The sequence below is a fragment of the Agromyces intestinalis genome (genome assembly GCF_008365295.1).
In the GTDB taxonomy this organism is placed as follows: domain Bacteria; phylum Actinomycetota; class Actinomycetes; order Actinomycetales; family Microbacteriaceae; genus Agromyces; species Agromyces intestinalis.
In genome coordinates this window covers 3,356,568-3,469,883 of the sequence record NZ_CP043505.1, presented here as the reverse complement: position 1 = coordinate 3,469,883, position 113,316 = coordinate 3,356,568, and the positions used below count along the sequence as shown (strand labels likewise).

Genomic DNA, 113,316 nt, shown 5'->3' with positions numbered 1-113,316 from the left:
TTCACCGACCCGGCCGCGCCCGTCGAGCTGACCTGGTTCGACAAGCCGACCTACGGCTACTCGATGGACTACACGGCCGGCATCTGGGCGGCGTACTTCTACGACGGCTACCTGTACGCGAGCGACATGTACGACGGACTCGAGGTGCTGCGGCTCACCGACCCGGTGTTCGCCGACGCCGCCCGCTACGACCCGCAGGGCCTCAACCCGCAGACCCAGCCCGAGTACGCCTGGGTCTGGCGCGAGGCCCCGGTACTGCCGACGGATGCCGCGGAGCGCGCTGCGCTCACGCCCCTCTCCATCGACCCGGCGACGGTGGCGGTGGGCGCGACCCCCGCGCTTCGGGTGTCGCTGCCGCCCGGCAGCCTCGAACCCGGCGAGACCGTCGACGTCTGGTGGATGCCCGAGGCCCGCTCGCTCGCGACCGTGACCGCCGCCGCCGACGGATCGCTGCCCGAGACCGTGGTCGATGCGCCCGGCCCGCTCGCCGCGGGCGCCTACGACCTCGTCGTGCGCGGCGACCGCTCGGCGCCGAGGCTGGCGCTCGGCACGCTTGCGGTGGAGGCGCCGACGCCGACCGCGTCGCCGTCGACCTCGCCCGTCGCGGCGACCGGCGAGAGCGGCGTGCCCTGGTGGGTGTGGATGGTCGTGGGAGCGATCGTGGTGCTCGTCGGTGCGGTGGTCGTGCTGCGCCGCCGTGCGGTCGTGCGGCGCCGACGAGCGGCGCGAGCAACGCCGGCGGCAACCGAGGCGGGCGACGGATGACGCGGGGCCGCCGCGTGCGGACGGCGGCGCGCGCCGCGAGCGTCATCGTGCTCGCAGCGGTGCTCGCGGGCCTTGCGGGATGCGACGCGTCCGAGCCATCGGTCTCTCCCGAGACATCCGGTTCATCCGAGGCGACCGGTTCATCCGAGGCGACCGGTTCATCCGAGGCGACCGGTTCATCCGAGGCGACCGGTTCATCCGAGGCATCCGGTTCATCCGAAGCGACCGCCTCGCCCGACGACGCCGCGTTCGTCGCGATGATGGCCGAGCATCACGACCAGGCGGTGGCCCTCGCCGAACTCGCCGACGGGCGTGCGGGCGACCCGGCGCTGGCCGAGCTCGCCGCGACGATCGCGGTGACCCAGCGGGCCGAGGCGACCGCGCTGCGGGCCTGGCTCGAGCGCCGCGGCATCGACGCCCAGGCGGCCGCGGGCGGCCATGACGCCGAGCCGATGCCGGGCGCGCTCAGCGCGGCCACGCTGAGCCGGGCCGAGACGCTCGACGGCGACGCGTTCGACCGGCTGTTCGTCGACGCGATGACCCGGCACCACGAGGGTGCGATCGAGATGGCCGAGGAACGTCTCGCCACCTCGGGCGACCCGGCGGTCGCCCGCCTCGCCCGCACGATCGCGACGACGCAGGGCCTCGAGATCGACCGGCTGCGCGAGTGGGCGCGATGACCGGCCGCGTGCGCTGACCGGCTGTCGGGCCGGGCCTACCGCCCGAGGAACTTCTGCAGCGCGGCGAGCTCTTCCTCGCTCGGTGCGCCCTTCGGGGCGGCACCGCCACCGCCGAGGCCGAACCCGGCACCCGAGGGCGTCGCCTGGCCGTGCGTCGGCGCGCCCGAGGCGATCGCCGCGTTCTCGGCCGCGCGCTTGGCCGGGTTGCCCGACCGCGAACCGCCCGACTTCTTCTTGGCCTTGGCGGCCTGGCGCTTGCCGCCGCCGTACCCGCCGGCACCCGGGATCGGGCCCATGCCCGGGATCTGCGGCGTGCCGCCGCGTGCGACAGTCTTCATCATCTTCGCGGCCTGCTCGAAGCGCTGCACGAGCTGGTTCACGTCGGTCACGGTCATGCCCGAGCCCTTTGCGATGCGCAGGCGCCGCGACCCGTTCAGGAGCTTCGTGTTCTGACGCTCGGCGGGGGTCATCGACTGGATGATCGCCTCGGTGCGCACGATCTCGCGCTCGTCGAACTGGTCGAGCTGCTGGCGCAGGCCGCCGGCGCCCGGAAGCATCCCGAGCATCTTCTTGATGTTGCCCGCGCCGCGCAGCTGCTGCATCTGCTTCAGGAAGTCGTCGAGCGTGAACTGCTCGCTCGCGAGCTTCTCGGCGACCTTCATCGCCTCTTCCTCATCGAAGGCCTGCTGGGCCTGCTCGATGAGGGTGAGGATGTCGCCGAGGTCGAGGATGCGGCTCGCCATGCGGTCGGGGTGGAACGGCTCGAAGTCGTCGAGGCCCTCGCCTGTGGAGGCGAAGATGATCGGGCGGCCGGTGACCGAGGCCACCGAGAGCGCGGCACCGCCGCGCGCGTCGCCGTCGAGCTTCGAGAGCACGACACCCGTGAAGTCGACCCCGTCTTGGAAGGCCTTCGCGGTCGCGACCGCGTCCTGGCCGATCATCGCGTCGATGACGAACAGCACCTCGTCGGGGTTCGTCGCCTTGCGGATGTTCGACGCCTGTTTCATGAGCTCGGCGTCGACGCCGAGACGGCCGGCGGTGTCGATGATCACCACATCGTGCTGGGAGCGCTCGGCCTGCGCGACGCCGTCCTTCGCGACCCTCACCGGGTCGCCGACGCCGTTGCCGGGCTCGGGCGCATAGACGGGCACGCCCGCCTGCGAGCCCACGACCTGCAGCTGGTTCACGGCGTTCGGGCGCTGCAGGTCGCTCGCGACGAGCAGCGGCGTGTGCCCCTCTTTGACGAGGTGCTTGGCGAGCTTGCCGGCGAGCGTCGTCTTGCCGGCGCCCTGCAGGCCCGCGAGCATGATGACGGTCGGCGGGTTCTTCGCGAACTGCAGTCGGCGCTGCTGGCCGCCGAGGATCGCCACGAGCTCTTCGTTTACGATCTGCACGACCTGCTGGGCCGGGTTCAGCGCCTGGTTGACTTCGTCGCCCAGGGCGCGCTCGCGCACCTTCGCCGTGAAGTCCTTGACGACGGGCAGCGCGACGTCGGCGTCGAGCAGCGCGCGGCGGATCTCGCGCACGGTGCCGTCGACGTCGGAGGCCGAGAGCTTGCCCTTGGTGCGAAGGTGCTTGAAGGTCTCTGCGAGGCGGTCTGAGAGCGTGCCGAACGTAGCCATGATCCCTCGATTCTAGGCGAGGGCGGATGCTCCCCCGCTGCGCGGGCGGGTGCGTGCCGGTCAGGCGTGACGACCGGGCTCAGCCCTCGAAGCGCACGTCGACGATCTCGCGGCCGACGTCGATCGAGGCGATCAGCCGCTCGTCGGTCTCGTCGGGGGCGAGCCCGTACTCGAATTCGGCGAACGGTTCGCCCTGCCCGTCGGCCTCGGGGCGCAGGTCGACGCGCACGAGGCTCATCGAGCGCAGCGCGTCGACCTGGTGATCGCCCGAGTCGCGCCCGATGGCCGCCTCGACGTCCTCGGCCTGTTCGAGGCGCGGGTCGAGCAGCGTGTCGAGGAACCGCATCACGGGCGAGCTCGACGAGTCGAGCTGGGTGACGAAGGCGTTGCGCAGCTCGTCGTCGACGAGTTCGAGCTCGCCGACCAGCGTCGCCGCCGCGTCGAGTGCGGCCGTCGAGACCATGTCGTCGTCGGCGTCGAGCACGACCTCGACGCGCTGGTCGGCGTACTCGATGTCCTCCGACCAGTAGTCGCCGACGATGCCGAAGTAGTCGTGTTCCGTAGCCACGTCGCCCCCTTACCCGACCAGCTTCTGGGCGAACACGTGCGGCGTGAAGCCCGTGAGGTCGTTGATGCCCTCGCCCTGGCCGATGAGCTTGATCGGCAGGCCCGTCTTCTCTTGCACGGCGAGCACGAACCCGCCCTTCGCCGAGCCGTCGAGCTTGGTGAGCACGAGGCCCGTCACGCCCCCGTGCTCGATGAAGGCCTCGGCCTGCGCGAGCCCGTTCTGGCCGGTGGTCGCGTCGAGCACCAGCAGCACCTCGCTGATCGGCGCCTGCTTCTCGACGACGCGCTTGATCTTGCCGAGCTCGTCCATGAGCCCGCCCTTGGTGTGCAGGCGCCCCGCGGTGTCGATGATGACGATCTCGGTGCCGTCGTGCTTGGCCTTCTCGACCGTCTGGAACGCGACCGAGGCCGGGTCTTGACCCTCGCGCTCGGGCCGCACGATCGACGCGCCCGCCCGCTCGGCCCACGTCGCGAGCTGGTCGACCGCGGCGGCGCGGAAGGTGTCGGCGGCGCCTACCACGACCGAGCGGTCGTAGGTGCGCAGGAATCGGGCGAATTTGCCGATCGTGGTCGTCTTGCCGACGCCGTTCACGCCCACCACGAGCACGACCGCGGGCCGCTCGGTGAGCTTCAGCGTCGGGTCGTACTTCGCCAGCCGCTCCTCGACGATCTCGCGCAGCATCCGCTGCACGTCACGCGGATCGGTCGTCTTGTACCGATCGACGTCGGCCCTGATGCGCTCGACGATCTCCTCGGTGACCGCCGGACCGAAATCGGCGGTGATCAGCGCTGCCTCGAGGTCGTCCCACGTGTCGTCGTCGATGGTCTTCGCAGCGAAGATGCCGCGGAGGGCGTTGCCGAGCGACCACGAAGCGCGTTCTGCCATGCCTCCAGCCTACGGAGTCCGTCGGGGGGTGTCGCGTGTCGGCGGCCTTCGGCACAATGGCGAGGGTGTGCCGGCGACCGAACCGCCGGCCCCGACGAGAGGATGCGTTCGACGATGACGCAACGGTTCCCCCGAGCCACTCCCGAATCCGCCGGCCTCGACCCCGCCGCGCTCGACCGCCTGTACCGCGCGTTCGACGCGATCCCCGAGGTGCACAGCGCGATGGTGCTGCGCGACGGCGCGGTCGTGGCCGAAGGCTGGTGGCATCCCTATGCCGCCGACCTGCCGCACTCGATGTTCTCGGTGAGCAAGAGCTTCACCGCCATCGCAGTCGGCATCGCGATCGACGAGGGCCTCATCGCGCTCGACGACCGGGTCGTCGACCTGCTCCCCGACGACGCGCCCGCCGACCCCGACGAGCACCTCGCGGCCATGCGGGTCGGTCACCTGCTCAGCATGACGAGCGGCCACGACGGCGATTCGATGCCCGACGGCGAGGCCGACCCCGACGGACGCGTCGCCCGGGGCATTCTGTCGCGGCCCGTCGAGTACGAGCCCGGCACCCGCTTCGTCTACGACACGGGGTCGACGTACCTGCTGTCCGCGATCGTGCAGCGCGTCACGGGCGAACCGCTCGTCGACTACCTCGAACCGCGCCTGTTCGCACCGCTCGGCATCGTGAACGCCGAGTGGGAACGTTCGCCCGAGGGCATCGACATGGGCGGCTTCGGGCTCTCGATCACGACCGAGGACATGGCCGCGTTCGGTCAGCTGCTGCTGCAGCGCGGGCGGTGGGGCGACCGGCAGCTCGTGCCCGCCGAGTGGGTGGTCGCCGCGACGGCGCCCGAGGTGACCAACGGCCCGAACGGCAACATCGACTGGGCGCAGGGCTACGGCTTCCAGTTCTGGCGCTGCCGGTACGGTGCGTACCGCGCCGACGGCGCGTTCGGGCAGTTCATCGTGGTCTGGCCCGAGCCGCGACTCGTCTTCGCGATCACGGGGGGCATGCCCGCCATGCAGCCCGTGCTCGACGCGATCTGGGCGGCGTTCCCCGAGTTCACGGGGGCGGTAGCGTCGTCGGATGCACCGGATGCACCGGATGCACCGGATGCTTCGCATGCCGCTGGCCCGCTCGACCGCACGGCGCTCGCGATCGCGCCCGTGGCCGGCGAGGCATCCTCGGCGCTCGAATCCGCCGTGCTCGACGTGCCCTTCGCGCTCGAGCCGAACCCGCTCGGCATCGCGCGCCTGACGCTCGGCCGCGACACCGCCAGCCGGCTCGCCCTCACCCCGGCGTCCGAGGTCGGTGCATTCACGGTCGCCGCGGGCCACCACGAGTGGGTGCCGGGCCTCGCCCCGCTCGAGCACACGTTCGGGCCGGTCGTCTCGAGCGCCGCGTGGGTCGACGAGACCACGCTCGTGGTGCGCATCATCGCCGTCGAGACGCCGTTCTCGCGCACCTTCACGCTCAGGTTCGACGCCGACGGCGCCGGGCTCGCCCTCACGGTCGACCAGAACGTGTCGTTCGGCCCGACCCGGCTCGTCGAGGCGCGCGGCGCAGCGCACCGCCACGAAACCGAGGCGTCCGGCGTCGACCCCGAAGCCGAAGCCGGCTGAGCCGCAGCGGGCGCGGCGCGGCATCCGCCCGTCGTGCCCGCACCGCTCGCCGCGATTCAGCGCCCCGACTCAGCCCGCGGTGCCTGCCGCGAGGGCCCGCGACATCCGCTCAGCTCGCCCTGCGCTCCGCGTCATCGCGCACCCGCTGGCCCACGACGGCCGACACGCCGTCCTGGCGCATCGAGACGCCGTAGAGGGCGTCGGCGATCTCCATGGTGCGCTTCTGGTGCGTGATGACGATGAGCTGGCTCGCCTCGCGCAGGTCTTCGAACGTCGTCAGCAGGCGCCCGAGGTTGGCGTCGTCGAGCGCCGCCTCGACCTCGTCCATGATGTAGAACGGGCTCGGCCGGGCCTTGAAGATCGCCAGCAGCAGCGCGACCGCCGCGAGCGACCGTTCACCGCCCGACAGCAGCGAGAGCCGTTCGATCTTCTTGCCGGCGGGCTTCACGTTCACCTCGATGCCGGTCGTGAGCAGGTCGTCGGGGTCGGTGAGCGAGATGCTGCCGACGCCGCCCGGGAACAATACGGGGAACACCTCGGCGAACGCGTCGCGGGTGTCCTCGAACGCCGAGCGGAAGATCGACTCCATGCGCCCGTCGATCTCCTCGATGATCGTGAGCAGGTCGCGGCGCGTGTGCTGCAGGTCGGTGAGCTGCTCGGTGAGGAACCGGTGCCGTTGCTCGAGCGCGGCGAACTCCTCGAGGGCGAGCGGATTCACGCGGCCGAGCTGGGCGAGCTTGCGCTCGGCCTGTGCGAGACGGCGCTGCTGTCGGTCGCGATCGAAGGGCTCGGATGGCTCGGGCACGGCGTCGCCCGCAGCAGCGGCATCCTCGTCGTCGCGGCGGCCGTCGTTGCGGCGGCCGTCGTCGCGGTCGTCGTCATCGCGGTCGCCATCGGCCCCCCGATCCGGCGCCGATGCAGATGCGCCCGTCGGCGCGTTCACCGGCACGGGCACGTCGGGCCCGTACTCGGCGATGAGCACGGCCTCATCGAGTCCGAGTTCGCTCTCGGCGCGCTCGAGGAGCGAGCCGACGTGCAGCTTCTTCTCGTAGATGCGCAGCTCGAGGCCGTGCACGTCCTCGGTGACGGTGTGCAGGCGTTCGCGTACGGCAGCTTCCTCGCGGCGGTGCCGCACGAGCTCCTCGTTGCGGCTGGCGCGCTCGGCCTCGGCACGCCCGAGCGCGGTGCGCGCCTCGGCGACCGACCGGTCGACCGACGCGAGCACGGGCGGCAGCAGCGCGGCCACCCGCTGCGCGGCGCCGAGCTGGGCCCGGCGCACGACCGCGCGCCGGGCCGCTTCGGCGGCGGCCTGCTGCTCGGCGGCGTAGCGGCGTTCCATCGCGGCGACCCGCTCGGCCTCGGTGCTGACGCGCTGGCGTGCAGCCTCGACGCGCAGCCGGGCCTCGACCTCGTCTTCGCGGGCACGTTCGAGGGCCGCAGCGGCGCCGTCGCGCGGAGCGGTATCGAGCACCGGGCGCGGTTCGTCTCGGGCTGCGGCGAGCGCGGCCTTCGCCTCGGCGTCGACGCGTTCGGCCTCGGCGACGCGCGCCTCGGCGTTCGTCGCGGCCTCGGCGAGACGTGCCGCGTCGGCCACGGCCGCTTCGACTCGCACCCTCGCCCGGTTCAGCCGTTCGGTGCGCTGGGCGAGCTGCGCGTCGAACTCGCGCAGCGCGGTCAGCGCCTGTTTCGAGGCATCCTTCGCCGTGGCGACGCGCTCGCGCTGGGCCGCGAGCGACACGCGCTGCCGCTCGATCGACGCGCTCACCTCGTCGAGGCGGCCGCGCGAGCGGTCGCGTTCGGCGATGAGCTCGATGCGGCTCTGGGTGCGGCCGGTGCCGCCGCGCACGACGTACCGGCCGATGACCGTGCCGTCGCGGGTGATCACGGTCGCGGGCCGGTCGAGTGCGGCAAGCGCAGGCGCGGCGGAGCCCACGGCGTCGAGGTCGTCGGCCACGAGCACCTCGGCCAGCAGGGCGAGCACACCCGCCGGCGCGGTGACGACCGCGGCGGCCGGGGTGAGCCCGTCGACGTGCACCGCCGCGGGCGGCGCACCGCTCGGATCGGCGACCGCGAGCGACACCCGGCCGAGGTCGTCGCGCTCGGCCCGTTCGAGGGCGGCGAGCGCGCCCCCGGCGTCGGCGACCAGCACGGCGTCGGCCAGCGAGCCGAGTGCGGCGGCGATCGCCGCCTCGAAGCCCGGCTCGACCTGCAGATGCTCGGCGAGCAGCCCGCGCACGCCGTCGACCCCGGCGGCCACGAGCGCCGCCGATCCGTCGCGCTGGTCGAGTGCGAGTGACAACGCGGCGACGCGTGCGGCGAGCGCCTCGCGCTCGCGCTCGTCGGCGTGCAGCGTCTCGCGGATCCGCTCGATCTCGGCCTCGGCCTCGAACACGGCGGCCTGGGCGAGCTCGTACGCCTCGTCGAGGTCGGTGTCGGCCGCGTCATCGGACTGCTCTGCCTCGGCGGCGGTGAACTCGGCTTCGGCGGCGGCGCGTCGTTCGGCCGATGCCTCGAGCGCGTTCGCGTGTCGCAGCACCTCGCCGCGCACGGCGGCGAGCTTGGACGCGGCCGAATCGGCCCGCCCCGCCAGCTCGGTGAGGCGCAGGTCGTGGGCGCGCACCCGCTCGGACTGCGCGGCGATCTCGACGTCCACGCGGTCGAGCTCCTCGCGGGCGGTCGCGGTGCGAAGGTTGGCCGCGGCGAGCGCATCGGATGCCTCGTCGACCGCGGCACGGATGCCGTCGAGCTCGGCGATGGCGGCGTCGATGGCCGCCCGGGTCACGGTGGGCGCGGTATCCGGCTGTTCTGCGGCGGACTCGAGCAGGGCGATGCGCTGGCCGGCCAGCGCGGCGAGCGACCGCAGTCGGTCCTGTACCGACTCGAGGGCGTGCGCCGACTGGCGCGCCTCGTCGACGCCGTCGCCGAGCGTGGCCTGCTCGAGCCGCTGCACGACGAGCTGATGCTGTTCGAGCTGCTCCTGCAGCACGAGCCGCTCGGAGTGCCGCTCCTGCTCGCTGCGACCGTGCTCGTCGAGCGCGCGCTTCAGCGCAACCACCTCGTCGGCGAGCAGCCGCGCCTTCGCGTCGCGCACCTCGGCCTGGATGGTCGCCGCCTCGCGCGCGACCTCGGCCTGTCGACCGAGCGGCTTCAGCTGCCGACGCAGTTCGCCGGCCAGGTCGGAGAGCCGTGTCAGGTTGGCCTGCATCGCCTCGAGCTTGCGGAGCGTCTTCTCCTTACGGCGACGGTGCTTCAGGATGCCGGCCGCCTCCTCGATGAAGCCGCGCCGCTCGAAGGGGCTGGCGTGCAGCACCTGGTCGAGCTGGCCCTGCCCGACGATGACGTGCATCTCGCGCCCGAGGCCCGAGTCGCTGAGCAGCTCCTGCACATCGAGCAGGCGGCACTGCTCGCCGTTGATGGCGTACTCGCTCTGGCCGCTGCGGAACAGCGTGCGCGAGATGGTGACCTCGCTGTACTCGATCGGCAGCGCGCCGTCGGTGTTGTCGATCGTGAGCGCGACCTCGGCGCGGCCGAGCGGGCCGCGGGTCGAGGTGCCGGCGAAGATGACGTCTTCCATCTTTCCGCCGCGAAGGCTCTTGGCGCCCTGCTCGCCCATGACCCACGCGAGCGCGTCGACCACGTTCGACTTGCCCGACCCGTTCGGACCGACGATGCAGGTCACCCCCGGCTCGAACGCGAAGGTGGTCGGCTGCGCGAAGGACTTGAAGCCCTTCAGCGTCAGGCTCTTCAGGTACATGTCCCCCCGGGTCGGCTGGATGGTGCGGATGCCTCGCACGAGCGTACCCGAGCGGATGCCCCGGAGCTGCGCTCCCCCGCCGTTGCCGCCTCGATCGGACGCCGATAAGCTGCGTGGCTGCGAGCTGGGGAGGGACGCATGACGGTCGAGATCCGCCCGATCGCGCTGCCGGCTCGCGACGCGGCCCCGGATGCCTCGTGGGCCGAGCTCGAGGCGTACGCGGCGCTCGTTCGGCGCCTCGACGTCGAGACGCTCGGCACGGGCGACCTCGCACGCCGCCCCGCCGAGCTGCTCGTCTCGCTCACCGACCGGGAGGACCGTGCGCACGTCGCGCTCGGCGCGTTCGACGCCGGCGCGCTCGTCGGTCTGGCCGAGGTCGTGTGGGAGCTCGATGTCGACGCGACCACCGCGTTCGTATCGATGCTCGGCGTCGAACCCGAGCGGCGCCGAGAGGGCATCGGCTCCCGACTACTCGCCGAGGCCGAGCGGGTGGCGGTGGCCGCGGAGCATCCGACCACCGTGCTTTCAGCCGATCATCTGCTGGCGCACGACGACGGCGGCGGCGAGCGACTGCACGCCCCGCAGGGAGGGGCGAGCCTGCCGGCCGGTCTCGGAGTCGTCCGGTTCGCGCTCGCGCACGGGTACGCGCTCGGGCAGCTCGACCGGGTGAGCGCGCTCGACCTCGACGGGCGCGCCGACGGATTCCGTCGCCGGCTCGCCGAGCTCGAGGCATCCGTCCCGCCGAGCGCAGCCCGCTACCGCATCGAGACGTGGATCGACCGCGCACCCGACGACCTCGTCGATTCGCTCGCCGTCGCGCACGAGCGGATGTCGGTCGACGCGCCGAGCGGAGCCATCTCATACGAGTTCGAGCCGTGGGACGCCGCCCGAGTCCGCCACGACGAGGGCCGCTCGCTCGCGTCGGGACGCACGTCGCTCGTCGCGGCGGCCGTCGCATCCGACGGCGAGGTCGCCGGGTTCACGCAGCTCTCGCTGCTCGCCGAATCGCCCGCCGTCGAGCAGTGGGACACGATCGTGCTCGCCCCCCACCGCGGGCACCGGCTCGGCCTGCGGCTGAAGCTCGCGAATCTCGTGCTGCTGGCCGACACGGACCCCGCGCGCAACCGCGTCTACACCTGGAACGCCGACGAGAACGCCCACATGCTCGCCATCAACGACGCGCTGGGCTTCACCCCGTTCGCCCTCGAGTCCCAGTGGCAGCGCACCTGACCCTCAGCCCTTCCCCTGCCCTGCCCCCTGCCCCTGCCCCTGCCCCTGCCCCTGCCCCTGCTCTGCCCCTGCCCCTCCCCCTGCCCCCTCATCGGGAACACATTCGAGGATTGGGAGGACGTTCTCGGGAGGGAGTGTTCCCCATCCTCGAATGTGTTCCCGATCCGAGCCGCGGAGTTGGCTCGACCACTCCTCCCCACCCGCGTGAGCGGCTCAACCTGTCCACCATGCCTCGGGTCGGCGCTGCGGCATGCGCCGGATTCGAGACGCTCGGAGGCATGTCGATCCAGCAGCTCTTCCGGATGCACCACGGCCTCGTCACGCGCACGATGCTGCGGGCCGCCGGCCTGAGCAACCATCACCTGCGACGCGCCGTCGCCGATGGCAGCCTGGTCGCGATCGGCCGCGACCGCATCGCGCTGCCGTCGTGCCCGCCCGAACTCGCGCGCGCGGCGCAGATGGGTGCGAAGGTCGCGTGCATCAGCGCGGCAGCGCTCATCGGGCTCTGGGTGCTCGACGACGGACGCCTGCATGTCGTCACGCGCGCCGGCAACGGCCACTTCGCGCCCGACTCGCCCGACGTGCGCGTGCACTGGGCACGTCGCCCGCTGCCCGGTGATTCCCCGGCGATCGAGGGCCTGCACAACGTGCTGCGGCACGTCGCATCCTGTCGCCCGCTCGACGAAGCCGTCGCGGTGTTCGACTCCGCCGTGCGCCAGCACCTCATCTCCCTCGATGAGCTGGCGCGCCTCGCCCGTCTGCGGGGCGGCCGGTTCCGAACCGTCGTCGAGTATGCCAGCGCGCTGAGCGACTCAGGGCTGGAGTCCCTCACCCGCGTTCGGCTCGCACGCGCCGGAATCCCGTGTCGCGAACAGGTGATCATCGACGGTCACCCGGTCGACCTGCTCATCGGGCGGCTCGTCATCCAGCTCGACGGCGGGCATCACACCGGATCCGGTCAGCTCGCCCGGGATCGCGCGCAAGATCGCCGGCTGCAGCGCATGGGATACCGGGTGCTCCGATTCGGCTACGCCGACATCATCCACGATTGGCCGAACACGTTCGCCGAGATCACTGCCGCACTCGCCCACGATCTGCACCGAACGTCATGAGCGTCTCGGCCCCGATCGATCCGGAACACATTCGAGGATCGGGAGGACGTTTCCATGGAGAAGTGTTCCCAATCCTTGAATGTGTTCCCACGGCGCAGGCTGGGAGGGCGAGAGGCGGCGCAGGCTGGGAGGGCGAGAGGCGGCGCAGGCTGGGAGGGCGAGAGGCGGCGTGCAGACCGGACGAGTGGGGGCGCTCAGCGTCGCACGCCGGCGCGCAGGCGCTGGCAGCGCGGGCAGCGGTGGCTCGAGCGGTTCATGAACGCCTCGCGCACGATCGGCGTGCCGCAACGCGGGCACGGGTGGCCCTGCTGGCCGTACACGTTCAGCGAATGCGCGAAGTATCCCGACGCGCCGTTGACGTTGACGTACTGCTCGTCGAAACTCGTGCCCCCCTCGGCGAGCGCCTGCTCGAGCACCGCGCGCACCGCGACGAGCAGGTCACCGACCCGCCGCCCCGAGAGTGACGCGGCGGGCTGCTGCGGATGCATCCGCACCCGCCAGAGCGACTCGTCGGCGTAGATGTTGCCGATGCCGCTGACGACGGTCTGGTCGAGCAGCACCCGCTTGATCTCGCTGCGCTTGCGTGCGAGCACCCCCGCGAATGCCCGGTCATCGAAAGCGGGATCGAGCGGGTCGCGCGCGATGTGCGCGACCTGCGTCGGGATGCTGCGCGCCCACGGTCCGTCGACAGCGCCCGAGTATCCCGCCGGGGCGCCATCGGAGGTGGGCACCATGCGGTCGATCGCCATACCCCCGAACATGCGCTGGTCGTCGAAGTCGACGAGCAGCTCGCCGTGCGTCGGGTGCTCGATGTGCAGACGCACGCGCAGGTGTGTGCCCGGCGCTTCGGGGCCAGGGTGGCCGGGCGTGCGAAGCAGCACCTGCCCGCTCATGCCGAGATGGGTGACGAGGGCGCGCGCCGAGGATGCGCGCGCATCGAGACGTGATGCATCGAGGCCGGATGCCTCGGCGGCACGCGACCCCGAAGCATCCGCGAGTGGCAGCCAGAGGAACTTGCCCCGCCGCACCGCGGCGAGCACGCGCGCGCCGGTCAGGGCCGCCTCGAAGTCGACCGCAACGTGGTCGTGCCGACGCAGCGCGCGCCGATCGAACACCTCGACCGCGGCGACGCGGGCACCGGTCACCGCGGGCGCGAGCCCGGCACGAACGACCTCGACCTCGGGGAGTTCGGGCACGTCAGTCGGCGGCGGCCAGCAGCGTCCACGCCTCGAGCGCGGCGGCCATCTCGGCCTGCTTCTTGCTCGTACCGTCGCCCGACGCGGTGACGAGATCACCGACGGCGACCGTCGCGACGAAGTGCTTGTTGTGGTCGGGACCGCTCTCGGAGACGACGTACACGGGTGCCGGGGCGCCTTTGCGCGCCGCGATCTCTTGCAGGCTCGTCTTCGGATCCATCGCGGCGCCGAACCGCGACGCGTCGCGCATGAGCGGGCCGATCAGCCGCATGACGAGCGCGGTCGCCTCGTCGCCACCGCGATCGAGGTACGTCGCCCCGATGATCGCCTCGACCGTGTCGGCGAGGATCGACGGCTTGTCGGCGCCGCCCGTGAGCGTCTCGCCGCGGCCGAGGCGAATGTACCGGCCGAGCCCGATCGCACGACCCACCTCGGCGAGCGCGACACTCGACACGAGGCTCGCCCGGCGCTTGGCCAGTTCGCCCTCGTCGAGGTCGGGGTGGTCGCGGTAGAGCCGCACGGTGACGGCCTGACCCAGGATCGAGTCGCCGAGGAACTCGAGGCGCTCGTTCGTGGGGATGCCGCCGTGCTCATACGCGAACGACCGGTGCGTGAGCGCGAGGAGCAGGAGGTCGGGATCGAGCCGGACCTGCAACGTCTGCTGCAGGTCGCTCAGCGTCGAACCCTCGGCCTCGGAGCGCTCCGTCGTGGTCACGACCGGTCGTGCGGTATCGCGTCGATCAGACGTCGGCGACCTTGCGGCCCTTGTACTCGAGGAAGAGCGGGGTGCCCGCCGAGTCCTCGACGACCTTCGCGCGGTGCGGAAGGCTGTACGTGACCTTGCCGTTCTCGACGGTCTTCACCAGCGTGGGGACCTCGGCCTTCCACTGCGAGCGGCGGGCGCGCGTGTTGGACCGTGACATCTTCCGCTTGGGAACAGCCATGACTCTCTCTCAATCTCTCTGCGGGTCGGTGTCGGATGCGACATCCGAGCCGTCGTCTCCGGAAGCCTGGAACCCGGCGAGCGCGGCCCATCTCGGGTCGCGCTGCTCAGGGGTGACGAGTTCCGGATGATCGGCCAGACGAAGCCCGGTCTCTGGGTCGAGACCGGGGCAATCCGGCCGGCACACCGGCTGGAACGGCAGTGCCAGCACTACCGCATCCCGAATGAGCGATTCAAGATCCACGTGGTCGTCTTGAACCTCATACTCGAAAGCTTCCCCAGAATTGTACGCGAAAAGCTCCTGGAACTCGACTTCGACGGGCAGGGCGATGTCGATCAGGCATCGTCCACACTCGCCCTCGGCGACGGCGTCGACCTCAGCGGACACGAGAACGCCCTCGTGCACCGACTCGATCCGGACGTCGAGATCGATCTCGGAGCCCTCGCGCACCGCGACGAGTCCCTCGCCGAGCTGTTCGCTCGCCGGCACCGTCAGCCGGGTCTCGCGCATCTCGCCTGGGCGCCCGATCAGGTCGCGCACGTTCAGGGCGAAAGGTCCTTGCTGGCTGCTCACGAGCGTCGATTCTACGCGCGAGCGGCGCCCTGTGGCCCGAATGCGGCGATCACGCCCCCGACGCCGGGCGGCCGATCGTCACGCGTGCCGACCAGGCGCCGAGCAGCGACGCGGGCAGAAGCGTCGCACGCACCCGGTCGACCGGCCTCGCGTCGGCGGCGAGCGCGTGCCGCACCTCGGCGAGCGCCTCGATGAGCTGGTCGGCCGGGTGCGGTGCGGCTGCTCGGGCGAGCTCGGGTCCGTAGCGCTCGCGTTCGACGGCGTCGCGCAGCACCGAGAGCGCCCCGCCCGCATCCTCGGCGAACGCAGGCCGGGCCGCGAGCTCGGCGGCGAACGCCCGAGGAGTGAGGGCCGGCGCGAATCCGGCACCGAGGTCGCGACTGGTCGCGAGCACCTCGTCCCAGGCGGCGATCGCGGGTGATCTGCCCCCGCGGATGCGACGCCGGCGGTTCGCCCGCTGCAGGATGCGCGCACTCGCGGGCACGAGGAGCAGCGCGACGACGAGCACCCCCGCGCCGATGACCCGGAGGGTGAGGTCGGCCGGGTCGGCCGCCGCGGTCGCTCCGGGCGCGGCGAGTCCGCGATCGGGGTCGAGGTCGGGTCGGCCGGTCGCGGCGCCCGGCATCGCCGGAGCGGCGGTCGGCACGGGGCCGACGTTCGCCGTGTCGGGACGCGTATAGCTCGGCACCACCCCACGGCCGGGGGTCGGCTCGAAGGCCACCCAGCCGACGCCGGGGAAGTACAGCTCGGGCCACGCGTGCAGGTCGTGGCTGTCGACCCGCACGACGGTGCGTCCGTCGATGCGCTCGTCGGTCGAGGACCCGGCGGTGTACCCGACCGAAATCCGCGACGGGATGCCGATCTCTCGCGCCAACACCGCCATCGTCGCGGCGAAGTGCACGCAGTAGCCCGACTTCTCCTCGAGGAAGCTCGCGACCACGTCGTACCCGCCGCCGTCGTAGCCCTGCTCGACGGGCGCGTCCGTCGAGTACTCGAACTCGTCGCCGCGCAACCAGTCCTGGATCGCCACCGCCGCGTCGTACTTCGTCGCCGCGCCGGCGGTCACGGCTGCTGCGGTATCGCGGATGACCTGGGGTCGCCCGTCGGAGAGGCCGAGGTTGCGCGTCTCGATGAGCTCGGGGACGACGCCCGAGGCGTCCCGCAGTTGCTCGGCGGTGGGGTCGACGTCGAGGCGGGTGATCCGGTAGCTCTGCCCCTCGGTGCCGGTGTCGACGCTGCGGATCGCCAGCGACGATCGCTCCCAGTACCAGGAGCCGCGCAGGTTCTCGACGCGAGACGTCGGGTACGGCGCCGGCAGCCAGTTCGTGCTCAGCGTATCGACCCTGACGTCGATCGTGCGCTCGGCGGTCTCGACCTCGTCGCTCAGGCCGATGGGGTGGGGCAGCATGTCGACGCTGTTCTCGCTGTCGACGCCCTCGAGCGAGGCGCCCCAGACCTCGCCGCGGAACCGGTCGATCGTGAGCAGGCGGAAGTACGGCCGGTCGGCATCGGGCGAGGTGTAGTGGAAGGCCGGGACGGGTGCGGGCCGGCGCAGGTCGCGACCCAGGTCGATGAACGGGCTGACTCCGCGCGAGAACAGCGATCCCGCGCCCGATTTGCCGAAGAGCTCGCTCTGCGAGATGCTCGGCGTCGCCGTGGCGAGCACGACCGCGGCGACCAGCCCCACGGCGGCGACCCCGACGGTCGCGGCCAGCGTGGACACGATCGGCACCCGGCGCGGCCCCTCGACGACCGGCGCATCCTGCTCGGGACCCGCCTCGAGACGCGACCGGCGTCGCACGCGCACATCGATCCGCAGCAGCACGAGGAATGCCGCCGCCGTGGCGAGCAGGTTCTGCGGCTGCGCGCCGTCATCCACGATGAATCCCGGGATCGTCACGGGAACCAGCGCGGGCACCGCCGCGAGTGCCGGCATGCGCCCGACCTGCACCGCCAGGTCGGCGACGATGGTGAGCACGCCGGTGCCGACCGCGAGCGCGAACAGCAGCGCGGGCACCGCGATCGCCGGCGGCGCCTGCTGCTGGATGGTGCGGCCCGCGCCCTCGAGGAGCGCGCCGAACTGGCCGAAGGTCTCGAACGTCGGCACCACGAGCAGGAATCCCGACGAGCCGCCGAAGACGAGCGTGAGCTGGGCGAGGAACACGCCGACCTCCGCGACCGGCACGAGCGCCGTCGGCGCCCCGAGCGCACGCGCACCGAGCCCGGCCGCGAGCACACCCGCCGCGATGAACGCGCACAGCCACCACCACCCGCTGCCCGAGATCAGGGGGCCGAGCGAGGTGATCGCCGCCGACATGAGCAGCATGGTGCCCCCGGCGAGGGCGGCGCGACGCCCGATCGGCAGGCGGGCGGGGTCAGGATGCATCGGAGCCGCCCCCGTTCGTCCGCGTCCGGCCCCGGGTTCCTCCGATGCCCGCCCACGCGTCGGCGATGTCGGCCGCGCGGCGAACCCGCGTGACCTGCCAATCGGCGTCCTCGAGCAGCCGCACCATCGAAGGGCGCACCGACTCCAGTACGAACGCGACCGCCGGCGACAACGCCGGTCGCAGCGCGACGAGCTGGGCGACATCGGACGCATCGGGGTCGACGAGCACCGCGTAGCCGGGCATCCGCCCCTCGACCGGGGTGCCGGCCGCCGCGACCGGGCCGCCCCCGCCGCCCACCGCTCGGGCGTGCCCGCGGTCCTCCGCCTCGAGCCGGGCGAGGTCCTCGAGCAGCACTCGGTCGCCGCCGGGCATGCGGTACCCGGCGGTCGCGCCCGTGTCGACGGCGCCGCGCGTCGGGTCGGCGACGCGGTCGACGCGCAGGCGGAACCCCTGACCGAGCAGGTGCACGCCGATCGACGCGACCAGCTCGATCGCGAGTTCGAATCCCGCGTGCCGTGCGCCGTCGCCGGTGCGGGCGACCCCGCCCGGTCCGGCGTCGACGAGGATCCTCGCCTCGGGGTCGCCGCGCTGCTCCTCGTCGCGCACCATGAGCTCGCCGCGACGTGCCGTCGCCGGCCAGTTCACGCGGCGCAGCGGGTCGCCGTAGCGGTACTCGCGGGCGATGAACTCGTCGGAGTTCGGATGCGTGCGCCGCTGCAGGCCGTGCAGCACGCCGTCGAGCGAGGCGCCGGTGCCGGTCATCGGGTCGAGGCGCGTCACCCGCGGGGTCACGACGAGTTCGTGCGCCCCGTCGACCGGGCGCATCGCGCGCGCGAGTCCGAACGGGTCGGTGGTCGTGACCCGCAGCGGCCCGATCGCGAAGACGCCGCGCCACGGGGTCGGCATCCGGTACGAAAGCCGCGCGAGGTCATCGCCGCGCGGCGCGATCCGCTCGTGCGCGCCGAGTGCGGGAAGCACCGCTTCGGGGGGCGTGTGCATCGCCGAGGGCGCGGTGTCGCTCCACATCGCCCCGTCGAGGGTGCGCGAGCTGCGATTGCGCACCTCGACGCGCACCTCGACCGTCGATCCCGCCGAACCCACGTGCGGAGTGAACGCGCGACGCACGGCGAGTTGCGGCATGCGCACCCCCACGAACGCCAGCGCGGCCAGCGGCACCGCGATCGCGGCGAACGCGAGCAGCAGCACGTCGCGCAGGTCGAACCACAGCGCGACAGCGACCAGCACCACCCCCACCACGACCAGCGTGCCGCCGCGCCCCGTCAGCCGGGGCAGCGATGCGGCGCGGCCGGGGCTCGGGCGGGACATCCGTTCAGTCCTTCCGGGTACTGCCCACCGGCACCGGCGTGTCGGCCACGATGCGTCGGACGATCGCGTCGGTCAGCGGACCGGCGTCGTGATCGTGCCCGCCGACCGCCCGGCTGGTGGGGATCAGCCGGTGCCCGAGCACCGGCACGGCGAGCGCGTCGATGTCGTCGGGCAGCACGAAATCGCGGCCGTGCATCGCCGCGTGCGCCTTCGCGGCGCGGATGAGCTGGAGCGTGGCTCGCGGGCTCGCCCCGAGGCGCAGCTGGCGGTCGTCGCGCGTGGCACGTGCCAGCCCGACCGCGTACTCCTTCACCGCGGGCGAGGTGTACACATGGTGCACGGCGACGATCATGTCGCCGAACTCCTCGAGGTCGACCACGGCGCCGATGTGGTCGAGCGGGCTCGACGTCTCGCGCGTGGCGAGCATCGACAGCTCGTCGCCCGCCGACGGGTAGCCCATCGAGATGCGCGCCATGAACCGGTCGCGCTGCGCCTCGGGCAGCGGGTAGGTGCCCTCCATCTCGACCGGGTTCTGAGTCGCCATCACGGTGAACGGGTTCGCGAGCCGGTACGTGGTGCCGTCGGCCGTGACCTGCCGCTCCTCCATGCACTCGAGCAGCGCCGACTGGGTCTTGGGGCTCGCACGGTTGATCTCGTCACCGATCACGAGGTTCGCGAACACGGGCCCGGGCTTGAACTCGAATCGCCGGGTGGCCTGGTCGAACACCGAGACGCCCGTGACGTCGCTCGGCAGCAGGTCGGGCGTGAACTGGATGCGGCTCACCGTGCAGTCGACCGATCGGGCGAGCGCCTTGGCGAGCATCGTCTTGCCCACGCCGGGCACGTCCTCGATGAGCAGGTGCCCCTCAGCGAGCATGACGGTGAGCGCCGCGGTGATCGCCTCGCGCTTGCCGCTGATCACAGCCTCGACGTTGAGCACGACGCGGGCGGCGCGCGCGCCGACGTCGTCGATCGGCATCACAGGCCGTTCGTCGACCTCGGCGACTCCCCCGGCGGACGGGCCCACGTCGCTCACGGCAGCCTCGCTCCGGCCAGGTACTCGACGACCGCGTCGGGCACGTAGGGCGAGACGTCGCCGCCGAGCGAGGCGACCTGCCGCACGAGCGAGCTCGAGACCAGCGCGTGCGCCGGATCGGGCAACAGGAAGACCGTCTCGACGCCGGCGAGATGCCGGTTCACGATCGCCATCGGCGTCTCGTAGGCGACGTCGACCTGCGACCGGATGCCCTTCACCAGCACCGAGGCGCCGACATCGCTGCAGTAGTCGACGAGCAGGCCCATGCTCCAGGATGCGACGACGATGCGCCCCGGGATGCCGGCGTCGGAGATCGCCTGCTCGATGAGCGCGACCCGCTGCGCAATGGGCAGCAGAGCGTTCTTGTCGGGGTTGTGCACGACGACGACGTGCAGTTCGTCGTACAGCGAGGCGGCACGCTCGATCACGTCGAGGTGGCCCAGGGTCACTGGGTCGAACGAGCCGGGAACGACGGCGATCCGCTGCATGCGTCCAACTGTAATGCCCGAACCGCGCGTCGGGAGGGGTGCCTCGAACTCTCAGCCCTTGTTCAGGAATCCACCGGTCTCGTCGTCGAGGCGGCGGCGCACGGCGGCGGCGAGCGCGGCGTGTTCAGCGAGCGCCGGGTCGGCGTCGACGACCTCGCGCGCCAGGTCGCGGGCGTCGGCGATGAGGTCGCCGTCGCGCACGACGCGCAACAGCTTCAGCGAACTGCGACCGCCCGACTGGCTCGAGCCGAGCACGTCGCCCTCCTGGCGCAGCTCGAGGTCGACCCGGGCGAGCTCGAAGCCGTCGAGGGTCGCCGCGACCGCCTCGACCCGCTGCAGCGCCACGGATCCGGGCGTCGCCCGGGTGACGAGCAGGCACAGCCCGGGTACCGAGCCCCGGCCGACCCGGCCGCGCAGCTGGTGCAGCTGCGAGACTCCGAACCGGTCGGCGTCGAGCACGACCATGGCGCTCGCGTTCGGCACATCGACGCCGACCTCGATGACGGTGGTCGCTACGAGCACGTCGATCTCGCCGGCGGCGAAGGCCCGCATGAGCGCGTCCTTCTCATCGGCGGCCATGCGCCCATGCAGCGGCTCGACCCGCAGGTGCGCGAAGCGCGGGTGGGCGCGCAGTTCGGCGAGCACGGTCGACACGGATGCCTCGGGCACGGCGTCGGCAGGAGCATCCGCCGACCCGGCCGGCCCACCCGACCCGGCCGGCCCACCCGACCCGGCCGGCCCCCCTGCGCCCTCGGGAGCGAGCTCGTCGCCCTGCTCGGCGTGCGCCGGGTCGATCGCCGGGCACACCACGAACCCCTGCCGGCCGAGCCCCACCTCCTCGGCGAGCCGCTCCCACACGCGCGAGCGCCAGCCCGGCTTCAGGGCGAGCGGCACGACGTGGCTCTCGATGCCGGCGCGCCCCGCCGGCAGTTCGCGGATGGTCGACACGTCGAGGTCGCCGAACACGGTCATCGCGACGGTGCGCGGGATCGGGGTGGCCGTGAGCACGAGCACGTGCGGCGGATGCTCGCCCTTCAGCCGCAGCGCCTCGCGCTGGTCGACCCCGAACCGGTGCTGCTCGTCGACGACGACCAGCCCGAGGTCGGCGAACGACACCCGGTCGCCGATGAGGGCGTGGGTGCCGACGACGATGCGCGACTGGCCTGCGGCGGCCCGAAGCAGCGCGCGCCGGCGCTCGGCAGCCGGGAGTTGGCCCGTGATGAGCGTCGGCACGAGCTCGGCGGCTAGATCGGGGCCGAGCACCTTCGCGATCGACCGCAGGTGCTGCGCGGCGAGCACCTCGGTGGGAGCGAGCAGCGCCGACTGCCCGCCCGAGTCGGCGACCGCCAGCATCGCGCGCAGCGCGACGAGCGTCTTGCCGGAGCCGACCTCGCCCTGCACGAGCCGGTTCATCGGCACCGGCTCGGCGAGGTCGTGGGCGATCTCGTCGCCGACCGCGGTCTGATCGCCGGTCAGCGGGAACGGCAGCGCCGCGTCGAATCGCGCCAGGAACCCGCGCTCAGCGGGCCGACGCGCCGTGGTCTCGCGCGTGCGCAGCTCGGCGCGCCGCTGCAGCAGGGCGGTCTGCAGCACGAATGCCTCGGTGAACCGCAGCGTGCGCCTTGCCGCCTTCCAGTCGGCCTCACGGTCGGGCCGATGGATGCGCGCCAGCGCGTCGCGGTGCGCGAGCAGCGACCTCGCCGACCGCACGTCGGAGGGGATCGGATCGTCGATCGGCCCGAGTCCCTCGAGCACGAGGGCGATCGTCTTCTGCACCTGCCAACTCGCGATCGTCGAGGTCGCGGGATAGATCGGAATCGGCGCCTCGGCCCACCGTTTGGCCTCGGGCGAGGCGGCATCGACGATTTCGTCGAAGAGCTCGTAGTCGGGGTGCGCAAGCTGGCGAACCCCCTTGTACGCGCCGACCTTGCCGGCGAACACGCCCTGCCGGCCGGGCCGCAGCTCGTTCGCGCGCCACTTCTGGTTGAAGAAGGTGAGGGTGAGGATGCCGGTGCCGTCGGAGATCTTCGCCTCGACGATCGAGCCCTTGCGCTGTCGCATCGACCGCTCGGTGACCTCGAGCACCTCGGCGACGATCGTGACGTTCTCGTCGAGCGGCAGGGACTCGAGCGCGGTCAGCTCGCCGCGCATCGCGTATCGGCGCGGGTAGTGGGCGAGCAGGTCGCCCACGGTGCGATACCCGAACGCGCGCTCGAACGACTGCGCGGTGCGGCCGCCCAGCACGCCCGTCAGACGCGTGTCGAGGGTGAGCGCGCCGACGGGGGTCGGGGCCTCGGCGGTCATGCCTCGATGGTAGGCCCGGCCTCCGTCACGCGGGATGCTCCACCGGATGCCTCGCCCGAGGGTGCGGCGGAGGCTGCACCGGAAGCCGTAGCCTGCGCCGCGTCGTCGACCTGCGCCAGGGCGTCGAGCTCGACGCGCACCCACGGGTCGTCGGGGCGCACGAGCACGAGCTCGCGCTGCACGGCGAGCGCCTCTTCGATGCGCCCGAGGGAGCGCAGCGCCCGCCCGACCGACCAACGGGCGACCTGCTGCTGCTCGAGACTGCCGAAGCGGTCGGCAGCGGCCACCGCGAGCTCGAACTGGGCGAGGCCAGCCTCGGCATCGCCGCCGTCGTGCAACGTCCAGCCGAGGTTGTTGTGCAGGGCCACGCCCCAACGCAGCACGCGCGGGTCGCGCTCGGCGGCGAGCAGCTCGAGCCCCTGCTCGGCCCACTCCTGCTCGTGCCCGGCGTCGTGCAGGGCGAGCATGTGCACGGCGTCGAGGGCGAGGAAGGTCGAGCCGGCATGCACGGCGCCCCGCACCGCACGGGTGAGGGCGGCCAGGGCCTCATCGATGCGGCCCGCATCGGCGAGCAGCCGCCCGCGTTCGAGTTCGACGCGGCTGTCGAGCTCGGCCGTCTCGGCGGGGTCACCGCCCGCCTCGGTCGTATCGATCCGGTCGAGCGCCTCGAGCGCCTCGGCGGTACGCCGCTGGATGCCGAGCGCCCGCGCGACCTGGGTCGCCATCACCGCACGCAGGTGCGGCGAGGTCGACTCGTCGGCCGCGGCGGCGCGGAACCGCGCCTCGCTGGCGATCGGATCGGCGAAATCCCACAGTCGGTCGATCGCGCGTTGTTCGTACCCCCGGTGACGGGCCGGGTCGGCGTGCACCTGCTCGGTCGTGTCATCCACGCTTCCATCATGTCAGGCCCGCCGAGGACTATGCTGCCGGGAGCATGACCCGGATCATCTCAGGCTTCGCCGGCTCGCTCGCACTCCGCGTGCCGCGCTCGGGCACCCGACCGACGAGCGACCGCGTGCGCGAGGCGATCTTCTCCGCGCTCGAGTCGCGCGACCTCGTCGACGGCGCTCGGGTGCTCGACCTGTACGCCGGGTCAGGCGCGCTCGGCCTCGAGGCTGCCAGTCGCGGCGCGGCCGAGGTGGTGCTCGTCGAGCGGGCGAAGCAGGCCGCCGATGTCTGCCGGGCCAACGCCGACGCGGTGCGGCGGGCGGCCCCGCGCAGCGGAACACCGACGATCCGCGTCGACGCGCGCCCGGTCGCGGCGCACCTCGAGCAGTCGGAGGTCACGGCAGACCTGGTGTTCCTCGATCCGCCGTACGACCTCGGCGAGCCCGAGCTGGCGCGCGACCTCGTGCTGCTCGTTCCTCGGCTCGCGCCCGATGCGGTGGTCGTGGTCGAGCGCAGCTCGCGCTCGCCCGAGCCGACCTGGCCGACCGGCCTCGAACCCGCCAGGCGCCGTGACTACGGCGAGACCACGCTGTGGTGGGCCGACGCGATTCACGACGTCGCCGACACGACCGACGCCTCCTGACGCTGCGCAGCGGTGCACGACGGCGCGCCGCGCGCCGACCGCGCGGCTCAGCCCGCCCGGCCGTCCCATCCGGCGTACGGATCCCAACCGATCGCGGCGACGTCGACACCGTCGAGCAGCACCGCGGGCTCCCCCGCGACCACCCGGCCGACGACCGTGAACGGCTCGGGCAGTGCGACGCCCGGCGGAAACGCCGCGAGCAGGCCGTGGTCTTCGGCACCCGCGAGCGCGAGGCGCGGATCGCCACCCAGGGATGCGCCGACGAAGTCGATCGCGACACCGCTGGCCTGGGCGATGCGCAACGCATCGCGCGCGAGCCCGTCGGACACGTCGAGCATCGCGGTCGCGCCGGCGAGCGCGGCGGCGACGCCGGCCGCCACCGGTGGCGCGGGCGCGAGCTGGGCGGCGACCTCGATCGGATGCTCCGCCCGCACGTGTGCGGCCGCGACGGGATCGGGCTCGCCCGAGGCATCCGTCGCCCGATCGAAGAGCAACCTCAGGCCGCGCGCGGCGAGCCCTCGATCGCCCGCGTGCGCGACCGTATCGCCGGGACGTGCGCCCGAGCGCAGCACCGGCGCGCGACCCTCGAGGTCGCCGAACGCGGTGACCGCGATGGTGAGCACCGTCGAGGCCGACAGGTCGCCGCCGACGACCCCCGCACCGGGCGCGAGCCGCTCGAGCCCGTCGCGCAGGCCGTCGGCGATGCCCTCGAGCACCACGACCGGCGTCGACGGCGGCGCGGCGATCGCGACCACCAGTGCGGTCGGCCGCGCGCCCATCGCGGCGACATCGGTCAGGTTCGTGGCCGCGGCCTTCCAGCCGAGGTCGTGCGGGCTCGACCACGCGAGCCGGAAGTCGGGACCGTGCACCATGAGGTCGGTCGTCACGACGTAGCGCCCGTCGGCCGCGGCGAGCACCGCCGCATCGTCGCCGGGACCGAGCAGCGCCGCGTCGCCCGAGACGAGCCGCGGCAGCACACGCGCCAGCACGGCCGACTCGCCGAGCGAGGCGATGGTCTCGAGCCGTGGGTCGCGATCGTCGCGCTCGTCGCGCCCAGCCGTCTCCATGCGTTCCACGCTAGCCTGATCGGGATGCCCCGCCAGCTCACGTCCCGTTCCTCGCGCGTCGCGCGCACGGCCGCGATCCTGCTCGTCGCTTCGGCGGGCACGGCCCTGCTCTCGGGCTGCAGCCGCGCCGTCTCGCTCGAGGCGGCCGACGGCGCTGCGGATGTCGCGTGCGCCGACGTGGTCGTGCGCCTGCCCGACGCCGTCGCCGGGCTCGACCAGCGCGAGACCGACGCCCAGGGCACCGGGGCGTGGGGCGACCCCGCCGCGGTGCTGCTGCGCTGCGGCGTCGCCGCCCCCGGCCCCACCGACCTCGAGTGCGTCTCGTTCGACGGCGTCGACTGGATCATCGATCCGGCTGACGCCCCGAACTACCGGTTCACGACCTACGGGCGCACGCCCGGCGTCGAGGTGATCGTCGACTCCGAGCAGGTGTCGGGCACGACGGTCATCGCCGACCTCTCGACCGCAGTGTCGGCCGTGCCGGCCGATGGCGGCTGCACGTCGCCCGACGACGTCACCGACGCCGTCGACGGCTGAGCCCGTTCGCGACGCCGCGACGCCGCCGCAGCGCGGTCGTGCGTGGCGTGCTCGACCGCTCAGCGCGCCCGACCGCTCAGCGCGCCCCGCCGCTCAGCGCGCCTCGCGCGCGAACCCGACCTCGATCAGCTCGGTGATGAGCTCGGGATACGCGAGACCAGACCGCAGCCAACAGGTCGGGAACATCGAGATCGGCGTGAAGCCCGGCATCGTGTTCACCTCGTTGACCACGAACCCGGCGTCGGTGAGGAACACGTCGACCCGCGCGAGCCCCTCGCCCCCGATACCCTCGAACGCGCGTCGGGCGACCCGCTGCAGCTCGAACAGCTCGCCGTCGCCGAGTTCGGCCGGGCACACCAGCTCGACCCCGGGCACATCGAGGTACTTCGCCTCGAAGTCGTAGAACTCGCGACCGGTGACCAGGATCTCGCCGGCGACGCTCACGCGCGGCGCCTCGCCGTCTCGCCCGCCGAGCACCGCGACCTCCAGCTCGCGCCCGACCACCGCCTGCTCGACGAGCACGGTGCGGTCCTCCGCGAACGCCACGTCGAGCGCGGCATCAAGCTCGGCCCAGTCGGCGACCTTCGTCACCCCGACCGAGCTGCCCGCGCGCGACGGCTTCACGAACACCGGCAGCCCGAGGGAGTGCACGCGGCGCGTCCAGAGTTCGGGGTCGGCCGCGAGCGCGGCCCGCGTGAGCGTCACCCACGGCGCCACCTCGAGCCCGGTTCCCTCGAGCACGGTCTTGGTGACGTGCTTGTCCATGCCGATCGCCGAGGCGAGCACGCCGTTGCCGACGTACGGCAGACCGACGAGCTCGAGCAACCCCTGCACCGTGCCGTCCTCGCCGAACCGACCGTGCAGGATCGGGAACACCACATCGACGTCGCCGAGCGAACGTTCGCCCGAACCATCCGTGACGCGCAGCTCGCGCGAGGCCGCGCTCTCGGGCCAGCTCACGCGCGTGCCGTTGTCGACCACCTCGGGAAGGCTCGCCGGGTCGAGTGCGAACCGGGCCGGGTCGTCCTGTTCGAGGACGAACGCGCCGTCGCGGGTGATCCCGACCGGGATGACCTCGAACCGGCTACGGTCGATCGCCCCGAGCACCCCGCCCGCCGTCGCGCAGCTGATCGAATGCTCGCTTGAGCGCCCGCCGAACAGCAGAACCACCCTGCGCCTGGTCATCGAGAGTCCTTTCGCCCTTGGGCTCGTCATCGGTCGTGAGGTGGGGTGCGATGTCCTTCGGATCCATCGTCCCGGCGAGGACCTGCCTCACCTGCTCGACGATGGGCATCTCGACGCCCTTCGCCCTCGCGAGCTCCAGGACCGGCCCGACGCTCGCCAGCCCCTCGGTGGTCTGCTGCATCTGCTTCACCACGTCGGCGAGCCGATACCCCTGCCCGAGCAGGCGACCCGCGGTGTTGTTGCGGCTGAGGGGCGACTGGCTCGTCGCGATCAGGTCGCCCAGGCCTGCGAGGCCGGCCAGGGTGTCGGGGTGCGCGCCGTAGGCGACCGCGAAGTCGGTCATCTCGACGAGGCCTCGTGTGATGATCGAGGCCTTCGTGTTCTCGCCGTAGCCGACGCCGTCGACGATGCCGATCGCCACCGCGATCAGGTTCTTGAGGACGCCGCCGAACTCGGTGCCGATGACATCGGTGTTCACGAAGCTGCGGAAGTAGCGGTTGCGCGCGACGGAGGCGACGGCCTGCGCCGTCTCGAGGCTATCGGATGCCACGACGGCCGCCGTGGGCTGCTCCTTCGCGATCTCGAGCGCGAGGTTCGGTCCGCTGACGACTGCGATCTGGGCCGGGTCGATGGGCAGCACCTGCGCGATCACTTCGCTCATGCGCAGGCCGCTCGACTTCTCGACGCCCTTCATGAGCGAGACGATCGTCGCATCGGCGTGCAGGTGCGGGGCGGCCAGCTTCAGGTTGTCGCGCAGCGACTGGCTCGGCACCGAAACGTACACCTGCTCGGCTCCGGCGAGCGCCAGGTCGAGCCGGCTCGTCGCGCGCAGGTTCATCGGCAGATTGACGCCCGGGAGGTAGTCGCTGTTGCGCTTGCCCTCCTGGATCTCGCGGGCGAGCTCGGGTCGGCGAGCCCAGACGACGACATCGGCGCCGCCGTCGGCGAGGATCTTCGCGAACGTCGTGCCCCAGCTGCCGGCGCCGAGGACGGCGACGCGCTTGCCCGTGCCTCGTCGCGCGGGGGGTCTATTCCTCAAGGCGCCCGGTCTCTTTCTGGCCGTGCTGCAGCGGATCCCAGCGCCGGGCCGGCGCGGGTTCGCCACGGAGTTCGGCGAGCAGCATCGCGATCGCGTCCATCAACTCGGCCGTGGCCGCGGTGAGCGTCGCCTGGTCGAGCGGTCGGCCTCGGTAGGCCGACAGATCGAGCGGCTCGCCGATGATGACGTCGACGGTCTTGCGCGGGAACAGGCTGATCTTCTTGCCGTAGCGCGGCATGATCGCCTGGGTGCCCCAGTGGGCGGACGGGATCAACGGGATGTCGCGCTCGAGCGCGATGCGCACCGCACCCGTCTTGCCGCGCATCGGCCACAGATCGGGGTCGCGAGTGAGCGATCCCTCGGGGTAGACGATGACCATCCGGCCCTTCTCGACCAGGTCTTCGGCCGAGCGGATCGCGGTGTGCCCCGTCGATCCGTGCCGCTCGACAGGGATCTGCCCCGATGTGCGCAGGAACCAACCGACCACGGGGACCTTGAACAGAGACGCCTTCGCGAGGAACCGCGGCAGGCGCCCCAGCTTCCAGCTCGCGACACCCATGACGAGCGGATCGATCTCGCTGTAATGGTTCGGCGAGAGCACGAAGGCGCCCTGCAGCGGCAGCTTGCCGTGGAAGCGGTACTTCACGCCGAGGTTCCAGATCGGGAGGATCAGCGCGGCGAGCACCCAGAAGAACGAGGGACGACGGGTCTCGCGAGTCTCGCGCGTCGTTCGGCGGTCGTTCACCGGAGCGTCAGCGGACGGGTCGTGTTGCGGCACCCACCCATTATGCGACGAGCTCGAAGTCGGCCCCGAGCTGCTCGAGCTTGCCGATGAAGTTCTCGTACCCGCGGGCGATGATGCCGACGTTCGACACGGTCGAACGCCCCTCGGCCGTGAGCGCCGCGATGAGGTGGCTGAACCCGCCGCGAAGGTCGGGCACCTCGATGTCGGCGCCGACCAGGTGGCTCGGGCCCGAGATGACCGCCGAGTGCTGGAAGTTGCGCTGCCCGAACCGGCACGGACGCCCGCCGAGGCACTCTTTGTGCACCTCGATCGAGGCGCCCATCTCGACCAGCGCGTCGACGAAGCCGAACCGCTGCTCGTAGACCGTCTCGTGCACGATCGACACGCCCTTGGCCTTGGTCAGCGCGATCACCAGCGGCTGCTGCCAGTCGGTCATGAAGCCCGGGTGCACGTCGGTCTCGATGATGACCGGCTTCAGCTCGCCACCGGGGTGGTAGAAGCGGATGCCGTCCTCTTCGATCTCGAACGCACCGCCGACCTTGCGGAAGACGTTGAGGAAGGTCAGCATCTCGGCCTGACGGGCACCGCCGACGAAGATGTCGCCTTCGGTCGCGAGCGCCGCCGCGGCCCAGCTCGCGGCCTCGTTGCGGTCGAACAGCGCGCGGTGGGTGTAGCCGTCGAGCTTGTCGACGCCCTCGATGCGGATGACCCGGTCGGTCTCGACCGTGATGATCGCGCCCATCTTCTGCAGGATGTTGACGAGGTCCATGATCTCGGGCTCGATGGCGGCGCCCGACAGTTCGGTGATGCCGTCGGCGAGCACCGCGGTGAGCAGCACCTGCTCGGTCGCGCCGACGCTCGGGTAGGGCAGCGACACCTTCGCGCCGTGCAGCCCCGTCGGAGCGGTCATGCGGATGCCGCTCGGCAGCTTCTCGACGACCGCGCCGAAATTGCGCAGCACCTCGAGGTGGTAGTCGATCGGGCGGTCGCCGATGCGGCAGCCGCCGAGATCGGGGATGAACGCCTCGCCGAGGCGGTGCAGCAGCGGGCCGCAGAACAGGATCGGGATGCGGCTCGAACCCGCGTGCGCGTCGATGTCGGCCATGTGAGCCGTCGCCACGCCCGACGGGTCGAGCACCAACTCGTCGTCGCCGCCCTTGGTCACGGTCACGCCGTGCACCTCGAGCAGGCCGCGCACGATGCGCACGTCGCTGATGTCGGGCACGTCCTTCAGGACGCTCGGCGTGTCACCGAGGATCGCCGCCACCATCGCCTTGGTGACGAGATTCTTCGCGCCCTTCAGCTCGATCCGGCCGTGCAACGGCTTGCCGCCGTTGATCGTGATGCGATCAACGGGCAGCCCCACTGCCGATCCGTGCTGCTTCGCGTCATCCACGAGTGTGTTCACTCAGCTCCCTGCTTCCTGCGACTCCCTGATGGGGAGGGTCTTGGGCCGCCACGCCTCTCGATGTGCTTCGAATTCGGAGATGGCGGCCTCGTCTCGGAGGGTGAGTCCGATGTCGTCGAGGCCCTCCAGCAGTCGCCACCGAGTGTAGTCGTCGATGTCGAACGGGACCTGGAGGTCACCGGCGGCCACCGTACGTGCAACGAGATCGACCGTGACGGACATTCCCGGGTCGGCCTCGATGACCGCCCACAGCCGCTCGATGTCTTCGTAGGCGACCTGCGCGGCGAGCAGCCCCTGCTTGCCCGAGTTGCCCCGGAAGATGTCGCCGAACCGCGAGCTGATGACCACCTGGAACCCGAAGTCGCGCAAGGCCCAGACGGCGTGCTCGCGACTGGATCCGGTGCCGAAGTCGGGGCCGGCGATGAGCACCTGCGCACCGGCGTACGCCGGGTCGTTGAGGATGAACTCGGGGTCCTGACGCCAACCGTGGAACAGCGCGTCGTCGAACCCGGTCTTGGTCACCCGCTTCAGGAACACCGCCGGGATGATCTGGTCGGTGTCGACGTTGGAGCGGCGCAGCGGCACCGCGACACCCGTGACGGTCGTGATCTGCTGCATCAGGCCCGCACCCCCTCGGTCTCGTGCGCCGCGACCGGGGTCGCGACATCCGCTCCCTCCTGCTCGAGGTCCCAAGGACTCGACAGTGTGCCGCGGATCGCGGTGGCCGCGGCCACCAGCGGCGACACCAGGTGGGTTCGACCGCCCTTGCCCTGCCGGCCTTCGAAGTTGCGGTTGGAGGTCGACGCGCAACGCTCGCCCGGGGCGAGCTGGTCGGGATTCATCCCGAGGCACATCGAGCATCCGGCGAACCGCCACTCGGCGCCGAACTCGGTGAACACCTTGTCGAGGCCCTCGGCCTCGGCCTCGAGGCGCACGCGAGCCGAACCCGGAACGACCATCACGCGCACCCCGTGGGCCTTCATGCGGCCCTTGATGATGGAGGCGAACGCCCGCAGGTCCTCGATGCGGCTGTTCGTGCAGGAGCCCATGAAGACCGCGTCGACGCGGATGTCTTTCAGGGGGGTTCCCGGCTCGAGGTCCATGTACTCGAGCGCGCGCTCGGCGGCGGCCCGCTCGTGCTGGTCGTCGATGGATGCCGGGTCGGGCACGGTCTCGCTGAGCGAGGTGCCCTGCCCGGGGTTCGTGCCCCACGTCACGAACGGCTCGAGCGCGTCGGCGTCGATGAACACCTCGGCGTCGAACGTCGCACCCTCGTCGGTGCGCAGCGTGCGCCAGTACTCGACGGCCGCGTCCCAGTCCTCGCCCTCTGGGGCGTGCGGCCGGCCCTGCAGGTAGGCGAAGGTGGTGTCATCCGGTGCGACCATGCCGGCGCGGGCGCCCGCCTCGATCGACATGTTGCAGATCGTCATGCGGCCGTCCATCGACAGCGCGCGGATCGCCGAACCGCGGTACTCGAGCACGTAGCCCTGCCCGCCGCCCGTGCCGATCTTCGCGATCACGGCGAGAATGATGTCTTTCGCGGTGACGCCAGGGCGCAGCGTGCCCTCGACGTTGATCGCCATGGTCTTGAACGGCTTCAACGGCAGGGTCTGGGTGGCGAGCACGTGCTCGACCTCGCTCGTGCCGATGCCGAACGCCATCGCGCCGAACGCGCCGTGCGTCGAGGTGTGCGAGTCGCCGCACACGACGGTGATGCCGGGCTGGGTGAGCCCGAGCTGCGGGCCGACCACGTGGACGATGCCCTGCTCCTTGTCGCCCAGCGAGTGGATGCGGATGCCGAACTCGGCGGCGTTGCGGCGCAGAGTCTCGATCTGCGTGCGACTCGTCAGGTCGGCGATCGGCTTGTCGATGTCGAGCGTCGGAGTGTTGTGGTCTTCGGTGGCGATCGTGAGGTCGGGGCGACGCACGGGGCGCCCGGCCATGCGCAGGCCGTCGAACGCCTGCGGGCTCGTGACCTCGTGCACCAGGTGCAGGTCGATGTAGATCAGGTCGGGTTCGCCGTTGGATCCCTGCTTCACCAGGTGGGCTTGCCACACCTTCTCAGCCAGGGTGCGCGGATGCGTCGTCGCGCTGTCGTTCATGCGGTGGTCTCCTCGGTTGTGACTGGTTCAAGCCGTCGACGGACTCCGCGGCGAGGATGGCCTAGGACGAGGCCCCGCCGCGGCACCGAAGGAGAAGTCGCTGCGCACGCACCACTTCAGGGTACACCGTCGGAACACCGGCCCTTACCGCGTGACGCCCTGCGGCCCCTCGACCGCGAGCTCGAACCGGCCGAGCTCGAGCACCGTGCCCGCGGGCACCCGCACGCTGCCGCCCGGCGGCACCGAGACCGACGTGCCGTCGGCGCCGCGGACGGCCACACCGTTCGTCGAGTTCGCGTCGGTGACCACGAGCGCGTCGCCGTCTGCCATGACGATCGCGTGCACCTTCGACACCGTGCGCTCGGGGTCGTGGAGCGGCACCGCGATGCCGCCCGGCCCGGCATCGGCCGCGGTCGGCGCCCGACCGAGCACCACGCGGCCCGCCACGATGATCTCGCCGCCGACCGAGGTGCGCAGTCGCCACGCGACGGCGGGTGCGGGCCGAGCGGAAGGGGCCGACACGGGCTGCGCGGCCGGGGCCGGTTCGGGCGTGAACCCCGGCGGGGCCGGCATCGCGACCTGCGGGGCCGGCGGCACGGGCACCCCGGCTCGAGGCGCCGCCGGGCCGGGCGCTGGCACCGCGATCGGCGAGCGCGACACCGTCGCGTTCAGTGCCTGCAGTCGCGTGGTCGGTTCGTGCGCCCGATCGTCGGCGCGCGCAGACGCAGGCTCGGGCTCGGGCAGCAGCCCGGGCGGCGGAACGATGAACTCGGACTCGGCCACGACACCACCTTACGAGTGAGGCCGCCGCCGCCGGAACCGGTAGCGCGCCACGAATCGTCGCGCGCGGCCGGCGGCCGCCCCGATCGCTGCCGCAACGGCGTCCGCCTCGGTCCACCTCTGGGTGGCCGTCGCATCGCTCACGTCGCGTCCGTCGAACACGTCGCGGTCGACCGTTGCCGCCAGCTCGAGCAGATTCACTCGGCGGCCATCGACCTCGGCCGTGAGGCCCTGCTCGCCCAGTTGACGTTCCAGTGCGGTCGCGGCCTGCAGGCGTGACGCCCGTTCAGGCGGCTCGAGCCCGAGCTCGGCGCTGCGATCGAGCAGCTCGTCCCACGCGCCCGCCGCGCTGCGCGGGTTCGGCGCGCCGCGCCGGCGCGAGCGGCGCGAACGCTTGCGCAGCGCCACGACGAGCATCGGGAGGAACACGATCGCGAGCGGCACGGCGAGTGAGCCTGCGGTCACCCAGACCCACATGGGGATCTGGAACGGGCGGTCGGGGTCCTCATCATCGGTGTCGTCGATCTCGACCGTGGTCAGCAGGTCGTCCTCGGCGCGGTCGGCCCGGGGAGGCTGGCGCACCTGGGGCTGCGGCTCGCTCTTCGGCTTGGGAGTCTGCTCTTGGGGGACGTCGACCTGGTCGGGCGTCGGGCGGAACGAGATCCAGCCGACGTCCTCGAACGGCACCTCGACCCAGGCCGTGACATCCGAGCCGAGCACCTCGACCGACTCGTCGGCCTCGCTCACCTCGGGCGCGAACCCCATGACGACGCGCGCCGGGTAGCCGAGGTGGCGTGCCATCAGGGCCATCGCCGACGCGTACTGCTCTTCGTCGCCGATCATCTCGGATCGGGTGAACAGCTCGGCCATGCGGTCGGCCCCGTGGCCCGCCCGCGACGCGATCGCGTCGGAGGCGAGGCCGTGACTGAGGAACCCGTTCGTCTTCAACCCGGTCTCGAGGTTACGCAGCTGCTCGATCGCGCTGGTCGCGTCGCCCGCGAACTCCTCGGCCTTCGCCGAGACGACGTCGGGCACGTTCTGCACGGGGCCCTCGTCGATACGGGCGACCGGCACGTCGACGAGCTGCGAGGTGTCGGGTTCGCGCTGGATGCGCGACCGCAGCTCGTAGCGAGCCCCCTCGGCGACCCCGCTCGTGAGCACGGCGGTGCCCGCCTCAGGGTTGTAGCGCACGTCGCCCGCTCGGTCGGCGGTGCCCCGGTCGAGCAGGACGAGCCGCTCGCCGTACCCGACGGTCGGCAGCCACACGTCGTCGTACGCCGACACCTCGACGGTCACATCGCGTCCGCTGCCGAGATCGGCGAGCGCAGGGTCGGGCAGGGACTCACCGACGATCGCGTAGCCGCCATCGGCCACGGCGGACTCGGGGCCGGCGACGTTCCAGAGCCGACCTGTATAGGCATCCATGGTGGCGAGTCGGAGCACGTCGCCCGGCTCGAGACCGGTGACGGTGAACAGCGGCTCTTCTGCCAGGTCTTTCGTGTACTGACGGAATCCGGCCAGCGGGCTCGCGAACTCTCTGGCGTCGAAGGGCGGCACGATCTCGTCGCGCAGCACGAACCGGTCGGTCGAGACCGGCGTCCAAGCCAGGCCCGCGATCACGCCGACCGCGACGGCACCGCCCACGACGGTCGCCGACCCTGCCAACCGGCGCCCGATGCCGCGACCACGGCCGTCGCCCTCGGCATCGCGCTCGGCCTCGAGCACCGATCCGCGCCGCCACGCGAGCCAGACGAGCGCGATCGCAGCGAACGCGACGCCTCGGATCGCGGCGAGGTACGGCTCGTCGGTGCCCAGCAGGATGCCCGACAGGTAGAGCACGATGGGGCCGATGAGCAGCACCGCCACCCGCAGCACCGTGCGCCGACGCGGCAGCCAGCGCAACACGAGCATGCCGCCGACGAGCGTGACGAGCCAGGTGGCCGCGTAGGGCACGGCGGCGACGTAGTAGGGAGCCTCGACCGGGGTTCCGATCGTCACGATGTCAGCCCACCCGAACACCGCGCCGATCGCCAGCCCGGCGAGCGAGCTGATGCTCGGCAGCACGACGACCAAGCCCTGCATCGGCATCGCGAACGGCGTGCCGAACACGAAGTAGGCGGCGAGGCCGAGCAGCACGGTCGGCAGCACGGGCAGGCGCAGCAGGCTTCCGGCGATCGCCGCCGCGGTGCCCACGAGGATGCCGCCGACGGCCGCCAGCAGGAAGTTGAGGTCGCCGAAGCTCGTCTCGAAGCCGGCCACGGCGACCAGGCACAGCACCGACAGCACCGCGAGGTCGACGATGCTCTGCTGCGGGATACGTCTCATGGCCGCACCTTCCGAACCACGGCGGGCAGTTCGCCGAGCTCGCCGATCGTCGCGACGGGGCTCGAGCCGACCTTGCCGATGCGGGAATCGGCGCCGGCGTGTGCACGGAAGGCGAGCAGCTGCACGTCGTTCGCGAGGGACGTCTCGACCGCGCGGAGCTCGGTGAGCGGCAACTGCGAGCCGACCACGGCGATCACGACGCTCGCCGACGGCATGCGCCGCGAGGCATCCCGGGCGAACTCGCGCAGCGCCTTGGTCGACGGCGCCGCCTCGATCCGGCTGGAATCGTCGAGCAGGCTGGTGACGGTGGCGCTGCGCAGGGCGAGCGCCTCGGTGTGCGCGGCCATCTCGGTGCCGTCGCGCACGACCTGCACGCCGAGCGAAGCGAAGATCGAGATCGCGAGCTCGAACTCGTGCTCGTCGGCGTAGTGCGCCGGATCGGTGCCGAGCAGCAGCAGGAGCTGCGAGCGACGCGTCTCTTCGTACTGGCGCACCATGAGCTGGCCGGTGCGCGCAGAGCTGCGCCAGTGCACGTTGCGCAGCGGATCCCCCGGCTCGTACTGGCGCAGCGCGTGGAACGAAATATCGTGATCGGTGATCTTCGCGGTGACCTCGCCCTCGAGGTCACGCACGAGGCCGGCCGCCGACGGCTTCAGGCGGGCGGTGCGCGGATGCACGAAGAGCTCGACCGGCTCGTTCCAGCGCACCGTGCGACGAAGCAACCCGAGCTCGTCGCCACGCACCGACACTGCGGGGCCCGCCACGATCACGGCCCGGCGCTGGGTCGGCACCGCGAAGAGCTCGTCGTGCTGCGCCGACGGTGCGAGCGACGGGATCCGGAACTCGGCGAGTCCGGCGCCGACGGGCAGCTCCATGCGTGTGCCCACCGACGGGCTGGTGCCGTCGTTGACGACGACGAGCCGGCCCAGGGCGCGCTCGCCCGCGACGACCCGACGCGGTTGCAGCTCGACCTCGACCCGGTAGCGGACCCGCCCGAACACGAACGGCACCGCGAGCAGTACCGCGCCCGCGAGGGTCGCCGCCACGAAAGCGAACTCGACCCAACCGAACCCGAGTGCGATCGCGCCGGCGCCGACGGCTGCCGCGAGCACGAGCCATCCGATCGTGGAGATCACGCTCGTGACCGGCTCGACCGCTGCGGCCGCCCGCCCCCAGGCACGCGCGATCGCCGCTCCGGCGGCGCGCGCCGTGCGCGTCGCGGAACGGGTGACCGTGCGGATCGCGTAGCCGCCCTGCGAGGGTCGGCGACGCTGTCCGGCGCGTGCGGCCGTCGTCATGCCGCCCGGTAGGCCGGCGGCGCGACCTCCGCGAGCGCACGCTCGACGATGTCGCGGGCGGTGGTGCCGGTGAACTCGGCCTCGGGATCGACGATGATTCGGTGCGCCAGCACCGGCACGGCGAGCGCGCGCACGTCGTCGGGCGTGACGTAGGTGCGCCCCTGCGAGATCGCCCACGTCTTCACGGCGCGCGCGAGCGCGAGGGCGCCGCGCATGCTCACGCCGAGCGCGGCGTCGGGGTGGGTGCGGGTCGCCGTGACGAGCTCGTTCAGATACGACAGCACCGCGGCATCGACGTACACCTCGGAGGCGAGGCGCGCCATCGACACGATCGAGCCCGATGCGATGATCGGCGAGACGCCGGTCGCGCGGGCCCGGTTCGCCGAGTCGAGCAGCAGGGTGACCGCCGTCTCGTGGTCGGGGTACCCGAGCGAGGTCTTGATGAGGAAGCGGTCGAGCTGCGCCTCGGGCAGCGAGTAGGTGCCGGCCTGCTCGACCGGGTTCTGGGTCGCGATGACCATGAACGGCGGTTCGACCTCGTAGCCGACGCCGTCGACGGTGACCCGGCCCTCCTCCATGACCTCGAGCAGCGCCGACTGGGTCTTCGGGCTGGCGCGGTTGATCTCGTCGGCGAGCACGATCGACGCGAAGATGGGGCCGCGGTGGAACTCGAAGCGGCCCTTGCCCTGATCGTAGATCGTGACGCCCGTGACATCGGAGGGCAGCAGGTCGGGGGTGAACTGGATGCGCGAGTGGGTGCCGTCGAGGGTGTTCGCGAGCGCCTTCGCGAGCACCGTCTTGCCGGTGCCCGGGAAGTCCTCGAGCAGCACGTGCCCGTCGGAGAGGAACGCCGTGAGCACGAGCGCGATGACCTCGCGCTTGCCGAGGATCGCCTGGTCGATGTTGTCGACGAGGCGCCCGAAGGCGTCGTGGAACCACGTCGCCTGTTCCTGGGTCACTGCCATGGGTGCTCCTTCATCCGTCGTGTTTCGGGCGATGCGCGGTTCGGCGCTCACCAGCTGTTGTAGGGCAGCGCGTTCCACTGCGCGCCGCTGATCGCGCCGAGGGTCTTCGAGGTTCCGCCGCTGACGTTCTCGAAGCGCACCGCGATGTCGTCACGGCGGACGCCGAGGTGGTTCGAGAGCTCGAGCTGACCGGATGCCCCGATGCTGACCTGCTGCTGGTAGCTGCAGCACGACGAGCCACCGGCCAGTGCGTAGACCTTGTAGGTTCCCGGATCCATGTCGCTCCACGTGATGCGCACGTTCGCGCATCCGTTGCCGCCGCTGTCGCATCGCTTGCTCGCACCCTTGCCGATGCGGCCCGAGGCCTCGGGCGGCGGCGGGTCGCTCAGGCTGATGCTCGCCGACGCCGTGCCGCTCGCATTGCCGCCGCCGTTCCGGGCGTAGACCGTGACGGTGTGCGATCCCTTGCCGACACCGCCCCACGACTTCGAGAGACCGGTCACCCAGTCGCAGGAGCCGCCGTCGATGCAGACCCGGTACTCGAGGCGACCGCCGCCGTCGTCGGTGGGTGCGAGCCAGCGAGCCGTCACCGTCGTCGGAGCGTAGGTGCTGCTCTTGTCGAGCGAGACCGATCTCGGTGGTGTCGGCACGCCCCAGGGCGTCACGGAGGCCGACGACTCCGAGACGGCGCCTTCGCCGATCGCGTTGACCGCCTGCACCTGGAACGAGTAGGCCGTGCCGTTACGCAGGTCGTCGATGGTCTGCGGCTTGCCCGCTGCATCGGCGTCGACGCGCTTCGACCCGCCGTTCCAGGTCACGACGTAGCTGGTGATCGGCGAATTGTTGTTCGCCGGAGCGTTCCACTGCACGGTCGCCCTGGCGTTGCCCGCACTCGCGCTCGGCGCACCCGGCCGGTCGGGCACGTCGCGCACGACCACCTCGACCCGACCCTGCACCTGACGGAGCGGATCCTTCGTGCCGTCTTCGATCTTGTAGATGATGCTGAGCGTGCCGGTGAACGCCGACCCGGTGCGCACCGTGATGTCATTCGCGGTGTACGACACCGTGGCGTTCGAGCCGACACTGTCTTGATCGATCTCGGCGCCGACGACGCGCAGCGGCACGTCGTCCTGGGCGAACGGGTTGAAGTCGTTGGCGAGCACGTCGATCGTCTTGCTCTTGCCGCCCCGCAGGATCTCGATCTCGCCCGTCGAGGGGTCGTCGTTCGCCTTCGCCTTCGGTCGGGTGGACGACACCACCTTGATGTCGACGTAGCCGGGCACGGTGAACTCGTTGAACTCGAGGTCGAAGGTGAGCCGGGTCGAGGTGCCGGGCAGCACGCCGAGCGGGGCCGAGACCTGCAGGGTCGCACCGTCGACGATCTGTGCGACGATCTCGGCCGTCGTGCCCTCAAGGTGGCTGTAGGCGACCTTCTCGATGTTGCCGGGGTTCGGCTGATCGGTCGATGCGCGCAGGTCGATCTCGATCGGCGACTCGCCCGCCTGGATGGTCTCGGCGCGCGGCGTGAACGCGGGCGGCACGTCGTTGAAGTCGGGGTCGCCGACCGTGATCGGAAGCGTCAGGATCGCCTTGCGCCCGACGGGGTCGTCGGCGCCATCGCCGTCGGTGACCTCGAACGTCACGGTCGCGGGGCCGCGGTAGTCGGTTTCGGGCTCGAACAGCAGCTCGGTCGCGCTGACGAACGGATCGGACCTCGCGTTGGACGCGTTCGCCGAGAGCACGGTGGCCGGCTGACCCGACGGCACCTCGACGAGTTCGTCGATGTTCCACTCCCTGCTGCCGTTCATCGGCACGACGATCTCTTCGAGGTCCTTCAGGTGCGGTGCCGGGAACTTCGCACGCTCCTCGGCCTGGAGCTCTTCGGGCGTCTTCGGCTTCGGGGGCTCGGTCTGCTGCTCGGGCTGGTCGAGAGCCTCCTCGTCCTCGCCTGCGGGAACGGGCGGAACGATCACGAACGCCATCGCCGAAAGGTCATCGAGCTGATTCGTCAGCCGGAACGCGACGGCGTACCGGCGGTTGCCGGGCTTCACCGTGATGGTACCGTCGTCGGCGACGTCGGCGCGGCCGGCGTTCGGCCCCTCCGCCGTGACGACGAGATCCTCCACGAGCCCGCCCGGGTTGGTGGCATCCTTCAGCGCGTCGACCGTGACCGGCTCGCCCGAGACGACCTGCTCGGGCTCGATCACCTGGTCTTCGGCGCTCGGAGGCTGAATCACGGCCTGCTCGCTCACCACAACCTGCAGGAACGCGGAGTCGACCCCGCCGTGCCCATTCGAAATGGTGTAGCGGATCGTGTACGCGCCCTCCTGTTCGGGGGCGGTGATGACGACCCGACGACGATCGCGGATCTCGGCCTCGATGCCCTTGTCGACCTCGGGCAGGTCGGCGACGTGCAGCGAGTAGCCGCTCGGGTCGGTGTCGTTCAGCAGCACCTCGGCGCCGACGGTGCGACCGGGCTTCATCTCGATGACGTCGTCGACGGCGGTCGGCGGCAGCTGCACGGGTGGTCGCGGAACGACGCCGATGCGAATCGTGCCGGTCGCTGTGGCGCCGAGTGCGTCGGCCACTTCGTAGGTGAACACGTCGGTGCCGGCCACGCCGTCGAACGCCTCGTACGTGAAGGACGTGCTCGTGCGTTCGAGGATGCGTCCGAGGGTGGGTGCGACGCCCATTTGGCGCAGCATCACCGAATCACCGTCGGGGTCGATGCCGTCGAGCGGCACGTCGATCGTCACGGCGGACCCGGCGAACGTGCGTGAGGTCTGCGGGGTCGGCACCGGCGGGCGGTTCTCGCCGTCACGACCGATGACGTTGACGGTCAGCGTGGCACGCGCGATCTGGTCGCTGTCGTCGCTGATCGTGTAGACGATCGTACGCACGCCGGCCTCATCGGGCGCCTGGAAGCGCACCCGTGCACCGTCGACGAACGCGAGTCCGTCGGGTGCGCCGGTCTGGTCGAGATCGGGCACCAGCGAGAACGCCGACGCGTCGGGGTGGTAGTCGTTGGCCAGCACGGGCACCGATACGATGTCGCCGGCGCGCACGATGGCCGAGTCGTCGACCGCGACGGGCGGTTGGCGCTTCACGAGCGGCGGCACGGGCACGACGGTCACGGTCGCCGTCGCGGTGTTCAGGCCGTCGGAGACGGTGTACTCGAACTGCAGCTGCCGGTCGATCGCCTCGGACGCGCTCACCCGCACGACGGTGTTCGTGATGAGCTCGACCGAGACGAGGCCGTCGGTCGCGCGGTCGTCGACCGACTGCACCGCGAGGACGGCGCCCGACGGAGACACGTCGTTCGCGAGCACCGGCACGGTCACCGGCTCGCCCGCACGCAGGTACGCGGTGTCCTTCACGGCGATCGGCGGCGCGACCTCGGCGGGCGGCTCGACCACCTGTACGCGCACGAGCCCCTGACCCACGTTCGCGCCGGCGCCGAGATCGTAGAGGAAGATGTACTCGCCGGCCCGCAGGCTCGAGAAGGTGACGGTGCCGCGCTCGGCGTTCACGCTGACCTGCGCGCCGGGGGGAGTCTGCTGGATGCCGAGCAGGCTCAGCGGTGCCCCCGACGGCGAGAGGTCGTTGACGAGCGGCTCGATGACGAGCGCCTCCCCCACGAACGCGCGAGCGTAGTCGGGCGTTCCGACCGGGTTGAGCGAACCGGTCGGCTTCACCTCGACGGTGAAGGTGCCGGTCGCAGACGTCACGCCGTCGGAGACCGTGTAGGCGACCTCTTTCGTGCCCAGCTCGGCCGAGCGGTGCTCGAACGTGATGAGCCCGTCGGGGCTCGTGCGGACGACGTCGCCGCTGCGCGGCGATGCGTCGACGAGATAGACGTCGTCGCCATCGGGATCGCGCCAGTCGGCGAGCAGGTTGTACGAGATCTGCTGACCCTGCTCGAGGCTCACGGCTCCGTTGCGCAGCGCCGACGGCGCCGAGTTCTCGCTCTCGGGCACGATGCGCAGGTCGACGGATGCCTCGGCCACGCCGCCGCGCCCGTCGTCGACCGAGTAGCGGAACGAGGTCGTTCCAACCGCGCCCTCGGCCGGCGTGAACTGCAACGCGCGGCCGCCGTCGATGACGTCGAGTACGCCCGCGGATTCGGATACGCCCTTCACCGCGGCGATCGTGAGCACATCGCCGTCGGGGTCGGTGTCGTTGGCGAGCACCTCGACGATGGTCGCTCGGCCCGGGCGCACGCCGATGTCATCGTCGCGTGCGGTGGGGGGCCGGTTCTGCTCGGTGCGCTCGGCGAGGGTGTCCTCGAAGGTCTGCACCGAGCTCTTCTCGTCCCCCTCGAGCTCGTCGGTCTCTTCGGGAGGCGTGACCTCTTCCCAGTTGTCGACGAGTCGCAGGTCGGAGTCGACGAGCCATGCGTCGCCGTTCGCGAGGTTGTTCAACACCACGACGTCGCGGTTCACGCGGAACTCGAGTCGCCCGCCCACCGTGGACTGCTCGAGGTCGGCGCCGCGCGGCTCCTGCCCGTCGCACACCGCGAGATAGCGCCCAGCGTCGGCCCAGGCGGCGTGCGCGCACGTGCCGACGCGCACGGGCGCCGCGACTCCGGACGAGGCGTCGGCCGGGGCCGCCTCGCTCGGGTACGACCGCGGCTCGCCGCCGTCGAGGGGCACGTCGAGCAGCGCGTCGGCGGTGGCGACGAGCACCGAGTCGTGCTCGGGACCGGACTGCTGCAGTCGGAGTGGGCCGTCGGGGAGGTCGATCTCACGGTCGTCGACGAGCAGACGATGCCCCTCGAGGTCGAGCACCACGGGCTGCTCGCCCACCGCCGCGACCCGGTGCGCCTCGAGGTCGCCGGTGCGGATCGTCTTCGCCGGCTCGGCGGCCCCGCGCTCGAGGACGACGAGATCGCCCTCGCCGGGACGGGTCACGAAGACCGTGCCCTCGTCGCTGACCGCGACCTCGGCCCCCGCGCCCGCGTCGATGATCGGCTCGGTGCCGCGCCAGTCGAACGACAGATCGCCGGCGGCGGGAACCGCCCACAGCTCGCCCGCCGGCGAGAGCACGGCGATCACGTCGCCACCGTAGGCGATGGTGGAGGCCGGTGGCACGTCGACGCGTTGCACGAGCGTGGTGAACGAAGGGTCGACGCGCTCGATCGACCCGCCCGCGGGATCGTAGAGGAACTCGTCGTCGCCGTGCTGGAAGACGTCGACCTCGCTCGAGGTGGTCGCCACCGAGGCATCCAGCTCTTCGATCTGGCGGTTCAGCCGCCCCGCCAGCAGGTCTTCCGAGTTGGTGACCCAGACATCGCGCACCCGAAGGTCGGGGTCGGTCACCGGGAACCCGTCGTGCATCACCGCGATGCCGATCGGCACGCCGGCCAGCACCGCGAGGGCCGCCGCGGACGCGATCGACCTGCGATTGCGCAGGCGCGATCCGAACGTGGCCATGGGGCTCCCGAGGGGGTCGTGCGTGCAGGGACGGCGGAGCGGAGGCCGACCTCCGAACCGGGGTTCAACCTAACACGGTGACCTGAGCCCCCCAAACGGGGAGGAGTCCCCATGACGCGCCGCGTCGGAGCTCACATCATGGGGCCTGCGGGTCGTTCCGGTCGAGCAGCTGCAGGTCGGCCGCGCTCACGAGGTGCGTCGCGACGGCGTACTCCACGAGGCGTGCGCGGCGATTCGTCGCGAGCCGCCCTCGACCCCCGCGCAGACCGTCGACCCCGAACCGGTCGAGCTTCTCGCACACGTTGTCGAGCTTGCGATTGAACGTCGTCATGCTCCAGCCGAGCCGCGCCGCCGCTTCGGCCGAGGAGGGCACGGTCGCGCGCCCGGCCGATGGCTGGCGCAGCACCGATTCGGCCAGCGCGAGCACGAGCAGCCGCTGGCTCGGGGTGAGTGAGATCGGCATGATCGTGGTGCCGTCGACGTCGCTCTCGGCCGTCAACGTGGTCGCGTAGAAGTCGGACTCGGCGTGCACGGTGAAGTCGTAGGTGGTCGCCCCCGCGCTGAACATCACGTGCAGGGTCGGGAAGACGATCGGCAGCCGGGCGCCCGGTCCGAGCCAGGCCTGCACGCTGCCCGTGGCATCCGACACCGTCGCGGACAGGAGCTGGCCGACGTTGTGCAGCCACCACAGGCCGTGCTCGGCGGCGAGCGTCAAGAAGGTGCGGTGCAGGTACGGGTTGTCGTCGATCACGAGGTCGGCCTCGCGACCGATGCCGAACGGGCGATCGGGGGCGACGGTCGTCCACTCGCCGCAGAACTCGATGCGGAGCGGGGTCATGGCGTGCATGCGCGCACCTCCTCCGAGGTCTTGCTGCCGCGCTGCACGCTGACGTCGATGCAGACGGTCTGACCCGGCGCGAGGCCGTCGACCGTGATCTCGGGCCCCTCGGAGACCTGCATGCCGCCCGAGCCGTCGGCGCGCTCCCATCGGTAGCGGTCGTCGGCGGCTGCGTCGTGGTGCGAGACCTCGAACGTCGCGATGGTGCCGTCGGCCGAGAGCACGCCCGGTTCGACGTGCGGCGCGGGAACCGTCGCGGCGACGACCGCGTCCTCCCCGGGCGCCGGCGTCGGGTCGGTGCCGCCGTCGATCGGCGTTCCCAGCGAGAACACGATGCCCACCACGACGGCGGCTACGACGACCGCTCCGGCCACGATGCCGACGACGAGCCCCGCGCGCGACCGCCGCGGGCGCTCGAGCGGCGCGGTCTTCGTGCGCACCACGGTCGCCTCGTTGGCGGCGGGGAACGCGGGCGGCACGCCGGGCTGAGCGGATGCCGCGGAGCCGCTCGCGGGGCGGACCACCGTGCGCTCGTCGACCTCGGCGGCCGGCTGCGCGTCGACGCGCTGCGGCATCCGCGCCCGGGTCGCCTCCGCGTCCGACGGCGCGGTCGGCGCGGTCGGGGCGGTCGGCCCGGCCTGCGCCCGCGGCCCGGCCTGGGCGTGCACGGTCTGCACCGCGCGCGCCCGCGTCTCCTCTTCACCGGGCCCGCCCGCGGATGCATCGCCGCGCGCCGCGTCGGAACGCGGGTCGTGCTCGACGAGCGTCGGAACCTCGATCGAGGTCGCTGCGTACCCGAGCTCGAGCTCGACCCGCTGCAGGGCGCGGGCGAACTCGACGGCACTCTGGTAGCGGTCTTCACGACGCACTGCCATGCCGGTGCGCAGCACCTCGACGAGGCTGCGCGGCACGTCGAGCCGGTCGAGCGGCGTGATCGCCCCGCGCTCGATCCGCCCGATGAGGTCGAGCGTGCCGTTCGACCGACCGGCGATCTCGAACGGCGAGCGCCCGGCGAGCAGGGTGTGCACGGTGGCGGCGAGCGCGAACACGTCGCTGCGGGTGTCGGGCCGCGGGTCGTCGTCGAACAGCTCGGGCGGTGACCACGGCACGCTCATGCCGACCGCGGACCGGCCGGTGCCGGTGCCCTGCACATCGCCGATCGTCATGGTGTGGGTGGGCAGTTCGCCGTCGAGCGTCGAGGAGATGCCGAAGTCGGTGAGCGCGGGCCACCCGTAGTCGTTCGTGAGCACGTTGGCTGGCTTGATGTCGCGGTGCAGGATGCCGGCGACGTGCGCGGTCGCGACCGCGCCGGCGAGTCGCACCCCCGTGCGCAGTGCGTCGTCGACGGCGAACGGCGTCTGCTTCAGGCGGGTGGCGAGGCTCGGACCCGAGCAGTACTCCATGACGAAGTACGGTCGCCCGTCGGCGGCGACGTCGGCGTGGAAGATCGTGACGATATACGGATGCGCCGACAGCTGCGCCATGAGGTTGGCCTCGGCCACGAACTGGGCGCGCGCGTCGCCCGCGAGGTCTTCGGCCAGCAGCACCTTCACCGCCACCCGACGTCGCGGCAGTCGCTGCTCGTACAGGAACACGTCGGCGAACCCGCCGGATCCGAGCGGTTCGATGAACCGGTATCCGGGCAGCTCGGGAGGCGATGAGACCGGGCGATGCATCAGCCGGCCTCCACCGCGAAGCTCCAGCCGCCGCCGAGGTCGACGACGGTGCCGATCAGCACGGGGGTCGGTTCTCCGGGCCGCAGCTTCACCGGCGGCCGACCGGGCTGCAGCACGTTCGTGCCGTTGCGCGAGTGCAGGTCGGTGACCACGACCGTGCCGCCCTCGAGCCCCACGCGCACGTGGCTGCGTGAGATGTCGGGGTCGCCGGCGCCCAGTGTGAGCAGCCGCGGCAGCCGGGTGCCGGCGGCGCGGTTCACGCTCGGCGAGCGGCCGATCACGACGTCGCCCGCGAGCGGCTCGAGCGCTCCGCCCGGCAGGCGCAGTCGAACGGCGGGGGCGGCCGCCGGGGCGGGCTCGGGCGGCGGCGGCGTGGCCGACGCGTCGGACGTCAGGCGACCGGATGCCTCGCGGCGCAACTCGGCGGGCGACACCACGATCGTGGCGCCGTCGTGCTCGCCCCCGAACGAGGTCGGCTCGACTGCGGACGGGGCGGGCGGCGCAGGGGCGGGTTGCACGGGCGCCGCAGCCGGCAGCACGGATGCAGCCGACCGGGGAGCCGTATCGGGCCGGCGCAGCGCCGAGCGGTCGATCACGACGGTCGAGTCCTCGGCCGCGTCGACGACCTCCTCGGGCTCGGGCTCGGGCTCGGGCTCGGGAATGAGGGTGTGCTGCGGCGGGCTCGCCGGCTCGGCCGCGGCATCCGCATCGTCGATCGACCGCACGCCCGCGGCGAGCACGACCGCCTCGCGGATCGGCCAGACGCTGCCTGAGTCGCCGGTCTCGCCGTCGACGCGTACCTGCCACGCGGCCGCCGCCTCGATCGTGCGCTCGAGCCATCCGCTCGCGACCGACGCGCGGATCACCTGACCGTCGGCGACGACCTCGCATCCGCCCCGCACCGCGACCCGACGCGAACCGCCCGGCCCACCGCCGGCGACCAGCGCGAACGGCATCATCGCCGCGAGACCGTTGCGGGCGAGCCTGGCGAGGGCGGCCCCGAACGCATCGGGCTCGCCGAGCGCGGCCCAGAGCCCGACGACCGTCGCGTCGTCGCCGCGCGGCACCACGAGCACCGAGTCGCCGCGCACGACGGCCAGCCACTCGCCCCCGCTGGGGTGGTATCCGATCATGCGTTCGCCTCGGGCCGCGGGGCAGTGGTCTCGTCGGGGCGATCGCGCGTGGTCTCGTCGTCGTGGCCGGCGATCTCTCCGATCTCGGACTCGACGACCACGACCGAGACGTTGTCACGGCCGCCGCGTGCGACCGCCGCATCGACGAGCTCGCCGGCACTGCCGTGCGCCCCCGCGGCGAGGATGCGGGCGATCGACTCGGTGTCGAGCTCTTTCGTGAGCCCGTCGGTGCAGAGCAGGAACACCTGGCGACCGGCCGCCGGCAGCAACCAGACGTCGGGGTCGACCCAGTCGTCGGCGCCGAGCGCGCGCGTGATCACGTTGCGGTCGGGGTGGCGCTCGGCCTCATCGGGAGAGATCACCCCCGCGTCGACCAACTCCTGCACCGCGGAGTGGTCGACGCTCACCTGCGCGAGGTGCCGGCCGTCCCACCCGTAGATGCGCGAGTCGCCCACGTTGAAGGCCATCCAGAGCAGCCCGCCCGCGTCGCCGGCATCGACGAGCGCGACGCCGGCGAGCGTGGTGCCCGCCACGGCGGTGCCCTCCTCACCCTCGGCGCTCAGCGCCCGCACGGCCGTGTTCGCGGAATGGATCGCGTCGAGCACCTGCTCGGGCCGCACCGGGCGACCGAACTCGAGGTGCCGACGGAACGTGTCGAGCGCGGCCCGACTCGCGGCATCGCCGCGGGCGTGGCCGCCCATGCCGTCGGCGACGACGTATACCGGCGCCTCGGCGAGCACCGCATCCTCGTTCACCTGCCGTACGCGACCGACGTCGCTGCGGGCGCTGTGCGTGAGCACGGCCGACTCATCGGGCAGCGCCGTCGTGCCCTCGTCGCCAGTCGTCACCGACCACCTCCGCCTTCCGCGCTCGCCCGATCAGCCCGCGCTCGCGCGGGCACTCCACCGTACCAAGGCGGAGGATCGGCTACGGACTGGCGTGCACACCCCCGCGGTCAGCGGTCGCGCCGACCCGCGTCCTCGGTGAAGTGCGGCACCTCGTCGAGCAGCCTGTTCCCGCGCCGTTTCGCGTCGACGCGGGCCTTGATGAGGCTCGCGACCGTCGCGACCGCCATCGCCACGACGATGACGCCCAGCGACATCCAGGTCGAAATCTCGGGTGCCCACTCGATGTGTTCGCCGCCGTTGATGAACGGCAGCTCGTTCACGTGCATGGCGTGCAGCACGAGCTTCACGCCGATGAACGCGAGGATGAACGCGATGCCGTACTTCAGGTACTCGAGGCGCTCGAGCAGGCCGCCGAGCAGGAAGTACAGCTGACGCAGCCCCATCAGCGCGAACACGTTCGCGGTGAACACGATGAACGCCGAGTGCGTGATGCCGAAGATGGCCGGAATCGAATCGAGCGCGAAGAGCAGGTCGGTCGTGCCGATCGCCACGAACACGACGAGCATCGGGGTGAAGAAGCGCGTGCCGTCGATCGTGGTGCGCAGCTTCACCCCGTCGTACTCGTCGGTGAGGTTCACGCGCTTGCGGAGCATCCGCACGATGAAGGTCTCGCTGTCGTCGTCTTCATGGTCGCCGCGCACCTGCTGGATCGCGGTCCAGACCAGCCACGCGCCGAAGAGGTAGAAGATCCAGCTGAAGTTCTCGATCAGCGACGCACCCAGCAGGATGAACACACCGCGCAGGATGAGCGCGATGATGATGCCCACCATCAGCACCTCCTGCTGCAGCTTCCTGGGCACCGAGAACCTCGCCATGATGATGACGAAGACGAACAGGTTGTCGATCGACAGGCTGTACTCGGTCAGCCAGCCGGCGAGGAACTGCCCGCCGTGCTCGGCGTCGCCGAGCAGGAACATCAGGCCGGCGAACACCAGCGCGAGCCCGACGTAGAAGGCGACCCACAACGTGGACTCGGTGAACGACGGCACGTGCGGGCGCTTGAGGACGAGCAGCAGGTCGCCGACGAGGATCAGGGTGAGGACGACGAGGGATCCGACTTCGAACCAGAGCGGGAGGTCGAGCACAGACGGCCTTTCAGGGTGAGGTGGGTACGGCGAGGACCCGAACGTCTCTCCCTGTCGCGCATCGCATGCGCCGCCACGCCCGGAGCTCCGTCACTGGCGCTCGTACTGACGATCGTGGCCGAGACCGAGGCCTCGCGGGATACTCCCCTTCGCTTCGCAGGAGTCTAGCGGAAACCCGCCCCTAGGCTGGAGGCCCCACGAGAAGGAGAACCGTGAGCGCCCGTACGACGCCCCCGTCCCCCGTTCCCCCCGCCGCCCCCGTGCACCGAACCGCCCCGTGGGGCCGTGCCATCGGCGGCCTCATCTTCACGAGCCGGTGGCTGCAGGCACCGCTCTACCTCGGCCTGATCGTCGCCCAGGCGATCTACGTGGTCGTGTTCGTGATCGAGCTCTGGCACCTCGGCGAGGGTGTGATCGCGCACCCCGAGAAGATCGACGAAGCCACCATCATGCTCTCGGTGCTCGGCCTCATCGACGTCGTCATGATCGCGAACCTGCTCATCATGGTGATCATCGGCGGCTACGAGACGTTCGTCTCGCGCATCGGCGTCGACGGCCACCCCGACCAGCCCGAGTGGCTCAGCCATGTCAACGCGAACGTGCTCAAGGTCAAGCTCGCGATGGCGATCATCGGCATCTCGTCGATCCACCTGCTGAAGACGTTCATCGAGGTCGGCGACATGTCGAACGGCGTCGCGGCCGGCACCGAGACCGGGCAGGACTACACCTGGGACGGCGTGCTGTGGCAGGTGATCATCCACTGCGTGTTCATCCTGAGCGCGCTCGCTCTCGCGCTCATCGATCGCATGAGCTACCACCGCGTCGCCCCGCTCGAGATCCACGACGGGGTCGCCGTGCCGTACGCGCCCGGCCCGGTCGACGAGCTCGCCGAGCTCGAGGCATCCGCCCGGCTGGAGACGGCCGGGGCCGGAGCAGACCGACCCTGACGCCGTCGTCGAGGTCGGCCCGCGTCGGCGGGCCGGCCTCGACATCCCAGTCTGAGTTCAGGGGCCGGATGTCACGGGCGGATGTCACGGCCGGATGTCACGGGCCCGTCGGCGGCACAATGCAGCCTCCGGAAACGACGAAAGCCCTCGCTCGCGCGAGGGCTTTCAGCCGATATTGCCGTTGGTGACCCCAGCGGGATTTGAACCCGCGCTACCGCCGTGAGAGGGCGGCGTCCTAGGCCGCTAAACGATGGGGCCGTGTCTTCGGAACTCGGTTCCGTTTCAGCAACTCGAAGAGTATGGCACAGTTCCGAGGCTGTTCCAAATCGAGTGCCGACCCGCTCAGCGGAACACCCGGAGGGCACCCGGAACGACCTCGATGTCGACCGGCAGCGCGCCGATGCGCTCGCCGTCGGCATAGGCGATGGCGTCATCCGACTCGATCCTGACCCGCTTCGCCGTACGGAACTCGACCGCCGGGTGGTCGATGTGGGTGCCCGCGAATACCTTCGGGAACACCCGCAGCAACCGCAGTCGGCTGATCGGATGCACGATGAACACGTCGAGCAGGCCGTCGGAGAGATCGGCGTGCGGCACGATGCGCATGCCGCCGCCGAGCGACGAGTTGTTGGCGACCGAGATCAGCATCGCCCGCTGCTCGCGGCGTTCGCCGTCGATCGTGATCGCGTACCGCCGCGGGCGGAACGTGGCGAGCTCGCGCAGGAGCGCCAGGGTGTACCGGCTCGGCCCGCGGGGGCGGGACATCCGGTTCGCTCGCTCGTTGACGATCGCGTCGAAGCCGGCCGACAGGATCGAGGCGAACCAGGTCGTCGTCTCGCCGTGCTCGACGCGCGCTGCATCGACGGACTGCGGCTCGCGTTCGAGCGCGGCGACGAGCGCCTCGGTCGCCGCCTCGGGGTCGTCGTGCGGAAGGCCGAGCCCGCGCGCGAGATCATTGCCGGTGCCGGCAGGGACGATGCCGAGCGGCACCCCGGTGCCGGCGACGAGGTTCGCGCCGAGCGAGACCATGCCGTCACCGCCGACCACGACCACGCCGTCGGTGCCCTGCGCGAACGCCGACTCGGCCTCGCGTCGCAGCAGTTCGAAGTTCGCCTCGCGCAGCATCTGCACGTCGTGGCCCTCGTCGACGAGCCGTGCGACGACGGCAGGGCCGACCTCGCGGTTGCGGCCGAACGAGGCCAGCGGGTTGACGGCGACGAGCAGCCGTCTCGGGTGTCGGGTCACGCAGAGATCATCGCAGGCGAACGGGTTGCATGACGCATCGGTTGCGGTGTTGGCTCGGCGTATGCGCCTCACCAAGCACGAACACGCCGCGCTCGAGATCGTCGAGAACGGGCAGCGCCTGTTCATCGATCCCGGAGCCTTCACCACGCCGATCACCGAGGCGGCCGCCACGGTCGCGGTCGTCATCACGCACGAGCACAACGACCACTGGACGCCCGAGCAGTTGCGGCGCATCCTCGAGCAGAGTCCCGGTGCCCGGCTCTTCGGCCCCGAGGGAGTCGTGCGAGCCGCCGCCGTCGAGGGCGTCGAGGTGCAGCGCGTCGATCCCGGCGACGAGGTCGAGGTCGGGCCGTACCGGCTGCGCTTCTTCGGCGGTTCGCACGCCGTCATCCACCCGTCGATCCCCGTGGTCGACAATGTCGGGGTTCTCGTGAACGATTCGCTGTACTACGCGGGCGACTCGTTCGTCGCACCCGGTGTGCCGGTCGAGGTGCTGGCCGCGCCGGCAGCCGCGCCGTGGATGAAGATCAGCGAGGCGATGGACTACGTGATCGCGGTGTCGCCGCGTCGCGCGTTCCCGACGCACGAGATGCTGCTCGCGCGGGCCGGCAAAGACCTGTCGAACGCGCGGCTCCGCTGGGCGACCGAGCAGGGCGGCGGCGAGTACGTGGCCCTCGAGCCCGGCGACACGCTGGACATCTGAGCCGCGCCGAGCCGCGCTGATCAGCCGCCGCGGCCGTCGCCGCCGCGGCCGTCACCGCCGCCTCGGCCGTCACCGCCGCCTCGGCCGTCGCCGCGTCCGCCATCCCGCCGGCCGTCGCCGTCGCCGTCGTTCGATGCGTTTTCGGCCGGCGCTTCCTCGGCGGGTGCGTCGACGTCGAACGCGGCCGGCGTCGCGGGCGCGGGAGTGGGCTGCGGGTCGGGCGCGGGGGGCGTGTACTGCTCGAACCCTTCGGCGCGTTCCACGACGGGCCCCGGGCCGAGTTCGCTGAACTCACCGCCACCGTACTTCGCGTTCGCGGTCGACATCACGATCGGCCACATCCGGTGTCGCGCCGTCGCGGCCGAACCGCTGTCGAACGAGAGGCCGCGCTGGTTGGCGTCGCCGGTCACGCTCACCACCGCCGCGGCGGTCGCGACGCGCGTACTGGCGCCGACCATCCAGGTGTCCTTCGCGCCGTCGGTGGTGCCGGTCTTGCCGATCATGGGAACCCACGGATCGGTCGCCCCGTTCGAGGCGCTGCCGGTGCCACCGGTCATGACGCGCCGCAATCCGTAGTGCATGGCCGCCGCCACCTCGGGTACGACCGCCGGGGCGCAGGTCGACTTCGGCGGCTCGATCTCCTCGCCGTCGCGGCCGACGATGCGATCGATCGCGATCGGCGAGCACGCGACGCCGTCGTTCGCGATGCCGGCGAAGGCGATCGCCATGCTGAGCGGTGCGACCTCGTTGATGCCGAGCACCGCGGAGGGGTACTGCACGAGCGGATCGCCGTCGGCACGGTGCACGCCGAAGGCCTCGGCCTTCTGCGCGATGCCGCACTGGTCGAGCAGTTTCGCCATGCCGAGGAACCCGGTGTTGATCGACCCGATCGTCGACTCGAGCGCGCTGTAGTTGCCCCCCGCTTCGTTGGCATCGTTGCGCGGGTTCCATCCGGGGTCGGCGAACTGCGTGCCGAGGCAGCTGTCGCGGAACGCGCCCCAGTTGCTCTTGCGTCGCGAATCGACCCGTTCGCTCAGGCCGTGCCCCTCGGAGAGCCACTGCGCGAGCGTGAACACCTTGTACGACGAGCCGGGCTGGAACCCGCTCGAACCGCCGTAGTCGTAGTCGGTGTTGTAGTTGATGCCGGTGTACTCGGGCCGGCCATCGACCACGGCCGGGTCCTGGCTGTAGAGCTTGTTCTGCGCCATCGCCAGCACGCGACCGGTTCCGACCTCGACGCTCGAGATCACCGCACCCACATCCCACCAGGGGTAGACCTGGGGGACGTTCTCGGCGATGGCGCGTTCGGCCGCCGCCTGCAGGTCGAGGTCGAGGGTCGTGAAGATCTGGTAGCCGCCGCGCCGGAAGTTGAGGAATCGCTCCTCGGGGTCATCGCCGAACGCCGGGTCGTTCTCGAGGATCTGGGTGACGTAGTCGCAGAAGTACGCGGAGCCTCCGGCGGTCTGGCAGCCCGTGCTCGGCTCGGTGATCACCGGTTCGATCGGCGTGGCGACGGCCGCATCGTACTCGTCGCGCGTCACCTTCCCCTCGTCGAGCATCTGCTTGAGGATGTAGTCGCGGCGCAGCTGCGTGTCGGCGTAACCGGCGGCGGCGCCGTTCGTCTCGCTGTCGGGCTGGTCGAGTCGGAACTTCTGGGGGTTGTTCACGATCGCCATCAGCGCGGCCGCCTGCGGGAGCGTGACGGCCGCCGCGGTCGTCGAGAAATAGTAGTTCGCCGCCGCTTCGATGCCGTACACCGTGCCGCCGAAGCCGGCGATGTTGAGGTAGCCCAGCAGGATCTCGTCTTTGCTGTAGCGCTTCTCGACCCCGATCGCGAGCCGCATCTCCTTCAGCTTGCGGTCGATGGTCGTCTCGGTCACCGAGTTGTAGCAGGCGAGGCGGGCCTCGTCGAGCTTCGCCCGCTCTTCGTCGGCGGTGAGTCCGTCCTCCTCGGCCTCCTCGTTGAGGCGAACGCCGGCGTCGCGCTCGCACTCCTGCACGCGCACGTTCTTGACGTACTGCTGGGCGATCGAGGACCCGCCCTGCGTCTCGCGGCCGGCGGCCGTCGTGAGGGCGGCGCGCACCGTGCCCTGCAGGTCGATGCCGCCGTGGGTGTAGTAACGGGGGTCTTCGCCGGCGACGGCGGCATCCTTCACGTACTGGCTGACCTGGTTCCAGCCGACCTCGACCCGATTCTGGTCGTAGAAGGACGCCAGATGCACGGCGGTGCCGTCGGAGCGGGTCGCATAGATGTCGCTCTTCTCGCTGAGCTCGCCGATCTCGAGGTACCCGGGCAGGTTGTCGAAGATCGAGATCGTGCTCGACGCGGTGACCCCGACCATCGTGAGCCCCGGCGCCGCGGCGGTGACGAACAGCCCTGCGGCCGCGGCGCTCGCGAGCAGGATCCCGAGCAGGCCGCCGAGGATTCCGGCGGGAGTCCGGGTCTCGGCGAAATCGCGATTGCGCTTGTTCCGCGGCTTCGTCGGACGGGACATGCGCACCTCCCCCGATGGTCGGCCCCACGAGACGCCGGCGATGAACGCGGCATCCTCCTCCATGCAACATCAGCGCGCCCGGCTTGTCCAGCAGTCGCCCGCGATGCGGTCGTGACGGATGCCGCGACCCGGGTGTACCGTCGCCGTCATGGGGGACGCGCACGACGCGCGCGCGGCCGAGCCGGCCGCCGAGCACGCGGCCGATCCGACGACGAAGGCCGACCGCGCATCGGCGGCACGCCTGGTCGCCGACTACGCGCGCACCGAGCACGGCGTGCACGGGGTGGTGCTGGTCAGCGCGCTGACCGCGGTCGGTTGGCACTTCGACACCGATCTCGAGGTGCTCTGGTTCATCGTGGGGTCGGTCGTCGTGCTGTGGCTCACGCACGTGTACGCAGCCGTGGTCGCCGGCCGCCGCACCCCCGAAGGACGCGGGATCGCGCTCTGGCGAGCCATCCTCACCGCAGCGGGTCACACCTCGGGGCTGCTGGTGGCGATGCTGCTGCCGGTGTTCTTCCTGTTGCTCGCGGTCATCGGCCTCATCGACGAGTACCTCGCCTACTACCTCGCACTCTGGGTGGGCGTCGTCGAACTCGCGGTGATGGGCTGGCTGAACTCGGCCCGCAACGAGAGCCCCTGGTGGCTGCGCGCACTGAGCGCGCTGATCACGGCCGGCTTCGGCCTCGCGGTCATCTGGCTGGGCACGCTCGTGCACTGAGTCGGATGCCTCGCTGCGCGGGCCCGCGGCATCCGGCCTGTTCAGCGACCGCCCGCCCAGCGCACCGCGTCACGGAGCCCATCGAGCTCGACCGGCTCGACCAGTTCGCGCACCGCGGTGAGACTGATCGACGAGGCGCCGAGATCTTCCAGTACACGCTTGGGAAGGACCCAGAACCGCCACGGCCGCAGGTCGAGCGGGTCGTACGCCTCGTGGCTCGTCGACGTCTGCACCGCGAAGACGTAGACGTCGCCCCGGTGCGCGGCGACACCCGAGTATCCGGTGCGTGGATGCCACGACTGCCCGCGGAGCCCGGTGAACACGATGCGCGACAGCTGGCGTTGGTCCCAGGCCTGCAGGAACGCGGCGGACTTCACGACGATCGCGAGGTCCTCCCAGCGGAGCTCGACGTCGTCCCACTCGACCCGCGTGGCGCGCTCGCCGAGGGCGCGCGCGACGAGGAACTCGGCCAGCAGCGCCCGCACCGTGTTGGTGCGCAGATCGGGCGCCGCATAGCGCCAGAAGTCGATCACCCGCGCGTCCAGCCCGACGAAATCCTCATCGCCCGCGAGCGCGGGCAGTGCCACCGGAACGAGCCAGTCGATCTGTTGCTGCATTCCACGAGCGTAATGAGCGACGCTCGACGCGGTCAGCCCCACATGCGAGGGACAGAGCGGGTTCGCCGAGGCATCGGTGCGATCGCCGGACACATCGCGCGGACATCGCCGTCGAGCGATCTCGAGGCGATCAACGAGACGTCGGAAGCGCCGGCATCGTCACCCTATCGGCGGTCGGCGGCCAGCGAGGCGCCGTATGCGGCGGCGAGCATCTCGCTCGGTCGCGGGGCGTCGGGGTCGGGGCGGGGGACCCCAAGATGGCGTTCGCGAAGCTCGTCCATCATCGCCGTCACGAGTGACGGCCCGCCGTCGCGTAGCAGTTCGGCCCGCACGCGGAGCCGCTGTTCGCCGTCGCGGTGGGCCAGGCCCCAGGTGCCGAGCGCGGCCATGATCGGCAGCACCTCGATGCCCGCCTCGGTCAGCGAGTAGGCCGCCCGCTGACCGCGCCGCGCGTCGTCGCGGGTCAGCAGGCCGGCCTCGACGAGGCGCTTGAGCCGGCTGGAGAGGATGTTCGATGCAATGCCCTCTTCGGAGCCGGTCTGGAGCTCGCGGAAGTGCCGCCGGTCACCGAACATGATGTCGCGCAGCACGAGCATCGCCCACGGATCGCCGAGCACCTCGATCGCGGCGTTGATCGCGCAGCCGGAGCGCGGGCCATCGTCCATGGCCGCCATCCTAGTGCTTGCAGTTCGCAATCGCTTGGACTAGCGTGCCGAGTGCTTTCACTTCGCAATCACATGTGCACGCACCTGAGGAGCCCCGATGTCGTTCGTCCGTATCCAGAACATCTCGATCTCGCTCGACGGGTTCGGCACCGGCGAAGGGCTGGCGTTCGAGTCACCGTTCGGCCACGCCGGCGAACGCCTGCACGAGTGGATGTTCGCAACCCGGTTCGGTCGTGGGATGCTCGGCCTTCCCGGCGGCTCCGACGGCGTCGACAACGCGTTCGCCGAACGGCACGAGACGCTCGGCATCGGCGCCGAGATCATGGGGCGCGGGAAGTTCAGCCCGCAGACCGGGCCGTGGACCGATCTCGGCACCGACGAGGAGTGGCGCGGATGGTGGGGCGAGAATCCCCCGTTCCACACCCCCGTGTTCGTGCTCACCCATCACCCCCGCCCGTCGATCGAGATGGAGGGCGGCACGGTATTCCACTTCGTCGACGCGTCACCGCAGGATGCGGTCGCGATGGCCCGCGAGGCGGCCGGGGGGCGAGACGTGCGGATCGGCGGCGGGCCGACGATGGCGCGCGAGTTCATCGCCGCGGGTCTGGTCGACACGATCCACCTGGTGCAGGTGCCGATCGTGCTCGGTCGGGGCGCGAGACTGTGGGATGGACTCGAAGGGCTCGAGACGGACTACGACGTCGAGCAGGTGGCCTCGCCGAGCGGCGTGGTGCACCTCACCTTCACGCGCCGCGGCGATCGCGGGTGAACCCGTTCGCGGAGGCCGTGCGGATGCGCCGCCCGGGTCACCCGAACACGACGCGCGTCCGGCGAGCGCGGCGCCCCCGCGCGACGCCCCACGCCACGAGCGCACCGGCCAGCGCCGTGAGCACGAGGCCCGCGACGGTGACGCCCGTGCGGAACTGCGCGGTCTGCGCGGCGCTCCATCCGGCGTCGGTGAGCGATCCGGCGAAGAGCGCGGCGAGGATGCTCCCGCTGATCGCGATGCCGATGGCGGTCGCGACCTCGCTCGCCGTGTCGACCATCGCCGCACCGATCGTCGTGCGCGACGCCGGCAGCCCGCGCATGACGTTCGTGCCGGCGACGACCCCGACCACGACCGCGGGACCGATCGCGAGCCCGACCAGGCCGACAGCGGAGATCACCGTGGTCGCGCGGACCCGCATCGTGTCGTCGTCGAACAATCGGAACGCCAGCGCCAGCGATCCGGGCGTCGTCATCGCGGCCGCGATCCCCATCGCCGCGCGCACCGCGATGAGCTGCGCGGCGGTCGTGATGAACACGGTGCCGAAGCTTGCGAACCCCAGCACGACGAGCCCGATCAGCATGATCCGTCGGCGGCCGACCCGGTCGGCGAGCGCGCCGAATGCGAGCATCAGGCCGCCGAAGACCACCGCATAGGCGCCGGTCGCCCACTGTTCCGGCGGTGCTAGACCGACGCGGTGCGAATGCGCACCTCGCGTTCCATGCGGCGCTCGTGGCGTTGCCTGCCCTTGATCGCCTCGAGCTCACGGCTCTTCGGCGGAGCGTTCGTGACGAGGCCGTCGAGCAGGCGCCGTGTCGCCTGCGCGATCTCGTCGATCGCCCGGTCGAACGCTTCGGTGTTCGCGCGCGACGGATGCGTCGACCCGCTGACCTTCCGCACGAACTGCAGTGCGGCCTCGCGCACCTCGTCGTCGGTCGTGGGCGGGTCGAAGTTGTGGAGCACGCGGATGTTCCGGCACATGCGAGCGAGGGTAGCCCGGTCGGCCGGCCGCCGCGAGGGCTCCCGGCGCCGTCGCCTCGTCGGCACTCCCCCGCGAATGCCATGCTTGCTCTCGTGAGACGAGCGTCGACGACGACTTCTCCGGTCACCGACCGCAACCTGTTCCGTGGACTCCCGAGGTCCGTCAGAGTCACGATCAGAAACACGAAAACCCCGGCGAACCGGGGCCTTCATCACTGCTGGGGTACCTGGACTCGAACCAAGAACAACTGAACCAGAATCAGCCGTGTTGCCAATTACACCATACCCCAATGGCCCTGAACCGCGTCCCGGGCCGACAAGTAACTCTAGCCCACGGCGTGGCACCGGCCAAATCGAGCGCGGCACGATTCGAGGGGCGGCGAGGGCGGCTTCGAAGGCGGGTCACCAGGTCTCGAGACGCGTCCGACCCCGCCGGGCACTCCTCGACCAGCCAGCCACCACCGCGGCCGCCCGCGTCAGCCCAGCCGCGCCTGCAGCCCCGCGATCCGCTCGAGCGAGTCGATCTTGCCGAGGATCTGCATCGACTCGAACAGCGGCGGCGACACGCGTCGGCCCGACACGGCGACCCGCACGGGCGTGAAGGCCACGCGCGGCTTCAGCCCGAGTCCGTCGATGAGCGCGGCGCGCAGCGCCTCCTCGATCTCGGCCGTCGCCCACGACGAGGCCGGCACGCGCTCGAGCGCGTCAGCCGCGGCGGCGAGCACTGCCGGCGCGTCGCCGGGCAGGGATGCCACGGCGTCGTCGTCGTACGTCAGCCCCGAGGCATCCGTGAACAGGAAGCCCAGCATGCCGGGCGCCTCACCGAGCAGTCCGATGCGCTCCTGCACCAAGGGCGCAGCCGACGCGAGGATCGCCTCGTCAGCCGCCGAAAGCGGCTCCGAGACCACGCCGGCAGCAGCGAGGTACGGCACCACGCGCGCGGCGAAGTCGGCGGGCTCGAGCAGGCGGATGTGGTCGCCGTTGATCGACTCGGCCTTCTTCTGGTCGAAGCGGGCGGGGTTCGGGTTGACGTTCACCACGTCGAAGGCGGCGACGAGCTCGTCGCGGCTGAACACGTCGCGGTCGGCCGCGAATCCCCAGCCGAGCAGCGCGAGGTAGTTCAGCAGTCCCTCGGGGATGAACCCCCGCTCTCGGTGGTGGAAGAGATTCGACTCGGGGTCGCGCTTCGAGAGTTTCTTGTTGCCCTCGCCCATCACGTACGGCAGGTGGCCGAAGCGCGGCACGAACTCGGTCACGCCGATGTCGATGAGCGCGCGGTAGAGCGCGATCTGGCGCGGCGTCGACGAGAGCAGGTCTTCGCCGCGCAGCACGTGCGTGATGCCCATCAGCGCGTCGTCGACGGGGTTCACGAAGGTGTAGAGCGGCGCACCGTTCGGGCGCACGACGACGAAGTCGATGGTCGAGCCGACCGGGAAGTCGATGCGCCCGCGCACCAGGTCGTCGAACCCGAGGTCGACCTCGGGCACCCGCAGCCGCAACGCAGGCTGCCGGCCCTCGGCGCGGAACGCGGCACGCTGCTCCTCGGTCAGCGAACGGTCGTGGTTGTCGTAGCCCAGCTGCTTCGGTCGGCCGGCGGCCGCATTCCGGGCGTCGATCTCCTCGGCCGTCGAATAGCTCTCGTACAGGTGACCGGCGGCCTTCAGCCGCTCGATGACGTCGGCGTAGATCTCGGCGCGCTGCGACTGGCGGTACGGCCCGTGGGGGCCGCCGACGCCGACGCCCTCGTCCCAGTCGAGGCCGAGCCAGGTGAGCGCATCGAGGATCTGCTCGTAGCTCTCTTCGCTGTCGCGCGCGGCGTCGGTGTCTTCGATGCGGAACACGAAGGTACCGCCGGTGTGGCGCGCGTACGCCCAGTTGAACAGGGCGGTGCGGACGAGCCCCACGTGCGGGGTGCCGGTGGGCGACGGGCAGAAGCGAACGCGAACGTCGCTGCCGGTGGCGGTGGTGGTGGGGTGCGCGGTGTCAGACATCGCTGTCCATGGTATCGACCGCGCCGAGAGTCGAGCGGGCGGTTTCCAGCGCGCGCATCGCCGCGGCGACGGCGGGCACGCGCGCCCCACCCCGGGCGGTCACCAGGTGCAGTGATCGCTCGTCGCTTCGGGCGGTGGGCCGGGTCACGACGCCCGGATGCCTCGGTGAGGCCGCGAGCGCCAACCCGGGCAGCAGCGCCACCCCGAGGCCCTGGGCGACCATGCCCTCGACGGCGACGAAATTGTCGGTCTCGACGACGATGCGCGGCAGGAATCCGGCGTCGTCGGCCAAGTCGAGCAGGTGCCCGCGACAGCGGGGGCATCCGGCGATCCACGGCTCGTGCGCAAGGGTCGCGAGGTCGACGACCTCGTCGGACGCGGCCGGATGCTGCGCCGGCAGCACGAGGCGCACCGGTTCGCGCCCGAAGTCGTGCACGTCGAGGCCGCGCGCGCTCTCGCGGTGGGGGTCGTCGCGGTCGCCGGGGTAGCTGAACGTCACCGCGAGGTCGGCGCGGTCGGCGCGCACGGCGGCGACCGCCTCGGGCGGCTCGGCCTCGACGTACGTGACGGTCAGGCCCGGGTGCGTGCGCCCGAGCTCGGCGATGAGCCTCGGCACGAGCGTCGCCGACGCCGACGGGAACGCGACGAGCCGCACCCGCCCGGCCCGCAGGCCGCGCAGCGCGGCCAGCTCCCCCGCGGCGGCTTCGAGGGCGGTCGCGACCGCGTGCGCGTGTCGGGCGAGCACGCGACCGGCCTCGGTCAGGCGGATGCCCCGACCCACGCGCTCGACGAGTGCGACGCCGGTGCGATCCTCGAAACGCCGCAGCTGCTGACTGACCGCGGGCTGGCTGTAGCCCAGCGCGACCGCGGCTGCGGTGAGCGAGCAGTGCTCGGCGACCGCGCGCACGACGCGCACGGTCTGCACGTCGATCGCGGCGACCAGGTCGGCGACGAGTTCGTCGGTCGCAGCATCCGTCATCCTGAAATCATAACGACTGGTTATTTCATTCATCGAACACCTGCGGTTGTCGAATGAAAACGGCCCGCCGAGACTGGTCGCATGGATCCCGCCAGCTCCGCCTACCCCGACGGCCGCGGATACCTCGCCGCCTGCACGATGGGCCTGCCGACGTTCGCGACCCGCGACGCCGTCGCGCGCGACCTCGACCGTTGGAGCCGCGGCGACGCCGCAGCCGGCGACTACTCGGGCGCCGTCGAACGCGGCCGCGGGCACGCCGCGCGCCTGCTCGGCACGGAGCCGTCGCGTATCGCGATCGGCTCGCAGGTGTCGGTGTTCGTCGGGTTCGCCGCGGCGTCGCTGCCGACGGGGGCCGAGGTGTTGTGCGTCGACGGCGACTTCAGCTCGGTCGTCGCGCCGTTCCTCGCACGCGACGATCTGCAGGTGCGGCACGTGCCGCTGGCCGCCCTCGCCGACGCGATCGGGTCGCGCACCGCGCTCGTCGCCGTGTCGCTGGTGCAGTCGGCCACCGGCGACGTCGCCGACCTCGACGCGATCTCGCGCGCTGCCCGTACGGCCGGAGCGCTGCTCGTCGTCGACACCACGCAGGCGACGGGCTGGCTGCCGACCACCCGGATCGATGCCGACCTCGTCGTCTGCCACGCCTACAAATGGCTCGGCGCCCCCCGCGGTGCCGCGTTCGCCTCGTTCGGCGATCGCGCACTCGCCGAGTTCACGCCGCAGGCCGCGGGCTGGTACTCGGGCGCCGACCCGTGGGCGAGCTGCTACGGCCCCGACCTGCATCTGGCCGACGACGCGCACCGCTTCGACGTCTCCCCCGCGTGGCACGCCTGGGTCGGCGCGGAGGTGGCACTCGGCTTCGCCGCCGCGCTCGACCTCGAGTCGGTGCGTCGGCACGACGTGGGGCTCGCGAACGCGTTCCGGGCCGGCATCGGGCTCGAGGCATCCGTCAGCGCCATCGTGACCTGGCCCGACGCCGACGGTGACGACCTGCGCGCGCTCACGGCGAACGGCATCACGGCGTCGGGTCGCGCCGGGCGCGCCCGGGTCGCGTTCCACCTGTGGAACGACGAGGAGGACGTCACGTCGGCGCTGCGCGCGCTCCTGCGAGCGGCGTCGCGAGTCCGGTAGCGCTCAGCCCGCCGCCCGCACCGGGTTCGAGAGGGTGCCGAGGCCCTGCACGGTGACCTCGACGGTGTCACCGTCGACGATCGGGCCGACGCCCGCCGGCGTGCCGGTGAGGATCACGTCGCCGGGCAACAGCGTGAACGCCGCCGCCGCGTAGGCGATGATCGCCGGGATCGAGTGCACGAGGTCGGTGAACGGCGCCTGCTGCGCACGCTCTCCGTTCACGCTCGTCGAGATCGAGGATGCCGCGGGGTCGAACTCGGTCTCGATGACGGGGCCGAGCGGGCAGAAGGTGTCGAACCCCTTCGCCCGCGCCCACTGCCCGTCGGCACGCTGCAGGTCGCGGGCGGTCACGTCGTTGGCGATCGTGTACCCGAACACGGCGTCGAGCGCGGCCGCCTCGGAGACATTGCGCGTGATGCGACCGATCACGACGGCGAGCTCGCCCTCGAACTCGACCCGCTCGCTCTGCGGCGGCAGCACGATCGCCTCGCCGGGGCCGATGACCGAGGTATTCGGCTTGAAGAACAGCAGCGGCGCGTCGGGCACCTCGTTGCCGAACTCTGCCGCGTGGGCGCGGTAGTTGCGCCCGACCGCGACGATCTTCGACCGCGGGATGACGGGTGCGAGCAGCTTCGCCTCGCCGAGCGGCACTCGCTCGCCGGTCGGGTCGTACCCGGCGAACATCGGGTCGCCCTTCAGCACGACGAGGTCGTGCTCTTCTTCATCGACGATGCCGAACGAGATGGACTCACCGTGGCTGAACCGTGCGACCTTCATGCACTCCAGCCTATCGGCGGGCGGGCGGCCCGATCGGGCGCGGAATCGAGCGTCAGGCGTCGGGGATGAGCCGTTTGCCGAGGCCCACCGCGTGGTCTTCGGCATAGCCGAGCCGCCGATAGAACTCGAGCACCTCGGCGTTCGTCGAGCGCACCTGCACGTTGAGCTTCGGGCAGCCGCGTTCGAGCAGCAGGCGCTCGGCCTCGGCCATCAGCCGCCGCCCGAGCCCCCCGCCGCGCAGCGATGCCGAGACCGCGAGGTAGTTCACCCAGCCGCGGTGCCCGTCGTAGCCGACCATCGCGGTGCCCACGACCTCGCCTGCGCCCTCACCCGGCCGCACGGCGACCAGGAACAGGTCGGGCTGCACGTCGAGCTTGCGGCGGATGTCGCGGTACGGGTCGTTCCACGGCACCACGAGCCCCGCCTCGCGCCAGAGGGCGACGACCGGTTCGGCGTCGCCCTCGGCGAACGAGCGGATCAGGATGTCGTCGCTCACGCGTCGAGACGCAGCATCCAGCCGTGGCGGTCTTCGACGCGCCCGTACTGGATACCGGTCAGCTCGGCGCGCAGGCTCAGCGCGAGCTCCTGCGCGGCCGGGCCCGAGTGCACGATCTCGAAGTCCTCGGCGAGCAGGCGCCCGATCGGCACGACGACCGCGGCGGTGCCGCACGCGAACGCGCCGACGATGTCGCCCGACGCGGCGCCCTCGCGCCACTCGGTGAGCGTCACCGGCCGCTGCTCGACCTGGTGGCCGCGGTCGGCGGCGAGGCGCAGGATCGACGCGAGCGTGATGCCCTCGAGGATCGAGTCGGACTCGGGCGTGACGAGCGTGCCGTCCTTGCGCACGAGCACGACGTTCATGCCGCCGAGCTCTTCGAGCCGGTCGCCCTCGTTCAGGAAGAGCACCTGCTGGCAGCCCTTCTCGTACGCCTCGGCCTGCGGCAGCAGGCTCGACGCGTAGTTGCCTCCGGTCTTCGCGGCGCCCGTGCCACCCCGGCCGGCGCGCGCGTACTGCGTCGACAGCCAGATGTTCACGGGCTCGACGCCGCCCGGGAAGTACGCCCCGGCCGGGCTCGCGATCAGGTAGTAGGCCACCTTCTTCGCGGGCCGCACCCCGAGGAACGCCTCCTTCGCGAACATGAACGGCCGCAGGTACAGGCTGGTCTCGTCGGCGGTCGGCACCCACGCGCCGTCGACCGCGACGAGCTGGCGCAGCGAGTCGATGAAGTACTCGACCGGCAGCTCGGGCAGGGCCAAGCGGTGCGCCGAGCGCTGCAGGCGCGCCGCGTTCTCGTACGGGCGGAACGTGTGGATCGACCCGTCGGCGTGACGGTACGCCTTCAGGCCCTCGAACACCTCTTGCGCATAGTGCAGCACCGCAGCGGCCGGGTCGAGTTCGATCGGACCGTACGGCGAGACACGCGGGCGGTGCCAGCCGCCCTTCTCGCTCCAGCAGAGGTCGACCATGTGGTCGGTGAAGTGGTTGCCGAACCCGGGGTCGGCGAGAATCGCCTCGCGCTCGGCCTCGCTGCGGGCCTCGGCGTTGGGCGTGACGTTCCAGGCGAGGCCTGCGGCGCTGGGAGCCTGGAGCGGAAGGTCGATGGTCATGACGGCTTCTTTCGTCGGAGGTGGTCAGTCTTCGGTGAGCCGGGCGACGACGGCGTCGCCGATCTCGGCGGTCGAGCGCCGTTCGGCGCCGCGGGCCGCGAGGTCGGCGGCGACCGCGCGTTCGACGCGGGTCGCGGCATCCGCCTCGCCGAGGTGGCGCAGCAGGAGCGCGACCGACAGGATCGCGGCGGTGGGGTCAGCCAGGCCCTTCCCGGCGATGTCGGGAGCCGAACCGTGCACCGGCTCGAACATGCTCGGGTATCGGCCGTCGGGGTTGATGTTGCCCGAGGCCGCCAGGCCGATGCCGCCGCTGATCGCGCCGGCCAGATCGGTCAGGATGTCGCCGAAGAGGTTGTCCGTGACGATGACGTCGAATCTAGCAGGATCCGTCACGAGGAAGATGGTCGCGGCGTCGACGTGCAGGTAGTCGACGGCGACGTCGGGGAACTCGGATGCCACGGCGTCGACGGTGCGCTTCCAGAGCGAGCCGGCGAACACGAGCACGTTCGTCTTGTGCACGAGCGTCAGCTTGTTGCGGCGCGCGGCGGCTTGCACGAACGCGAACCGCACGACCCGCTCGACGCCGTACGCGGTGTTCACGGACACCTCGTTGGCGACCTCGTGCGGCGTGCCTTGGCGGATCGCGCCGCCATTGCCGACGTACGGGCCTTCGGTGCCCTCGCGCACCACCACGAAGTCGACCTCGCCGGGGTTCGCGAGCGGGCTCACCACGTTCGGGTGCAGCACGGTCGGCCGCAGATTCACGTAGTGGTCGAGCTCGAACCGCAGCTTCAGCAGCAGGCCGCGCTCGATGTTGGCGCCGGCCAGGCGCGGGTCGCCCGGCACACCGCCGACCGCACCCAGCAGGATCGCGTCGTGCGCCTTGATCGCGTCGAGATCGGCGTCGGTGAGCACGTCCCCGGTCTCGAGGTAGCGCGCCGCGCCGAGCGAGAACGGCGTCTGCTCGAACGAGACATCCGACCCGGTGGTGACCGCCTCGAGCACCTTCGTCGCCTCGGCGACGACCTCGGGGCCGATCCCATCACCGGGAATGACTGCGAGCCTGACCGTCCGTACCATGGAGCTCCCTTCGCGCGCCAGCCCTCCCAGCGTATCCGCTGGCTTGGCTAGCGTGAGCCGCGGTGGGCACCCGCCCGCCGCGAACCGGTGCGGCACCCCGACCCGCCGGAGAAGGGAGCCTGCCATGAGCCTCGGACTCGGCATCGTGCTCTTCGTGATCGGTGCGATCCTCGCGTTCGCGCTGAACATCTCGGTCGACTGGATCGACCTGCAGCTCGTCGGCTACATCCTGATGGGCGCGGGCGTCGTCGTCGCCCTCGTGAGCATCGTCTTCCTGGTGCGCCGGCGCCGCTCGGTCTCGACCACGCAGACGGCCGTCGACCCCGCGACCGGCGAGCGCGTCACGCGCAACGAACAGTCGACCACGCCCGACGAGATCTGACCGGACCCGCGATCGGATGCCCCTCGGCAGAGAGCCGGCGCGAGGCATCCATCGCACGAAGACGACGAGAGGCACGGCACCCGGGGGTGGGACCGCGCCTCTCGTCCTGTCGTTCCGGCGTGCGGCTGCGTGTGCGGCTACTCGGTGATGTCGACCTCGACCATGACGTCGGCGGCGATCTCGTCGCGCACCGCGTCGAGCACCTCGGTGGGCACCGGCGAGTCGACGGTGAGGATGCTGAGCGCCTGCCCGCCCGCCTCGCGGCGCGCGATGGCCATGCCGGCGATGTTGATGCCGGCCTCGCCGAACCGGCTGCCGTAGACCGCGACGATGCCGGGCCGGTCGGTGTAGAGCATGACGATGTGGTGCTCGGCGATCGGCACCTCGATCTCGTAGCCGTTGATGCCGACGAGCTTCTCGATCTGCTTCGGGCCGGTGAGGGTGCCCGACACCGACAGCTGCCGGCCGTCGGCGAGTGCGCCGCGCAGCGTGATGACGTTGCGGTACTCGGGGCTGTCGGCCTCGGTGATGAGACGCACGGCGATGCCGCGCTGCTCGGCGAGCAACGGCGCGTTGACGTACGACACCGACTCGGAGACGACGTTGGTGAACACGCCCTTCAGCGCAGCGAGCTTCAGCACGCTCACGTCGTAGTCGACGAGCTCGCCTCGCACCTCCACGTCGAGGCTGGTGAGCGCCCCGGTCGCGAGGCCGCTGAAGAGCTGGCCGAGCTTCTCGACAAGCGGGATGCCGGGGCGCACGTACGGGTCGATGACGCCGCCCGCGACGTTGACGGCGTCGGGCACGAGCTCGCCCGACAGCGCGAGCCGCACCGACTTGGCGACCGAGATGCCCGCCTTCTCCTGCGCCTCGTCGGTCGACGCGCCGAGGTGCGGTGTGACGATGACGTTCGGCAGCCCGAGCAGCGGCGACTCGCGCGGCGGCTCGGAGACGAACACGTCGAGCCCGGCGCCGGCGATGGTGCCCGCCACGAGCGCGTCGTGCAGAGCTTGCTCGTCGATGAGGCCGCCGCGCGCGACGTTCACGATGTATGCCGACGGCTTCATCTTCGCGAACTGCTCGGCGCCGATCATGCCGAGCGTCTCAGGGGTCCTCGGCATGTGGATGGTGATGAAGTCGCTGCGCTCGAGCAGCTCGTCGAGGCTCACGGTCTGCACGCCGAGTTGCTGCGCCCGGGCCGAGGTGATGTACGGGTCGTACGCGATGACCTCGACGCCGAAGGCCTGCAGGCGGGCCGTGATGAGCGCGCCGATGCGACCGAGGCCGATGATGCCGACGGTCTTCTCGTACAGCTCGGTGCCGGTGTAGGCCGAGCGCTTCCACTCCCCCTGCGCGAGCGCCGCGTGGGCCGCGGGGATGTGGCGGGCCAGGCTCAGGATGTGCCCGACGGTGAGCTCGGCGGCCGAGATGATGTTCGACGTCGGCGCGTTCACGACCATGACGCCGGCGGTGGTGGCCGCCTTGATGTCGACGTTGTCGAGGCCGACGCCGGCGCGCGCGATGACCTGCAGCTTGGGGGCCGCGGCGATCGCCTCGGCGTCGACCTTCGTCGCCGAGCGCACGAGGATCGCGTTGGCGTCGGCGATGGCCGACAGCAGCGCGGCGCGGTCGGTGCCGTCGACCGACCGGATGTCGAAGTCGGGCCCGAGGGCGTCGACGGTGGCGGGCGAGAGTTCTTCGGCGATCAGCACGACCGGCTTGGACACAGACGGATCCTTCGGGGACGAATGGCGCGCAGCACGGCGCGCCCGCGGTGGAGTGCGCCACACGCCGTCGGGGCGCTTACCCGCACACTCTACTTGAGTGCTCGCCCCCGCAGCGTCCGTGTGACGTCAGGCCAGCGAGGGCGTGGCCTGCAGCAGCGCCGTGAGCGAGAGGAACACGGCCGCGGATGCGGAAAGGCCCGCCGCGTAGGCGAGGACGGCGATGAGGATGCCGCGTCGGCGCGAGATGACGAAGGCGCCGACGAACAGCGCGATCGGCGCTACCGCGGCCACGGCGAGGATGGTCCACCCGAGCGCGGTGAGCGAGATGCCGAGCCCGACCGTGAGCACGAGCGTCGACTGCACCACCTCCCACACGTCGTAGGCGTAGAACAGCCCGAACACGATGGCGAGCGCGACCTGCAGCCACAACGGCATCGGCTCGCGAGCCGGAGCGGTCGTCTCGGCGGCGGTGCTCATGCGGTCATCCCCATCGTGAAGGGCAGGGGCACGAGCACGACGGCGCCCACCGCGATCCAGATCAGCCGCAGGTGCGAGCGACGCACGACCGCGTACCCGAGGCCGAACCAGAGCGCCGGGGCGAGCACGGCGAGCCACAGCCCGAGCCCGTACATCACGTCCCCGAGCACGCCCATGCCCTGCACCGGCGTGCGCACCGCAGTGACGAGCCAGCCCACGGTGTAGAGCAGGTACACGCCGCCGAGCACCCCGAGCACGACGAGTTCGACCGACCCGGTCGAGCGCGCCGCCGCGGTGGCCGGCTCGGCCGTCGTGCCGTCGCCGGTCGCGGATGCCCGGGTGTTCGCGGATGCTTCGGCCGCAGCGGTCTCGGCTCCGCCTGGCCCGCCGACCACCTTCCAGCCGGGAGCGAGCGTGGGGTCGTCGTCGCCCGCCCAGCTCAGCGCGTCATCGTCGGATTCGCGGCTCATGCCCCCAATCTAGCGAGCGGTCGACGCCGGGGTCGCGTGCTCCTCGCCGATCGCGACCACGGCCGCAGACGAAGCACGCGCCGCACGGGCCGCCGCGACCGCGGCCGCGACGAGTCCGGCGTCGGTCGCGTCGTAGCCGTCGACGCCGCCACCGGGTCCGCTCGCGCCCGCGACGACCTGCCGGCGCGCTGAGAGGTGCACGGCATCCAGGCCGAGTCGGGCGAGCACGGCGACGTCGTCGATGCGCAGGCCGCCGCCGGCCATCACCTCGAGCCCGTCGCCTACCGCCGCGCGCATCGCCGCGAGCCCGTCGAGCCCCGACCGGCAGTCGGCGGCGCCGCCCGAGGTGAGCACGCGGCGAACACCCGTGCCGGCGAGCGACGCGACCGCTGCGACCGGGTCGGTCGCGGCATCCACCGCGCGGTGCACCGTGACCTCCAGGTCGCCCGCCGCGTCCACGAAGCGCGCGATGAGGTCGAGATCGACGCCACCGGATGCCTCGAGTGCACCGATCACGACGCCGTCGGCGCCGAGCCGGACGCACTCGCGGATGTCGCGCTCGATCAGATCGGCTTCGTCGGCGTCGTACACGAATCCGCCGCCGCGCGGGCGCACGAGCACGTGCACGAAACCAGCGACCCGCACCGCCGCGGCGGCCTCGACCGCCGCGGCCACGAGCCCCGCCGACGGGGTGAGGCCGCCGAGCCCGAGCGCCTGGCAGAGCTCGACACGCGCGGCGCCCGCGGCGAGCGCGATGCGTGCACCGGCGGCGTCTTGGACGGCGATCTCGACCTGCAACGGAGTGGGCATCCTGACACGGTACCCGGAGGCGGGCTCAGCTGCGACGGAGTCCGCTGCGGGCCTTGACGAGGTCGAAGAACGCGCCGGGGTCGACGCCGGGCGGCGGGGGCGCGAGCGCTCGGCCCGGCACCGGCGGGAAGCGCCCGAGGTCGTCGGACGCGCGGGATCCGGGGCTGTCGGAGGCCGGCAGCGGCGCGTCGTCCAGTTCATCGATGCCGCCCGGTTCGTCGGCGCCGCCCGGTTCGTCACTCGCGGCGATCCGCGCCCGCTCGCCGCGCACGAGCGCGAGGCATCGGCCGTCGTCCCAGCGCAGGCTCAGCGTCACCCCGGTCGGCACCGGCCGGGCCGCACGGCCCGCGCCCGAGGCATCCGCCGCCGCTTCCCATCCCACCTTCAGCAGCAGCTCCCGTTGCGGCGGCAGCCCGACCGGGCCGACCCGCTTCGTCGCGTCGATGCGCGGCAGCACCGTGAACGGCACACCGTCGGGGATGCCGATCTCGGCCCGATGGCGCCCCACGTACTCGTACGCGAGGTAGTCGCTGTCGCGCAGACCGGCGAGCCCTTCGGGCGGCACATCGAGCGCCGCGGGGCGCGGCGCGTCGAGCACGTCGGTCGACGGCGCGATCCCCCGGTCGACGAACCGCTGCGCGAACCGCTCGCGACGCTCGACCACCTCGTCCGGCACCGGCCGGTCCGCCCCGATCGCGCGGTCGGCCGCGAGCGTGGCCCGACCCACGTCGGCGAACGCGAGCGCGCCGGGCGGCAGGTAGTCGATGCCGCGCAGCACGAACCGGCGGAAGATCACGTGTGCCGTTCCGAGCGCCTTGTTCGCCGCCGCCGCCGGTCGCAAGGGCGGCCTCCCGTCGGCGCGTCGCGGGTCGCGCTCGCGCGCGAAGCGCGTCTCGAACACCGCGCAGAGCGTGTCGTAGAAGATCGACGACAGCACGGTGCTGAGCTCGTGCGGCGACGCGTCAGCGAGGTCGGCGAGCGTGCGACGGCTGTCGAGGTCGCGCAGTGCGCGGCGGGCGATGCCGTCGGCGCTCGGCTTGGCCATGCCGAACTGCTCGGCGATCGCGCTGAACGCGTTCGCGCCGGCGAGGCGGTTGCCCGAGCGGGCCAGCACGCTCGTGCGCAGTCGGTCGCTGTCGAGCGCCATGAGCACGGCGATCACGTCGGCGACGGCCTCGTGGATCGCCTGGGACTCGCGCGTCTTGCGGTCGTAGAGCGACGGCTGCACGGCGTCGAGCAGCGCGTGACCGCACTCGTGGGCCACGATGTCGCGGCTGAGCGCCGTGTGCACACGGGCACCGGACGTGCCCGTGAACGAGAAGAACTGCAGACTGCGGGTCGCGCGGTCGTAGTAGGCGTTCGCACGCTCCCCGGCACGCGGCACGATGAGCAGTTGCTCGCCGCCGAACGCCCAGCGCACCTCGCGGCCGAGCGCGTCGGCGCCCTCGAACATGCGGATGGTCTGCAGCGCGATGCCGAACGCGTTCACCGCGAGCGCCGTCGCGGAGTCGGCCTCGCCATCGCCGGGGTACGTGCCACGCAGCCCGCCACCCGTGCGCGCCGCTTCGAAGGTCGCCGGCGGCGGCTGTGGGGCGCCGGTCTCGGGGTCGAAGTCGACGACCGCGAGCCGGCGGCACGCCGGCCCGTCGAGGAACCGGTCGTTCGCGCCCACGGGCAGCGTGAGCCGGCGCGACTCGCTCCCCGGCACCGGCGTACCCGCCCGCTCGCCCAGGTCGACGGTGCCGTCCTGGATGAGCAGCGGCACCGTCGCGGTCGGCGCGGCCGTCATCGACGCAGATCCGGTCATGCGCCGACCGCACCCCCACCGATCACGACCTCGCCGACCGCGCCGATCCCGGCGACGATGATGAGCGCGAGCGGCACCGGGTCGCGCCACGCGCGCGGATGTCTCGCCTCCCACCACACCGCGAGACTCGCCGCCGCGAGCACGATCGGGCTGTGCCCGACCACCATCGCAACCATCAGCGGCCCGCAGAGCAGTGCACAGCGTCGCCATTCGGTCGCACCGGCTCGGGCCGCGGTCAGGATGCCGCGCCTCCCAGCGGGTGCGACCGGGGGTGCGACCGCGCACCGGCTGAGCAGCCGTGCCCGCCATGCCGACCGCCGGGCGAGCGCGGCCACGGCGAGCGCGGCGAGCTGCCACCGGAGACTGCCCTCGGGCACCGCCGCCAGCTGGGCGACCGTGCCCGCGGCGAGGCCGAACCCGAGCCACAGCGCGGTGGCCGTGCCGACGGCGACGGCGGGCAGCGCGAACCGCCAGCGCCGGAACGACCCGGCGGCGATCCGGTCCGCACTGGCGGCGAGCAACGGCCACATCATCGCGGCGACCATCAGCAGCCAGCCGGCGAGCCAGGCCCACGTCCACACCTCGACGGGGGCTGCCGGGGCCGCAGCCGGCGAGGCATCCGATGCCGTTGCGACGTGTCGGTGCGCACCCGGCCAGCCCTGACCAGCGAGCGGGGACGCGGCGGCCAGCACCACCCACGCCGCGCCCGACCCGACCAGCACGAGGTCGCCGGCACGGGCCGGCCGCCGCCGCCGCGTCGACCGTGCCCGGGCGAGCGGCCCCGGCGGCCCACCGCGCCGGTACCCGAGCCGACCGACCTCGACGCTCATGGCGCCTGCACGTACACCGTCACCTGCGCGACGTTGATCGCGCGGTCGTCGTGGCCCGGCTCATCCTCGCCCGGGCCGCGCTCACCGGGCGGGCGCTCCTCGGCCTCGCCTGCGGGCAGCAGCCGCACGGTGAGCGCACCGCCGTCCCACCCCTCGTCGAGCAGGTCGGACAGCACCGCCGACGCATCGACGAGGTAGTTGCGCACCTCGTCGTCGGGGGTGCCCTCGAGTCCGAAGGTCGAGAACCCGCGCACGACGTGAGGGGCGGCATCCGGCCCCGAGCGCACCTCGACGTCGTAGGCGTCGTGCGGGGCGCGCGCCGTCGCACCGGCGAGCTCGAGCATGAGCCGCGTGGGCGGTGCCGCGTCGAGCCCACGCGGGCCCCCCTCGAAGGGGATCTCCCTGGCCTCGCCCGACGGTAGGTCGAACGTCGCGGCCACGGGCGTCCATCTTGCCGCCTCGTCCAAGCCGATCCCCCCGTCCTCGGCGGCGAGGATCGCCGCGCGTCGCTCTGCGACCTCCGCGGCGAGCGGCTCGACGAGTTCGACCGACTCGTACAGGTAGCCCATCTGCTCGTGCTCGAGATCCTCGACCGCGTCCATCGCGTACGTCTCGGGGCGCTGCTCGTCGCCGAACCAGAACGTCGCCGACTCCCACGCCGACCGCACCTGGCCTGGCACGACGCCCGGGTCGGTGAGCGGCACCGACCCGTCGAGCAAGCGCCACACCTCCCAAAGCCGGTCGATGTTCGCATGGTGCAGCCAGAAGATCGGGTCGCGACCCGCGGTCGCCGGCGACCGCATCAGCCCGCTGATCGCCATGTGCACATAGTTGTGCGGGCGGTCCTCGACGGTGCCGAAGAACCGGTCGGGCAGCGCGCCGCCGAACCCGGGCTCGCCCTCGCGCACGTACCTCGGCTGGGCGAGCGCCTCGACGATGTCGGCGTCGCCGGCGGGGATCGGCCGTGTCGAGCGTCCTGGCGAGAACAGCGGGTTGTCGACGAGCGCCCCATCGACCGTGCGCTGCTCGACCGCGAACTCGACCGGCAGCGTGCGATCGGAGTCGGGGTGCGAATAGTCCCAGTACGGCAGCGCCCAGTCGTCGTCGTCGCTCAGGTCGCGAACGGTGCGCTCGAACCAGGCGAGGTACGCGCGGTGCCACGGCAGGAAGAACAGCGACCCGTGCGCGCACTGCGCCCATGCCGGCCGTCGCCGCGTGAACTGGTCGATGCCGTGGGTGTTCGCCGCCCACATCCACGAGGCAGGCACGGGGTCGTCGGGGTCGTCGAGGTCCTGCATGGCCCGCACACCGCGGGCGTACGCATCGAGCACCGGATGCCACGGCTCGGTCTCTGCGGCATCCCGGTCGCCGAGCGTCAGACTCGCCACGTCCCTGCGTACTCGCATCATCGCCCCCCGCGTGTGTGCGCACCACCGTGCCTCCGGTGTACACCGCGCTGCGAACGACCGGCAACAGGGTCAGCCCTGAAGCGCGCAGACGAGAGGGCGGGACCGACCGAAGCCGATCCCGCCCCTCAGCGTGCGTTCAACGCATCAGCGCATCAGCGCGCGACTTCTCCATCGACGTAGTCGTCGTCGTTGCTGGCGTTCCACGCGAACAGCTTGCGCAGCTCGCGACCGGTGGCCTCGATGGGGTGCGCCTCGCCCTTGGCCCGCAGCTCGAGGAACTCCTTCTGCCCGTTGTCCTGGTCGGCGATGAAGCGCGCCGCGAACGTGCCGTCCTGGATGTCGGCGAGCACGGCCTGCATGTTCTCCTTGACGTGCGGGTCGATGACGCGGGGGCCCGACACGTAGTCGCCGTATTCGGCGGTGTCGCTGACGCTCCAGCGCTGCTTGGCGATGCCGCCCTCCCACATGAGGTCGACGATGAGCTTCAGCTCGTGGAGCACCTCGAAGTAGGCGACCTGCGGCTGGTAGCCGGCCTCGGTGAGGGTCTCGAAGCCGTACTGGATCAGCTGCGAGACGCCGCCGCAGAGCACGGCCTGCTCACCGAACAGGTCGGTCTCGGTCTCCTCGGTGAAGGTCGTCTTGATGCCGCCGGCGCGCAGACCGCCGATGGCCTTGGCGTACGACAGCGCGAGCGGCCAGGCCTGGCCCGAGGCATCCTTCTCGACCGCGACGATGACGGGCACGCCGCGCCCGGCCTCGAACTCCCGACGCACGGTGTGGCCGGGGCCCTTCGGCGCGACCATGATGACGTCGACGCCCTCGGGCGCCTCGATGTAGCCGAAGCGGATGTTGAAGCCGTGGCCGAAGACCAGCGTCTTGCCCTCGCCGATGTTGTCGGCGATCGACTCCGCGTAGATGTGGCGCTGGTACTGGTCGGGCGCGAGGATGACGATCACGTCGGCCCACGCGGCGGCGTCGGCGACGTTCTTCACCTCGAACCCGGCCTCTTCGGCCTTCTGGATCGACTTCGAGCCGTCCTTGAGGCCGATGACGACCTCGACGCCCGAGTCGCGCAGGTTCTGCGCGTGCGCGTGGCCCTGCGAGCCGTAGCCGATGACGGCGACCTTCTTGCCCTGGATGAGCGCGAGGTCGGCGTCCTTGTCGTAGTAGATCTCAGCCATTGCTGCTTTCTCTCCTTGCGTGGGGTTTCGGTTTCGGATGCCGCGGGGCCGCCCCGCGGCATCCGGTTCAGCTCTTGAAGACGCGCTCGGTGATGCTCTTGCCGCCCCGCCCGATCGCGAGCAGGCCCGACTGGGCGATCTCCTTGATGCCGTAGGGCTCGAGCACGCGCAGGAACGCCTGCGCCTTGCCCGAGTCGCCGGTGACCTCGATCACGAGCGCATCGGTCGACACGTCGACCACGCGGGCGCGGAACAGGTTCACCGCCTCGATCACCTGCGAGCGGGTCGTGTTGTCGACGCGCACCTTGATGAGCAGATGCTCGCGCTGCACCGACTGGGTGGTGTCGAGCTCGACGATCTTGATCACGTTGATCAGCTTGTTGAGCTGCTTGGTGACCTGCTCGAGGGGCAGCTCGTCGACGTCGACGACGACGGTGATGCGCGACAGGCCTTCGATCTCGGAGTGACCGACCGCGAGCGACTCGATGTTGAACCCGCGGCGCGAGAACAGGCCCGCCACCCGCGTGAGCAGGCCCGGCTTGTCCTCGACGAGGAGCGACAGCACGTGGGTCGACATGGTCAGTCCTCCTCGCTGAACGCCGGCGCGTGATCGCGCGCGTACTGCACGTAGCTGTTCGACACGCCCTGCGGCACCATGGGCCAGACCATGGCGTCGGCCGAGACGACGAAGTCGATCACGACGGGGCGGTCGTTGGTCTCGAGGGCGAGCGTGATGGCCGCGTCGACCTCGTCCTGCGTCGTGACGCGGATGCCGAGGGCGCCGTACGCCTCTGCGAGCTTCACGAAGTCGGGGATGCGCGCCGTGCCGTGCCCGGTCGACAGGTCGGTGTTCGAGTAGCGGCCGTCGTAGAACAGGGTCTGCCATTGGCGCACCATGCCGAGGGACGAGTTGTTGATGATCGCGACCTTGATCGGGATGTCGTTCAACATGCACGTCGCGAGCTCTTGGTTCGTCATCTGGAAGCAGCCGTCGCCGTCGATCGCCCACACGGTGCGGTGGGGCTCTGCGACCTTCGCGCCCATGGCGGCCGGCACCGCGTAGCCCATCGTGCCCGCGCCGCCCGAGTTGAGCCAGGCGTTGGGCCGCTCGTACTTGATGAACTGCGCCGCCCACATCTGGTGCTGCCCCACGCCCGCGGCGTAGACCGCCTCGGGCCCGGTGAGCTCGCCGATGCGCTGGATCACGTACTGCGGTGCGAGCAGCCCGTCGCTGGTCGGCGCGAACCCGAGCGGGTACTCGGTGCGCAGGCCGTCGAGGGTCGCCCACCACTCGGACAGGTCGGGCTTCACCTCGGCCGCGACCTGCGCGTAGGCGGCCCGGAGGTCGACGAGCACGTCTTTCAGGTCGCCCACGATCGGCACGTCGGCGACGCGGATCTTCGAGATCTCGGCCGGGTCGATGTCGACGTGCACGACCTTCGCCTCAGGGGCGAAGAGCGCAGCCTTGCCGGTCACCCGGTCGTCGAAGCGCGCGCCGAGCGCGACGAGCAGGTCGGCCTCCTGCAGGGCGAGCACCGCGGGCACGGTGCCGTGCATGCCCGGCATGCCCAGGTGCTGCGGGTGCGAGTCGGGGAACGCGCCGCGCGCCATGAGGGTGGTGACGACCGGCGCGCCGGTCGCCTCGGCGAGCGCCAGCAGCTCTTCCGAGGCGCGTGCGCGGATGACGCCGCCACCGACGTAGAGCACCGGTCGCTTCGCCTCGGCGATGAGCTGGGCGGCGGCCGCGACCTGCTTGCCGTGCGCCTTCGTGATCGGCCGGTATCCGGGCAGGTCGACCTTCGGCGGCCAGCTGAACCCGAACGTCGCCTGCTGGGCGTCCTTCGTGATGTCGACGAGCACCGGCCCGGGCCGGCCCGTCGTCGCGATGTGCACCGCGGCCGCGATCGTCGCGGGGATCTCTTCAGCGCGCTTCACGAGGAACGAGTGCTTCGTGACCGGCATCGTGATGCCGACGATGTCTGCCTCTTGGAACGCGTCGGTGCCCATCAGGTTTGAGAACACCTGCCCCGTGATCGCGAGCAACGGCACCGAGTCCATGTGGGCGTCGGCGATGGCGGTGACGAGGTTGGTCGCGCCGGGCCCGCTCGTTGCGATCGCGACGCCGAGCTTTCCGGATGCCGAGGCGTAGCCCTCGGCGGCGTGGCCGGCGCCCTGCTCGTGGCGAACGAGGATGTGCCGCAGGGTCGACGCCGCCATGAGCGGGTCGTAGACCGGCAGGATCGCCCCGCCCGGGAGTCCGAAGACGTCGGTGATTCCGAGCAGTTCGAGCGAGCGGACGACCGCCTCGGCGCCGGTGATCTGGATCGGCACCCCCGGAGGCAGGGGCGAGGCGGACGGCACGGGTGAAGCTTCCGTGGTCATGCGATTCCTTCTAGTGGACGGTGAGCGGAAATGCGCAGCACTCAGCCCGTGGTCGCGCCTTCGGCAGCGGAGCGCACGAGCTTGGAGTACTTCGCGAGGACGCCTCGGGTATAGCGCGGAGGAAGCGGCGCCCAGCCTTCACGGCGGGCGGCCAGCTCGGACTCGTCGACCAGTAGGTCGATGGAACGAGCCGCGATATCGACCCGAATCAGATCACCATCGCGCACGAAGGCGATCGGACCTGCGTCCACCGCCTCGGGTGCCAGATGGCCGACGCACAGACCGGTTGTGCCGCCTGAAAATCGACCGTCCGTCAAGAGTAGTACATCTTTTCCGAGGCCAGCGCCCTTGATCGCCGCCGTGATGGCGAGCATCTCGCGCATGCCGGGGCCGCCCTTCGGCCCCTCGTAGCGGATCACCACGACGTCGCCGTGCGAGATCTCGCCGTTCGTGAGCGCGTCCATCGCGCCGCGCTCACGCTCGAAGACGCGCGCGGGCCCCTCGAACACGGTCGCGTCGAAGCCGGCGGTCTTGACGACCGCGCCCTCGGGCGCGAGCGTGCCCTTCAGGATGGTGAGGCCGCCGGTCTCGTGGATCGGGTCGTCGAGGGTGTGCAGCACCTCGCCGTCGAGCGGCGGCAGGTCGAGCTCTTCCAGGTTCTCGCGCATCGTCTTGCCGGTGACGGTGAGCACGTCGCCGTGCAGCAGCCCCGCGTCGAGCAGCGCCTTCATGAGCACCGGAACCCCGCCGCGGCGATCGACGTCGTTCATGACGTACTTGCCGAACGGCTTCAGGTCGCCGATGTGCGGCACCTTCGAGCCGATGCGGTTGAAGTCGTCGAGGGTGAGCTCGACCTCGGCCTCGCGGGCGATGGCGAGCAGGTGCAGCACGATGTTCGTCGAACCGCCGAGCGCCATGCCGACCGCGATCGCGTTCTCGAACGCCTCCTTGGTGAGGATCTGGCGGGCGGTGATGCCCCGGTTCAGCAGGTTGACCACGGCCTCGCCCGAGCGGTGCGCGTAGTAGTCGCGGCGGCGGTCGGCCGACGCGGGCGACGCGGAACCGGGCAGCGAGAGCCCGAGCGCCTCGGCGACCGACGCCATCGTGTTCGCGGTGTACATGCCGCCGCACGCACCCTCGCCGGGCGCGAACGCGCACTCGATGCGCTTCGCGTCGGCCTCGCTCATCTTGCCGGCCTTGACCGCGCCGACCGCCTCGAACGAGTCGATGATCGTGATGTCCTTCTCGGTGCCGTCGGACAGGCGCACCCAGCCGGGCGCGATCGAGCCGGCGTAGAGGAAGACCGAGGAGAGGTCGAGACGGGCCGCGGCCATCAGCATGCCGGGGATCGACTTGTCGCAGCCGGCGAGCAGCACCGAACCGTCGAGGCGCTCGGCCTGCATGACGACCTCGACCGAGTCGGCGATGACCTCGCGTGAGACGAGCGAGAAGTGCATGCCCTCGTGACCCATCGAGATGCCGTCGGACACCGACACGGTGCCGAACTGCAGCGGGTACCCGCCGCCGGCGTGCACGCCCTCTTTCGCGGCGCGCGCGAGGCGGTCGAGCGAGAGGTTGCAGGGGGTGATCTCGTTCCACGAGCTCGCGATGCCGATCTGCGGCTTGTCCCAGTCGGCGTCGCCCATGCCGACGGCGCGCAGCATGCCTCGGCTGGTGGTGGCTTCGATGCCGTCGGTGACGACGCGACTACGGGGTTTGGGGTCGATCTGGGACATGCGACGAGTCTATGGCCAGCGCGGGGATGCCCCGGCCGCCGCCGCCCGCGCCTCGACGAGGTGCTCGAGCAGCCCGACGACGTCGGCCGTGCTGCGCACCCGGTGCGACGCGATCGATTTGCCGGACCCCACCTTGACCCCGAGGTCGTCGGCCTCGAGCACCGCGAACGCGTCTTCGTCAGTGACGTCGTCGCCCAGGTACAGCACGCCGCTCGCCCCGACGTGCTGGCGCAGCCGGTTGAGCGATTCGCCCTTGTCGCTGGATCGCACCGAGAACTCGAGCACGCTCTTGCCCGACCGCGTCGTGATGCCGGGCAGCTCCTCGGCGACGCGCCCACGCGCGGCCTGCTGCAGCGCCGCACCGGCGGTCGGAGACATCCGGCGCGTGTGCAGGGCGATGCCCGCGGGCTTGTGCTCGACCCAGGCGCCCTCGCCCGTCGATGCGACCCGTTCGACGAGGTCGGTGAGCCGGTCGAGGTCGGCGCGTTCGGCGTCGCGCAAGTCGATGGTGACATCGCCCCCGTCGAGCTGCAGCTCGACACCGTGCGAACCCGACAGCAGCACGCCCTCGGGCGGGGCCGCGACCTCGGTGAGGCTGCCGAGCGCACGGCCCGACACGATCGCGACCCGAGTGTCGGGAAGCCCGAGGAGCTGCTCGATCGCGCGTCGGGCGCCGTCGGTGGCCCTGGCGTCCTCGGGCCGATCGACGATCGGGGCGAGCGTGCCGTCGAAGTCGAGCGCGACGAGCATGCGGTCGGTGCGCGCGAGCCGATCGAGGTCGGCCATGAGCTGGTCGGAGAGCCCGGCCGTGAGCCGGCCCGACCCCGTGAGCGCTTCGAGGAAGCTCGCCGACCACTTCGCCACGTCGTTGTCGCGCACGCGTTTGCGCAGCGAGCGCATCCGTCGGGCGCGCTCCTTCTGTGGCATCTCGACGGCGCCGATCATGGCGTCCTTCAGGCCCTCGATGTCGTGCGGGTTGACGAGGATCGCCTGGCGCAGCTCGTCCGACGCGCCCGTGAACTCGCTGAGCACCAGGGTGCCGTCGTTGTCGAACCGGCAGGCGACGTACTCCTTCGCGACCAGGTTCATGCCGTCGCGCAGCGCTGTCACGAGCATGACGTCGGCCGCGAGGTAGAGCGCCACCATCTCTTCACGGGGATAGCCGTGGTGGAGGTAGGCGATCGCCTGGTGACCGAGCGTCGAGTAGTCGCCGTTCAGTCGACCCACCGTGAGCTCGATCTCGTCGCGCAGCTGCCGGTACGTCTCGACGCGCTCGCGCGACGGGCTGGCGACCTGCACGAGCGTCACGTCCTCGACCGACAGCCGGTCGTCGCGCAGCAGCTCGCCGAAGGCCTTCAGCCGGTGGCGGATGCCCTTGGTGTAGTCGAGCCGGTCGACGCCGAGCATGACCGTACGCGGCGACCCGAGGCTCTCGCGGATCTCTGCGGCCCGCGCCTGCACTTCGGGTCGGCGGGCGATCTCTTCGAAGCCGGCCGCGTCGATCGAGATCGGGAAGTGGCGTGCGACCACCCGGCGCGTGCCCGTGCCACCGTCGGGCACCTCGATCACCGAACCCCGCGTGGTGTAGCCGAACAGGCGGCGTACGGCGCGTGAGAAGTTGCCGGCGTCGGCGGCGCGCTGGAATCCGATCACGTCGGCGCCGAGCAGGCCGTCGACGACCTGACGCCGCCACGGCAGCTGCGAGTAGATGCCGTAGGCGGGGAACGGGATGTGGTTGAAGAACCCGATCACGAGGTCGGGGCGCTGCTCGCGGAGCATCCGGGGCACGAGCTGCAGCTGGTAGTCCTGCACCCAGACGACCGCGTCCTCGGCGGCGGCGAGGGCAGCGGCGTCGGCGAACCGCCGGTTGACCCGCACGTACGCGTCCCACCACTCGCGGTGGAACGACGGCGGCGCGATCACGTCGTGGTAGAGCGGCCAGAGGGTGTCGTTCGAGAACCCCTCGTAGTAGTCGGCGACCTCGTCGGCGGTGAGCGACACCGGGATGAGCTCGATCCCGTCGTGCTCGAACGCGTCGAACTCGCGGTCGGCGACGCCGGCCCACCCGATCCACGCGCCGTCGGCGGCCCGCATCACGGGTTCGAGCGCGGTCACCAGCCCACCGGGAGAGGTCTTCCACTCGGTGTCGGGACCGTCGCCGCCGACGTAGTCGACGGGCAGCCGGTTCGACACGACGACCATGTCGTACACGGCCGACGGCGGTGCGTCGTCGCGTTCGGTCGCGTGGTCGGCTTCGGGGGCGTTCGTCATTCGGCGGTCCTCCCAGGCATCGAACTCAGGCTAACAGCCGGGCCCCCGCCGGGCAGGGGGTTGCGAACGCGCTCAGCCGAGCGCGGTCGCCGCGAACCCGATCGATCGGATGCCTCGCCTCCTGCCGACCACGAGCGCGGTGCCGGCGATCGCGACGGCCGCCATCGCAGCGAGCACCCCCGCCGCGCCGGCCACGCCGGCCCCGCCCGCACCGGCGACGATCCCCTGCATGCCGTCGACCGCCCAGGTCAGCGGCAGCAGCGGGCTGATCGCCTGGAACGGCCCGCTCAGCACCTCCACCGGCAGCAGTCCCCCGGTCGCGGCGAGCTGCAGTGCGAGCAGCACGAGCGAGACGATCGCCCCGCCCCGGCCGAGCGCGACCGTGAGGAACGCGTGGATCGCGGTGAACGCGAGCGCGAGCAGCGCCGAGAAGGCGAGCGTCTGCGGCAGCACGCTCCACGTCACGCCGAGCGTGGTGTGCACGAGCGCCACCACGGCGGCCGCCTGCACGAGCGCCACCAGCCCGGCGCGCGCGAGCGTGCGCCACACGAGGCCGCCGGTCGACGCGGTGCTGCGCAACGCCTCGCGCCCGAACGGACGGAACACGAGGAACATCGCGAGCGCCCCGATCCACAGCCCGATCGGCGCGAACATCATGGCGATGATGCCACCCGTGCCGTCGATCTCGTGGTCGCGCGCGGCGTCGACGACGACGGGCTCCGAGACGACCTTCGCGGTGCGCTCGGCGTCGAGGTCGGTGAGCGCCTTCGCCTGCTCGGCACCCGAGGCGAGCCCGTCCGCGAAGGTGCGGGTGCCGTCGGCGAGCTGCCCTGCGCCCGCGGCCGCCTCGCGCCCACCCGTGGAGAGCTGCCCGAGGCCGTTCGCGAGCTCACCGACGCCCGACGCGAGTCCGGTCGCGCCGTCGCGCAGGCCGGCCGAGCCGGTCGCGAGCTGCGCGGCGCCGCCGGCGAGTCCGTCGATACCGCCCTGCACGCCGTCGATCGCGCCCCGGGATGCTGCGGCGAGCTGCTGCCCGCCGGTGGCGAGTTGGCCGAGCTGGGTGCGGACCCCGTCGATGGCGCCGGCCGCCTCGGCGAGCTGCGGGTACTGCTCGAGCAGCTCGGGGTGCTCGGCGAGCAGCGCCGCGAACCGGTCGGCGACGGGGCCGACCTGCTGCTCGACCTGGTCGACGCCCTGGGCGATGCCGCCCGTGTACGCGTCCCACTGGTTCGAGATCTCGTCGAGCCCGGCCGCACCCGCACTCAGTTCGCCGAGCCCCGACGCGATGCCGTCGACGCCCTGGGTGTACTGGCGCACACCGTCGGCGTATGCCGCGGCGCCCGCCGCGGCATCCGTCGCCCCCGAAGCCGCCTGCGCGACGCCGCCGGACAGCTGCCCGACGCCCTCGGCCAGGCCGGACGCTCCGGTCGCGAGCTGCCCGGCGCCGTCGGCGGCCTCGCCGAGCGATCCGCCGAACCCGGCCAGTTGCGAGTAGAACCCCTCGAGGTACTGCGCGGTGAGCTGCTGCCCGAACGCGGCGGTCATCGCGGTGCCGACCGACTGCGCGACCGAACCCGCGAGGTACCCGTGGGCGTCGTCGGTGCGGATCTGCAGCTGCGCCTGGGTGGGGTCGGCGCCGCCGAGCGAGGTGACCGAGGCCGAGAAGTCGGCCGGGATGGTGAGCACCGCGTACGCCTCGCCGGAGGCGAGCCGGTCGGCGGCCTCGTCGCCGTTCGAGATCGTCCAGGTGAAGCCGGCGGAGTCGGGCCCGGTGAGCTCGGTGACGAGTTGGCGGCCCGCGAGCACGGGCTGCTCGGTGCCGTCGGGCAGCGTCATGCTGACCATCTCGTCGTCGTTCACGACGATCGCCGGGATCGCGTCGAGCCGGTCGTCGGCGCCGCCGAGCGCGCCGGCGATGATGCCGGCGACGGCCAGCGGCACGACGAGCACGGTGGCGAGCAGGGCGGCGGCGCGGGTGCGGCGCCGCCGCACACCGGTACCGAGCAGGGCCTGGAGTCTGGTGCTCATCGGGTGGCCTCCTGGGCAGCGGGGCTGGGACGGACGGTTCGGATGCCCCGTGCCGCGAACGCCGCAGCGGGGCGGCCGGGAGCGACCCCGGCGATGACGGTGACCTGACGGGGCACGAGCCGGGCGGCGGCCGCCCACAGTCGGGCGTCGTCGGCACCGGTCTCATCGTCGAGGTCGATCACGACGGCGGCCGGTTTCTCGGCGAGCGCTGCGGCGAGCGCGACGAGCGTGCGGTCGACCGCGCCGAGCGCGGACACGGGGGTGTCCGCGGCGAACGGCGGCGGCGAACTCGTAGCGGCGTCGGGTGAGGTACCCGCCGCGGCCGCACCGGACGCCTGCGCTGCGCGCTCGACCCACACCCGTCGGGCACGGCGCGACGGCCAGAGCCGGTACCACGCCCGCGTCGCATCGAGGCGCGCCCCGACCTGTTCGCCGACCGTGCGCGAACTGGCATCTCCGGCCACGACCTCGGCGATGGCGACCCGGCGTGCGACCGCCCCCGCGTCCGACGGCAGCGGTCGGCCGAACACGGCGACCCGGCCCGACACGGGCTCGAGCCGGCCCGCGAGCGTCGCGGCGACGATGCGACGGTCGACCGGCTCGCCCTCGACGAGCAGCAGCGCACCCTCGGGCGCCTCGACGTCGACCGGCCCGACCGGGCGGTCGGCCAGGCCGAAGACCGCCCGCTCGGCGCGGATCGCGGCGGCGGACCCGGCCGCCCACTCGGCCTGTGCGAGGTGGTCGCGCAGCCCCTCCCCCTCGATGTCGACCGACGGGAGCGCGCGGTCGAGCCACCTCGGCAGCCACCACGCACCGCGCCCGGCGAGCGCCATCGCGGCCGGCACGAGCGTCATCCGCACGAGGAACGCATCGAACGCGACGCCGATCGCGAGCGCGAAGGCGATGCCCTTGATGACGCCCGACCCCTCGGGCACGAACGCGAAGAAGACGAAGAACATGATGAGCGCCGCGGCCGTGACCACGCGCGCGGCGTGCTGGAACCCGTGCACGATCGCGGTGCGGGGCTCGCGCGTCTTCACGTACTCCTCGCGCATGCCCGAGACGAGGAACACCTCGTAGTCCATCGCGAGGCCGAACAGCACCGCCATGAGCAGGATCGGCAGGAAGCTGAGGATCGGACCGGCCTCGATGTGCAGGAGGTCGGCGAACCAGCCCCACTGGAACACCGCGACCGTGACGCCGATCGCGCCGAATGCCGAGAGCAGGAACCCGAGCGCGGCCTTCAGCGGCACGAACACCGAGCGGAACACGATGAGCAGCAGCACGATCGACAGGCCCACGACGATGAGCGCGAACGGGATGAGCGCGTCGTTCAGGCGGTTCGAGATGTCGATCGATACCGCCGTGTACCCGGTGACCGCGATCGGGGTGCCGAGGTCGGCCTGGATGGACGGCTCGAGCTCGCGGATCTCCTCGACGACGCGCTTGGTCTCGGGGTCGTTCGGCGCGCTCTCGGGGATGACCTGGATGATCGCGGTGTCGACGGTCTCGTTCGGCAGCCCCTGCCCCACGTACGCGACGCCGTCGAGCGCGGCGATCCGGTCGCCGATCGCGTCGAGGTCGCCGAAGATGTCGGTGGTCTGGGTGATGTCGACCGTCACGATGAGCGGCCCGTTGGAGCCGGGACCGAAGCCGTCGGCGATCAGGTCGTACGCCTCGCGCTGGGCGCTGCCCGGCTCTGCGGTCGCGTCGCTCGGCAGGTTGAGGTCGAGGCTCGCGGCAGGAATGGCCGCGGTGCCGAGCACGCCGACGACGAGCACGAGGAACACCGCGGGCGCCTTCAGCACCAGGTCGACCCAACGCCGCCCCATGGTGCGCGTTCCGCCCTCGTCGTGCGCGACCGCCCGCCGATGCGCACGACCGCCCGGCTTGGGCACGAGACGTCGACCGGCGATGCCGAGCAGGGCGGGCAGCAGTGTGACCGCCGCGGCGACGGCGACCAGCACCGCGAACGCGGCACCGATGCCCATGACGCTCAGGAAGGGGATGCCGACGACGAGCAGGCCGAGCAGCGCGATGATGACGGTGAGGCCCGCGAACACGACGGCGCCTCCCGCCGTCGCGACCGCCTCGGCGGCGCTGTCCTCCGGGTCCTGTCCGCGAGCGAGCTGCGTGCGATGCCTCGACAGGATGAACAGCGCGTAGTCGATCCCGACCGCGAGCCCGATCATCACGGCGAGCATCGGGGCGGTGCTCGACACCGGGGCGAACGCGGCGACCAGCGAGATGCCGCCGAATGCGAGCCCGACGCCGACGATCGCCGTGAGCAGGGGCATGCCCGCCGCCAGCAACGACCCGAAGGTGATGACGAGCACGACGCCCGCGAACACGACGCCGAGGACCTCCGTGATCGTGAGGCCGAAGCTGGTCTCCTGGAACACCTCGCCGCCGAACGCCACCACCAGACCCGCGTCGTCGGCGATCGCGCCCGTGTCGGTCACCGCCTCGATCGAGGCATCCGTCACCTCGGCGACCGAACCGTCGAACTGGACCTGGATGTAGGCGGTGCGACCGTCGTCGGAGACCTGGTCGCCCGCGTACTCGTCGAACGGACCGAGCACGCTCGCGACGCCGTCGACCGCCTCGAGCTCGGTCTCCATCGCGGTGATCGCGTCGCGGTAGGGAGCCTCCTCGACGGATGCCCCGTCGGGCGCCTCGACGACGGCCTTCGCCTGCGCGCCCGCGGTCTGCGGGAACACCGCGGCGAGGTGGTCGATCGCCTCCTGCGACTCGGTGCCCGGGATCGCGAACGATTCCTGGAGCTGGCCGCCGAGCCCGATGCCGGCGCCGAGGAACGCGGCGAGCGCGAGTGCCCACGCGCCGATCACGAGCCAGGCGCGGCGGAATGCGAACCGCCCGATGCGGTGGAGGAGCAGTGCCATCGGAGGAGGTCCTTCGGGTCAGCGGCCGGCGGCCGGAAGCAGCAGTTCGGAGAGGACGGCCACGAGCGCCTCCCGCATCTCGGCGGGGTCGAGTTCGAAGCTCGGGTCGTCGTCGAGGAAGGTCGCCCCGGCGACGAGCGTGTACACGGCTCCGGCGAGCGCGACGCCGAAGCGCAGCTGCTCGATGAGCGGCGCGTCATCGGCGCAGATCGCTTCGGCGAGCGTGCGGATGACCGCGTTCGCGCGGTCGATCACGGGCAGTCCGTGCAGCGACTGCGCCTGGTTCACGACGATGTGGACCGCGAGCCGGTGGCCGAGCAGGAAGTCGACGAAGCGTTCGACGAACTCGCCGCGCACGGCACCGGAGCGACCTTCGCGCACGAACTCGGCGACGAGTTCCTCCAGCGCGTCGACGGCGGGGGCGACCGCGGCTTCGAGCAGCGCCTCCTTCGACGCGTAGTGGTAGAGCACGCTCGACTTCGAGTAGCCGGCGTGCGCGGCGATCTGCTGCAGCGAGGTGCCCGCGAAGCCCGCCGAGGCGAACTGCTCGAGCGCGGCCTGGCGCAGTTCGTCGCTTGCACGGACGCGAGCGTGCGCCTGGGTGTCGATCGGCATGCTTCGACGCTAATTGACCGATCGGTCAGATCCTGACCGATCGGGCAGATTCACGGATGACTCCCAGCACGCCGTGCCGCGCGGGTAGCGTGTCCACATGCGCAAGTACCTGTTCAGCGGGGCCGTACTCGCGGCGATCTTCAGCGGAATCGGCGTCGTGCGCGCCACCATCTCCGGTCCGCGCGACTGGCGGCTCCTGCTGATGTGGATCTCGTGGGCGGCGAGCCTCGCGATCGCGATCGGCACCGTCGCCGAAGACGCGAAACTCGGCGAACTCGAGGAGTGACGGGGCCGTCTCGACGCTGACGGCGTGTCAGTTGGCGGACGGCCGCGCGCACGGGCCAGACTGACAGCACCCCGAAATCCGCGACGAGAGGACCGACGATGTTCCGCCGCTGGCGCCGCGCGCGACAGGCCGCGCAAGCCGCCCACCACGTCGCCCCCGCAGCCGCACGCCCTACCACCGCGGCCGACCTTCGCGGCGAGCACATCTTCGAACTGCTGAACGCCAAGCTCGGGGAATTCCTCGGGCCGGGCGGCGGCTGGTCCGTCGTGCGCCGCGCCGACGGCGACACCGATCGCATCTTCCACGCAGTGCTCACGCACCAGATCGCCGCCGAACTCACCCGCGCGATCCTGGAAGAGCGCGAGCAGGTCGCGGTCGTGGTCGACTCCGACGAGATGTCCATGGTGCTCGGCTGGGAGCCGACGCCGCTCGTGGTCTGGGCCGAGCCGGTCGGGCAGGCGCAGCCGGTCGAGGCGGCCGACGCCGAGCCGGCAGCCGACGCCGAGCCCGTCGCATCCGAGCCTTCCGTGGCCGACGCCGAGCCCGCCGTGGCGCACGCGGCCTGATCGACCGTCCGGTTCCAAAAACCGGCCCCGATTCTTGTACGGCCACGGCCTCGCCGAGGCATTCGTGTTTCCTAGCGTGATCGCAGGGCACCCGCCCGCTCCGCCGACCGCAAGGGAACCGACCATGACCGCTGCCACGGCCACCCCGGCCAGAACCCGTTCCACCGCACGAGACCTTGCGCAGATCGCCGTGTTCGCGGCGCTCATCGCCGCGCTCGGGGTCCCCGGCGCGCTCTACCTCGGGGGCGGTGCCGTGCCGATCACGTTCCAGACCCTCGGCGTCATGCTCGCCGGAGCCGTGCTCGGCGCCCGCAAGGGGTTCCTCTCGGTGCTCCTGCTCGAGGTGCTCGTCCTCGCGGGCCTGCCGCTCCTCTCGGGCGGCCGCGGCGGTATCGCCGTGTTCGCGGGCCCGTCGGCCGGCTACCTGTTCGGCTGGCTGCTCGGCGTGCTCGTGATCGGATGGCTCACCGCCCGCCTGCTCCCCCGCTACCGGGTCTGGACCGCGCTCGTCGCGACCGCGTTCGGCGGCATCGTCGCGGTCTACCTCATCGGGGTGCCCTGGACGGCGGTCGCCCTCGACCTGCCGCTCGGCGCGGCGCTCGTTTCGGCTGCCGTGTTCCTGCCCGGCGACATCCTGAAGGTGGTCGTGACGGTGCTGATCGCGAAGGGCGTGCACCGGGCCCGGCCCGGTCTCATCGAGCCCCGGCCGTGGCCGTGGCGGCGACCGACCGCCACTGCCGCGTGAGCGACTGGCTCGGCGGACGCGGCGCGAGCCCCGCGCTCCGGTTCGGCGGGCGCACCGTGTCGTACCGCGAGCTCGGCCGCGCGGTCGACGAGGCCAGGCTCCCCGACGGTGCGATCGGATGCGCCGCCGGCGCCGACCCCGTCGAGACCGCCGTGACCGTGCTCGCCGCCCTCGACCGGGGCCGCGCAGTGCTCATCGGTGGCGGCCGCGCTGACGTCGCCGCGCTCGGCGACGCTCAGGCGGGCATCCTCGTGCGCACCTCGGGCTCCTCCGGGACCGCACGAACGATCACCCGCACGAGCGCCTCCTGGCTCGCGTCGGCCGCACCCCTCGCCGAGCTCACCGGCACCGGCCCTGCCGATCGCGTCGCCGTGACCGGGCCGCTGCACGTGTCGATGCACCTCTACGCCACCCTGCACGCCCTCTGGTCGGGCGCATGCGCGACCGACGATGTCGCCGACGCGAGCGTCGTGCACGCGACGCCCACCAGGCTCCAACGACTGCTCGGCGAGCACGACGTGCCGGACACGATCGTGGTCGCCGGCGCTCCGCTCGGCGAGCACGCCGCGTCGCGAGCCGCGTCCCGAGGCATCCGGGTGGTCGAGTACTACGGGGCTGCCGAGCTCTCGTTCGTCGCCGCCGGTGCGGGCGACGGCACGCTCTCGCCGTTCCCCGGCGTCGAGGTCGAACTCCGCGGCGACGGGCGCAGTCGCACCGTGTGGGCCCGGTCGCCGTACCTCGCCGACGGCTACCTCGGAACGCCCGGAGCGCTCCGGCGCGACGATCGTGGCTTCGCGAGCGTCGGCGACCTCGCCGAACCGGTCGCACCGGGCCGGTTCCGGGTCGTCGGGCGCGGCGACGCGGCGATCACGACGGCCGGCGCGACCGTGCTCGCCGAGCCCATCGAAGCCGTCGTCCGCGACCTTCCGGGCGTGCTGGAGGCCGTCGTCGTCGGTGTGCCCGACGCGGTGCTCGGCGAACGCGTCGTCGCGGTCGTCGAGCTCGCCGACCGCGGCGACCCGACCGCCGTCGCCGCTGACGTGCTCGAGCAGGCCGTTCGCGCACGCCTCGCCCCCGAGGAGCACCCACGACGCTGGTACCGTGCCGACCGGCTCCCCCGCACCGACGGCGGCAAGATCGCCCGCGGCGAGGTGCACCGCCTGCTCGCCGCAGACGGGTTCACCCGGCTCGGATCGGCCGATGAGCCGCGCTCCGAGCCGCCTGCGGCGGCGACATCGAGGGCAGTGCGATGACCGGGGCCGCGATCGTCGCCGCCCGTCGCACGCCGATCGGCCAGGAGCGCCGCGCGTTGCGCGACCTCACCGTCGACGCACTCGCCGCACCCGTGCTCGCCGCCGTCGCCGACGCGGTCGCACCCGCGGGCCTCGCCGTCGAGGACGTCGTGCTCGGCAACTGCCTCGGCCCGGGCGGTGACCTCGCCCGGGTGGCCGCGCTCCGAGCGGGCCTCGGAGCTCACGTACCGGGAGTGACCGTCGACCGCCAGTGCGGATCCGGGCTCGACGCAGTACTGCAGGCTTCGGCCAGGGTGCGAGCGGGCGATGCGCGACTCGTCCTGGCCGGCGGAGCCGAGTCGGCGTCGACCGCGCCGCACCGGTTCTGGCCCGACTCGGGTGAGCGCTACACACGCGCGCCGTTCGCTCCGGCCGGCTTCCCCGACCCCGATATGGGGCCCGCCGCCGAGGCCGTCGCGCGTACGGCCGGCGTGCGTCGAGAGCGGCAGGATGCCTGGGCCGCCAGTTCGCACGCTCGAGCCGTCGCCGCTCGCGACGCGGGCCGATTCGACCGAGAGATCGTCGAAGTCGCGGGTGTGGACCGAGACGAGCGACCCCGCCGAGGGCTCGATGGGGCGACGCTCGCCCGGTTCCCGGCGGCCTTCGAAGCGCAGGGAACCGTCACGGCCGGAAACTCGTGCGGCAATGCCGACGGCGCCGCCGCGATGGCGGTGATCGACGAGGCCGCGGCCCGCTCGCTCGGAGTGCCCGCCCTGCGGGTCCGCGCCGCCGCCGTCGCGGCGGGCGATCCCGCCCTGCCCGGCTTGGGGGCGGCACCGGCGATCCGTTCCGCACTCGCCCGCGCCGGCGCTTCCGTGGCCGACCTCGGATTCGTCGAGATCACCGAGGCGTTCGCCGCGCAACTGCTCGCCGTGACCGACGCACTCGAGCTCGACGAGCGGATGGTCAACGCCGACGGCGGCGCGCTCGCACTCGGCCACCCCTGGGGCGCCTCGGGCGCGGTGCTGCTCGTGCGACTCGCCGCACGCATCGCCGCCTCCGACGACGCACGGCTGGGGCTCGCCGCCTGCTCCATCGGCGGCGGGCAGGGCATCGCGATGATCGTGGAACGGATCGCATGAGCATCATCGAGTTCGACCGTGCCGGCTGCGAGATCGGCGGCACCCCCGTGCTGCGCGACATCACCCTCACTCTCACCGAACGCCGGATCGGCATCATCGGCGCCAACGGCTCGGGCAAGTCGACCCTCGTGCGCATGATCAACGGGCTCGTCGCCCCGACCACCGGAACCGTCACGGTCGACGGGATCGACGTCGCGCGCAAGGCCCGCGAGGTTCGCAGGCTCGTCGGGTTCGTCTTCACGAACCCCGACACCCAGATCGTCATGCCGACCGTACGCGAAGACGTCGCCTTCACCCTTCGCCGGCACCGGCTCCCCGCGGCCGAGGCCGCAGCCCGAGTCGATGAGACGCTCGAGCGGTTCGGTCTCACCGACCTCGCCGACCGGCCCGCGCACCGGCTCTCGGGCGGCCAGAAGCAGCTGCTCGCGCTCGCCGCGGTGCTCGTCGCACGCCCTGCGATCCTCGTCGCCGACGAGCCGACGACGCTCCTCGACGCGCGGAACGCGCGCCTGGTCTCGGAGCATCTCGAGCGGCTCGACCAGCAGATCGTCGTCGTGAGCCACCAGCTCGACCTCTTCGAGCGGTACGACCGCGTCATCGTCATCGACGACGGCCGGATCGCCGCGGACGGCGAGCCCGCGGCGGCGATCGACGCGTACCGGGCGGCGATCGGATGATCGGGCTCTACCATCCGGGCAGGTCGCTCGTGCACCGAATGCCGGCGCTCGCGAAGCTCGGCGCGCTCGCGCTCATCGTCGGCGTCTCGGCCGCCTTCAGCGCACTCTGGGTGCAGCTCCTGCTGCTCGGCGTCACCGCCGTCTGCTTCGTGCTCGCTCGCATCCCCGTGCGGGTCGCACTCGCGCAACTGGTGCCTCTCGCCTGGATCCTCGCGATCGCCGTGCCGGTGCAGTTCTTCTTCGGCGGCTGGGAGGCCGCAGCGACGATGAGCACGCGGCTCACGGTGGCCGTGGCGCTCGCCGCGCTCTACACGCTCACAACCCCGGTGCCCGCCACGCTCGATGCGATGCAGCGGATGCTCCGTCCGTTGCGGCGGTTCATCGACCCCGACCGCGTCGGACTCGCACTCGCACTCGCCATCCGCTGCCTTCCCCTGCTCGCCGAGATCGTGCGTGCGGTGATCGAGGCACGCCGGGCACGCGGCGCAGAAGGCTCGCCGCTCGCCCTCGCCGTGCCCGTCGTCGTGCGGGCGCTGCAGTCCGCCGACGAACTCGGCGACGCGCTCATCGCGCGCGGCTTCGACGACTGAAGCGCTCGGGCGGCGTGCTCGTCGCGCCCGGACGGGCGGACACTCGTTGCGGTCCGGCGCCCGACGACCCACCGCGGGATGTGGACGGCCGCGCCCCGATGTCGGTCGGCACGGGCAGACTGGTCGGCGGCCCGACCACGGGCGGCCCGGCACCCGGCACCCGGCACCCGGCACCCGGCACCCGGCACCCGGCACCCGGCACTCGGCAGGCAGGAGACCACCCGACATGATGGGCATCACGCACGCGACGAGCGGTGCCGCCGCCTGGGTGGCCGTCACGAGCGCCATGCCGGTCGCGACGCTCGGCATCTACCCGCTCGACCCGACCGGCGTGCTGGCGGGCGCCGCGGTCTGCGCCGGTGCCGCTCTGCTGCCCGATGCCGATCACCGCAGCGCCACGATCGCCCGAGCGGTGCCGATCCTCGGACGGCTCGCGACCGATGCCATCGGCGAGCTCACCGGCGGGCACCGCCACGGCGCGCACTCCGCTCTCGCGGTGGCCGTGGTCGCCGCGGCCGCGTGGGCCCTCTCGCTCGTCACGCTGCCGGCCGACGTACTCGCACCGCACACGGTCTCGGCAGAGGCGGTCGGCACCGGCACCCTCGCCGCGGGCGCCGGCATCGGCACCGCCGCGCTCACCGCGTTCGGACTTCGAGCACGCCGGTTCGTCGTCTCGTGGCCGCTCGCGTGGTTCGTGGGCGCTGCGCTCGGCGCGTTCATCGCGATCGCCGCACCCGAGCAGGCGGCGTGGTTCCCGCTCGCGGTCACGGTCGGCTTCACCGTCCACCTCGCCGGCGACCTCCTCACCGTCGGCGGGCTTCCCGGTCTGCTGTGGCCGTGGGTGCCGCGGCCGCCCCGGAGCATCCGACCCGTGCCGGTGCTGAGGCAACTGTGGCTGCCGAACGGGTACGTCGCGCTGCCCCTTCTCGGTCGCACTGGATCGATGCGCGAAGCCGGGCTGGGCGCGGTGCTCGCGCTCTACAGCTTCGCCGGCTTCGGCTATGAGACGATGCGACTGTTCGGAGTCGACATCGCCCTGTGAGCACTCGCGTCGCCCGGTCGGCCGACGCGCGGGCCCGACCCGACCCGGCCCGTGGGCCGGGTCGGGCCGATGTCAGCGCGTGACCTGGAAGGTCGCGTCCTGGCGTGCGGTCTGCGCGGAGCTGCTCGAGAGCACGTCGATCCGCAGCACGTACCCCGAGTGCCGGATGTAGCGGTCGGGGAAGTTGTACGAGCGGAATGAGGCCCAGGCGCTGTCGGCGAGACCGGCCGTGCGGTAGAACGTCGCGTCGGCCCGGAAGGTCGAGGTGTTGTCGTTCTGCGCGAGACGCAGCTCGTAGTTGGAGTGACGCAGGTACCGGCCCGGGAAGTTGACCGATTCGAACGACACCCCGGCCGAATCGGCCAGCCCCGGAACGATGCGCCACTGCTGGTCGGCCGTCGGGTCCATCGGGAACGGGTCGATGCGCGCCACGTTGCTGGCGTGCCGCACGTAGCGGTCGGGGAAGTTGTACGACTTGAGCCGGTTCCACTGCGGTGCCCCCCACCGATCGAGCAGCCTCGTGTACTCGGCCGACGTGATCGGCGAGATGGTGGCGTGCTTGGCGTTGATGGGCGCCGTGAAGCTGCGCTGGTTGAGCGTCGACCACGAGTTGCCGCCCGGGTTGGTCGTCTGCCAGGCGTAGAAGACGGGGTTCGACGGTGCGAACGAGTCGCCCCACAGCCAGAACGTGTTGGTGGTGTTCGACTTCACCAGGATCGGAGCCTCGATGGCGCCGCCCTGCTTGAGGCCCGACGTCAGGGTCGTGAAGCTGTTCGGCGCCCCCGTGGTCGAGCGTGCGACGTAGAGGTTGCCGTTGTCCATGTTCTTGTAGCTGAGGTAGAAGTTGCCGCCGTCGACGAGCACGTCGGCGTCGAGCACGTTGAAGCCGGGGTCGAAGAAGACCTGTGCCGATCCCATGTTCACGAAGTCGGTCGTGTAGTTGACCATGACGACGTCACGCGTGCCGTTGTTGGCCGAGTAGATGACCGCGTACTGGTTGCGCGAGGGCACCCAGAACGCCTGCGGCGCCCACGAGTGGGTGTTCATCGTGTGCAGGCGTACACGGCGGTAGTTGCTGAACGCGGTGAGGTCGGTGGAGTCCCAGACGTGGATGTACTGATTGTTCTCGGTGAACACCCGCCCCTTGAGGTCGGTGGCGAGCACCACGAACCGGTCGTCCTGCTTGCGCAGGATGTACGGGTCGCGCAGGCCCTGGGTGCCGGCGGTGGGCGTGACGACGGCGTTGTTCTGGTTGAGCGGGGTCCAGTTCAGGCCGTCCTGGCTGACGGCGAGGTGCAGCGCGTAGCTGTCGCCCGACTGGTTCGGCGACTCGGTGAAGTACCCCATGACGTAGCCCGAGTACGGCGGCGCTGCCACGGCGGGCGCCGCGCCGATGAGCGGCATGACCAGGCCGACCGTGAGCAGCGAGAGCAACGCCAGGAGCAGCTTCCTGGACCGGGATACGGCGTGCAGCATTCGAGTTCTCCTCATTGAGAGTGTTACCGGTAACAATTCAGTTGGATATTGCCCGGTTGCGCGACGGATTGTCAAGGCGCGGGCACGCGCGCCAGGCCGCCTCCCCGACCCCGATGGCGAATGCGACGGAGGGAGTCCGTCAGAGGTCCACGCTCGCGCGATCTGGCATCAGTTCACCGGGGAAGTGCCATAGTACCGAGCAGAATGTCGCACTGATCGGAGAGTTGCGGGCAGAATGACGCTATTCGAGGCATCCTCACCTCGCACTTCGCCCACCGGTTCTCAGCGAAAACATAGAAAACTATTGACCCGCCTCGCCTCGCACCTATAGACATTCCACAAGCGACGACCCGTCCGGCACCGCCGGGCCCGGGTCGTCACCGTCGGAGTGATGCAACGAGGAGTCACCCCGCACCACTCCGAGTCCGCTCGCACGCCCGTGCGAGCGATCAGGAGAGGAATCCGGATGTCAGCGTTCAGACGACGCAGAGTGCTCGGAGGGGCGGCGGTCAGCGCCGCCGTCGCCGGGCTGCTGCTCACCACACTCTCTCCGATCGGCCCGGCGGCCGGTTCGGAGGAGCTGCCCGAACTCATGCGCAATGCCGACGAGGACGTCAGCGTCGTGGAGGTGACGGTCGCCGACCGCACCGAACTCGACCGCCTCGTCGCGACCGGCGTCGACCTCGACCACGGGGTCGACGTCAACGAGGACGGCACCTTCACGGTCGACGCGATCGTGACCCCGAGCGAGGTCGAGGCGCTCGAGGCTCGCGGCTTCAGCATCGGCGGCGTGCTCTACACCGAACAGGACACCGAGGCCCGGATCGCCGAGCGCGAGGCGGTGCGCAGCGAAGCCATCGAGCAGCTGCAGACCTTCCAGGCCGAGGTCGCCGACGACGGCGTCTCCGATGTCGAGATCCTGCGCGCCGACTACTACACGTCGTTCGGGGTCGGCTACCTGTCGGTCGAGGCCCGCTACGCCGACGGCCAGGCCAACACGGCACCGCTCGTCGTCGAGCGCGACAACGGGCCCGGCACCGAGATCGGCAGCGGCGGCACGCAGAACATCACCCGTTTCGTCGACGCGAGCGTCTACATCAAGCACCGCGGAGCCACGGCGGTCGAGACGCGTCCCGACCAGGTGCGCATCGTCAGCCCCACCGGCGACGTCGCCGTCGCGACCGTGCGCGACTGGCTGCCGATCTCGAGCGACCCGGTGTTCGGCGCGGGATTCCAGACCGACTTCATCTCGTCGTACCTCACGCCGACCGAGCTCTACGACCGCATCGAGTCGCTGCAGGCCGAGTTCCCGCAGATCTCCGAGATCGTCGAGCTGCCCTACAAGACGAACGGCTACCGCCGGCTCGCCCAGGGCCTGCTCGGCACCGCCAACGCGAGCCGCGTCGGCCTCGACTCGACGGCGTGGGGCCACGAGGGCGGCAACGACCTCGTCGTGACCGCGGTCGACCCGGGCGCGGCGAACGCGCCGCTGTCGGTCTCGGTCGCGGGATCCACGGTGACCGTGTCGCTCGCGACCGACGCGAGCGGGGCCGTGACGTCGACCGCCGCCCAGGTCGTCGCCGCGCTCAACGCGTCGCCCGCCGCGGCCGAGCTGGTCACCGCGTACACCTACCGCGGCAACGCCGGAACCGGCGTGGTGGCACCGGGCTCGGTCGCGCTGACCGACGGCCTGCTGGCGCCCGACACGGTCTCGCGCGACCCGCACCCCGTATACGCGATCCGCATCGGCGCGGTGCGCGACGGCTCCAAGCCGGGCGTGCTCGCCTACGCGCAGGAGCACGCGCGCGAGTGGGTGCCGCCACTGGTCACGATCGAGACCGCCGAGCGACTGCTGCGCAACTACGCCACGAACGCGAAGGTGCGCGAGATCGTCAACAACCTCGACATCTGGATCATCCCGTCGACGAACCCGGATGGCGGGCACTACTCGTTCTACGACTTCGCCTCGCAGCGACGGAACATGACGAACCACTGCCCGATCACCGGGAACGCCGACGCGCTCGCCCGCAACACCTGGGGCGTCGACGTCAACCGCAACTACGACGAGTACAGCTTGTTCGACGGGTACAGCGGGGCATCCGCCTCGTGCACCGGCGACACTTACGCCGGCCCGTCGGAGCTGAGCGAGCCCGAGAGCCGCAACATCGACTGGATCGCCGCGAACAACCCCAAGATCACGTTCGCGATGAACCTGCACAGCTCGGGCAACTACTTCATGTGGGCGCCCGGCGCGTACAAGGTGCCCGGTCGTGAAACCGCTCCTCGCCCGAGCGCCGAGGACGAGGCGTACTTCTGGGAGGCCGCCGAGCGCATCCTCACCGAGATCAAGCGCTTCCGCGGCATGTCGGTGACCCCGGCGCGCACCGGCCCCGTGGCCGACGTGCTGTACTCGGCGGCCGGCAACTCGGGCGACATGCTCTGGTACAAGTACGGCATCTACGCCTGGGACTTCGAGGTCGGCACGCAGTTCCAGCCGCCGTTCGAGTCGTCGAACCCGACGGGCGCCTCGGCGCACGCCGAGTCGCAGGAGTTCGCCAACGGCATGCTCGAGCTGATGCGCATCGCGCTGGACCGCAGCAAGGGCGAAGACACGGCGAAGCCCGTGATCGAGCTCACGGGCGACCCGTCGGCCACGCTCGACGGCAACGAGCACTCGCTGGTGCTCGAGGCCCGCGACGCCGAGACCGGCCTCGACGTGGTCGTCGGCAACCTCTACAAGGACGGCGCGTTGTACAAGAGCACGCAGTTGAAGGCGGATGGCGCGGGGCAGGCCACCCACACGATCGACCTGTCGACCGTGGTATCGGGCGGGCTGCCGCTCGGCGACTACACGCTGAGGTACAACGCGCGCGACCTGGCCGGCAACCTGTCGCAGACCAAGCAGTTCGCGTTCACCGTCACCGACCTCACCAAGCCGAAGGTGACGCTCGTGTCGCCGACGACGGCGGGGCCGTTCCAGAAGCTCCAGGTGCAGGTCGACGCGACCGACAACCACGGGCTGCAGCGGATCGTGGCGAACATCTACCAGGACGGCGTGCTCGTGAAGAGCACCCAGTCCGCCGTGGGCGGCGCGAAGAGCGGAACGCACTCCGCGACCGTGACGCTGCCCGACGGCGACTACACGGTCAAGTACAACGCCCAGGACCTGAAGGGGCTCATCTCGCAGACGAGCACCTTCGCGTTCACCATCGACGCCACGGTTCCGACCGTGACGGTGAAGGGCGGCCCGAACGAGACCGTCGGCAGCGATGGCGTCTACTCGCTCGTGAGCTTCAAGCTCTCGGACGCGGGCAAGATCGACAAGCTGACGCTGAACGGGGTCGAGAAGGACCTGACCGACAACGCGTGGAGCGATCTCAACTTCGTGCGCCCTGGCATCTTCGGCGCGGTCGCGGGTGAGAACACCCTCGTCGTGTTCGACGTTGCCGGCAACGCGAAGACGCTGACGTTCACGCTGAACTAGCCGAAAGCGAAGCGGCCCGGTCTGGGATTCAGACCGGGCCGCTTCGTGGTGGTGCACCCCCAGGGACTTGAACCCTGAACCCACTGATTAAGAGTCAGTTGCTCTGCCGATTGAGCTAGAGGTGCGTGGTTTCGGCCCCGTTCCTTCGAACCCGGGCCGAGCGACTACGTTAGCAGGTCGATGCGGGTCGGCGCCAATCGAGGGGCGAAACGCGGGGTGCGGGACATCCGCCCCCGTTAGCCTGAGCGGGTGACCACTGAAGCCGCCCTGCCCTCCGACGCTTCCCCGTACGCCGACGATCTCAGGCTCGCCCTCGAGCTCGCCGACCTCGCCGACTCGGTCTCCCTCGCGCGGTTCCGCGCGATCGACCTCGAGGTGCGCACGAAGCCCGACCGCACGCCGGTCACCGAGGCCGACCTGGCCGTCGAGCGAGCGATCCGCGATCGGCTCGCCGAGGTGCGCCCCGACGACGGCGTGCTCGGCGAGGAGTTCGGCACCGAGGGTTCGACCGCCCGGCAGTGGATCATCGACCCCATCGACGGCACCGCGAACTTCCTGCGGGGTGTGCCGGTCTGGGCGACGCTCATCGCGCTCGCCATCGACGGGCGCCCGGTCGTCGGGGTGGTCGCGATGCCCGCGCTCGGGCGGCGCTGGTGGGCTGCGGCGGGCGGCGGCGCGTGGACGGTGGATGCCCCGGGCACCACGGCACCGTCGATGAGTTCTGCGGATGCCTCGCGGCCCGAGCCGCGACGCATCGCGGTGTCGGGCGTGGCGAGTCTCGCCGATGCATCCCTGAGCTTCCAGAGCATCGCGCAGTGGCGCGATGCCGGCTACCTGGATCGCCTGCTCGCCCTGTCGCAGCGCGTCTGGCGCGACCGCGCCTACGGCGACGCGTGGTCGTACATGCTGCTCGCCGAGGGTCTGCTCGAGATCGTCGGCGAGTTCGACGTGAAGGTCTACGACCTCGCCGCGCTCGTGCCGGTCGTCGAGGAGGCCGGTGGCCGGTTCACCTCGATCACCGGCGAAGCCGGCCCGTGGCACGGCAGCTCGCTCGCGACGAACGGCCCGCTGCACGACACGGTGCTCGAAGCACTCGCCGAGTCCGAGTGACGCCGCCGGGCCCCTGCCCGCCACGCCCGCTAGGGTGGGCGGATGATCCAGCACACGGTCTCGTTCCGCCTCGTCAGCGCGCCCGGAAGCGCCGAAGAAGCCGACTTCCTCGACACCGCCCGAGCGACGCTGAGCGCGATCCCCGGCGTGCAGGAGTTCACCGTGTCGCGTCAGATCAGCCCGAAGAGCACGCACACGCACCAGTTCTCGATGGTGTTCGCCGACGCCGAGGCGTATCGCGCCTACGACGCCCACCCGGCGCACGGCGCGTTCGTCGCCGATCGCTGGGTGCCCGAGGTGGCGGAGTTCCAGGAGCTGGACCTGGTCGCGATCCCGGCCTGAGCGTCGCCCGGCGGCGGCTCAGGGCTACCGGCTCAGGGCTTCAGCTCGGGCAGTGCTCCCCCGCGTCGGGCGTCGCCCCAGAGGTCGACGCCGCTGTCGACGGCGTGCCGGTCGATCTCGGCGAGCTCGTCGGCCGTGAACTCGAGCCGGTCGAGTGCATCGAGGTTCTCGTCGAGCTGTTCGACCCGGCTCGCGCCGATGACCAGGCTCGTCACGCGGTCGTCGCGCAGCGCCCACGCGAGCGCGAGCTGTGCGAGCGACTGGCCGCGCGAGCGCGCCACGGCATCGAGGGCGCGCAGGTGCGCGCGCGTGGCATCCGTCAGCCGGTCCGTGTCGAACGAACCGCCGCTCGCCGCTCGCGATCCCTCGGGGATGCCGTCGAGGTACTTGTTCGTGAGCATGCCCTGCGCGAGCGCCGTGAAGCCGATCACGCCGAAGCCGAGCTCGCCGGCGGCGTCGAGCAGCCCCTCGGTCTCGATCCAACGGTTGAGCATCGAGTACGACGGCTGGTGGATGGTGAGCGGGGTGCCGAGCTCGCCGAGCAGGCGCGCGATCTCGCGGGCGTCGTCGGCGCCGTACGACGAGATGCCGACGTAGAGCGCCTTGCCACTGCGCACGATGTGGTCGAGCGCGGCGGCGGTCTCCTCCAGCGGTGTCTCGGGGTCGGGCCGGTGCGAGTAGAACAGGTCGACGTACTCGAGCCCGAGTCGCGCGAGCGACGCGTCGAGCGAGGCCACGAGGTACTTGCGGCTGCCGCCGACGCCGTACGGGCCGGGCCACATGTCCCAGCCGGCCTTGGTCGAGACGATCAGCTCGTCGCGGTACGGCGCGAGGTCGGTCGCGAGGATGCGGCCGAAGTTCGATTCGGATGCCCCGTAGGGAGGCCCGTAGTTGTTCGCGAGGTCGAAGTGCGTCACGCCGCGGTCGAATGCGCGGCGCACGATGGCGCGCTGCGCGTCGAGCGGGCGGTCGTCGCCGAAGTTCTGCCAGAGGCCGAGCGAGAGCAACGGCAGTTTCAGCCCGGATCGTCCCGAGCGGCGATAGGTCATGCGGTCGTAGCGGTCGGATGCAGCGAGGTAACCCACTCGCCGATGCTATCGAGCCGCATGCCGCGCTCGAGGTGCGCCGCGGACGCGGAGTCGAGGCATCCGTCGCGTCCCCTCGACCACTGTGGCGACCGTACATCGAATCGGGCGACCTGTTATCGATCATCGCACTGATGGCAGCACCCACCTCGCGGGCACGCTGGCTCGGACGCAGTTGAGGAGACCCCGATGCACGAGTTCGAGAGCGACGGCTGGTTCTGCGACGAGCCCGAGTGCGACTACTGCCTGGCGGCGTTCACCGACTGACCGACCCCGGCCCGGCCCACTGGGGTCAGGCGCAGGCCAGGTCGATCGCCTGGTCGAGCACGGGGCGCAAGTCCGTCTCGTTCACGTCGGGCGCCTCGCCGTTCGATCCGTTGAACGAGTTGACGAACGACGGCACGAACCCGTCGAGGAACGCCGCGGGGCTCGGGCAGCCCGGTTGCAGCGCCGAGACGGTCATTTGCGCCATCGAGTCGACCTCGGGGCTCACCGGGTATCCCCAGCTCACGAACGCGTCGGCGACGACGCGCACCGCGGCGTCGGTATCGGCCGCCCCGGCCGGTTCTGCCGCCTCGCTCGGCTCAGCCGCGGGAGCCGAATCGACCTCGGCGACCGGCTCCGACTCGACCGCCGGGGCTGAGGAAGCCGGGCCGCCTGCGGCGAACGACGCGCATCCCGTCAGGGAGAGCGCGAGTGCCGCGAATGCGACGGTGAGGGTGACTCGGGGGGCACGCACAGGCGCAGTCACGGAATGGGATCCTCTCGGGGGGGGGCTCCTCCGTCGGACGCGGAGGACTCGGGGACATGGCGGCTCGGGCTGCCGCGAACCCATCATCACGCATCGATCGCCGCTGCGGCGCCCTCTGCGCTTCGAAGGCCCCGAATTGGGGGTGCGGGCCGTCAGCGCCCCGAAGCGGGGCCCCGAGACCCCGACGGCTCGTGGCTGCGCCCCGCGCGCGACGGTCGCCGGCTCCATGCGACGCCGGCGAGGCAGAGCGCACCGCCGACGAGTCCCCACACCGTCGGCAGCTCGCCGAGCAGCAGCCACGACATGAGCACGACGATCGCCGGCACCGCGAGGGTCGCCGACGCGGTCGCCCCGGCGGTGCTGCGCTGCAGCACGAACGCCCACAGCAGGAACGCGACCGCCGACGGGAACACCCCCAGGTAGACGACCCCGAGCGTCGCGGGAACCGGGGCGACGACGACCTCGCCTGCGAGCTGCGGCAGGAACGCGAGCAGCGCCGCGGCTCCGACGGCACACCCGACCCAGGTCGCCGACAGCGCGTCGACGGTGCGCAGCGCGACCTTCTGCACCAGCACCCCGCTCGCATAGAGCGCCGCCGCGACGAGCCCGAGCACGATGCCGAGCGCGTCGCCGTGCACGCCCGATCCGCCGACCGCGATCACGACGACGCCGACGAATGCGACGCCGATGCCGACCATGAGGGTGCGCGGGAATCCCTCGTGCAGTGCGACTCCGGCGACGACCGCGACGAGCAGCGGCGCGATGTTCACGAGCATCGCGGTCGTGCCTGCGTCGAGGTGCCGCTCGGCGACGTTGAGCGCGAGCGTGTACCCCGCGAACCACAGCACGCCGTATGCGGCCACGAGGGCGAGCCCCCGACCGCGCGGCAGAGGCGGGCGACGCCAGATCGCGACCGCGACGAGCGCCACCGTGCCGACCGCCTGCCGGCCGAGCGCGAGGGCGCCCGGCGAGTACGCGTCGCCGATCCATCGGATCGCGATGAACGCCGAGGCCCACAGCACGAGCACGATGCCGGTCGCGACCGGCACGCGCCAGTCGATCGATCGACGATCGGTGGTCGCTCCACGCGTGACGGCGGGGTGGGATATCTCGAGCATGCTCCCATGCTCGACCGCGGCTCGATTCAGCACAAGCGAACGATACTTTCGGTCGATTCAGTGATGCTGTACGGTTCAGGCATGGTCGATCCTCACCGGCTTCGCGTGTTCCGAGCGGTCGTGCACACGGGCTCCATCAACCGGGCCGCCGATCGCCTGGGCTACACGCCGTCGGCCGTCAGCCAGCACGTGAGCGCCCTGCAGCGCGAGACCGGCCTGGTGCTCGTCGAACGCGTGGGGCGGGGCATCCGGCCCACCGCGGCTGGTCTCGTCGTCGCCGAACGCGCGACGCGCGTGCTCGACCAGCTCGCCGAGTTCGAGAGCCTCGCCGACGACCTCCGGGCCGGCCGTCGCGGCACCCTGCGGGTCGGATGCTTCATGTCGGCGAACCGCGCGTGGATGCCGGTGATCGTCGGCACGCTCGCCGACGAATTCCCCGAGCTCGTGGTCGAGATCGACCTGCTCGAGCTCCGGGGCCGGCGGTCGGCCGATCCCGACCTCGAGATCTACATCGCCGAATCGGTCCGCGGCGACCGCGATCCGACGGTGGCCGACGGCGAGGCCGACGGGTACGACCTCGAAGAGCTGCGCGCCGAGGGCTACCTCGCGGTCGTTCCCGCCGCGCACCCGCTCGCGGGGCGCGCCTCGGTCGGGCTCGCCGAACTCGCCGCGGAGGCGTGGATCGACAACGACCACGCGCGCGGGCCATGCCGCGAGATCGTGATCACGGCATGCGCCGAGCGGGGCTTCGTGCCGCGGTTCCGGGTCGCCGCCCCCGACTACGCGAGCGCGTTCGACTATGTCGCCGAGGGCGTCGGCATCACGGTCGTGCCCAGGCTCGGGGCGTTCCGCCTGCCGGGCGACGTCGTCGCGGTGCCCGTCGCCGACGCCGACGTGCGGCGGCGCGTGATGCTGCGGGTGAAGCGCGCGATGCGCAGCCACCCTGCGGCGATGCGCATGGCCGAACTCGTGCGAGCTGCGGCACTCGCGTGACGCACGAACAGCGGTTCCGCAGTGTGCGACGACGACCGAAGGGTGGAGATGGGGGGAATCGAACCCCCGTCCATCGCTGAGATTCCACGCATTCTCCGGGCGCATCCTGTCGAGCGTTCTCATCGGCCCCGACTCTTGTGACAGGCACCTGAGTCGACGGGCCCAGCCTGAAAGAGTCCCGCACACCGTTCAGGCGCCGGTGCGCAGCAAGTTCCCTAGATGACGCCAGTGACCGGGGCGGGAACGAACCCGGACTGACGGACTATCGGCTCTGCTTACGCAGCGAGAGCGAAGTCGGACTGCTTGTTATTGGCAGTTATTGATTCGCAGGGAGCGTTCACGAGATAACCCTGCATCCTCGGCCCGCTTCTCGTGGGCACACAGGCGATGTCGAAACCGATCATCCCCATGCGCGCCAGTTGCTGGCGGGTCGTCGTCGCACACTGTGGAATTGCCAAGTCCGCGGTTCACCTGGGCGAGCGCGGCCCTACAGTCTAGAACAGATCCGGTTCGCGCACCATTCCGGATGCCCCGGATCTTGAGGAGGCCGCATGACCACCATCATCGCCGTCACGGGCCGCGCCGACGAGCGCGTCGCCCCCGAGCTCGCGGCCGTCGCGGTCACCGTCGCCGTATCGGGGCCCGATGCCGAGCGTTCGCTGCGCGACGTCGCCGACGCGCACACACGGCTCCTCGGCGGCATCCGCGAACTCGAGGCTGCGGGCTCGCTCGAACGCTGGTCGGCAGGGCAGGTGCAGACCTGGTCGCACCGGCCGTGGAACGCCGACGGGCGGCAGCTGCCGCCCGTGTTCGACGCGCGCACGCGCGTCGAGGTCGTGTTCCGCGATCTGGCGGTGCTCGCCGCATGGGCGGGCGGCCTCGGCGCCGACGATCTCGTTCGGATCGAGGGCATCGACTGGCGGTTGACCGATGCCACGGGCCGCCGCGTGCGCGAACAGGCGCAGCGTCGTGCCGTGGCCGACGCGGTCGCGAAGGCGCGCGTCTACGCCGAGTCGCTCGGGCTCGGCACTCCGGTGCCCGTCGAACTCGCCGACTCGGGGCTGCTCGCCCCGCGCGACGTACCGCGACCCGCCCCGCTGTTCGCCCGCGCGGTCGCGATGGATGCCGGCTCGCCGGCCCCCGAGCTCGCACCGGGCGATCTCGTGATCGAGGCATCCGTCGACGCACGTTTCAGCGCCGAACCCGCCTGAGCGCCGCTCAGCCCCGCTCGGCAGCTCAGCCCCGCTCGAGGAGCCGCGCTTCGAGGCCGGCCAGCTCGCTCAGCGCGAGCCCCGACGCGAGCAGATAGTCGCGCGCCGACCCGTGCTCGCGTTCCACGCGCTCGATGGCCGACTCGATCGCCTCGGGCGGGCTGCCGCCCATGAGCACGCGCAGCTCGGGGCTGTCGGGCACGCCGTACCGGCCGATCATCTCGATCATGCCCTCCAGCCACTCGCCGGCGAGGTTCTGCTCGGTGCGCTCGTAGTCGGCGATGACCGCATCGCGGTCGACCCCGACCGCGAGCAGGGTCATCGCGACCACGACACCGGTGCGGTCCTTGCCGGCGGTGCAGTGCACGAGCACGGCGCCGTCGGCGGTCGAGATGTCGCGCACGGCGTCGACGACAACGCGCGAGTGCTGCGTCACGATGCGCTCGTACAGCACCTCGAGCGAAACACCGCCGGCGCCCTGCGAGGCGCCCGACCCCTCGAAGACCGGCAGGCGCCGCACTTGCAGGTCGAGCCCGTCGAGGTCGTCGGGCATCGCATGCGCCTCCCGCTCGTCGCGAAGGTCGATCACACGCGACAGACCGAGTTCGCGCAGGTGGTCGCGCCCGTCGTCGCCGAGCCGGAACAGGCCGTCGGAGCGGTAGAGCACGCCGGATCGGACGATGCCATCGGCGGCCGGAAGCCCACCGACGTCGCGGAAGTTGTAGGTGCCCGGAACGGGGATCCTCGTCGAGATCTGCACGGGCCGTAGCCTAACCCTCGCGCCCGACACCGGATCCAGCTTCGGTCAACGCGACACCCCATTCGCCGGCGAGTCCCCGCCGGCCGGCCTCGGTGACCTCGACGCCGCGACGCGACCCGGTGCGGCGGCGCACCCAGCCGAGCTCGGTCGCCCGCGCGGCGACCGCTTGCCCCAGGGCACCGGCGAGGTGGAACCGTCGCTCGGTCCAGTCGAGGCAGGCGAGCACGGTCGCCCGACGATGCGCACGCACGGCGTCGAGGTCGATGCCGAGATCGTCGAGCCGGTCGGTCGCGTCCGCGGCGAGTGCGAACTCGTCGTCGAACCGGTCGAGCACGCCCTGCGCGACGAACGCATCCGCGATCGCGACGCCGACCGCTCCGGCGAGATGGTCGTAGCAGTAGCGACCCGACGCGAGGTCGCGGGCCTCGCGGTGCCGGCGGTAGTCGTGCACCGGGGTGGGTCTCGCGAGTGCGCCCAACTGCTCGAGTGCCGCGGCGACCCCGGTGTGGGCGATGCGGAAGAACCGCTGTCGTCCGCGCGACTCGACGACCAGCAGCCCGGCGTCGACGAGCACCGCGAGGTGCTCGCTCGCGGTCGACGCCGACACGCCCGCGGCCGCCGCGAGCTCGCCCGCGGGTCGGCGCGAGCCGTCCATCAGCAGCGACACGATCTCGCTGCGCGCGGGCACGGCGAGCGCCCGCCCCAGCACCGAGAAGTCGGTTCCCATACCGGCAGACTAGGCGCTGCACGATTCGGCGGGCACCGAAACGTTCCGGTCGTACGGTTGCCCCATGACCACACACCAGTACCGCACCGAACTGGCCTGGCACGGTTCGACCGCCGCGGGCTATGCCGCCTACTCGCGTGACCACGTCGTGAGCGCGCCGCCGGCCTCCGCAGCACTGCACCTCAGCGCCGACCGCGCATTCCTGGGCGACCCGGCCCTGCTCAACCCCGAGCAGCTGCTCGTCGCGGCGGCGAGCTCGTGCCTGCTGCTGTCGTTCCTCGGTGAGGCGGCCCGCGCCGGCATCGACGTGATCGGCTACACCGACGGCGCCGAGGGCGACCTGCGCGGCGGGCGCATCGCCACGATCGTGCTGCGGCCCCGCATCCGCGTGGTCGGCGCCGAGCCTGGGCGCGTCGAGGCGCTGCTGCGCGAGGCGCACGAGCACTGCTTCATCGCGAACTCGCTCACGAGCGAGGTGTCGCTGGAGCCGGTGATCGAGGCCGGAGTGCCGGCATGAGCAGGCCCGAGCATGAGCCCGGGCGCGATCTCGCCATCGCACTCGAACAGCGACCGGGTGCACTCGCCGAGTTCGCCGCGGTGATCGCGGCAGCCGACGTGAACCTCGAGGGCGGTGGCGCCTGGGGCGGCGTGGCGCACTTCCTCGTCGACGACGGCGAACGCGCGGCCGAGGCGCTGCGGACGGCCGGCTACGACCCCGTCGTCACCGAGGTCGTGGCGACGCGCCTCGACCAGGGCCGGCCGGGCACGTTGGCCGCGCTGCTGCGTCGGCTCGGCGACGCGGGCATCGACCTCGTCGCGCAGTACAGCGATCACGACGGCCGACTCATCCTCGTCGTGGACGAGCCGCATCGCGAGGCCGCGCGGCGCGTCGTCGCGACATCCGGCCAGCTCGATCTCACTGCGTAGGTCGGACGCGAACCGCGCGCACGCGCCGCCCTACTCCCCCACCCGCTGGCGTGTCGCGATGGCACGGTCGGCCTCGCGCTTGTCCTGCTTCTCGCGCAACGTCTGGCGCTTGTCGTACTCGCGCTTGCCCTTCGCGACCGCGAGCTCGACCTTCGCCCGCCCGTCGCTGAAGTAGATCTGCAGCGGAATGAGCGTGTAGCCGCCCTGCGCGGTGCGATGCGAGATCTTGATGATCTCCTGCTTGTGCAGCAGCAGCTTGCGCTTGCGCCGCGGCGCGTGATTGTTCCAGGTGCCCTCGGTGTACTCGGGGATGTGCACCGCATCGAGCCACATCTCGCCGCCGTCGATGAACGCGTACCCGTCGACGAGCGACGCGCGGCCCTCGCGCAGCGACTTCACCTCGGTGCCGGTGAGCACGAGGCCCGCCTCGTAGGTGTCCTCGATGAGGTAGTCGTGGCGCGCCCGGCGGTTGGTCGCGACGACCTTCTGACCGCGTTCCTTGGGCACGGCTCGCTCCTTCGGTGGTGACGGTGGCGTCGATCGGATGCCTCGGCGAGCGCCGGGCAGCCGTTCAGTCTAGCCCACCGCCAGGCGGCGAACGGCGCACGCCCAGCGCGGGCTTCGTCCGTCGCGCACGCGGCGCGCCGCTACACCCGCAGGTACCGCCGGATCGCGATACCCGCCGAGATCGCCGCGAGCAGCACGCCCACCACGATGAGCAGCGGCACCACGATCCACGCGTCGGCGACGTCGACGAACGTGAACGAGAGCGTGTCGGCGAGGAACCCCTGCACGAAGAACTGCACGATCGCCAGCACCGCGGCGCCGGCGAGCACCGACCCGATCAGCCCGGCGAACACGCCCTCGAGCACGAACGGCGTCTGGATGAACCGGTTCGACGCGCCGACGAGGCGCATGATCCCGAGCTCGCGCCGCCGCGAGAACGCCGACAGCCGGATGGTCGTGGCGATGAGCAGCGCCGACGCGACGAGCATGATCGCCGCGACCGCGATCGCGGTGTAGCTGGCGGCGTTCAGCACGTCGAAGATCTGGTCGAGCAGTCGTCGCTGGTCGCTCACCGACTCGACGCCGGGCATGCCCGCCAGCGACTCGACCAGCACGTCGGCCTCGCCGGGGTCGGTGAGGTTCACCCAGTAGGTCTCGTTCAGCACCTCGGGCGTCACGTACTCTGCCGCGGGCGTGCCCTCGAACTGCTCCTGGAAGTTCTCGTACGCCTGCTCGTGATCCTCGAAGTAGTACTCGTCGACATATGGCGCAAGCGTGTCGGACTCGAGCTGGGCCTCGACCGCGCCCTTCTGCTCGTCGGTCGCCTCGCCGTCGACGCACCCGGGCGCTTCGCTGAGCGAGGTGCAGAGGTACACCGCGACCTGGGCGCGGTCGTACCAGTAGCTCTTCATCTGCCCGATCTGCAACTGCAGCAGTGCGGCAGTGCCCACGAACGTGAGCGACACGAACGTGACGAGCACGACCGACACCACCATCGTGACGTTGCGGCGCAGTCCGTTCGCCGCCTCGCCGATCACCAACCCGGCCCTCATGAGGTCGGCCCCACTTCCTGGTCGTCGTCATCGGCTCTGGGCCCGGCGGGCGCGCGCAGGCCCAGTCGCTCGGCAAGGGTGCGCGGCGGGGCAGCTTGGGCGGCGGCCTCGCGATCGGATGCCTCGCCCGAACCGGATACCGCGCCATCGCCGGATGCCTCGCCGTCGGCGTGCCCCGCGGCATCCGCCTCACCGCCTTCACCCGCGAGCGCGGCCCGATCGACCGCGATGACGCCCGTCGCGGCCGCCGTGATCTCGGCCGCCTCGTCGGTGACGTCATCGGTGGCCTCGGGTTCGACGTAGAGGGGCTCGGCGTCGCGCATGACCTCGGGGGTCACCTTCGGCGCCGCCGCGGTGACCGTGTCGAGGTCGGCGGGCTCGAACTCGCGCACCGTCTCGCCGTCGTATCCGGCGGCGCGTTCGTCGCGCACCACCTCGCCCGACGACAGCTCGATGACGCGGCGCTGCATCTGGTCGACGATGCCGGCCTCGTGCGTGGCCATGACGACCGTCGTGCCGCCCGCGTTGATGCGCTCGAGCAGGGTCATGATGCCCGCGCTCGTGACCGGGTCGAGGTTGCCCGTCGGCTCGTCGGCGAGCAGGATCTGCGGCTTGTTCACGATGGCCCGCGCAATCGCGACGCGCTGCTGCTCACCGCCTGACAGTTCGTGGGGCATCCGCTTGCCCTTGCCGTCGAGGCCGACCAGCTTCAGGGTCTCGGGCACCGCCTGGTGGATGAACCCGCGCGACTTGCCGATCACCCGAAGGGTGAACGCGACGTTCTCGAAGACGTTCTTGTTCGGCAGCAGCCGGAAGTCCTGGAAGACCACCCCGAGGCTCCGCCGGAAGTACGGCACCTTGCGCGTCGAGATCGAACCGAGGTCTTGGCCGAGCACGTGGATCGTGCCCCTGGTCGGCTTCTCCTCTTTGAGGATCAGCCGCAGGAAGCTCGACTTGCCCGACCCCGATGCGCCGACGAGGAACACGAACTCGCCGCGCAGGATCTCGAGGTCGACCTCGTCGAGCGCCGGTCTGGACTGCCCGGGATAGGACTTGGTGACGGAGTCGAAGCGGATCATCGCGTTCGAGCCTAGGCAGGCATCACGGGATTCGCAGCAGCGACACCCCAGCCGATCTCACCCGAGCGTCAGTCGTCGCTCTTGCGCTTGCGCCACTTGATGCCGGCGGCGATGAGCCCATCGAGGTCTCCGTCGAAGACGACCGCGGGGTTGCCGACCTCGTACCCGGTGCGGAGGTCTTTCACGAGCTGCTGGCCGTAGAGGAAGTAGGAGCGCATCTGGTCGCCCCAGCTCGCGGTGATGGTGCCGGCCAGCTCCTTCTTCTGCGCCGCCTCCTCCTCGCGCTTCAGCAGCAGGAGGCGGGTCTGCAGCACGCGCATCGCGGCGGCGCGGTTCTGGATCTGCGACTTCTCGTTCTGCATCGACACGACGATGCCCGTCGGCAGGTGGGTGATGCGCACGGCGGAGTCGGTGGTGTTGACCGACTGCCCGCCCGGGCCTGACGAGCGGAACACGTCGACGCGGATATCGGACTCGGGAACCTCGACCTCGACCGCCTCTTCCATCACGGGGATGACCTCGACCGCGGCGAAGCTGGTCTGGCGCTTGTCGGCGCCGCCGAACGGACTGATGCGCGCGAGCCGGTGGGTGCCCGCTTCGACGCTGAGCGTGCCGTAGATGTAGGGCGCGTCGATCTCGAAGGTCGCCGACTTGATGCCCGCTCCCTCGGCGTAGGACGTGTCGAGCACCTTCACGGGGTACCCGTGCCGCTCGGCCCAGCGCAGGTACATGCGCATGAGCATCTCGGCGAAGTCGGTCGCGTCGTCGCCGCCGGCGCCCGAGCGGATCGTGACGACGGCCCCGCGGTCGTCGTACTCGCCGTCGAGCAGGGTCTGCACCTCGAGGTCGCCGACCGCCTTCTGCAGCGCGACGAGCTCGGCGCGCGCCTCGGACTCGCTCTCTGCGTCGTCGGCCTCGTTCGCGAGCTCGACCAGCACCTCGAGGTCGTCGATGCGCTGCTCGATGCCGGTGATGCGCTTGAGCTCGGACTGTCGGTGGCTGAGCGCGCTCGTCACCTTCTGCGCGTTCGCGGGGTCGTCCCACAGGTCGGGGGCACCGGCCTCGTCGTTGAGTCGCGCGATGTCGGCCTCGAGGGCGTCGACGTCGACGACGGCGCGGATGTCGTTGAAGGTGGACCGCAGGGCGGCGATCTCCTGCGTGAAGTCAGAATCCAGCATGGCGTCCCCAGCCTACGCGAGCAGGGCCGGTCGGACGTCTCGCGCGGGTGTAGCGTCGAAGGCGATGTCGTCCACGGTTCCCCCATTCACCTGGCGATCGATCATCCTCCCGGCTTATCTGCCGACCTTCGTGTACTCCATCGGCGAGGGCGCGATCATCCCGGTCATCCCCGTGATCGCCACCGACCGCGGCGCCTCGCTCGCGCTCGCGGGCCTCGTCGCCGCGATGGTGATGGTCGGCGAGCTCTGCGGCGACCTGCCGGCGGGCTGGCTCGTCGCGAAGGTCGGCGAACGCGCGGCGATGCTCGCGGCCACCGCGCTCACGCTCGGGGCGACGCTGCTCGCCGTGCTCGTGCCGACGGTGTGGGCGCTCGGCGTGGGGGTGTTCCTGATCGGGTTCGCGAGCGCGGTGTTCGGGCTCGCGCGTCACGCCTTTCTCACGAGTTACGTGCCGTCGCGCGTGCGCGCCCGTGCGCTGTCGACGCTCGCGGGCGTGTTCCGCGGCGGGTGGGCGGTCGGCCCATTCGTCGCGGCCGCGCTGCTCACGTGGACGGGGCACGCGAACGGCGTGTTCTGGGTGCTGGTCGGCGCGTGCACGCTCGTCGCGGTGATCCTGCTCGTGCTGCCCGACCCCGAGCGGGTCTTCGGTGCGGTGCGGCTCGCGCGCGAGGCATCCGGGCTCACCGCGACCGGTTCGGTCGCGCGGGTCGCCGGCGGCACGGATGCCTCGGGCACGACGGATGCCCCGCCTCCCGGCGTGTTCCGCACCATGGTGCAGCACCGCGGCGTGCTCGCACGCATCGGCACGGGGGCCGGCATCATCGCCGCGGTGCGGGCGAGCCGGGTCGTCATCCTTCCGTTGTGGGCGGTGTCGATCGGCATGCCGCCCGAGCAGGCTGCGGTGGTCATCGGCCTGTCGGCCACCATCGACTTCGCGCTGTTCTACACGAGCGGCCAGGTGATGGACCGCTTCGGCCGGCTGTGGGGCGCGATCCCCGGGCTCATCGGCCTGGCGGCCGGACACCTGATGCTCGCGCTCACACATGACGCGCCTGGCGCGGCGACCTGGTTCACGATCGCGGGACTGCTGCTCGGCGTGTCGAACGGCCTGACCAGCGGCATCCTGATGACGCTCGGCGCCGATCTCGCGCCCAAGCGCCACCCGGCGCCGTTCCTGGGCGCGTTCCGCACGATCGCTGACGCGGGTGCGGCCGCCGCGCCGCTCGCGATCGCCGCGGTCACCTCGGCCGTGTCGATCGCGGCGGCGAGCGCCGGTATCGGCGTGCTCGGACTCGTCGGCGCCGCGATGCTCGCGCGCTGGGTGCCGCGGTACGTGCCGCACCGAGCGCGCGGCTGACGGGCACACCCCACCCGAGCTCCCCACCCGAGCCGTGCTCGTGGCGATCAGCGGAACACCGATCGGGCCGTCGTCGTCACCTCGATCGGCAGCTCGAGCGGAATGAGGTCGGCGCTGATCGGGGCGACCCAGCGTGCGCGCAGCGTGACGATCACGGTGACGCCGTCATCGCTCGTCGCACGCACGAGTTCGAGGTCGTGCAGGTCGGTCGGCGCGACGGCGATGTAGTCCGCGGCCGCCTCATGCACCCAGTCGGGATCGAGCTCGAACGCGAACCTGCCCTCGTCGAGGTGCACCGAGTCGATGCTCCACGACTCGGCCGCGGCGAGCGCCGCCCCGTCGGCGAGGGTGAACAGCCGCTTGCGATCGAGGTAGAGCGAGGTCGCCGCGACCACGACGAGCACGAGCACCAGGCCCACGAGCCCGTAGACGAGCACGAGGGGCAGCGTCGATCCGCGGTCGTCGCGGGCGGCGGTCGCTGCCCTGCGACCCGGCGCCCGCACGATCCCGCGCCGCACGATCCCGGGCCGCACGACTCCGCCCATCACGATCCCGCCCCCGCGAACCGCGAGACCGTCTGCGTCGCGGTGCCCTGCACGGTGACGCTGCCGACCTGCTCGAGGCCCGGCAGCTCGGGCACGAGCGGCAACGCGACGCGCGCGACGACATCGACCCGGACCCGGGCGCCCGGCTCGCGGCATCCGGGATCGCAGTCGAGCGTGACGGATGCCTCGCCCGCCGTGATGCCGTAGTCGTCGAGTGACACGTGCACGGCGCGCTCGACCGCCGCGCGGGGGTCGTCGGCGGTGAGCACCGCGACCCGGGCGGCGTGCCGTGCGGCGCCTTCGACGCCGAGGCTGCCGGCTTGGATGGCCGACACCGCGAGCACGAGGTACACGAGCGGTACGAGCATGAGCAGGCCGACGGTGAGGAACTCGAGCGATGCCGAGCCGGTGTCAGCATGCAGGCGGCCCGCTCGGCGGCGAAACCGTTCGATCGACTCACTCCACGAGTTCGACGGCGGCATGTCCGGTCACCTCCAACCCGCGGTCGAGGCCGATCAGGCCGACCACCGGCAGGGTCGCGCGCACCGTGATCGCCACGGTGGGAACCCCGTCGCGGTCGGACCGATCGACGTTGATGTGCTGCCCGTAGGCGTCGCCGAGTGCGGTGGCGATGAGGTCGCGCGTGCGCTCGGCGCCCTCGACGTCGGTGGTGCCCGAGATCGCCGCGTACCTGGCTCCTTCGGCTGCCGCGTCGAGGAGGGTGTTGCGCACGTGCAACGCGAGCGCGAGCTGCACGACAGCGAGTGCGAGGGTCGTGAGCAGGATGCTGACGAGCACGAACTCGGCGACCGCCGAACCGCGCTCGTCCTCGACGAGCCGGGTCAGCCTCCGAAGCCGGTGACGCGCTTGATCGCCTGGTCGAACACGTCGCCGAGCGCCTGTCCTGCGAGCGACCAGACCACGATCACGAGTCCCGCGGTCATCAACGTGATGAGCACCCACCCGGGCACATCCCCTCGTTCGTCGTCGAGGGTGAGGAGTCGGGCGTGTATGCGCGCGACGAGTGATCGCATCTGGGGTCCTTTCATCGAGGTGCTGGGG

100 protein-coding genes, 3 tRNA genes, 1 other RNA gene and 1 pseudogene (1 of these 105 cut by a window edge) are annotated in these 113,316 nt (G+C 71.6%); 29 read left to right on the top strand and 76 right to left on the bottom strand.

All coding sequences use genetic code 11. From position 1 onward, the window contains the following. Together FLP10_RS15790 and FLP10_RS15785 are read left to right on the top strand one after the other, a co-directional pair. A protein-coding gene (locus FLP10_RS15790) for an LVIVD repeat-containing protein (RefSeq protein ID WP_149161733.1) crosses the window boundary here: on the top strand, positions 1-765 show its 3' end. Its footprint begins 1,158 nt before the window's first position; only the last 765 of its 1,923 coding nucleotides appear in the window; the start codon falls outside the window, past its left edge; it ends in the stop codon at positions 763-765. Continuing rightward, complete coding sequence (locus FLP10_RS15785) at positions 762-1,445, top strand: DUF305 domain-containing protein (RefSeq protein WP_149161732.1); 684 nt, start codon at positions 762-764, stop codon at positions 1,443-1,445. Before FLP10_RS15790 ends, FLP10_RS15785 begins: the two co-directional genes overlap by 4 nt. Before the next feature lie 35 nt (positions 1,446-1,480). Here the strand turns inward: FLP10_RS15785 and ffh are convergent, their stop codons facing one another. The 3 genes from ffh to ftsY all read right to left on the bottom strand — a co-directional run bounded on the left by ffh (position 1,481) and on the right by ftsY (position 4,520). Beyond that, the gene (gene ffh / locus FLP10_RS15780) at positions 1,481-3,067 is read right to left on the bottom strand and encodes a signal recognition particle protein (RefSeq protein ID WP_149161731.1); all 1,587 of its coding nucleotides are present in this window, start codon (positions 3,065-3,067) and stop codon (positions 1,481-1,483) included. Positions 3,068-3,146: 79 nt separating this feature from the next. Beyond that, entirely contained in the window at positions 3,147-3,635 is a 489-nt protein-coding gene (locus tag FLP10_RS15775) for a hypothetical protein (protein WP_149161730.1), read from the bottom strand. Between the two features lie 9 nt (positions 3,636-3,644). Beyond that, a complete protein-coding gene (gene ftsY / locus FLP10_RS15770) occupies positions 3,645-4,520 on the bottom strand; it encodes a signal recognition particle-docking protein FtsY (protein ID WP_149161729.1) in 876 nt (291 codons plus the stop codon). Positions 4,521-4,634: 114 nt separating this feature from the next. Between ftsY and FLP10_RS15765 the strand changes: the two genes are divergently transcribed. Next, positions 4,635-6,137, top strand: coding sequence for a serine hydrolase domain-containing protein (locus FLP10_RS15765; RefSeq protein WP_149161728.1), 1,503 nt, complete (start codon positions 4,635-4,637; stop codon positions 6,135-6,137). A gap of 109 nt (positions 6,138-6,246) precedes the next feature. On the opposite strand, the gene FLP10_RS15760 is transcribed toward FLP10_RS15765, so the two are convergent. Next, positions 6,247-9,891 (bottom strand): AAA family ATPase, encoded by a 3,645-nt coding sequence (locus tag FLP10_RS15760; RefSeq protein WP_149162305.1) that lies wholly within the window; start codon positions 9,889-9,891, stop codon positions 6,247-6,249. A 138-nt stretch (positions 9,892-10,029) separates the two neighbouring features. Between FLP10_RS15760 and FLP10_RS15755 the strand changes: the two genes are divergently transcribed. Beyond that, positions 10,030-11,121 (top strand): GNAT family N-acetyltransferase, encoded by a 1,092-nt coding sequence (locus FLP10_RS15755; RefSeq protein WP_149161727.1) that lies wholly within the window; start codon positions 10,030-10,032, stop codon positions 11,119-11,121. Between the two features lie 134 nt (positions 11,122-11,255). Then, positions 11,256-12,233: a type IV toxin-antitoxin system AbiEi family antitoxin domain-containing protein gene (locus FLP10_RS15750; RefSeq protein ID WP_149161726.1), complete on the top strand. Its 978-nt coding sequence runs from the start codon at positions 11,256-11,258 to the stop codon at positions 12,231-12,233. Positions 12,234-12,427: 194 nt separating this feature from the next. On the opposite strand, the gene mutM is transcribed toward FLP10_RS15750, so the two are convergent. The 10 genes from mutM to FLP10_RS15700 form a co-directional block, all read right to left on the bottom strand. Further along, positions 12,428-13,429 (bottom strand): bifunctional DNA-formamidopyrimidine glycosylase/DNA-(apurinic or apyrimidinic site) lyase, encoded by a 1,002-nt coding sequence (mutM, locus tag FLP10_RS15745; RefSeq protein WP_149161725.1) that lies wholly within the window; start codon positions 13,427-13,429, stop codon positions 12,428-12,430. A 1-nt stretch (position 13,430) separates the two neighbouring features. After that, the gene (gene rnc, locus FLP10_RS15740; protein ID WP_246150430.1) at positions 13,431-14,105 is read right to left on the bottom strand and encodes a ribonuclease III; all 675 of its coding nucleotides are present in this window, start codon (positions 14,103-14,105) and stop codon (positions 13,431-13,433) included. A gap of 64 nt (positions 14,106-14,169) precedes the next feature. Beyond that, positions 14,170-14,373 (bottom strand): 50S ribosomal protein L32, encoded by a 204-nt coding sequence (gene rpmF, locus FLP10_RS15735; RefSeq protein WP_149161723.1) that lies wholly within the window; start codon positions 14,371-14,373, stop codon positions 14,170-14,172. Positions 14,374-14,382: 9 nt separating this feature from the next. Next, complete coding sequence (locus FLP10_RS15730; RefSeq protein WP_149162304.1) at positions 14,383-14,883, bottom strand: YceD family protein; 501 nt, start codon at positions 14,881-14,883, stop codon at positions 14,383-14,385. A gap of 112 nt (positions 14,884-14,995) precedes the next feature. Then, complete coding sequence (locus FLP10_RS15725) at positions 14,996-17,332, bottom strand: transglutaminase TgpA family protein (RefSeq protein WP_168209216.1); 2,337 nt, start codon at positions 17,330-17,332, stop codon at positions 14,996-14,998. Continuing rightward, entirely contained in the window at positions 17,322-18,659 is a 1,338-nt protein-coding gene (locus FLP10_RS15720; RefSeq protein WP_149161721.1) for a DUF58 domain-containing protein, read from the bottom strand. The genes FLP10_RS15725 and FLP10_RS15720 overlap by 11 nt, the downstream gene beginning before the upstream one ends. A 4-nt stretch (positions 18,660-18,663) precedes the next feature. After that, the gene (locus FLP10_RS15715; RefSeq protein WP_149162303.1) at positions 18,664-19,638 is read right to left on the bottom strand and encodes an AAA family ATPase; all 975 of its coding nucleotides are present in this window, start codon (positions 19,636-19,638) and stop codon (positions 18,664-18,666) included. A gap of 53 nt (positions 19,639-19,691) precedes the next feature. Then, entirely contained in the window at positions 19,692-20,183 is a 492-nt protein-coding gene (coaD, locus tag FLP10_RS15710; RefSeq protein WP_149161720.1) for a pantetheine-phosphate adenylyltransferase, read from the bottom strand. Positions 20,184-20,234: 51 nt separating this feature from the next. Then, positions 20,235-22,487 carry an ATP-dependent DNA helicase RecG gene (locus tag FLP10_RS15705; protein WP_149161719.1) on the bottom strand — a complete coding sequence of 751 codons (2,253 nt, stop codon included), beginning with the start codon at positions 22,485-22,487 and terminating at the stop codon, positions 20,235-20,237. Then, positions 22,484-23,377, bottom strand: coding sequence for a tetratricopeptide repeat protein (locus tag FLP10_RS15700; protein ID WP_149161718.1), 894 nt, complete (start codon positions 23,375-23,377; stop codon positions 22,484-22,486). Before FLP10_RS15700 ends, FLP10_RS15705 begins: the two co-directional genes overlap by 4 nt. Positions 23,378-23,421: 44 nt before the next feature. Between FLP10_RS15700 and rsmD the strand changes: the two genes are divergently transcribed. After that, positions 23,422-24,018 carry a 16S rRNA (guanine(966)-N(2))-methyltransferase RsmD gene (gene rsmD, locus FLP10_RS15695; protein ID WP_149161717.1) on the top strand — a complete coding sequence of 199 codons (597 nt, stop codon included), beginning with the start codon at positions 23,422-23,424 and terminating at the stop codon, positions 24,016-24,018. Positions 24,019-24,065: 47 nt separating this feature from the next. Here rsmD and thiL read toward each other — a convergent pair whose 3' ends face one another. Further along, positions 24,066-25,085 carry a thiamine-phosphate kinase gene (thiL, locus tag FLP10_RS15690; protein ID WP_149161716.1) on the bottom strand — a complete coding sequence of 340 codons (1,020 nt, stop codon included), beginning with the start codon at positions 25,083-25,085 and terminating at the stop codon, positions 24,066-24,068. A 24-nt stretch (positions 25,086-25,109) separates the two neighbouring features. Here thiL and FLP10_RS15685 point away from each other — a divergent pair, with 24 nt between their 5' ends. Further along, positions 25,110-25,622: a DUF3515 family protein gene (locus tag FLP10_RS15685; RefSeq protein ID WP_149161715.1), complete on the top strand. Its 513-nt coding sequence runs from the start codon at positions 25,110-25,112 to the stop codon at positions 25,620-25,622. 93 nt (positions 25,623-25,715) lie between these two features. Here FLP10_RS15685 and FLP10_RS15680 read toward each other — a convergent pair whose 3' ends face one another. The 16 genes from FLP10_RS15680 to FLP10_RS15605 all read right to left on the bottom strand — a co-directional run bounded on the left by FLP10_RS15680 (position 25,716) and on the right by FLP10_RS15605 (position 48,541). Further along, positions 25,716-26,807, bottom strand: coding sequence for a D-alanine--D-alanine ligase family protein (locus FLP10_RS15680; RefSeq protein WP_149161714.1), 1,092 nt, complete (start codon positions 26,805-26,807; stop codon positions 25,716-25,718). Beyond that, positions 26,707-27,846 carry an NAD(P)H-dependent glycerol-3-phosphate dehydrogenase gene (locus FLP10_RS15675; protein ID WP_149161713.1) on the bottom strand — a complete coding sequence of 380 codons (1,140 nt, stop codon included), beginning with the start codon at positions 27,844-27,846 and terminating at the stop codon, positions 26,707-26,709. Before FLP10_RS15675 ends, FLP10_RS15680 begins: the two co-directional genes overlap by 101 nt. Continuing rightward, on the bottom strand, positions 27,836-28,519 hold the full coding sequence (locus FLP10_RS15670; protein ID WP_149162302.1) for a lysophospholipid acyltransferase family protein: 684 nt from the start codon (positions 28,517-28,519) through the stop codon (positions 27,836-27,838). The genes FLP10_RS15675 and FLP10_RS15670 overlap by 11 nt, the downstream gene beginning before the upstream one ends. 112 nt (positions 28,520-28,631) lie before the next feature. Continuing rightward, positions 28,632-29,999 carry a UDP-N-acetylglucosamine 1-carboxyvinyltransferase gene (murA, locus tag FLP10_RS15665; protein ID WP_210418425.1) on the bottom strand — a complete coding sequence of 456 codons (1,368 nt, stop codon included), beginning with the start codon at positions 29,997-29,999 and terminating at the stop codon, positions 28,632-28,634. Continuing rightward, the gene (gene leuD, locus FLP10_RS15660) at positions 30,000-30,617 is read right to left on the bottom strand and encodes a 3-isopropylmalate dehydratase small subunit (RefSeq protein WP_149161712.1); all 618 of its coding nucleotides are present in this window, start codon (positions 30,615-30,617) and stop codon (positions 30,000-30,002) included. Further along, positions 30,617-32,101 (bottom strand): 3-isopropylmalate dehydratase large subunit, encoded by a 1,485-nt coding sequence (gene leuC / locus FLP10_RS15655; protein ID WP_149161711.1) that lies wholly within the window; start codon positions 32,099-32,101, stop codon positions 30,617-30,619. Before leuC ends, leuD begins: the two co-directional genes overlap by 1 nt. A 144-nt stretch (positions 32,102-32,245) precedes the next feature. Further along, complete coding sequence (locus FLP10_RS15650; protein ID WP_210418424.1) at positions 32,246-32,884, bottom strand: FHA domain-containing protein; 639 nt, start codon at positions 32,882-32,884, stop codon at positions 32,246-32,248. Positions 32,885-32,893: 9 nt separating this feature from the next. Next, a complete protein-coding gene (locus tag FLP10_RS15645; protein ID WP_149161710.1) occupies positions 32,894-35,206 on the bottom strand; it encodes a transglutaminase domain-containing protein in 2,313 nt (770 codons plus the stop codon). Continuing rightward, the gene (locus FLP10_RS15640; protein ID WP_149161709.1) at positions 35,203-36,504 is read right to left on the bottom strand and encodes a DUF58 domain-containing protein; all 1,302 of its coding nucleotides are present in this window, start codon (positions 36,502-36,504) and stop codon (positions 35,203-35,205) included. The genes FLP10_RS15645 and FLP10_RS15640 overlap by 4 nt, the downstream gene beginning before the upstream one ends. Next, positions 36,501-37,469, bottom strand: coding sequence for an AAA family ATPase (locus FLP10_RS15635; RefSeq protein ID WP_210418423.1), 969 nt, complete (start codon positions 37,467-37,469; stop codon positions 36,501-36,503). The genes FLP10_RS15640 and FLP10_RS15635 overlap by 4 nt, the downstream gene beginning before the upstream one ends. 47 nt (positions 37,470-37,516) lie before the next feature. Continuing rightward, positions 37,517-42,901, bottom strand: coding sequence for an Ig-like domain-containing protein (locus FLP10_RS15630; RefSeq protein ID WP_149161708.1), 5,385 nt, complete (start codon positions 42,899-42,901; stop codon positions 37,517-37,519). Positions 42,902-43,037: 136 nt separating this feature from the next. Next, the gene (locus tag FLP10_RS15625) at positions 43,038-43,739 is read right to left on the bottom strand and encodes a hypothetical protein (RefSeq protein ID WP_149162298.1); all 702 of its coding nucleotides are present in this window, start codon (positions 43,737-43,739) and stop codon (positions 43,038-43,040) included. Then, a complete protein-coding gene (locus tag FLP10_RS15620) occupies positions 43,736-45,415 on the bottom strand; it encodes a serine/threonine-protein kinase (RefSeq protein WP_149161707.1) in 1,680 nt (559 codons plus the stop codon). Before FLP10_RS15620 ends, FLP10_RS15625 begins: the two co-directional genes overlap by 4 nt. Next, positions 45,415-46,548: an FHA domain-containing protein gene (locus tag FLP10_RS15615; protein WP_149161706.1), complete on the bottom strand. Its 1,134-nt coding sequence runs from the start codon at positions 46,546-46,548 to the stop codon at positions 45,415-45,417. The genes FLP10_RS15620 and FLP10_RS15615 overlap by 1 nt, the downstream gene beginning before the upstream one ends. Then, entirely contained in the window at positions 46,545-47,396 is an 852-nt protein-coding gene (locus FLP10_RS15610) for a PP2C family protein-serine/threonine phosphatase (protein ID WP_246150053.1), read from the bottom strand. Before FLP10_RS15610 ends, FLP10_RS15615 begins: the two co-directional genes overlap by 4 nt. 107 nt (positions 47,397-47,503) lie before the next feature. Further along, positions 47,504-48,541 (bottom strand): TerC/Alx family metal homeostasis membrane protein, encoded by a 1,038-nt coding sequence (locus FLP10_RS15605; RefSeq protein ID WP_149161705.1) that lies wholly within the window; start codon positions 48,539-48,541, stop codon positions 47,504-47,506. Between the two features lie 212 nt (positions 48,542-48,753). Between FLP10_RS15605 and FLP10_RS15600 the strand changes: the two genes are divergently transcribed. Further along, complete coding sequence (locus FLP10_RS15600) at positions 48,754-49,488, top strand: TIGR00645 family protein (protein WP_246150052.1); 735 nt, start codon at positions 48,754-48,756, stop codon at positions 49,486-49,488. A 182-nt stretch (positions 49,489-49,670) separates the two neighbouring features. Here the strand turns inward: FLP10_RS15600 and FLP10_RS15595 are convergent. Together FLP10_RS15595 and FLP10_RS15590 are read right to left on the bottom strand one after the other, a co-directional pair. Then, positions 49,671-49,746: transfer RNA gene (locus FLP10_RS15595), tRNA-Glu, on the bottom strand. Positions 49,747-49,830: 84 nt separating this feature from the next. Next, positions 49,831-50,733, bottom strand: coding sequence for a diacylglycerol/lipid kinase family protein (locus tag FLP10_RS15590; protein WP_149161704.1), 903 nt, complete (start codon positions 50,731-50,733; stop codon positions 49,831-49,833). Between the two features lie 61 nt (positions 50,734-50,794). Between FLP10_RS15590 and FLP10_RS15585 the strand changes: the two genes are divergently transcribed. Continuing rightward, positions 50,795-51,436 carry an MBL fold metallo-hydrolase gene (locus tag FLP10_RS15585; RefSeq protein WP_149161703.1) on the top strand — a complete coding sequence of 214 codons (642 nt, stop codon included), beginning with the start codon at positions 50,795-50,797 and terminating at the stop codon, positions 51,434-51,436. Positions 51,437-51,456: 20 nt separating this feature from the next. On the opposite strand, the gene FLP10_RS15580 is transcribed toward FLP10_RS15585, so the two are convergent. After that, a complete protein-coding gene (locus FLP10_RS15580; protein ID WP_168209215.1) occupies positions 51,457-53,931 on the bottom strand; it encodes a transglycosylase domain-containing protein in 2,475 nt (824 codons plus the stop codon). A 148-nt stretch (positions 53,932-54,079) separates the two neighbouring features. Between FLP10_RS15580 and FLP10_RS15575 the strand changes: the two genes are divergently transcribed. After that, positions 54,080-54,649: a hypothetical protein gene (locus FLP10_RS15575; RefSeq protein ID WP_149161701.1), complete on the top strand. Its 570-nt coding sequence runs from the start codon at positions 54,080-54,082 to the stop codon at positions 54,647-54,649. Between the two features lie 41 nt (positions 54,650-54,690). Here the strand turns inward: FLP10_RS15575 and FLP10_RS15570 are convergent, their stop codons facing one another. Next, positions 54,691-55,266, bottom strand: a complete 576-nt coding sequence (locus tag FLP10_RS15570; RefSeq protein ID WP_149161700.1) for a hypothetical protein — start codon at positions 55,264-55,266, stop codon at positions 54,691-54,693. A 164-nt stretch (positions 55,267-55,430) separates the two neighbouring features. Then, positions 55,431-55,931 carry a winged helix-turn-helix transcriptional regulator gene (locus tag FLP10_RS15565; protein ID WP_149161699.1) on the bottom strand — a complete coding sequence of 167 codons (501 nt, stop codon included), beginning with the start codon at positions 55,929-55,931 and terminating at the stop codon, positions 55,431-55,433. 97 nt (positions 55,932-56,028) lie between these two features. On the opposite strand from FLP10_RS15565, the gene FLP10_RS15560 reads away from it, so the two are divergent. Further along, positions 56,029-56,700 (top strand): dihydrofolate reductase family protein, encoded by a 672-nt coding sequence (locus tag FLP10_RS15560; RefSeq protein WP_149161698.1) that lies wholly within the window; start codon positions 56,029-56,031, stop codon positions 56,698-56,700. A 37-nt stretch (positions 56,701-56,737) separates the two neighbouring features. Here FLP10_RS15560 and FLP10_RS15555 read toward each other — a convergent pair. The 5 genes and pseudogenes from FLP10_RS15555 to FLP10_RS15535 all read right to left on the bottom strand — a co-directional run. Next, positions 56,738-57,358, bottom strand: a pseudogene (locus tag FLP10_RS15555) (MFS transporter); the annotation flags it as partial. A 23-nt stretch (positions 57,359-57,381) separates the two neighbouring features. Beyond that, positions 57,382-57,678: a DUF2277 domain-containing protein gene (locus tag FLP10_RS15550; protein ID WP_149161696.1), complete on the bottom strand. Its 297-nt coding sequence runs from the start codon at positions 57,676-57,678 to the stop codon at positions 57,382-57,384. Between the two features lie 218 nt (positions 57,679-57,896). Continuing rightward, a tRNA-Gln gene (locus FLP10_RS15545) sits at positions 57,897-57,968 on the bottom strand. A 186-nt stretch (positions 57,969-58,154) separates the two neighbouring features. Next, the gene (gene gltX / locus FLP10_RS15540; protein WP_149161695.1) at positions 58,155-59,669 is read right to left on the bottom strand and encodes a glutamate--tRNA ligase; all 1,515 of its coding nucleotides are present in this window, start codon (positions 59,667-59,669) and stop codon (positions 58,155-58,157) included. Then, positions 59,662-60,648 carry a LysR family transcriptional regulator gene (locus FLP10_RS15535; RefSeq protein WP_149161694.1) on the bottom strand — a complete coding sequence of 329 codons (987 nt, stop codon included), beginning with the start codon at positions 60,646-60,648 and terminating at the stop codon, positions 59,662-59,664. Before FLP10_RS15535 ends, gltX begins: the two co-directional genes overlap by 8 nt. Positions 60,649-60,729: 81 nt before the next feature. Here FLP10_RS15535 and FLP10_RS15530 point away from each other — a divergent pair, with 81 nt between their 5' ends. Next, positions 60,730-61,779 (top strand): aminotransferase class V-fold PLP-dependent enzyme, encoded by a 1,050-nt coding sequence (locus FLP10_RS15530; RefSeq protein WP_149161693.1) that lies wholly within the window; start codon positions 60,730-60,732, stop codon positions 61,777-61,779. A 3-nt stretch (positions 61,780-61,782) separates the two neighbouring features. Here the strand turns inward: FLP10_RS15530 and FLP10_RS15525 are convergent, their stop codons facing one another. The 4 genes from FLP10_RS15525 to FLP10_RS15510 are packed head-to-tail and all read right to left on the bottom strand — an operon-like array spanning position 61,783 to position 65,244. Further along, on the bottom strand, positions 61,783-62,556 hold the full coding sequence (locus FLP10_RS15525) for a fumarylacetoacetate hydrolase family protein (RefSeq protein WP_149161692.1): 774 nt from the start codon (positions 62,554-62,556) through the stop codon (positions 61,783-61,785). Positions 62,557-62,608: 52 nt separating this feature from the next. Then, the gene (locus FLP10_RS15520; RefSeq protein ID WP_246150051.1) at positions 62,609-63,052 is read right to left on the bottom strand and encodes a GNAT family acetyltransferase; all 444 of its coding nucleotides are present in this window, start codon (positions 63,050-63,052) and stop codon (positions 62,609-62,611) included. Next, entirely contained in the window at positions 63,049-64,164 is a 1,116-nt protein-coding gene (locus tag FLP10_RS15515) for a branched-chain amino acid aminotransferase (protein WP_149161691.1), read from the bottom strand. Before FLP10_RS15515 ends, FLP10_RS15520 begins: the two co-directional genes overlap by 4 nt. Positions 64,165-64,188: 24 nt before the next feature. Next, a complete protein-coding gene (locus FLP10_RS15510; RefSeq protein ID WP_149161690.1) occupies positions 64,189-65,244 on the bottom strand; it encodes a 3-isopropylmalate dehydrogenase in 1,056 nt (351 codons plus the stop codon). Positions 65,245-65,368: 124 nt separating this feature from the next. Here FLP10_RS15510 and FLP10_RS15505 point away from each other — a divergent pair, with 124 nt between their 5' ends. Beyond that, entirely contained in the window at positions 65,369-65,626 is a 258-nt protein-coding gene (locus FLP10_RS15505; RefSeq protein ID WP_149161689.1) for a DUF6458 family protein, read from the top strand. A 137-nt stretch (positions 65,627-65,763) separates the two neighbouring features. Here the strand turns inward: FLP10_RS15505 and serA are convergent, their stop codons facing one another. The 15 genes from serA to FLP10_RS15430 all read right to left on the bottom strand — a co-directional run bounded on the left by serA (position 65,764) and on the right by FLP10_RS15430 (position 86,272). Continuing rightward, the gene (gene serA, locus FLP10_RS15500) at positions 65,764-67,353 is read right to left on the bottom strand and encodes a phosphoglycerate dehydrogenase (RefSeq protein ID WP_149161688.1); all 1,590 of its coding nucleotides are present in this window, start codon (positions 67,351-67,353) and stop codon (positions 65,764-65,766) included. A gap of 126 nt (positions 67,354-67,479) precedes the next feature. Beyond that, positions 67,480-67,830 carry a bacitracin resistance protein gene (locus tag FLP10_RS15495; protein ID WP_149161687.1) on the bottom strand — a complete coding sequence of 117 codons (351 nt, stop codon included), beginning with the start codon at positions 67,828-67,830 and terminating at the stop codon, positions 67,480-67,482. After that, positions 67,827-68,300 carry a hypothetical protein gene (locus FLP10_RS15490; protein ID WP_149161686.1) on the bottom strand — a complete coding sequence of 158 codons (474 nt, stop codon included), beginning with the start codon at positions 68,298-68,300 and terminating at the stop codon, positions 67,827-67,829. Before FLP10_RS15490 ends, FLP10_RS15495 begins: the two co-directional genes overlap by 4 nt. 9 nt (positions 68,301-68,309) lie before the next feature. Further along, a complete protein-coding gene (locus FLP10_RS15485; protein ID WP_149161685.1) occupies positions 68,310-69,110 on the bottom strand; it encodes a copper homeostasis protein CutC in 801 nt (266 codons plus the stop codon). Between the two features lie 25 nt (positions 69,111-69,135). Beyond that, positions 69,136-70,917 carry a gluzincin family metallopeptidase gene (locus FLP10_RS15480; protein ID WP_149161684.1) on the bottom strand — a complete coding sequence of 594 codons (1,782 nt, stop codon included), beginning with the start codon at positions 70,915-70,917 and terminating at the stop codon, positions 69,136-69,138. Beyond that, positions 70,914-71,747 (bottom strand): copper chaperone, encoded by an 834-nt coding sequence (locus FLP10_RS15475; RefSeq protein WP_149161683.1) that lies wholly within the window; start codon positions 71,745-71,747, stop codon positions 70,914-70,916. The genes FLP10_RS15480 and FLP10_RS15475 overlap by 4 nt, the downstream gene beginning before the upstream one ends. Next, positions 71,744-73,135 (bottom strand): tyrosinase family protein, encoded by a 1,392-nt coding sequence (locus FLP10_RS15470; protein WP_168209214.1) that lies wholly within the window; start codon positions 73,133-73,135, stop codon positions 71,744-71,746. The genes FLP10_RS15475 and FLP10_RS15470 overlap by 4 nt, the downstream gene beginning before the upstream one ends. 173 nt (positions 73,136-73,308) lie before the next feature. Continuing rightward, positions 73,309-74,337: a ketol-acid reductoisomerase gene (gene ilvC, locus FLP10_RS15465; RefSeq protein WP_149161681.1), complete on the bottom strand. Its 1,029-nt coding sequence runs from the start codon at positions 74,335-74,337 to the stop codon at positions 73,309-73,311. A 67-nt stretch (positions 74,338-74,404) separates the two neighbouring features. Then, complete coding sequence (gene ilvN / locus FLP10_RS15460) at positions 74,405-74,914, bottom strand: acetolactate synthase small subunit (RefSeq protein ID WP_149161680.1); 510 nt, start codon at positions 74,912-74,914, stop codon at positions 74,405-74,407. A 2-nt stretch (positions 74,915-74,916) separates the two neighbouring features. Beyond that, a complete protein-coding gene (locus FLP10_RS15455) occupies positions 74,917-76,719 on the bottom strand; it encodes an acetolactate synthase large subunit (RefSeq protein ID WP_149161679.1) in 1,803 nt (600 codons plus the stop codon). A gap of 41 nt (positions 76,720-76,760) precedes the next feature. After that, on the bottom strand, positions 76,761-78,455 hold the full coding sequence (gene ilvD / locus FLP10_RS15450) for a dihydroxy-acid dehydratase (RefSeq protein ID WP_149161678.1): 1,695 nt from the start codon (positions 78,453-78,455) through the stop codon (positions 76,761-76,763). Positions 78,456-78,464: 9 nt separating this feature from the next. Further along, entirely contained in the window at positions 78,465-80,726 is a 2,262-nt protein-coding gene (locus FLP10_RS15445; RefSeq protein WP_210418422.1) for a bifunctional alpha,alpha-trehalose-phosphate synthase (UDP-forming)/trehalose-phosphatase, read from the bottom strand. A gap of 72 nt (positions 80,727-80,798) precedes the next feature. Further along, a complete protein-coding gene (locus tag FLP10_RS15440; protein ID WP_149161677.1) occupies positions 80,799-82,754 on the bottom strand; it encodes a YhgE/Pip family protein in 1,956 nt (651 codons plus the stop codon). Next, positions 82,751-85,657 (bottom strand): MMPL family transporter, encoded by a 2,907-nt coding sequence (locus FLP10_RS15435; protein ID WP_149161676.1) that lies wholly within the window; start codon positions 85,655-85,657, stop codon positions 82,751-82,753. The genes FLP10_RS15440 and FLP10_RS15435 overlap by 4 nt, the downstream gene beginning before the upstream one ends. A gap of 18 nt (positions 85,658-85,675) precedes the next feature. Continuing rightward, positions 85,676-86,272 carry a TetR/AcrR family transcriptional regulator gene (locus tag FLP10_RS15430; RefSeq protein ID WP_149161675.1) on the bottom strand — a complete coding sequence of 199 codons (597 nt, stop codon included), beginning with the start codon at positions 86,270-86,272 and terminating at the stop codon, positions 85,676-85,678. Positions 86,273-86,369: 97 nt separating this feature from the next. Between FLP10_RS15430 and FLP10_RS15425 the strand changes: the two genes are divergently transcribed. The 8 genes from FLP10_RS15425 (at position 86,370) to FLP10_RS15385 (ending at position 92,552) form a co-directional block, all read left to right on the top strand. Continuing rightward, on the top strand, positions 86,370-86,558 hold the full coding sequence (locus FLP10_RS15425) for a hypothetical protein (protein WP_149161674.1): 189 nt from the start codon (positions 86,370-86,372) through the stop codon (positions 86,556-86,558). A 98-nt stretch (positions 86,559-86,656) separates the two neighbouring features. Next, on the top strand, positions 86,657-87,124 hold the full coding sequence (locus FLP10_RS15420; protein ID WP_149161673.1) for a hypothetical protein: 468 nt from the start codon (positions 86,657-86,659) through the stop codon (positions 87,122-87,124). Between the two features lie 124 nt (positions 87,125-87,248). Beyond that, on the top strand, positions 87,249-87,869 hold the full coding sequence (locus FLP10_RS15415; RefSeq protein ID WP_149161672.1) for a biotin transporter BioY: 621 nt from the start codon (positions 87,249-87,251) through the stop codon (positions 87,867-87,869). After that, complete coding sequence (locus FLP10_RS15410; protein WP_168209213.1) at positions 87,866-89,122, top strand: class I adenylate-forming enzyme family protein; 1,257 nt, start codon at positions 87,866-87,868, stop codon at positions 89,120-89,122. The genes FLP10_RS15415 and FLP10_RS15410 overlap by 4 nt, the downstream gene beginning before the upstream one ends. After that, entirely contained in the window at positions 89,119-90,243 is a 1,125-nt protein-coding gene (locus FLP10_RS15405) for a thiolase family protein (protein ID WP_149161670.1), read from the top strand. The genes FLP10_RS15410 and FLP10_RS15405 overlap by 4 nt, the downstream gene beginning before the upstream one ends. After that, entirely contained in the window at positions 90,240-90,920 is a 681-nt protein-coding gene (locus FLP10_RS15400) for an energy-coupling factor ABC transporter ATP-binding protein (RefSeq protein ID WP_149161669.1), read from the top strand. The genes FLP10_RS15405 and FLP10_RS15400 overlap by 4 nt, the downstream gene beginning before the upstream one ends. Beyond that, entirely contained in the window at positions 90,917-91,510 is a 594-nt protein-coding gene (locus tag FLP10_RS15395; protein WP_149161668.1) for an energy-coupling factor transporter transmembrane component T family protein, read from the top strand. Before FLP10_RS15400 ends, FLP10_RS15395 begins: the two co-directional genes overlap by 4 nt. 226 nt (positions 91,511-91,736) lie before the next feature. Next, positions 91,737-92,552 carry a metal-dependent hydrolase gene (locus FLP10_RS15385; protein ID WP_149161666.1) on the top strand — a complete coding sequence of 272 codons (816 nt, stop codon included), beginning with the start codon at positions 91,737-91,739 and terminating at the stop codon, positions 92,550-92,552. A 72-nt stretch (positions 92,553-92,624) separates the two neighbouring features. Here the strand turns inward: FLP10_RS15385 and FLP10_RS15380 are convergent, their stop codons facing one another. Beyond that, positions 92,625-94,028: a glycoside hydrolase family 43 protein gene (locus tag FLP10_RS15380; RefSeq protein ID WP_149161665.1), complete on the bottom strand. Its 1,404-nt coding sequence runs from the start codon at positions 94,026-94,028 to the stop codon at positions 92,625-92,627. 466 nt (positions 94,029-94,494) lie between these two features. Between FLP10_RS15380 and FLP10_RS15375 the strand changes: the two genes are divergently transcribed. Continuing rightward, positions 94,495-97,512, top strand: a complete 3,018-nt coding sequence (locus FLP10_RS15375) for a M14 family zinc carboxypeptidase (protein WP_210418421.1) — start codon at positions 94,495-94,497, stop codon at positions 97,510-97,512. A gap of 49 nt (positions 97,513-97,561) precedes the next feature. Here FLP10_RS15375 and FLP10_RS15370 read toward each other — a convergent pair. Beyond that, positions 97,562-97,637, bottom strand: a tRNA-Lys gene (locus FLP10_RS15370). 124 nt (positions 97,638-97,761) lie between these two features. Between FLP10_RS15370 and FLP10_RS15365 the strand changes: the two genes are divergently transcribed. Both FLP10_RS15365 and FLP10_RS15360 read left to right on the top strand, forming a co-directional pair. After that, positions 97,762-98,622 (top strand): inositol monophosphatase family protein, encoded by an 861-nt coding sequence (locus tag FLP10_RS15365; RefSeq protein WP_149161664.1) that lies wholly within the window; start codon positions 97,762-97,764, stop codon positions 98,620-98,622. A 42-nt stretch (positions 98,623-98,664) separates the two neighbouring features. Next, complete coding sequence (locus FLP10_RS15360) at positions 98,665-98,964, top strand: Dabb family protein (RefSeq protein WP_149161663.1); 300 nt, start codon at positions 98,665-98,667, stop codon at positions 98,962-98,964. Between the two features lie 32 nt (positions 98,965-98,996). On the opposite strand, the gene mgrA is transcribed toward FLP10_RS15360, so the two are convergent. From mgrA to FLP10_RS15345, 3 genes are all read right to left on the bottom strand, one after another. Next, positions 98,997-100,049 carry an L-glyceraldehyde 3-phosphate reductase gene (gene mgrA / locus FLP10_RS15355; RefSeq protein ID WP_149161662.1) on the bottom strand — a complete coding sequence of 351 codons (1,053 nt, stop codon included), beginning with the start codon at positions 100,047-100,049 and terminating at the stop codon, positions 98,997-98,999. Positions 100,050-100,341: 292 nt separating this feature from the next. Next, positions 100,342-100,800, bottom strand: a complete 459-nt coding sequence (locus FLP10_RS15350) for a hypothetical protein (protein ID WP_149161661.1) — start codon at positions 100,798-100,800, stop codon at positions 100,342-100,344. A 152-nt stretch (positions 100,801-100,952) separates the two neighbouring features. Next, on the bottom strand, positions 100,953-101,918 hold the full coding sequence (locus FLP10_RS15345; protein ID WP_149161660.1) for a DMT family transporter: 966 nt from the start codon (positions 101,916-101,918) through the stop codon (positions 100,953-100,955). A gap of 81 nt (positions 101,919-101,999) precedes the next feature. On the opposite strand from FLP10_RS15345, the gene FLP10_RS15340 reads away from it, so the two are divergent. Beyond that, complete coding sequence (locus tag FLP10_RS15340; RefSeq protein WP_149161659.1) at positions 102,000-102,911, top strand: LysR family transcriptional regulator; 912 nt, start codon at positions 102,000-102,002, stop codon at positions 102,909-102,911. Positions 102,912-102,951: 40 nt separating this feature from the next. On the opposite strand, the gene ssrA is transcribed toward FLP10_RS15340, so the two are convergent. Then, positions 102,952-103,319: a transfer-messenger RNA gene (gene ssrA, locus FLP10_RS15335) on the bottom strand. A gap of 143 nt (positions 103,320-103,462) precedes the next feature. Between ssrA and FLP10_RS15330 the strand changes: the two genes are divergently transcribed. Then, the gene (locus FLP10_RS15330; RefSeq protein WP_149161658.1) at positions 103,463-104,122 is read left to right on the top strand and encodes an SIMPL domain-containing protein; all 660 of its coding nucleotides are present in this window, start codon (positions 103,463-103,465) and stop codon (positions 104,120-104,122) included. 25 nt (positions 104,123-104,147) lie between these two features. Here FLP10_RS15330 and FLP10_RS15325 read toward each other — a convergent pair whose 3' ends face one another. Next, positions 104,148-104,882, bottom strand: coding sequence for a tyrosine-protein phosphatase (locus tag FLP10_RS15325; protein WP_149161657.1), 735 nt, complete (start codon positions 104,880-104,882; stop codon positions 104,148-104,150). 10 nt (positions 104,883-104,892) lie between these two features. Then, entirely contained in the window at positions 104,893-105,609 is a 717-nt protein-coding gene (locus tag FLP10_RS15320) for an ArsR/SmtB family transcription factor (RefSeq protein WP_149161656.1), read from the bottom strand. A gap of 64 nt (positions 105,610-105,673) precedes the next feature. Between FLP10_RS15320 and FLP10_RS15315 the strand changes: the two genes are divergently transcribed. Both FLP10_RS15315 and FLP10_RS15310 read left to right on the top strand, forming a co-directional pair. Next, on the top strand, positions 105,674-106,126 hold the full coding sequence (locus tag FLP10_RS15315) for an OsmC family protein (RefSeq protein WP_149161655.1): 453 nt from the start codon (positions 105,674-105,676) through the stop codon (positions 106,124-106,126). Next, positions 106,123-106,536: a hypothetical protein gene (locus FLP10_RS15310; RefSeq protein WP_149161654.1), complete on the top strand. Its 414-nt coding sequence runs from the start codon at positions 106,123-106,125 to the stop codon at positions 106,534-106,536. Before FLP10_RS15315 ends, FLP10_RS15310 begins: the two co-directional genes overlap by 4 nt. Before the next feature lie 30 nt (positions 106,537-106,566). Here the strand turns inward: FLP10_RS15310 and smpB are convergent, their stop codons facing one another. The 4 genes from smpB to prfB form a co-directional block, all read right to left on the bottom strand. Then, positions 106,567-107,043: an SsrA-binding protein SmpB gene (gene smpB / locus FLP10_RS15305; RefSeq protein ID WP_149161653.1), complete on the bottom strand. Its 477-nt coding sequence runs from the start codon at positions 107,041-107,043 to the stop codon at positions 106,567-106,569. Between the two features lie 140 nt (positions 107,044-107,183). After that, complete coding sequence (ftsX, locus tag FLP10_RS15300) at positions 107,184-108,095, bottom strand: permease-like cell division protein FtsX (protein ID WP_149161652.1); 912 nt, start codon at positions 108,093-108,095, stop codon at positions 107,184-107,186. Further along, on the bottom strand, positions 108,092-109,174 hold the full coding sequence (gene ftsE / locus FLP10_RS17785) for a cell division ATP-binding protein FtsE (RefSeq protein WP_246150050.1): 1,083 nt from the start codon (positions 109,172-109,174) through the stop codon (positions 108,092-108,094). The genes ftsX and ftsE overlap by 4 nt, the downstream gene beginning before the upstream one ends. A 68-nt stretch (positions 109,175-109,242) precedes the next feature. After that, positions 109,243-110,352, bottom strand: a complete 1,110-nt coding sequence (gene prfB, locus FLP10_RS15290; RefSeq protein WP_149161651.1) for a peptide chain release factor 2 — start codon at positions 110,350-110,352, stop codon at positions 109,243-109,245. Between the two features lie 64 nt (positions 110,353-110,416). On the opposite strand from prfB, the gene FLP10_RS15285 reads away from it, so the two are divergent. After that, complete coding sequence (locus FLP10_RS15285) at positions 110,417-111,709, top strand: MFS transporter (protein WP_149161650.1); 1,293 nt, start codon at positions 110,417-110,419, stop codon at positions 111,707-111,709. 47 nt (positions 111,710-111,756) lie between these two features. Here FLP10_RS15285 and FLP10_RS15280 read toward each other — a convergent pair whose 3' ends face one another. Genes FLP10_RS15280 through FLP10_RS17775 form a run of 4 tightly spaced genes read right to left on the bottom strand, consistent with a single transcriptional unit; the run spans position 111,757 to position 113,288 of the window. After that, positions 111,757-112,254 (bottom strand): pilus assembly protein TadG-related protein, encoded by a 498-nt coding sequence (locus FLP10_RS15280; protein WP_149161649.1) that lies wholly within the window; start codon positions 112,252-112,254, stop codon positions 111,757-111,759. Beyond that, positions 112,254-112,736: a TadE family protein gene (locus FLP10_RS15275; RefSeq protein ID WP_246150049.1), complete on the bottom strand. Its 483-nt coding sequence runs from the start codon at positions 112,734-112,736 to the stop codon at positions 112,254-112,256. The genes FLP10_RS15280 and FLP10_RS15275 overlap by 1 nt, the downstream gene beginning before the upstream one ends. Beyond that, entirely contained in the window at positions 112,711-113,052 is a 342-nt protein-coding gene (locus tag FLP10_RS17780) for a TadE/TadG family type IV pilus assembly protein (RefSeq protein ID WP_246150048.1), read from the bottom strand. Before FLP10_RS17780 ends, FLP10_RS15275 begins: the two co-directional genes overlap by 26 nt. Before the next feature lie 44 nt (positions 113,053-113,096). Beyond that, complete coding sequence (locus FLP10_RS17775; RefSeq protein ID WP_246150047.1) at positions 113,097-113,288, bottom strand: hypothetical protein; 192 nt, start codon at positions 113,286-113,288, stop codon at positions 113,097-113,099. Positions 113,289-113,316 lie beyond the last annotated feature (28 nt).

What these genes read in the sequence shown, in the direction of transcription:
- FLP10_RS15565 (WP_149161699.1), bottom strand. Translation starts at nt 55,931, where the DNA reads ATGGACGATGGCCCGCGCTCCGGCTGCGCGATCAACGCCGCGATCGAG.
- FLP10_RS15575 (WP_149161701.1), top strand. Translation starts at nt 54,080, where the DNA reads ATGGGGGACGCGCACGACGCGCGCGCGGCCGAGCCGGCCGCCGAGCAC.
- FLP10_RS15580 (WP_168209215.1), bottom strand. Translation starts at nt 53,931, where the DNA reads ATGTCCCGTCCGACGAAGCCGCGGAACAAGCGCAATCGCGATTTCGCC.
- FLP10_RS15275 (WP_246150049.1), bottom strand. Translation starts at nt 112,736, where the DNA reads ATGCCGCCGTCGAACTCGTGGAGTGAGTCGATCGAACGGTTTCGCCGC.
- FLP10_RS15725 (WP_168209216.1), bottom strand. Translation starts at nt 17,332, where the DNA reads ATGCATCCTGACCCCGCCCGCCTGCCGATCGGGCGTCGCGCCGCCCTC.
- FLP10_RS15755 (WP_149161727.1), top strand. Translation starts at nt 10,030, where the DNA reads ATGACGGTCGAGATCCGCCCGATCGCGCTGCCGGCTCGCGACGCGGCC.
- FLP10_RS15485 (WP_149161685.1), bottom strand. Translation starts at nt 69,110, where the DNA reads ATGCCCACTCCGTTGCAGGTCGAGATCGCCGTCCAAGACGCCGCCGGT.
- FLP10_RS17775 (WP_246150047.1), bottom strand. Translation starts at nt 113,288, where the DNA reads ATGCGATCACTCGTCGCGCGCATACACGCCCGACTCCTCACCCTCGAC.
- FLP10_RS15320 (WP_149161656.1), bottom strand. Translation starts at nt 105,609, where the DNA reads ATGGGAACCGACTTCTCGGTGCTGGGGCGGGCGCTCGCCGTGCCCGCG.
- FLP10_RS15420 (WP_149161673.1), top strand. Translation starts at nt 86,657, where the DNA reads ATGTTCCGCCGCTGGCGCCGCGCGCGACAGGCCGCGCAAGCCGCCCAC.
- FLP10_RS15340 (WP_149161659.1), top strand. Translation starts at nt 102,000, where the DNA reads ATGGTCGATCCTCACCGGCTTCGCGTGTTCCGAGCGGTCGTGCACACG.
- ftsE (WP_246150050.1), bottom strand. Translation starts at nt 109,174, where the DNA reads ATGATCCGCTTCGACTCCGTCACCAAGTCCTATCCCGGGCAGTCCAGA.
- thiL (WP_149161716.1), bottom strand. Translation starts at nt 25,085, where the DNA reads ATGGAGACGGCTGGGCGCGACGAGCGCGACGATCGCGACCCACGGCTC.
- FLP10_RS15550 (WP_149161696.1), bottom strand. Translation starts at nt 57,678, where the DNA reads ATGTGCCGGAACATCCGCGTGCTCCACAACTTCGACCCGCCCACGACC.
- ilvN (WP_149161680.1), bottom strand. Translation starts at nt 74,914, where the DNA reads ATGTCGACCCACGTGCTGTCGCTCCTCGTCGAGGACAAGCCGGGCCTG.
- FLP10_RS15635 (WP_210418423.1), bottom strand. Translation starts at nt 37,469, where the DNA reads ATGGCAGTGACCCAGGAACAGGCGACGTGGTTCCACGACGCCTTCGGG.
- FLP10_RS15620 (WP_149161707.1), bottom strand. Translation starts at nt 45,415, where the DNA reads ATGCATCGCCCGGTCTCATCGCCTCCCGAGCTGCCCGGATACCGGTTC.
- FLP10_RS15280 (WP_149161649.1), bottom strand. Translation starts at nt 112,254, where the DNA reads ATGGGCGGAGTCGTGCGGCCCGGGATCGTGCGGCGCGGGATCGTGCGG.
- FLP10_RS15475 (WP_149161683.1), bottom strand. Translation starts at nt 71,747, where the DNA reads ATGAGCGTCGAGGTCGGTCGGCTCGGGTACCGGCGCGGTGGGCCGCCG.
- FLP10_RS15615 (WP_149161706.1), bottom strand. Translation starts at nt 46,548, where the DNA reads ATGATCGGATACCACCCCAGCGGGGGCGAGTGGCTGGCCGTCGTGCGC.
- FLP10_RS15510 (WP_149161690.1), bottom strand. Translation starts at nt 65,244, where the DNA reads ATGGTACGGACGGTCAGGCTCGCAGTCATTCCCGGTGATGGGATCGGC.
- FLP10_RS15285 (WP_149161650.1), top strand. Translation starts at nt 110,417, where the DNA reads ATGTCGTCCACGGTTCCCCCATTCACCTGGCGATCGATCATCCTCCCG.
- ftsX (WP_149161652.1), bottom strand. Translation starts at nt 108,095, where the DNA reads ATGAGGGCCGGGTTGGTGATCGGCGAGGCGGCGAACGGACTGCGCCGC.
- leuC (WP_149161711.1), bottom strand. Translation starts at nt 32,101, where the DNA reads ATGAACGACAGCGCGACGACGCATCCGCGCACCCTGGCTGAGAAGGTG.
- FLP10_RS15515 (WP_149161691.1), bottom strand. Translation starts at nt 64,164, where the DNA reads ATGACCATCGACCTTCCGCTCCAGGCTCCCAGCGCCGCAGGCCTCGCC.
- FLP10_RS15625 (WP_149162298.1), bottom strand. Translation starts at nt 43,739, where the DNA reads ATGACCCCGCTCCGCATCGAGTTCTGCGGCGAGTGGACGACCGTCGCC.
- leuD (WP_149161712.1), bottom strand. Translation starts at nt 30,617, where the DNA reads ATGCAGCAGATCACGACCGTCACGGGTGTCGCGGTGCCGCTGCGCCGC.
- gltX (WP_149161695.1), bottom strand. Translation starts at nt 59,669, where the DNA reads ATGTCTGACACCGCGCACCCCACCACCACCGCCACCGGCAGCGACGTT.
- FLP10_RS15430 (WP_149161675.1), bottom strand. Translation starts at nt 86,272, where the DNA reads ATGCCGATCGACACCCAGGCGCACGCTCGCGTCCGTGCAAGCGACGAA.
- FLP10_RS15530 (WP_149161693.1), top strand. Translation starts at nt 60,730, where the DNA reads ATGGATCCCGCCAGCTCCGCCTACCCCGACGGCCGCGGATACCTCGCC.
- FLP10_RS15640 (WP_149161709.1), bottom strand. Translation starts at nt 36,504, where the DNA reads ATGACGACGGCCGCACGCGCCGGACAGCGTCGCCGACCCTCGCAGGGC.
- FLP10_RS15525 (WP_149161692.1), bottom strand. Translation starts at nt 62,556, where the DNA reads ATGAAGGTCGCACGGTTCAGCCACGGTGAGTCCATCTCGTTCGGCATC.
- FLP10_RS15435 (WP_149161676.1), bottom strand. Translation starts at nt 85,657, where the DNA reads ATGGCACTGCTCCTCCACCGCATCGGGCGGTTCGCATTCCGCCGCGCC.
- FLP10_RS15705 (WP_149161719.1), bottom strand. Translation starts at nt 22,487, where the DNA reads ATGACCGCCGAGGCCCCGACCCCCGTCGGCGCGCTCACCCTCGACACG.
- FLP10_RS15715 (WP_149162303.1), bottom strand. Translation starts at nt 19,638, where the DNA reads ATGCCGATCGACGACGTCGGCGCGCGCGCCGCCCGCGTCGTGCTCAAC.
- FLP10_RS15440 (WP_149161677.1), bottom strand. Translation starts at nt 82,754, where the DNA reads ATGAGCACCAGACTCCAGGCCCTGCTCGGTACCGGTGTGCGGCGGCGC.
- FLP10_RS15380 (WP_149161665.1), bottom strand. Translation starts at nt 94,028, where the DNA reads ATGCTGCACGCCGTATCCCGGTCCAGGAAGCTGCTCCTGGCGTTGCTC.
- FLP10_RS15760 (WP_149162305.1), bottom strand. Translation starts at nt 9,891, where the DNA reads ATGTACCTGAAGAGCCTGACGCTGAAGGGCTTCAAGTCCTTCGCGCAG.
- FLP10_RS15630 (WP_149161708.1), bottom strand. Translation starts at nt 42,901, where the DNA reads ATGGCCACGTTCGGATCGCGCCTGCGCAATCGCAGGTCGATCGCGTCC.
- FLP10_RS15680 (WP_149161714.1), bottom strand. Translation starts at nt 26,807, where the DNA reads ATGACCAGGCGCAGGGTGGTTCTGCTGTTCGGCGGGCGCTCAAGCGAG.
- coaD (WP_149161720.1), bottom strand. Translation starts at nt 20,183, where the DNA reads ATGCAGCGGATCGCCGTCGTTCCCGGCTCGTTCGACCCAGTGACCCTG.
- ilvC (WP_149161681.1), bottom strand. Translation starts at nt 74,337, where the DNA reads ATGGCTGAGATCTACTACGACAAGGACGCCGACCTCGCGCTCATCCAG.
- FLP10_RS15785 (WP_149161732.1), top strand. Translation starts at nt 762, where the DNA reads ATGACGCGGGGCCGCCGCGTGCGGACGGCGGCGCGCGCCGCGAGCGTC.
- FLP10_RS15570 (WP_149161700.1), bottom strand. Translation starts at nt 55,266, where the DNA reads ATGCAGCAACAGATCGACTGGCTCGTTCCGGTGGCACTGCCCGCGCTC.
- FLP10_RS15375 (WP_210418421.1), top strand. Translation starts at nt 94,495, where the DNA reads ATGTCAGCGTTCAGACGACGCAGAGTGCTCGGAGGGGCGGCGGTCAGC.
- ffh (WP_149161731.1), bottom strand. Translation starts at nt 3,067, where the DNA reads ATGGCTACGTTCGGCACGCTCTCAGACCGCCTCGCAGAGACCTTCAAG.
- FLP10_RS15360 (WP_149161663.1), top strand. Translation starts at nt 98,665, where the DNA reads ATGATCCAGCACACGGTCTCGTTCCGCCTCGTCAGCGCGCCCGGAAGC.
- FLP10_RS15645 (WP_149161710.1), bottom strand. Translation starts at nt 35,206, where the DNA reads ATGAGACGTATCCCGCAGCAGAGCATCGTCGACCTCGCGGTGCTGTCG.
- FLP10_RS15585 (WP_149161703.1), top strand. Translation starts at nt 50,795, where the DNA reads ATGCGCCTCACCAAGCACGAACACGCCGCGCTCGAGATCGTCGAGAAC.
- FLP10_RS15425 (WP_149161674.1), top strand. Translation starts at nt 86,370, where the DNA reads ATGCGCAAGTACCTGTTCAGCGGGGCCGTACTCGCGGCGATCTTCAGC.
- FLP10_RS15765 (WP_149161728.1), top strand. Translation starts at nt 4,635, where the DNA reads ATGACGCAACGGTTCCCCCGAGCCACTCCCGAATCCGCCGGCCTCGAC.
- FLP10_RS15535 (WP_149161694.1), bottom strand. Translation starts at nt 60,648, where the DNA reads ATGACGGATGCTGCGACCGACGAACTCGTCGCCGACCTGGTCGCCGCG.
- rpmF (WP_149161723.1), bottom strand. Translation starts at nt 14,373, where the DNA reads ATGGCTGTTCCCAAGCGGAAGATGTCACGGTCCAACACGCGCGCCCGC.
- FLP10_RS15405 (WP_149161670.1), top strand. Translation starts at nt 89,119, where the DNA reads ATGACCGGGGCCGCGATCGTCGCCGCCCGTCGCACGCCGATCGGCCAG.
- rsmD (WP_149161717.1), top strand. Translation starts at nt 23,422, where the DNA reads ATGACCCGGATCATCTCAGGCTTCGCCGGCTCGCTCGCACTCCGCGTG.
- FLP10_RS15345 (WP_149161660.1), bottom strand. Translation starts at nt 101,918, where the DNA reads ATGCTCGAGATATCCCACCCCGCCGTCACGCGTGGAGCGACCACCGAT.
- FLP10_RS15505 (WP_149161689.1), top strand. Translation starts at nt 65,369, where the DNA reads ATGAGCCTCGGACTCGGCATCGTGCTCTTCGTGATCGGTGCGATCCTC.
- FLP10_RS15490 (WP_149161686.1), bottom strand. Translation starts at nt 68,300, where the DNA reads ATGAGCCGCGAATCCGACGATGACGCGCTGAGCTGGGCGGGCGACGAC.
- FLP10_RS15720 (WP_149161721.1), bottom strand. Translation starts at nt 18,659, where the DNA reads ATGTCCCGCCCGAGCCCCGGCCGCGCCGCATCGCTGCCCCGGCTGACG.
- FLP10_RS15330 (WP_149161658.1), top strand. Translation starts at nt 103,463, where the DNA reads ATGACCACCATCATCGCCGTCACGGGCCGCGCCGACGAGCGCGTCGCC.
- ftsY (WP_149161729.1), bottom strand. Translation starts at nt 4,520, where the DNA reads ATGGCAGAACGCGCTTCGTGGTCGCTCGGCAACGCCCTCCGCGGCATC.
- FLP10_RS15385 (WP_149161666.1), top strand. Translation starts at nt 91,737, where the DNA reads ATGATGGGCATCACGCACGCGACGAGCGGTGCCGCCGCCTGGGTGGCC.
- ilvD (WP_149161678.1), bottom strand. Translation starts at nt 78,455, where the DNA reads ATGTCCCAGATCGACCCCAAACCCCGTAGTCGCGTCGTCACCGACGGC.
- FLP10_RS15415 (WP_149161672.1), top strand. Translation starts at nt 87,249, where the DNA reads ATGACCGCTGCCACGGCCACCCCGGCCAGAACCCGTTCCACCGCACGA.
- FLP10_RS15455 (WP_149161679.1), bottom strand. Translation starts at nt 76,719, where the DNA reads ATGACCACGGAAGCTTCACCCGTGCCGTCCGCCTCGCCCCTGCCTCCG.
- FLP10_RS15560 (WP_149161698.1), top strand. Translation starts at nt 56,029, where the DNA reads ATGTCGTTCGTCCGTATCCAGAACATCTCGATCTCGCTCGACGGGTTC.
- FLP10_RS15685 (WP_149161715.1), top strand. Translation starts at nt 25,110, where the DNA reads ATGCCCCGCCAGCTCACGTCCCGTTCCTCGCGCGTCGCGCGCACGGCC.
- FLP10_RS15400 (WP_149161669.1), top strand. Translation starts at nt 90,240, where the DNA reads ATGAGCATCATCGAGTTCGACCGTGCCGGCTGCGAGATCGGCGGCACC.
- FLP10_RS15315 (WP_149161655.1), top strand. Translation starts at nt 105,674, where the DNA reads ATGACCACACACCAGTACCGCACCGAACTGGCCTGGCACGGTTCGACC.
- FLP10_RS15445 (WP_210418422.1), bottom strand. Translation starts at nt 80,726, where the DNA reads ATGACGAACGCCCCCGAAGCCGACCACGCGACCGAACGCGACGACGCA.
- FLP10_RS15395 (WP_149161668.1), top strand. Translation starts at nt 90,917, where the DNA reads ATGATCGGGCTCTACCATCCGGGCAGGTCGCTCGTGCACCGAATGCCG.
- FLP10_RS15495 (WP_149161687.1), bottom strand. Translation starts at nt 67,830, where the DNA reads ATGAGCACCGCCGCCGAGACGACCGCTCCGGCTCGCGAGCCGATGCCG.
- prfB (WP_149161651.1), bottom strand. Translation starts at nt 110,352, where the DNA reads ATGCTGGATTCTGACTTCACGCAGGAGATCGCCGCCCTGCGGTCCACC.
- FLP10_RS15480 (WP_149161684.1), bottom strand. Translation starts at nt 70,917, where the DNA reads ATGACCGGATCTGCGTCGATGACGGCCGCGCCGACCGCGACGGTGCCG.
- FLP10_RS15730 (WP_149162304.1), bottom strand. Translation starts at nt 14,883, where the DNA reads ATGCGCGAGACCCGGCTGACGGTGCCGGCGAGCGAACAGCTCGGCGAG.
- FLP10_RS15310 (WP_149161654.1), top strand. Translation starts at nt 106,123, where the DNA reads ATGAGCAGGCCCGAGCATGAGCCCGGGCGCGATCTCGCCATCGCACTC.